The 115343-nt window shown below is 67.4% G+C and carries 95 protein-coding genes, 2 tRNA genes and 1 pseudogene (2 of these 98 running past the window's edge); 36 read left to right on the top strand and 62 right to left on the bottom strand.

Going from position 1 to position 115343, the window contains the following annotated elements; genetic code table 11:
* The 7 genes and pseudogenes from IMW82_RS01020 to IMW82_RS00990 all read right to left on the bottom strand — a co-directional run.
* On the bottom strand, positions 1-137 hold the 5' portion of the coding sequence (locus IMW82_RS01020) for a GDCCVxC domain-containing (seleno)protein (RefSeq protein WP_108471477.1). 79 nt of this gene lie to the left of the window's left edge; the window shows 137 of its 216 coding nt (coding positions 1-137); the start codon lies at positions 135-137; the stop codon falls past the left edge of the window.
* A gap of 33 nt (positions 138-170) precedes the next feature.
* Positions 171-623, bottom strand: a complete 453-nt coding sequence (locus IMW82_RS01015) for a DUF411 domain-containing protein (protein WP_211004284.1) — start codon at positions 621-623, stop codon at positions 171-173.
* 130 nt (positions 624-753) lie between these two features.
* A pseudogene (locus IMW82_RS01010) lies at positions 754-1272 on the bottom strand (cytochrome c); the annotation flags it as partial.
* 9 nt (positions 1273-1281) lie between these two features.
* The gene (locus IMW82_RS01005; RefSeq protein WP_211003629.1) at positions 1282-2304 is read right to left on the bottom strand and encodes a copper resistance protein B; all 1023 of its coding nucleotides are present in this window, start codon (positions 2302-2304) and stop codon (positions 1282-1284) included.
* A complete protein-coding gene (locus tag IMW82_RS01000) occupies positions 2301-4067 on the bottom strand; it encodes a copper resistance system multicopper oxidase (protein ID WP_211003628.1) in 1767 nt (588 codons plus the stop codon). Before IMW82_RS01000 ends, IMW82_RS01005 begins: the two co-directional genes overlap by 4 nt.
* 103 nt (positions 4068-4170) lie before the next feature.
* Positions 4171-4518, bottom strand: a complete 348-nt coding sequence (locus IMW82_RS00995) for a hypothetical protein (RefSeq protein WP_211004283.1) — start codon at positions 4516-4518, stop codon at positions 4171-4173.
* Positions 4519-4665: 147 nt separating this feature from the next.
* Positions 4666-5001, bottom strand: coding sequence for a hypothetical protein (locus IMW82_RS00990; protein WP_211003627.1), 336 nt, complete (start codon positions 4999-5001; stop codon positions 4666-4668).
* A 164-nt stretch (positions 5002-5165) separates the two neighbouring features.
* Here IMW82_RS00990 and rlmJ point away from each other — a divergent pair, with 164 nt between their 5' ends.
* The 4 genes from rlmJ (at position 5166) to IMW82_RS00970 (ending at position 8221) form a co-directional block, all read left to right on the top strand.
* Positions 5166-6080: a 23S rRNA (adenine(2030)-N(6))-methyltransferase RlmJ gene (rlmJ, locus tag IMW82_RS00985; RefSeq protein WP_211003626.1), complete on the top strand. Its 915-nt coding sequence runs from the start codon at positions 5166-5168 to the stop codon at positions 6078-6080.
* A gap of 40 nt (positions 6081-6120) precedes the next feature.
* Positions 6121-6639: a Slp family lipoprotein gene (locus IMW82_RS00980; RefSeq protein ID WP_211003625.1), complete on the top strand. Its 519-nt coding sequence runs from the start codon at positions 6121-6123 to the stop codon at positions 6637-6639.
* A gap of 67 nt (positions 6640-6706) precedes the next feature.
* Entirely contained in the window at positions 6707-7609 is a 903-nt protein-coding gene (locus IMW82_RS00975) for a cation diffusion facilitator family transporter (RefSeq protein ID WP_108471486.1), read from the top strand.
* Positions 7610-7681: 72 nt separating this feature from the next.
* The gene (locus tag IMW82_RS00970) at positions 7682-8221 is read left to right on the top strand and encodes a DUF2058 domain-containing protein (protein WP_211003624.1); all 540 of its coding nucleotides are present in this window, start codon (positions 7682-7684) and stop codon (positions 8219-8221) included.
* 4 nt (positions 8222-8225) lie between these two features.
* Here the strand turns inward: IMW82_RS00970 and IMW82_RS00965 are convergent, their stop codons facing one another.
* Both IMW82_RS00965 and IMW82_RS00960 read right to left on the bottom strand, forming a co-directional pair.
* Entirely contained in the window at positions 8226-8618 is a 393-nt protein-coding gene (locus IMW82_RS00965) for a VOC family protein (RefSeq protein ID WP_211003623.1), read from the bottom strand.
* A complete protein-coding gene (locus IMW82_RS00960) occupies positions 8615-9013 on the bottom strand; it encodes an MmcQ/YjbR family DNA-binding protein (RefSeq protein ID WP_211003622.1) in 399 nt (132 codons plus the stop codon). The genes IMW82_RS00965 and IMW82_RS00960 overlap by 4 nt, the downstream gene beginning before the upstream one ends.
* A gap of 197 nt (positions 9014-9210) precedes the next feature.
* Here IMW82_RS00960 and IMW82_RS00955 point away from each other — a divergent pair, with 197 nt between their 5' ends.
* From IMW82_RS00955 to IMW82_RS00945, 3 genes are all read left to right on the top strand, one after another.
* Entirely contained in the window at positions 9211-9816 is a 606-nt protein-coding gene (locus tag IMW82_RS00955; RefSeq protein WP_211003621.1) for a GNAT family N-acetyltransferase, read from the top strand.
* A gap of 151 nt (positions 9817-9967) precedes the next feature.
* Positions 9968-13558 carry a transcription-repair coupling factor gene (gene mfd / locus IMW82_RS00950; RefSeq protein WP_211003620.1) on the top strand — a complete coding sequence of 1197 codons (3591 nt, stop codon included), beginning with the start codon at positions 9968-9970 and terminating at the stop codon, positions 13556-13558.
* 419 nt (positions 13559-13977) lie between these two features.
* Complete coding sequence (locus IMW82_RS00945; RefSeq protein WP_244754127.1) at positions 13978-15702, top strand: diguanylate cyclase; 1725 nt, start codon at positions 13978-13980, stop codon at positions 15700-15702.
* Between the two features lie 30 nt (positions 15703-15732).
* On the opposite strand, the gene IMW82_RS00940 is transcribed toward IMW82_RS00945, so the two are convergent.
* The 5 genes from IMW82_RS00940 to IMW82_RS00920 all read right to left on the bottom strand — a co-directional run bounded on the left by IMW82_RS00940 (position 15733) and on the right by IMW82_RS00920 (position 20917).
* The gene (locus tag IMW82_RS00940) at positions 15733-18003 is read right to left on the bottom strand and encodes a thiamine pyrophosphate-dependent enzyme (protein WP_211003618.1); all 2271 of its coding nucleotides are present in this window, start codon (positions 18001-18003) and stop codon (positions 15733-15735) included.
* 26 nt (positions 18004-18029) lie between these two features.
* A complete protein-coding gene (locus tag IMW82_RS00935; protein WP_211003617.1) occupies positions 18030-18647 on the bottom strand; it encodes a glutathione S-transferase family protein in 618 nt (205 codons plus the stop codon).
* On the bottom strand, positions 18644-19126 hold the full coding sequence (locus tag IMW82_RS00930) for a hypothetical protein (protein WP_211003616.1): 483 nt from the start codon (positions 19124-19126) through the stop codon (positions 18644-18646). Before IMW82_RS00930 ends, IMW82_RS00935 begins: the two co-directional genes overlap by 4 nt.
* Positions 19123-19665, bottom strand: coding sequence for a GNAT family N-acetyltransferase (locus IMW82_RS00925; RefSeq protein WP_211004282.1), 543 nt, complete (start codon positions 19663-19665; stop codon positions 19123-19125). Before IMW82_RS00925 ends, IMW82_RS00930 begins: the two co-directional genes overlap by 4 nt.
* An 82-nt stretch (positions 19666-19747) precedes the next feature.
* Positions 19748-20917, bottom strand: coding sequence for an acyl-CoA dehydrogenase family protein (locus tag IMW82_RS00920; RefSeq protein ID WP_211003615.1), 1170 nt, complete (start codon positions 20915-20917; stop codon positions 19748-19750).
* Positions 20918-21083: 166 nt separating this feature from the next.
* Between IMW82_RS00920 and IMW82_RS00915 the strand changes: the two genes are divergently transcribed.
* The gene (locus IMW82_RS00915) at positions 21084-21959 is read left to right on the top strand and encodes a DMT family transporter (RefSeq protein WP_211003614.1); all 876 of its coding nucleotides are present in this window, start codon (positions 21084-21086) and stop codon (positions 21957-21959) included.
* 19 nt (positions 21960-21978) lie between these two features.
* Here the strand turns inward: IMW82_RS00915 and IMW82_RS00910 are convergent, their stop codons facing one another.
* From IMW82_RS00910 to IMW82_RS00900, 3 genes are all read right to left on the bottom strand, one after another.
* Positions 21979-22914, bottom strand: a complete 936-nt coding sequence (locus IMW82_RS00910) for a 5'-nucleotidase (RefSeq protein ID WP_211003613.1) — start codon at positions 22912-22914, stop codon at positions 21979-21981.
* 61 nt (positions 22915-22975) lie between these two features.
* Complete coding sequence (locus IMW82_RS00905) at positions 22976-23737, bottom strand: NAD kinase (RefSeq protein WP_108471497.1); 762 nt, start codon at positions 23735-23737, stop codon at positions 22976-22978.
* Positions 23738-23873: 136 nt separating this feature from the next.
* The gene (locus IMW82_RS00900) at positions 23874-28799 is read right to left on the bottom strand and encodes an NAD-glutamate dehydrogenase domain-containing protein (protein WP_211003612.1); all 4926 of its coding nucleotides are present in this window, start codon (positions 28797-28799) and stop codon (positions 23874-23876) included.
* 519 nt (positions 28800-29318) lie between these two features.
* Here IMW82_RS00900 and IMW82_RS00895 point away from each other — a divergent pair.
* Together IMW82_RS00895 and IMW82_RS00890 are read left to right on the top strand one after the other, a co-directional pair.
* Positions 29319-30509, top strand: coding sequence for an efflux RND transporter periplasmic adaptor subunit (locus IMW82_RS00895; protein ID WP_211003611.1), 1191 nt, complete (start codon positions 29319-29321; stop codon positions 30507-30509).
* Between the two features lie 13 nt (positions 30510-30522).
* Positions 30523-33777 (top strand): efflux RND transporter permease subunit, encoded by a 3255-nt coding sequence (locus IMW82_RS00890; RefSeq protein WP_211003610.1) that lies wholly within the window; start codon positions 30523-30525, stop codon positions 33775-33777.
* Positions 33778-33943: 166 nt separating this feature from the next.
* Here the strand turns inward: IMW82_RS00890 and IMW82_RS00885 are convergent, their stop codons facing one another.
* Positions 33944-35104 (bottom strand): acyl-CoA dehydrogenase family protein, encoded by a 1161-nt coding sequence (locus tag IMW82_RS00885; protein ID WP_211003609.1) that lies wholly within the window; start codon positions 35102-35104, stop codon positions 33944-33946.
* A 132-nt stretch (positions 35105-35236) separates the two neighbouring features.
* Between IMW82_RS00885 and IMW82_RS00880 the strand changes: the two genes are divergently transcribed.
* From IMW82_RS00880 to metH, 3 genes are read left to right on the top strand one after another with little or no spacing between them, the layout of a single operon-like run.
* Positions 35237-36166 carry a metalloregulator ArsR/SmtB family transcription factor gene (locus IMW82_RS00880; RefSeq protein ID WP_108471502.1) on the top strand — a complete coding sequence of 310 codons (930 nt, stop codon included), beginning with the start codon at positions 35237-35239 and terminating at the stop codon, positions 36164-36166.
* Positions 36167-36199: 33 nt separating this feature from the next.
* Positions 36200-37279 (top strand): homocysteine S-methyltransferase family protein, encoded by a 1080-nt coding sequence (locus IMW82_RS00875; RefSeq protein WP_211003608.1) that lies wholly within the window; start codon positions 36200-36202, stop codon positions 37277-37279.
* On the top strand, positions 37276-39975 hold the full coding sequence (gene metH / locus IMW82_RS00870) for a methionine synthase (RefSeq protein ID WP_211003607.1): 2700 nt from the start codon (positions 37276-37278) through the stop codon (positions 39973-39975). The genes IMW82_RS00875 and metH overlap by 4 nt, the downstream gene beginning before the upstream one ends.
* Before the next feature lie 43 nt (positions 39976-40018).
* On the opposite strand, the gene IMW82_RS00865 is transcribed toward metH, so the two are convergent.
* Positions 40019-40360: a lipid-A-disaccharide synthase N-terminal domain-containing protein gene (locus tag IMW82_RS00865; RefSeq protein ID WP_108471505.1), complete on the bottom strand. Its 342-nt coding sequence runs from the start codon at positions 40358-40360 to the stop codon at positions 40019-40021.
* A 124-nt stretch (positions 40361-40484) separates the two neighbouring features.
* Between IMW82_RS00865 and IMW82_RS00860 the strand changes: the two genes are divergently transcribed.
* Positions 40485-40559, top strand: a tRNA-Val gene (locus IMW82_RS00860).
* A 149-nt stretch (positions 40560-40708) separates the two neighbouring features.
* On the top strand, positions 40709-41209 hold the full coding sequence (locus IMW82_RS00855) for a hypothetical protein (protein WP_211003606.1): 501 nt from the start codon (positions 40709-40711) through the stop codon (positions 41207-41209).
* 46 nt (positions 41210-41255) lie between these two features.
* On the opposite strand, the gene IMW82_RS00850 is transcribed toward IMW82_RS00855, so the two are convergent.
* The 16 genes from IMW82_RS00850 to IMW82_RS00775 form a co-directional block, all read right to left on the bottom strand.
* Entirely contained in the window at positions 41256-41942 is a 687-nt protein-coding gene (locus IMW82_RS00850) for a hypothetical protein (protein WP_211003605.1), read from the bottom strand.
* A 292-nt stretch (positions 41943-42234) separates the two neighbouring features.
* Complete coding sequence (locus IMW82_RS00845) at positions 42235-42945, bottom strand: hypothetical protein (protein ID WP_211003604.1); 711 nt, start codon at positions 42943-42945, stop codon at positions 42235-42237.
* Positions 42942-43712 carry a terminase family protein gene (locus tag IMW82_RS00840; RefSeq protein WP_108471510.1) on the bottom strand — a complete coding sequence of 257 codons (771 nt, stop codon included), beginning with the start codon at positions 43710-43712 and terminating at the stop codon, positions 42942-42944. The genes IMW82_RS00845 and IMW82_RS00840 overlap by 4 nt, the downstream gene beginning before the upstream one ends.
* Entirely contained in the window at positions 43705-44304 is a 600-nt protein-coding gene (locus tag IMW82_RS00835; RefSeq protein WP_211003603.1) for a hypothetical protein, read from the bottom strand. Before IMW82_RS00835 ends, IMW82_RS00840 begins: the two co-directional genes overlap by 8 nt.
* 3 nt (positions 44305-44307) lie before the next feature.
* Entirely contained in the window at positions 44308-44982 is a 675-nt protein-coding gene (locus IMW82_RS00830; RefSeq protein ID WP_211003602.1) for a hypothetical protein, read from the bottom strand.
* A gap of 476 nt (positions 44983-45458) precedes the next feature.
* On the bottom strand, positions 45459-46391 hold the full coding sequence (locus tag IMW82_RS00825) for a helicase RepA family protein (protein ID WP_108471513.1): 933 nt from the start codon (positions 46389-46391) through the stop codon (positions 45459-45461).
* Positions 46392-46485: 94 nt separating this feature from the next.
* A complete protein-coding gene (locus tag IMW82_RS00820; protein WP_211003601.1) occupies positions 46486-46755 on the bottom strand; it encodes a hypothetical protein in 270 nt (89 codons plus the stop codon).
* Entirely contained in the window at positions 46752-46976 is a 225-nt protein-coding gene (locus tag IMW82_RS00815; RefSeq protein ID WP_108471515.1) for a helix-turn-helix domain-containing protein, read from the bottom strand. Before IMW82_RS00815 ends, IMW82_RS00820 begins: the two co-directional genes overlap by 4 nt.
* A complete protein-coding gene (locus IMW82_RS00810) occupies positions 46973-47191 on the bottom strand; it encodes a hypothetical protein (protein ID WP_108471516.1) in 219 nt (72 codons plus the stop codon). Before IMW82_RS00810 ends, IMW82_RS00815 begins: the two co-directional genes overlap by 4 nt.
* Positions 47188-47451, bottom strand: coding sequence for a helix-turn-helix domain-containing protein (locus IMW82_RS00805; RefSeq protein ID WP_108471517.1), 264 nt, complete (start codon positions 47449-47451; stop codon positions 47188-47190). The genes IMW82_RS00810 and IMW82_RS00805 overlap by 4 nt, the downstream gene beginning before the upstream one ends.
* Before the next feature lie 73 nt (positions 47452-47524).
* Positions 47525-48241: a hypothetical protein gene (locus IMW82_RS00800; protein WP_108471518.1), complete on the bottom strand. Its 717-nt coding sequence runs from the start codon at positions 48239-48241 to the stop codon at positions 47525-47527.
* 151 nt (positions 48242-48392) lie between these two features.
* Positions 48393-48773, bottom strand: coding sequence for a hypothetical protein (locus IMW82_RS00795; protein WP_108471519.1), 381 nt, complete (start codon positions 48771-48773; stop codon positions 48393-48395).
* Positions 48774-48846: 73 nt separating this feature from the next.
* Positions 48847-49989, bottom strand: a complete 1143-nt coding sequence (locus IMW82_RS00790) for a tyrosine-type recombinase/integrase (protein ID WP_211003600.1) — start codon at positions 49987-49989, stop codon at positions 48847-48849.
* Between the two features lie 443 nt (positions 49990-50432).
* Positions 50433-54161 carry a diguanylate cyclase gene (locus tag IMW82_RS00785; protein ID WP_211003599.1) on the bottom strand — a complete coding sequence of 1243 codons (3729 nt, stop codon included), beginning with the start codon at positions 54159-54161 and terminating at the stop codon, positions 50433-50435.
* 113 nt (positions 54162-54274) lie between these two features.
* Positions 54275-55552, bottom strand: coding sequence for an RNA polymerase sigma factor (locus tag IMW82_RS00780; RefSeq protein WP_211003598.1), 1278 nt, complete (start codon positions 55550-55552; stop codon positions 54275-54277).
* A 126-nt stretch (positions 55553-55678) separates the two neighbouring features.
* Complete coding sequence (locus tag IMW82_RS00775; RefSeq protein ID WP_211003597.1) at positions 55679-56098, bottom strand: YciI family protein; 420 nt, start codon at positions 56096-56098, stop codon at positions 55679-55681.
* Positions 56099-56420: 322 nt separating this feature from the next.
* Between IMW82_RS00775 and recC the strand changes: the two genes are divergently transcribed.
* Genes recC through recD form a run of 3 tightly spaced genes read left to right on the top strand, consistent with a single transcriptional unit; the run spans position 56421 to position 65259 of the window.
* Entirely contained in the window at positions 56421-59876 is a 3456-nt protein-coding gene (recC, locus tag IMW82_RS00770; protein WP_211003596.1) for an exodeoxyribonuclease V subunit gamma, read from the top strand.
* Positions 59873-63451 (top strand): UvrD-helicase domain-containing protein, encoded by a 3579-nt coding sequence (locus IMW82_RS00765; RefSeq protein WP_211003595.1) that lies wholly within the window; start codon positions 59873-59875, stop codon positions 63449-63451. Before recC ends, IMW82_RS00765 begins: the two co-directional genes overlap by 4 nt.
* Entirely contained in the window at positions 63448-65259 is a 1812-nt protein-coding gene (recD, locus tag IMW82_RS00760; protein WP_211003594.1) for an exodeoxyribonuclease V subunit alpha, read from the top strand. Before IMW82_RS00765 ends, recD begins: the two co-directional genes overlap by 4 nt.
* 68 nt (positions 65260-65327) lie before the next feature.
* On the opposite strand, the gene IMW82_RS00755 is transcribed toward recD, so the two are convergent.
* From IMW82_RS00755 to IMW82_RS00725, 7 genes are all read right to left on the bottom strand, one after another.
* Entirely contained in the window at positions 65328-65738 is a 411-nt protein-coding gene (locus tag IMW82_RS00755; protein WP_211003593.1) for a type IV pilin protein, read from the bottom strand.
* A 45-nt stretch (positions 65739-65783) separates the two neighbouring features.
* Positions 65784-69359, bottom strand: a complete 3576-nt coding sequence (locus IMW82_RS00750) for a PilC/PilY family type IV pilus protein (protein WP_211003592.1) — start codon at positions 69357-69359, stop codon at positions 65784-65786.
* Positions 69360-69431: 72 nt separating this feature from the next.
* Positions 69432-69965 (bottom strand): PilX N-terminal domain-containing pilus assembly protein, encoded by a 534-nt coding sequence (locus IMW82_RS00745; RefSeq protein ID WP_345777109.1) that lies wholly within the window; start codon positions 69963-69965, stop codon positions 69432-69434.
* 94 nt (positions 69966-70059) lie between these two features.
* Positions 70060-71076, bottom strand: coding sequence for a prepilin-type N-terminal cleavage/methylation domain-containing protein (locus IMW82_RS00740; RefSeq protein WP_244754125.1), 1017 nt, complete (start codon positions 71074-71076; stop codon positions 70060-70062).
* 38 nt (positions 71077-71114) lie between these two features.
* The gene (gene pilV, locus IMW82_RS00735; RefSeq protein WP_244754205.1) at positions 71115-71621 is read right to left on the bottom strand and encodes a type IV pilus modification protein PilV; all 507 of its coding nucleotides are present in this window, start codon (positions 71619-71621) and stop codon (positions 71115-71117) included.
* Between the two features lie 20 nt (positions 71622-71641).
* Complete coding sequence (locus IMW82_RS00730) at positions 71642-72265, bottom strand: GspH/FimT family pseudopilin (RefSeq protein WP_211003588.1); 624 nt, start codon at positions 72263-72265, stop codon at positions 71642-71644.
* Positions 72266-72443: 178 nt separating this feature from the next.
* Positions 72444-74315 carry a GGDEF domain-containing protein gene (locus tag IMW82_RS00725; RefSeq protein ID WP_244754124.1) on the bottom strand — a complete coding sequence of 624 codons (1872 nt, stop codon included), beginning with the start codon at positions 74313-74315 and terminating at the stop codon, positions 72444-72446.
* 266 nt (positions 74316-74581) lie between these two features.
* On the opposite strand from IMW82_RS00725, the gene IMW82_RS00720 reads away from it, so the two are divergent.
* A tRNA-Thr gene (locus IMW82_RS00720) sits at positions 74582-74657 on the top strand.
* A gap of 116 nt (positions 74658-74773) precedes the next feature.
* Here IMW82_RS00720 and ispH read toward each other — a convergent pair.
* The 5 genes from ispH to murJ all read right to left on the bottom strand — a co-directional run bounded on the left by ispH (position 74774) and on the right by murJ (position 82069).
* The gene (gene ispH / locus IMW82_RS00715) at positions 74774-75736 is read right to left on the bottom strand and encodes a 4-hydroxy-3-methylbut-2-enyl diphosphate reductase (protein WP_211003587.1); all 963 of its coding nucleotides are present in this window, start codon (positions 75734-75736) and stop codon (positions 74774-74776) included.
* Positions 75737-75834: 98 nt separating this feature from the next.
* Positions 75835-76335, bottom strand: a complete 501-nt coding sequence (gene lspA, locus IMW82_RS00710) for a signal peptidase II (RefSeq protein ID WP_211003586.1) — start codon at positions 76333-76335, stop codon at positions 75835-75837.
* Positions 76336-76494: 159 nt separating this feature from the next.
* Positions 76495-79356, bottom strand: a complete 2862-nt coding sequence (gene ileS, locus IMW82_RS00705) for an isoleucine--tRNA ligase (protein WP_211003585.1) — start codon at positions 79354-79356, stop codon at positions 76495-76497.
* A 110-nt stretch (positions 79357-79466) separates the two neighbouring features.
* Complete coding sequence (locus IMW82_RS00700; protein WP_211003584.1) at positions 79467-80420, bottom strand: bifunctional riboflavin kinase/FAD synthetase; 954 nt, start codon at positions 80418-80420, stop codon at positions 79467-79469.
* 38 nt (positions 80421-80458) lie between these two features.
* Entirely contained in the window at positions 80459-82069 is a 1611-nt protein-coding gene (gene murJ / locus IMW82_RS00695; protein ID WP_211003583.1) for a murein biosynthesis integral membrane protein MurJ, read from the bottom strand.
* A gap of 220 nt (positions 82070-82289) precedes the next feature.
* On the opposite strand from murJ, the gene rpsT reads away from it, so the two are divergent.
* Positions 82290-82553, top strand: a complete 264-nt coding sequence (gene rpsT, locus IMW82_RS00690; RefSeq protein ID WP_068097791.1) for a 30S ribosomal protein S20 — start codon at positions 82290-82292, stop codon at positions 82551-82553.
* A 109-nt stretch (positions 82554-82662) separates the two neighbouring features.
* On the opposite strand, the gene IMW82_RS00685 is transcribed toward rpsT, so the two are convergent.
* From IMW82_RS00685 to IMW82_RS00675, 3 genes are read right to left on the bottom strand one after another with little or no spacing between them, the layout of a single operon-like run.
* The gene (locus IMW82_RS00685) at positions 82663-82965 is read right to left on the bottom strand and encodes a DUF6587 family protein (protein WP_211003582.1); all 303 of its coding nucleotides are present in this window, start codon (positions 82963-82965) and stop codon (positions 82663-82665) included.
* Entirely contained in the window at positions 82962-84800 is a 1839-nt protein-coding gene (locus IMW82_RS00680; protein ID WP_211003581.1) for a ferrous iron transporter B, read from the bottom strand. The genes IMW82_RS00685 and IMW82_RS00680 overlap by 4 nt, the downstream gene beginning before the upstream one ends.
* On the bottom strand, positions 84797-85042 hold the full coding sequence (locus IMW82_RS00675) for a FeoA family protein (protein WP_108471539.1): 246 nt from the start codon (positions 85040-85042) through the stop codon (positions 84797-84799). Before IMW82_RS00675 ends, IMW82_RS00680 begins: the two co-directional genes overlap by 4 nt.
* A gap of 120 nt (positions 85043-85162) precedes the next feature.
* On the opposite strand from IMW82_RS00675, the gene IMW82_RS00670 reads away from it, so the two are divergent.
* From IMW82_RS00670 to IMW82_RS00655, 4 genes are all read left to right on the top strand, one after another.
* Positions 85163-85960: an enoyl-CoA hydratase-related protein gene (locus IMW82_RS00670; protein WP_211003580.1), complete on the top strand. Its 798-nt coding sequence runs from the start codon at positions 85163-85165 to the stop codon at positions 85958-85960.
* Between the two features lie 94 nt (positions 85961-86054).
* Positions 86055-88049, top strand: a complete 1995-nt coding sequence (locus IMW82_RS00665; RefSeq protein ID WP_211003579.1) for an acetyl/propionyl/methylcrotonyl-CoA carboxylase subunit alpha — start codon at positions 86055-86057, stop codon at positions 88047-88049.
* A 59-nt stretch (positions 88050-88108) separates the two neighbouring features.
* Complete coding sequence (locus IMW82_RS00660) at positions 88109-89011, top strand: hydroxymethylglutaryl-CoA lyase (RefSeq protein WP_211003578.1); 903 nt, start codon at positions 88109-88111, stop codon at positions 89009-89011.
* A 63-nt stretch (positions 89012-89074) separates the two neighbouring features.
* Complete coding sequence (locus IMW82_RS00655) at positions 89075-90403, top strand: amidohydrolase family protein (RefSeq protein ID WP_211003577.1); 1329 nt, start codon at positions 89075-89077, stop codon at positions 90401-90403.
* 16 nt (positions 90404-90419) lie between these two features.
* On the opposite strand, the gene IMW82_RS00650 is transcribed toward IMW82_RS00655, so the two are convergent.
* Together IMW82_RS00650 and IMW82_RS00645 are read right to left on the bottom strand one after the other, a co-directional pair.
* Entirely contained in the window at positions 90420-90896 is a 477-nt protein-coding gene (locus tag IMW82_RS00650; RefSeq protein ID WP_211003576.1) for an NUDIX domain-containing protein, read from the bottom strand.
* Positions 90893-91528, bottom strand: coding sequence for a glutathione S-transferase family protein (locus tag IMW82_RS00645; protein WP_211003575.1), 636 nt, complete (start codon positions 91526-91528; stop codon positions 90893-90895). The genes IMW82_RS00650 and IMW82_RS00645 overlap by 4 nt, the downstream gene beginning before the upstream one ends.
* A gap of 68 nt (positions 91529-91596) precedes the next feature.
* Here IMW82_RS00645 and IMW82_RS00640 point away from each other — a divergent pair, with 68 nt between their 5' ends.
* Positions 91597-92085: a GNAT family N-acetyltransferase gene (locus IMW82_RS00640; RefSeq protein ID WP_211003574.1), complete on the top strand. Its 489-nt coding sequence runs from the start codon at positions 91597-91599 to the stop codon at positions 92083-92085.
* 5 nt (positions 92086-92090) lie between these two features.
* Positions 92091-92666, top strand: a complete 576-nt coding sequence (locus tag IMW82_RS00635; RefSeq protein ID WP_211003573.1) for a GNAT family N-acetyltransferase — start codon at positions 92091-92093, stop codon at positions 92664-92666.
* 156 nt (positions 92667-92822) lie between these two features.
* On the opposite strand, the gene IMW82_RS00630 is transcribed toward IMW82_RS00635, so the two are convergent.
* Positions 92823-93293 (bottom strand): RcnB family protein, encoded by a 471-nt coding sequence (locus IMW82_RS00630; RefSeq protein WP_211003572.1) that lies wholly within the window; start codon positions 93291-93293, stop codon positions 92823-92825.
* Between the two features lie 209 nt (positions 93294-93502).
* Between IMW82_RS00630 and IMW82_RS00625 the strand changes: the two genes are divergently transcribed.
* The 6 genes from IMW82_RS00625 to kynU all read left to right on the top strand — a co-directional run bounded on the left by IMW82_RS00625 (position 93503) and on the right by kynU (position 100259).
* Positions 93503-94270, top strand: coding sequence for an SDR family NAD(P)-dependent oxidoreductase (locus tag IMW82_RS00625; RefSeq protein WP_211003571.1), 768 nt, complete (start codon positions 93503-93505; stop codon positions 94268-94270).
* 126 nt (positions 94271-94396) lie between these two features.
* Entirely contained in the window at positions 94397-94960 is a 564-nt protein-coding gene (yeiP, locus tag IMW82_RS00620; protein WP_108471548.1) for an elongation factor P-like protein YeiP, read from the top strand.
* 160 nt (positions 94961-95120) lie between these two features.
* Positions 95121-97205 carry an FUSC family protein gene (locus tag IMW82_RS00615; RefSeq protein ID WP_211003570.1) on the top strand — a complete coding sequence of 695 codons (2085 nt, stop codon included), beginning with the start codon at positions 95121-95123 and terminating at the stop codon, positions 97203-97205.
* Between the two features lie 58 nt (positions 97206-97263).
* The gene (locus tag IMW82_RS00610; RefSeq protein WP_108471550.1) at positions 97264-98298 is read left to right on the top strand and encodes an amidohydrolase family protein; all 1035 of its coding nucleotides are present in this window, start codon (positions 97264-97266) and stop codon (positions 98296-98298) included.
* A complete protein-coding gene (locus IMW82_RS00605) occupies positions 98295-98813 on the top strand; it encodes a hypothetical protein (protein ID WP_211003569.1) in 519 nt (172 codons plus the stop codon). Before IMW82_RS00610 ends, IMW82_RS00605 begins: the two co-directional genes overlap by 4 nt.
* A gap of 165 nt (positions 98814-98978) precedes the next feature.
* On the top strand, positions 98979-100259 hold the full coding sequence (kynU, locus tag IMW82_RS00600) for a kynureninase (RefSeq protein WP_211003568.1): 1281 nt from the start codon (positions 98979-98981) through the stop codon (positions 100257-100259).
* Positions 100260-100395: 136 nt separating this feature from the next.
* Here kynU and IMW82_RS00595 read toward each other — a convergent pair whose 3' ends face one another.
* Positions 100396-101199, bottom strand: a complete 804-nt coding sequence (locus IMW82_RS00595) for a hypothetical protein (protein ID WP_211003567.1) — start codon at positions 101197-101199, stop codon at positions 100396-100398.
* A 695-nt stretch (positions 101200-101894) separates the two neighbouring features.
* Here IMW82_RS00595 and IMW82_RS00590 point away from each other — a divergent pair.
* From IMW82_RS00590 to IMW82_RS00580, 3 genes are all read left to right on the top strand, one after another.
* A complete protein-coding gene (locus IMW82_RS00590; protein ID WP_244754123.1) occupies positions 101895-103109 on the top strand; it encodes an SPFH domain-containing protein in 1215 nt (404 codons plus the stop codon).
* On the top strand, positions 103106-104581 hold the full coding sequence (locus IMW82_RS00585; RefSeq protein WP_244754122.1) for a hypothetical protein: 1476 nt from the start codon (positions 103106-103108) through the stop codon (positions 104579-104581). Before IMW82_RS00590 ends, IMW82_RS00585 begins: the two co-directional genes overlap by 4 nt.
* Positions 104582-104789: 208 nt before the next feature.
* Positions 104790-106037, top strand: coding sequence for an MFS transporter (locus IMW82_RS00580; RefSeq protein WP_211003566.1), 1248 nt, complete (start codon positions 104790-104792; stop codon positions 106035-106037).
* 109 nt (positions 106038-106146) lie between these two features.
* Here IMW82_RS00580 and IMW82_RS00575 read toward each other — a convergent pair whose 3' ends face one another.
* The 4 genes from IMW82_RS00575 to IMW82_RS00560 all read right to left on the bottom strand — a co-directional run bounded on the left by IMW82_RS00575 (position 106147) and on the right by IMW82_RS00560 (position 110383).
* Positions 106147-107622 (bottom strand): MFS transporter, encoded by a 1476-nt coding sequence (locus IMW82_RS00575; protein WP_211003565.1) that lies wholly within the window; start codon positions 107620-107622, stop codon positions 106147-106149.
* Between the two features lie 333 nt (positions 107623-107955).
* Positions 107956-109110 (bottom strand): serine hydrolase, encoded by a 1155-nt coding sequence (locus tag IMW82_RS00570; RefSeq protein ID WP_211003564.1) that lies wholly within the window; start codon positions 109108-109110, stop codon positions 107956-107958.
* 107 nt (positions 109111-109217) lie between these two features.
* Positions 109218-110135: an alpha/beta fold hydrolase gene (locus IMW82_RS00565; protein ID WP_211003563.1), complete on the bottom strand. Its 918-nt coding sequence runs from the start codon at positions 110133-110135 to the stop codon at positions 109218-109220.
* A 77-nt stretch (positions 110136-110212) separates the two neighbouring features.
* Positions 110213-110383 (bottom strand): hypothetical protein, encoded by a 171-nt coding sequence (locus tag IMW82_RS00560; RefSeq protein WP_244754121.1) that lies wholly within the window; start codon positions 110381-110383, stop codon positions 110213-110215.
* A gap of 131 nt (positions 110384-110514) precedes the next feature.
* Here IMW82_RS00560 and IMW82_RS00555 point away from each other — a divergent pair, with 131 nt between their 5' ends.
* Positions 110515-112020: an amidohydrolase family protein gene (locus IMW82_RS00555; protein ID WP_211003561.1), complete on the top strand. Its 1506-nt coding sequence runs from the start codon at positions 110515-110517 to the stop codon at positions 112018-112020.
* A gap of 86 nt (positions 112021-112106) precedes the next feature.
* On the opposite strand, the gene IMW82_RS00550 is transcribed toward IMW82_RS00555, so the two are convergent.
* The 4 genes from IMW82_RS00550 to IMW82_RS00535 form a co-directional block, all read right to left on the bottom strand.
* Positions 112107-112637 carry a transposase gene (locus IMW82_RS00550; RefSeq protein WP_345777108.1) on the bottom strand — a complete coding sequence of 177 codons (531 nt, stop codon included), beginning with the start codon at positions 112635-112637 and terminating at the stop codon, positions 112107-112109.
* A gap of 389 nt (positions 112638-113026) precedes the next feature.
* Complete coding sequence (locus IMW82_RS00545; RefSeq protein WP_211003560.1) at positions 113027-113503, bottom strand: TIR domain-containing protein; 477 nt, start codon at positions 113501-113503, stop codon at positions 113027-113029.
* Positions 113500-114930 carry an SIR2 family protein gene (locus IMW82_RS00540; protein ID WP_211003559.1) on the bottom strand — a complete coding sequence of 477 codons (1431 nt, stop codon included), beginning with the start codon at positions 114928-114930 and terminating at the stop codon, positions 113500-113502. The genes IMW82_RS00545 and IMW82_RS00540 overlap by 4 nt, the downstream gene beginning before the upstream one ends.
* A 185-nt stretch (positions 114931-115115) precedes the next feature.
* Positions 115116-115343: the end of a methylmalonyl-CoA mutase family protein gene (locus IMW82_RS00535; RefSeq protein WP_211003558.1), read on the bottom strand. It continues 3393 nt past the right edge of the window; 228 of the gene's 3621 nt are visible here — the last part of the coding sequence; its start codon lies off the right edge, out of view; it ends in the stop codon at positions 115116-115118.

Raw genomic sequence — 115343 nt, 5'->3', positions numbered from 1 at the left:
GGTTTCGGCCGCAGCAGTTCGCCGCAGCCGGGGCAGTCGTAGAAGAACTGGCAGGCGTCGGTCGGCATGGTCTCGGTGGCCTGGTGGCCGCAATGCGGGCAGGTCAGCGTGCTGCGCAGGATGAGTTCAGTCGTCATGGGCTTCAGCGTACTGCGCGGAACCGACCAAAGTTACGCTGCGGGAGCATGGGTCGCAAAGACACGGGTCGAGCCGTCGCGGCCGATCAGCACCACGTCGTAACGTTCGGGCGCGCCCATCTCCATGCCCGGTGAACCCATCGGCATGCCGGGCGCGGCGATGCCGATGGCGTCCGGCCGCTCGGCGAGCAGGCGACGGATGTCCTCCACCGGCACGTGCCCCTCGACCACGTAGCCGTCGATCACCGCGGTGTGACAAGACACCGCACCGGGTGGCACGCCGAAGCGCGCCTTCACCGCGGCCATTGGCTGGTCCTGGTGCACGGTGACGGTGTAGCCCTGTGCGCGCATGTAGTCGACCCACGCGCCACAGCAGCCGCAGGATGGATCGCGGTAGACGTCGAACGCATTCGCCGCCAACGCCGCCGGCGCGAACAGCACGGCAAACAGCAGGGTGACGCCCCAGCGGGAAAACCATCGTTTCATTACCGTGCTCCTGGTATCGGTGCGGATTGTTGCCGGATCGATGCTGTTGCCACGCCCGGCGTGGCAGCCAGTGTTGTCATTGCTCATGCGCATGCTCCGCCGCATCGTGGTCGTGGCCGGACATGTCCATGTCCATGTCTTCATCCGGCGGCGCCTTTGCCACGATGTCCTTGTATTGCGCCGGTGACAGATCCGGCAGCTTCTGCAGGAACGCCACCATGCTCCAGATGGTGGTGTCATCGTGGCTGGAACCCCACGCCGGCATCGCGCTCATCTTGATGCCGTGCTTGATCACCCAGAACGCCTCGCGCGGGTCGGGGCGGAACTTCGCCAGTTGCGGCGGCTTCGGGTACAGGCCCGGGCGCATTTCATTCTCGGCCATGCCCGGCGCCAGATGGCAACCCGTACACATCGCCGCGTACTGGCCGGCGCCCTTGAGGATCAGCTGCGGGTCGTCGAGGTTCGGCACCACGATGCCCTGCGCATGATGCTCGATCGAGCGCTCGCGCAACGCCTGCATCAGCGCGTAGACGGGCTTCGTGTGGTGGGCATCGGCACCGATGTTGTAGACGCCGGACCAGACGAAGGCGCCGACGCCGGCGACGGCGATGGCGCAGAGAATCACCAAGGTAATGATGAGTCGTTTCATGGCCTCTCCTCAGAACCAGATGCGGACGCCGGCGACCCACTGCCGGTCGAAGACTGCCTGATGATCGGCGCGGGCGAAATCGGCCGTGGCGCCGAAACGGCGCGTCCAGACTACGCCGATGTACGGCGCGAGTTCACGCCGGATCTCGTAGCGCAGGCGCAAGCCCAGCTTCGCATCGGTGAGACCGCTGCCGATGCCGCGGGCCGGATCGGACTTGCCATGCAGGTTGACCTCCAGTTCCGGCTGCAGGATCAGCCGCTGGGCGAACAGCAACTCGTAATCCGCACGCAGGCGCGCCGCGGTGCGTCCGGAGGGCCCGGCATAGGCGGTAGCCTGGAGCTCGAACCAGTACGGCGCCAGGCCCTGTACGCCGAACGCGGCCCAGCTGCGCGTCGGGCCTTCGCCGAAGTCATGGCGCACGCCCAGCTGGGTACTCCAGAACGCGGCGACGGCGCGGTCCCACAGCACCTCGACCTCGCCATCGCCGATCCGCCCATCGCTGCGCTCGCCTTCGCTGCGCAGCCACAGCTTGTCGGTGTCGCTGCCGTACCAGCCGGTGGCTTCCCACGACTGGCCGTTGCCGTCGCGACCGTGGAACGCTTCCAGTTGATCGAACAGCAGCATGCCGGCCGGTGTGCTGCCGTGCATGTGCAGGGCGTGCGCGGGACTGGCGGCGATGCCGTCGGAATAATCGCCGCTGCGTGTGTCCACCGGCGCGTGGTCGCCCTGCATCGGCTCCACGCTCGTGCCCGCGGCATGCGCTTGGTGGCGGCTCGTGCCGGGCATCGACGCGTGATCCATGCCGGGCATGACGTGGGTGGATGCCACCGGCGCGGGCATCGGCGCGTCGTGGTGCACGGCGCCGTGATCCATCCCGTGCATCGAGCCGTGATCAACCGGCGCGGGCGCTGTGCTGCTGGCCGGGGCCGGTGCGCTCTGCGCCGTCGCCACCAGCGGCATGGCCAGCAACAGCGCGGCCAGCCACGCCACACGACGAGGAACGATCGAGGTGTCGCGACGCTTCGTGCTCATGACACCACCACCTCGCGGAACATGCCCGCTTCCATGTGGTACAGCAGGTGGCAGTGGTAGGCCCAGCGGCCCGGCGCGTCGGCGGTCACCGCGTAGCTGATGCGCTGCGCCGGCTGCACGTTGATGGTGTGCTTGCGCACCTGGAACTGGCCATCCGGATTTTCCAGCTCGCTCCACATGCCGTGCAGGTGGATCGGGTGATTCATCATAGTGTCGTTGACCAGCACGATGCGCAGGCGCTCGCCGGTGTTGAAATGGATGGGCCTGGCGTCGGGGAACTTGATGCCGTCGAACGACCACATGAAGCGCTCCATGTTGCCGGTCAGGTGCAGCTCGATCTCGCGGCCGGGCTCGCGCGCGTCGAGCGGACCGCCGACGGTGTGCAGGTCGGCATAGGTCAGCACGCGGCGGCCGTTGTCGCGCAGGCCGATGCCAGGATCGTCGAGGTTGCTGCGCGGCGTGTCGACGCGCATGTCCACGCCGGGGCCGTATTCAGTGCGGGCGTGGCGCACGGCGGGGGCGGCGGCCATGCCGGCGTGATCCATGCTGCCATGGTTCATGCTGCCGTGATCCATGCCGGGCATCGCGGCATGACCGCCGCCGTGCTCCGCGTGCGACATCGCGCCCATCATGTCGCGCATGTCCAGCCACACGCGCTTGTCCACCGGTGGCACCTCCGCCGTCATTCCTGCGCGCGGCGCCAGCGTACCGCGCGCGTAGCCGCTGCGGTCGATCGACTGGGCGAACACGGTGTACGCCCGCTCCTCCTGCGGCTCGACGATCACGTCGTAGGTTTCGGCCGCCGAGATGCGGAACTCGTCGACCGGCACCGGCTGCACGTCCTGGCCGTCGGCGGCGATCACCATCATCTTCAGGCCAGGAATGCGCACGTCGAAGATGCTGGACGAGGAGCCGTTGATGAAGCGCAGGCGGATCTTCTCGCCGGGCTTGAAGATACCAGTCCAGTTGCCCGCCGGCGTCGCGCCGTTCATCAGGTAGGTGTAGGTGTAGCCGGAGACGTCGCCCAGGTCGGTCGGGTTCATGCGCATTTCGTTCCACATCCTGCGCATCGCCAGCGCCTGGCCCAGTCCCTTTTCGCGCACGTCGCGGAAGAAATCCGGCACGGTTGGCTGGGCGAAGTTGTAGTAGTCGCTTTGCTTCTTCAGCTTGGCGTAGATGCGCGCGGGGTCCTCGTCGGTCCAGTCGTTGAGCATCACCACGTAGTCGCGGTCGGTCGGGTAGCGCTCGGGGCCGGCCGGATCGATCACCAGCGGACCGTACAGCGCGTTCTGTTCCTGGAAACCCGAGTGCGAGTGATACCAGTAAGTGCCGCTCTGGCGCAGCTGGAACCGATACAGAAAACTTTCGCCCGGTGCGATGCCGTCGAAGCTGAGGCCGGGCACGCCATCCATCTGGAACGGCAGGATGATGCCGTGCCAGTGGATCGAGGTCGGCACGCGCAGGCGGTTGCTCACGCGCAGGGTCACCGTGCTGCCTTCGCGCATGCGCAGCAGCGGACCGGGCACGCCGCCGTTGACGGTGGTCGCCGGCCGCGCTGCGCCGGTGAAGTTGACGGTGCGCTCGACGATGTCCAGCGCGAAGTCGGTGCCGCTCAGCACCGTGGGCTGCCCCGGGCTGGTCAGCGCCCAGGCGTTCGCGGGCCGCAGCAGGCCGAGGCCGGCTACCGCGCCGCCCAGGGCCAGGCCCTGCACGAAACGTCGCCGCGACAGGTCGGTCGCGGGCGATGGAGGAAATGGATGCACGTGGATCTCCTTCGGGGAAGGCACCGATGGCCGGTGCCGACACGGGCCGCCGTCCACGCTCGCCGCCAGGCGGGCATGAAGGCACGGTCGCAGCGAACGAGGATCAGCCGGCTGGCGGCCGCAGCGGTGCCGCGTGCACGACACTGGGCGCGGACGCGAAGAGAGGGGAAACGTGCAGCGGTTCCGGCGCCACCGGCACCAGCGCAACCAGGGCGACCGCCGGCAGCATGCTGCCGCACGCTGCCGCGCAATGGGCCGACGCCATCGCGTCGTGCTGGCCGAGTGCATGGTCGACGCAGCAGTCAGATGGGACCGACATGGCGTGCTGGCCGTGATCGACCGCATGCACGGTGGACGACACCGGCGCGCCCTGCGGTGCGTCACCCGCCATCCCGCGCGGCATGCCGTGCACCGGTGCCAGCGCGAGGATCAGCCACGCCAACCATGCCATCGCCCGGAGGGATGGCAAGCGTGCAGCATGGCGTAGTGATTGGTCCACCGACACAGCATAGGGTCCATGCCGGCGTGCCTCAACTCTGGACGAGGCTCCATCGGCGTTGCCGCCGGGGCACGCCGTGGCCCGTCCGCCACCGGCGAACTACTTGGTATAGCCCATGTGCAGCGTGATCTTGTCGCCAGCCTTCAAGTTGGCCACCGAAGCCGGCGGGAAGTGCAGGCGCAGCGACATGCCTTCCGCGTCCGCCTCGACCATGCCGGTCTTGGTATCCACCGAACTCACCGTGGCCGGCATCATGTGCATGCTGCCGTTCTTGTTGTGGCGCATCATCTTGTGATGTATGCCGCCCATCTGGCCCATGCTGCTCGACGGCGACGCCGGCGCCATGCCTCCGGTGTCCTGGGCGCTGACCGTGCCGAATGCCAGGCAAAGGCCGACAGCGGCCGTCGAAACAATGATTCTTGGCAGGAACGTCATGATGATTCTCCGCGCAGGTGGACGGTCGGAGCCGCGCGTCCGGCCGGTTGCAACGTTGCAACAGGCGCAGCCTGCGCCGGCCGATGTGCAGGAAAGGTTACGCGGCACGCCAGGGCGCGCAGCGTCCGCATCTATACTTGGCCACCCCGCCCGCCGTGACCGCCATGAACTACCGCCACGCCTATCACGCCGGCAACTTCGCCGATGTCCTCAAGCACGTCGTGCTGCTCGCGCTGGTCGAGGCGCTGCAGGCCAAGCCCACGCCGTTCTGCTACATCGACACCCACGCCGGCAGCGGCAGCTACCCGCTGGAAGGCTTCGAGGCAAAGAAGACCGGTGAGCACAAGGACGGCATCGCGCGCCTGCACCCGGCGGAAAAGGTGCCGCCGCTGCTGCAGCGCTGGCGCGCCAGCATCCTCAAGGGCGACGGCAATGAGCAGGGTCTGAAGCATTACCCCGGCTCACCGCTGCAGGTCGCCCGTCTGCTGCGTGCGGGCGACAGCGCCCAGTTGTGCGAACTGCACACCGAGGAAGCGGCGAAGCTGCGCGAACTGTTCCACGGCAACCCGCAGGTGCACGTGCACCAGCGCGACGGCTACGAGGCGCTGAAGGCGCTGCTGCCGCCGAAGGAAAAGCGCGGCCTGGTGCTGATCGATCCACCGTACGAGGCGCAGGAAGCCGAGTACAAGCTGATCGAACAGGCGCTGAAGTCGGCCCTGCTGCGCTGGCCCACCGGCGTCTATGCGGTGTGGTACCCGATCAAGCTGCGCAGCCAGGTGCAGCCGTTCCTGCGCAAGCTGCAGCACAGCGGGGTGAAGCGCATCCTGCGCGCCGAACTGCTGGTGCACCCGGACGATTCGCCGCTGCGCCTCAACGGTTCGGGCATGGTCATCCTCAACGCGCCGTGGAACCTCGACGACACCTTGCGCGAACCGTTGCGCGTGCTGGCCAGCCTGCTGTCGCAGGAGCGCGCGGCCGAATGGAAGCTGGACTGGTTGCTGGACGAAGCGGGCAGCCAGCTGAACACGCCCAGCCCGCTGCCCGCCTCGCGACTACCGCGGCCGCCGGGTCGCCGCTAAGCTCGACGCACCCAGCCAGCGTTCCTCCAGGAGCACGACCATGCGCATCCGCCCCGCCTTCCTGCTGATCCGACTCGCCGCGCCGGCCGCCCTGCTGATGCTGCTGGCCGCCTGCGCCCCGGCACCGATCTACAAGACCGCCGGCGCCGCGGTCACCGCCGCGCCGTTCCAGGTGGCGCAATCGCCGGAAAAGTTCAGCAACAGCCAGGTGATCTGGGGCGGCCGCATCGTGCAGGTCAAGGTGCTCGCCGACCACAGCGAGATCGAGCTGCTGGCCTACCCGCTGGACACCTCGCAGCGGCCGAAGGCGAACGACAGTGGCAGCGGCCGCTTCATCGCCGTGATGCCCGGCTACGTGGAACCGCTGGACTACCCCGCCGGCGCGCTGATGACGGTCGACGGCAAGCTCAACGGCAGCCGCGCCGGCAAGGTCGGCGAGGCCGACTACGTGTTCCCGCTGGTCAGCGTGGCGCAATCGCACGTGTGGACCGCCGAGGAAATGAACAAGGGCCGCAACAACGTCCATTTCGGCGTGGGCCTGGGCGTCGGCATCCGCTGACCGACGTGCGCAATATCCTGCGCGACCGCTAAACTCCCTGACCTTATTACTCTGGGACTGAAGCCGCATGTCGTCTGGGCACGCCAACCCGATCAAGGCCATCTTCCTCGCGCTGGGCGCCAACTTCGCCATCTTCGTGGCCAAGCTGTTCGCCGCCTTCGTCACCGGCTCCGGCGCGATGATGGCCGAGGCGGTGCACTCGCTGGCCGACTGCGGCAACCAGGGCCTGCTGCTGCTCGGCATCCGCCAGGCGAAACGACCGCCGTCGGACGAGTTCCCGCTGGGCTGGGGTCGCGCGCTGTATTTCTGGTCGTTCCTGGTCGCGATCCTGCTGTTCAGCGTGGGCGGCATGTTCTCGATCTACGAGGGCGTGCACAAGCTCACCCATCCCGAGCCGCTGAAGTGGCCGTGGCTGGCGCTGGGCGTGCTTGTGTTCGGCATCGTGGTCGAGGGCATCTCGATGCGCGGCTGCCTGCACGAAGTGAACAAGGCCCGCGGCGAGCAGGGCCTGTGGACCTGGTTCCGCGAAACCCGCTCCAGCGAGCTGCTGGTGATCTTCGGCGAGGACCTGGCCGCCCTGCTCGGCCTGTGCCTGGCCACACTCGCCGTCGGCGCCACCATGCTCACCGGCAACCTGATGTTCGACGCGGCCGGCACCATCGCGATCGGCGTGCTGCTGATCGTGGTGGCGGTGCTGGTGGCGATCGAAGTAAAAGCGCTGTTGATCGGCCAGGGCATGGAACCACGCCGCCGCGACGAGCTGATGAGCTTCCTGAAAAGCCGCCCCGAAGTTGCCGAAGTGCTCAACCTGATCACCTTGCAGATGGGTCCGGACGTGATGGTGGCGGTGAAGGCGCGCATGCAGCCCACCGCCAGCCTGATCGACGCGATCAACACCGTCGAGGCGGCGATGAAGGCGCAGTTCGGCGATGTGCGCTGGAGCTTCTTCGAGCCGGACAATGCAGATTGACCGGTAACCGTTGAAGGCGCGAGCCCACGCCACAATCTCATCCCCTGCCCACCCGGTTCTCTCGTCCACCCCATGCGCAACCCACTGCAAGAACAACTCCTCAAGGCCGGCCTCGTCAACAAGACCAAGGCTGCACAAGTCGTGCGCGAGCAGGCGAAGAAGCACCAGGGCAAGGGGCCGGCGGCGCCGAGTACGGAGCAGCTGGAGGCGCAGCGGCTGCAGGTGGAGAAGGCCGAGCGCGATCGCGCGCTGGCCGCCGAGCGCAATGCGCAGGCGCGTGCGAACGAGGCGCGTGCGCAGGTTCGCCAGATCGTCGAGGTGCACAAGGTGCAGCGCGAGGGCGAGATCGCCTATCGCTTTGCGGACAGCAACGTGATCAAGAGCGTGCTGGTGAACGAGCCGCTGCGCGCGCAGCTGGCCGCCGGCACCTTGGTGATCGTGCGCCACGGCGAGGGTTACGAACTGCTGCCGCGGGTTGCCGCCGACAAGGTCCGCGAACGCGACGCGGCGATGATCGTGCTCGACCACGGCCACGCCGAAACCGGCAGCGGCGACGAGACGGACGACGAGTACTACAAGCAGTTCGAGGTGCCGGACGACCTGGTCTGGTAGCGCGTCAGCGCTTCAGTTCCAGAAGATCCCAGCCGTTGCCGTACAGGTCCTCGAACACCGCCACTGTGCCGTAGGCCTCGTGGCGCGGTTCCTCGCGGAAGTGCACGCCTGCGGCGCGCATGCGTTGCCAGTCGCGCTGGAAGTCGTCGGTGTTGAGCAGCAGGAAGACGCGGCCGCCGGTCTGGTTGCCGATGCGCGAAGCCTGCTCGTCGCCGTTCGCCTTGGCCAGCAGCAAACGGGTTTCGCGGGAACCGGGCGGCGCCAGCAGCACCCAGCGCTTGCCGCCACCCATGTCGGTATCCTCGATCAGCTCGAAACCGAGCGCGCGGGTGTACCAGGCGATCGCCTCGTCGTAGTCGGCGACCAGCAGCGCCAGCGCGCCGAGATGCTGCTTCATTGCCTCGCCCTGATGGTCGGCAGCGGCCCCAGTGCCGCCTGCAGTTTTTTCGTCAGCTTCGCGCGCACCAGCGTATAGGCGTCGAGGACGAACGCCTCCAGCTCCGCCGTGGCAAAACGCTGCGGTTCGGTGATCGACACCCAGTGCGCGCGCGCCAGGTACGGCGCCGGGATAATGCCGGGCTGGTCGGTGAGTTCGAGGAAACGGTCGTCGGCCACCTTGCACGACAGCCGGCCGCCCTCGCTGCCGTCGGACGGCATCACCGCGAACATCTTGCCGCCGACGCTGAACACGCTGTCGACGCCCCATTTGGTGTCGCGGGTGACGCCGGGCCAATGACTGCACAGCGCATCCAGTTGGGCCGCGGTGAGGCCATGAGTCGGTTTGCGGGTCATGCCGTGCTCCGGGAACGTCCGGCCGGCATTGTGCGATGTGACGCGGCGCCTGTCTGCCCACATCCGCGCCATCCCGTGCTGCAGCATCAACCCACCGGTTACGATACGGCTCCACGCGTGTGCGCCAGCCCAACGCAGAGTCCGTCATTGCAAATTCATGCTGCAATGCACACAATACGCAAAAGTACGGAACCGCCATGAACCCCGCCATCGACTTCTCTGCCCCCACCCGCTATGCCTCGCTGCCGCCGCGCGCCAGCGAACGCTTTGCGCGCCCGCACGTGCAGTCCACGCCACGCGGTGAGCAGGTGCGCACCGAGGACGGCCGCGAGCTGGTGCTGCGCGCGATCGAACCGGGCGACGTGGCGGCGATGCAGCGCTGCTTCACCCGGCTGTCGCCGGAGGACATCCGCCGCCGCTTCCTGCACGCGATGTCCGAACTGCCCACGCCGATGGCGCAGCGGCTGTGCCGCATCGACCCCGCGCAGGAGACCGCCTATGTGCTGATGGACGAATCCATCAAGCCGACCGAGATGCGCGGCGTGGGCCGGATCTATGTGGACGAGGCCACCGACAGCGCCGAGTTCTCGGTACTGGTGGAACAGGCCTGGAGCCGTCGTGGCCTCGGCGCGCTGCTGATGCGGCACCTGGTCGACGACTGCCGCCGCCGCGGCCTCGCCGAGCTGTGGGGCTACGTGCTGCTGGAGAACCGGCCGATGCTGCAGCTGTGCAAGGAGCTGGGCTTCACCCAGCGGATGATGCCGGACGAACCGGGCACCGCACAGATCACGCTGAAGCTCTGAAGAGCACGCTCCCTGCTCCATAGGACGGGAATTCAGGCGGCTCTGGCCAGCCTCCCCTTTGCCTTGCGGGAGAAGGGGCCCAGGCACATCGCGTTACACTTGCCCGCTTTCCCCGGCGCGGCTCGATGGCGGCGCCTTGAACATGCGCCCCATGCCCAACCCGATCAAACACCCGCCCCTGCCGACCACCCCGAAACAACGCCGCTACTGGACGCCGCCACACGGCTCCGCGCGGGCGCTGCTGCTGGCCGAGGCGGCGCGCACGCATGATGGCCTGCTGGTGGTGGTGGCGCGCGATACCCAGCGCGCGCAGGCGCTGGAGTCCGAGCTGAAGATCTTCGCCGGCGGTCTGCCGGTGCTGCATTTCCCGGACTGGGAAACGCTGCCCTACGACGCGTTCAGCCCGAACCCGGAGATCGTTTCCCAGCGCATCGCCACGCTGTACCAGTTGCCGAACGTGAAACGCGGCGTGCTGGTGGTGCCGGTGGCCACGCTGATGCAGCGGATCGCGCCGCGCTCGCACATCACCGGCTCCGGGCTGGTGCTGGCGAAGGGCCAGAAGCTCGACCTCGCCAGCGAACAGCGCCGGCTGGAAGCGTCCGGCTACCGCAACGTGCCGCAGGTGACCGAACCGGGCGACTTCGCGGTGCGCGGCGCGCTGCTCGACATCTTCCCGATGGGCACCGCCGAGCCATACCGCATCGAGCTGTTCGACGACGAAGTGGAGTCGATCCGCAGCTTCGACCCCGAGACCCAGCGCTCGCAACAGCAGGTGGACAAGGTCGAGCTGCTGCCCGCGCGCGAGTTTCCGCTCACCGAGGAAGCCGCGAAAGAGTTCCGCGGCAACCTGCGCGAACGCTTCCCGATCGACGTGCGCCGCTGCCCGCTGTACCAGGACATGAAGGAAGGCGTCACGCCCGGCGGCATCGAGTACTACCTGCCGTTGTTCTTCGCGCAAACGGCGACTTTATTTGACTACCTCGCCGACGACGCGCTGTTCGTGCTGGGCGAAGGTGCCGGCGAAGCGGCCGACCAGTTCTGGACGCAGACCGCCGAACGCTACGACCAGCGCGCCCACGACATCGAACGCCCCGTACTGCCGCCGGCCGAGATCTATCTGCCGCCGGAAAAACTGCGCGAACAGCTCAACAAACGATTGCGCGTGGAAGTGGTCGAGGCCGGCCATGAGCACGCCGTCGACACCGGCACGCAGCCGGCACCGGAACTGCCGCTCAACCGCAAGGGCGAGGAACCCGGCACGTCGCTGCGGCATTTCCTGTCCAGCTATCCAGGCCGCGTGCTGATCGCCGCCGATTCGGCGGGGCGGCGCGAGGCGCTGATCGAGACGCTGGCCACGGCGGGATTGAAGCCGCAAAGCGTCGAAAGCTGGACTGACTTTCTCCTCCCCCTGCCCGCAGGGGGAGGCCGGGAGGGGGTTGCTCCGGCTGGCGAAGAAGCCAGAGCAAGAGCACCCCACCCTCCGCAAGGGATTCCCTTCGGTCACAACCCTCCCCTGCTCGCAGGGGAGGGAGCCAGGCATGATGGGCCGCGGTTAGCCATCACCATCGCTCCGCTTGAGCAGGGCTTTGCGCTGACTAAACCCGTATTGACCGTGCTCACCGAGCGCGAGCTGTACGGCGAGCGGGTGCGCAGCGAGCGCGAGCGCAAGCGCCGCCGCGGCACCACACGCGATCCCGACGCGATCATCCGCGACCTCACCGAGCTCACGATCGGCGCGCCTATCGTGCACGTCGACCATGGCGTGGGCCGCTACCAGGGCCTGGTCTCGATGGACGTGGGCGGCATGGATGGCGAGTTCCTCACCATCGAATACGCCAAGGGCGACAAGCTGTACGTGCCGGTGGCGCAACTGGGTCTGGTCAGCCGCTACTCCGGCACCGCGCCCGAGTTGGCGCCACTGCATTCGCTGGGCGGCGACGCGTGGGAGCGCGCGCGCAGGAAGGCGGCCGAAAAAGTGCGCGACGTGGCTGCCGAACTGCTGGCGATCTACGCCCAGCGCCAGGCGCGCGGCGGCGAATCGATGCCGATCGATCGCCAGCTGGTGGAGGAGTTTGGCAGCACCTTCCCGTTCGAGGAAACCCCCGACCAGGAAAGCGCGATCGAGGCCGTGCTGGGCGATCTCGCCGCGCCGCGCGCAATGGACCGGGTGATCTGCGGCGACGTCGGCTTCGGCAAGACGGAGGTGGCGCTGCGCGCCGCGTTCGCCACCGCCACCGCCGGCAAGCAGGTCGCCGTGCTGGTGCCGACCACCCTGCTCGCCCAGCAGCACTACCGCAACTTCGCCGACCGCTTCGCCGACTGGCCGGTGCGTGTCGACGTGCTGTCGCGCTTCAAGTCGACCAAGGAAGTGAACGAGGCGCTGAAGCGTCTCGCCGACGGCCAGATCGACGTGATCGTGGGCACCCACAAGCTGCTGCAGCCGGACATCAAGTTCAAGAACCTGGGCCTGGTCATCGTCGACGAGGAACAACGTTTCGGCGTGCGCCAGAAGGAACAGCTGAAGAAGCTGCGCGCCGAGGTGGATCTGCTGACGATGACCGCCACGCCGATCCCGCGCACGCTGAACATGGCGATGGCCGGCTTGCGCGACCTGTCGCTGATTGCCACGCCGCCGGCACATCGCAGCGCGGTGCGCACCTTCATCTCGGCGTGGGACCCGGCGACGATCCGTGAGGCGCTGCAACGCGAGCTGTCGCGCGGCGGCCAGGTGTACTTCCTGCACAACGAGGTGCAGAGCATCGAGCGCACCGTGCGCGAACTCGAAGAACTGGTTCCGGACGCGCGCATCCGCATTGCCCACGGCCAGATGCCCGAACGCGAGCTGGAAAGCGTGATGGCGGACTTCCATCGCCAGCGTTTCAACGTGCTGGTGTGCACCACGATCATCGAAACCGGCATCGACATCCCGACGGCCAACACCATCATCATCGACCGCGCCGACCGCTTCGGCCTGGCCCAGCTGCACCAGTTGCGCGGCCGCGTCGGGCGCTCGCACCATCGCGCGTATGCGTATCTGGTGGTGCCCGACCGCAAGTCGATCACTGCCGATGCGCAGAAGCGGCTGGAAGCGCTGGCTTCGCTGGAAGAACTCGGCGCCGGCTTCACCCTGGCTACCCACGACCTGGAAATCCGCGGCGCCGGCGAGCTGCTGGGCGACGAGCAGTCCGGCCAGATCCAGGAGATCGGCTTCGGCCTGTACACCGAACTGCTGGATCGCGCGGTGCGTGCGCTGAAGTCGGGCAAGGTACCGGACTTCGACCTGAGCAGCGAGCACGAGACCGAAGTCGAACTGCACCTGCCCGCGTTGATCCCCGACGATTACCTCGGCGACGTGCACCACCGCCTCACCCTGTACAAGCGCATCGCCAGTGCGCGCAGCGAGGACGACCTGCGCGACCTGCAGGTGGAGATGATCGACCGCTTCGGCCTGCTGCCCGAGCCGACGAAACAGTTGTTCGCGGTGGCCAGCCTGAAGCTGATGGCCACCCCGCTGGGTATCCGCAAGCTCGATTTCGGCGCCAACGGCGGCCGTATCGTGTTCCGCGAGAAACCCGAAGTGAATCCGCTGACCATCATCCAGCTGATCCAGCGCCAGCCGCGCGTGTACAAGCTGGACGGCCAGGACAAGCTGAAGGTGATCCTGGAACTGCCCGGCGCCAGCGAGCGCATCCGCAGCGCGCAGGAACTGCTGGTAACGCTGGGCGCGCGCCGGCCCGCCTGAGTCCGCACGGCGCTGCCGGCGATTTCCGACGCCGGGGCTGACAATAGTCACTGGCCGGCGGCGCCCCCGCTCCGCACAATGCCCCGATGCCGCCAGGGATGACCCTGCGCGTCCGGATTGAACCACTTCGGCCGCCTCCTGCCTCGCGTCGATCGCCGGCAACCCGGACGCCGCCAATGGGTTTGCCGCGGGGCGCGTACCATGGCACGGCACGTGCATGACACAACGACGAAGGATGATGCACGTTCGAGCGTCGCCACCCTCACCGTCGTGTATCGGAACAGCAGGGCGAACGTGGCCATCGGCGCTCCGGAACATGCCGGGTTGCGTAAGCCACGGGCGACCAGCAAGTGCATTGCCATACGTAGCCCTGCGAAACATTCGCAGGGCGGGAGAGGCAAATGGAAAGGCTGACCACAATGCCGACGTCGACACGCCCGGGGCGGTCCTGGCGCGGCCTCGTGCTCGGCCTGCTGTGGCTCTGGCTGGGCGTGGCCCATGCCGCCACGCCGTTGAACGGCGCCTGGCGCGAGGTGCATGCCGGCGACACCCCGCAAACCGTGCTGGACGAGTACCACGCCGGCCTGCTGAAAAGTTTCGACCCGTCCCTGCTGCAACGCTTTCCACAGGGCCGCACCGGCAGCTGGGTGGTGATCACGGCTCAACCACCCTGGGACAACAGCACGCGGGTACTGACCATCTACCCGCCCACGCTGGGCGCGGTCACCACCTTCGACGGCGGCCGGCCACAGACACTGGCGCTGGACGACTTCGGCGATTCGCTCCACGGCCACGGTCGGCTGGCCTGGCAGCTGCCGGCCGGCATGGCCGCGTCGGCGCCGATCCTGCTGAAGTTCGAGCCGGCGCAGACGCTCAGCGCGCCGGTGCGCTTCCACCTGGAACCCTGGAACGAGTACGCGCGGAACGACGCGCAATGGCTGGTGCTGGCCAGCGCCTGCTTCGCGGTGATGCTGGCGATGGTGCTGATGGCATTGTGCTTCGCGCTGATGCTGCGCGACGTCACCTACGCGTGGTACGCCGGCTACGTGCTCTGCTACGCGCTGATCCAGGGCATCCAGACCGGCTTCGTGTTCCATCCGATGGAGTGGCAGTGGCTGTCGGGCATGGCCTTGCTGGCCGGTTCGGCCGCCGTGGCGCTGTCGGTCGCGTTCGCCTCGCTGTTCATGATGCGGTTCTGCGAGTTGAAGCGTTACGCCCCGTTGTTGCGGGTGCCGATCATGGCGCTGGCGGTTGGCATGATCCAGCTGGTGCTGATGCGTTGCAGCCGGATCCCGTTGCTGGTCGAAGTGGCCCAGCTCCTGCTCAACCCGCTGCTGATGATCGGTGCCCTGCTGCTGCTGGCAGCCGCCCTCGTCGCCGCGGCGCGCGGTTCGCGCCAGGCGTGGTTTTTCCTGGCCGGCTGGACGCCGCTGCTGCTGCTCACCGCACTAACCAGCGCCCAGGTCGGCGGCGCGCTGCCGCAACTGGACTGGCTCAACGACGCCAGCCTGGTCGGCGGCGCGTTCGAGGCGGTGGTGCTGTCGATCGGCCTGGCTGACCGTGCGCTCCGGCTGCGCCATGACCGCGACATCGTGCGGGTGCTGGCCGACCATGACGCGCTCACCAACGTGTTCAACCGCCGCGCCTGGAGCGAGCGCGCCAGTGCCCTGCTGTCGAGCGGGCCGCCGCGACCGGTCGCGCTGCTGTTCCTCGACCTCGATCATTTCAAGCTGCTGAACGATCGCCAGGGCCACAACGCCGGCGACCGCGCACTGGTCGCCGTGGCCAAGGCACTGGCCGCCGAACTGCGCCCCACCGACCTGCTCGGCCGCTACGGCGGTGAGGAGTTCGTCGCCCTGCTCGACGGCACCCCGGCGCAGCTGGCCATGCAGGTGGCGACCCGCCTGTGCCGGCGCGTGCACCGGCTGGAGATACCCATCAGCGAGGAATCGCTGCTGCTCAGCATCAGCATCGGCATTGCCATGCGCCGGGAAGGCGACGACGTGGAATCGCTGGTGGATCGCGCCGACCAGGCGATGTACGACGCCAAGCTCGGCGGCCGCAACCGGGTCTGCCTGCACGCCGACAGCCTGACCCCGCGCACCGGCCCGCACCTGCACGTGGTGGAGAAGCACAAGCGCTGAGACAAGGGCCGGCGCTGAAGCCGGCCGCGTTCAGCCTGCCGCCAGCCCGCGTGCCACAGCCACCACGTCGGCCTCGCCCGGCAGCACCAGCAGTGCCGCTCCGGCCAGCGGGGTGAAGGTGTCGGCGCCGACCACACGGTGCAGCGGCGTGGCGCCGCAGCCGCCTTCAACGATCGCGGTGATCACGCCCTCGCCCACGCCCGCGCTCTTGCGGCCTTCGTCCAGTACGAGAATGCGTTTGGCCGTCCGTGCCTGCGCCGCGATGAAGGCGTCGTTGAGCGGCGCCAGCCAGCGCAGGTCGACCACGCGCACCTGCCAGCCCAGTTCCTTTTCGATCGTGCGCGTCGCACGCAGCGCCATCGGCACGCCGTTGCCGAAGGTGAACACCACCAGGTCGTTGGCTGCCTCATGGTAGATACGGCCCTCGCCCAGCGTCATCGCCTGGTCCGGCGCCGGGTAGTCGAACTGCCACTGGCCGTCGCCGGCCTCGTACAGATCCTTGGTCATGTACAACGCGATCGGTTCGAGGAAGGCGCACACGCGGCCGTCGACCTTCGCCAGCGCCATCAGCGTGCGCAGCATCATCGCCGCGTCGTCGCCGCGGCTGGGGCAGCCGACCACCAGGCCGGGAATGTCGCGCAGCGCGGTGATCGAGTTGTCGTTGTGGAAGTGGCCGCCGAAGCCTTTCTGGTAACCCAGCGAAGCCACCCGCATCACCATCGGATTGCGGTACTGGCCGTTGGAGAAAAACTGCAGCGATGCCGCCTCGCCGCGGATCTGGTCGCAGGCGTTGTGGAAGTACGCCAGGTACTGGATCTCCGGGATCGGCAGCATGCCCATGTTGGCGTAGCCCTGGGCCAGGCCCAGGATCATCGTTTCATCTAGCAGCGTGTTGAACACGCGGCTGCCCTTGAAGGTCTTGTTGAGTCCCTTGGTGACGGTATACACGCCGCCCTTCTGCGCCACGTCCTCGCCGAACAGCAGCGCCTCCGGATACTTCGCCAGCAGGTCGTGCAAAGCCTGGCCGATCTGGATGGCCAGATGCCGCGGCGGCAGTTTTTCCGGCAGCTTCGCCTCGCCGCCGAACACGGCCAGACGCTTTTCCGCGTAATCGGCGCGCGTGGCCTCGGCTTTCACCGCGGCCGGCGTGTATGGCGCCAGCGGCTTCATCACGTCTTCCAGCGAGGTCAGCCGATGGCGTGAATCCGCATCCTCCGCGGCCGCGAAGCAGCGCTTGCGGGTGGCTTCGTACAGCTTCAGCAGCGTGTCCTTCGAATACAGGCCCGACGCCAGCGCAATCTCGGCCGAGCGCAGCAACGGATCGGAGCATTCGACCGCAAAGAGTTCCTCGATGCTGCGCCACTCGATCTCGAAGTCGGTGCCGGCATGGCCCATCACGCGAGTGGTCTTGAGATGCAGGAAGGTCGGCCGGCGCGTCGTGCGGCAATGCTCCACCGCGCGCTGCACCTGGGCATAGCCTTCGGCGAGATCCAGACCGTCGGCGAAAAAGTAGTCGAGGTTGGCGCGATGCTGGTAGTTGTTGGCGACCCAGCCGGTCGGCGTCTTCACCGAGATGCCGATGCCGTTGTCCTCGCACACGAACAGCACGGGCGCGGGCAGCTTCTGGTACGCCGTCCACGCCGCGGTGTTGAACGCGGTCTGCGCGGTGGCGTGGTTGCTGGAGGCGTCGCCGAACGAGCAGATCGTGATGCTGTCATCGGGAATCGGCAGCTGATGGCCGATGCGCCGCGCCTGCTCGATCGCCACCGCGGTGCCCAGCGCCTTGGGCAGGTGCGAGGCGATCGTCGAGGTCTGCGGCAGCACCCACAACGGCTTGCTGCCCCACACCTTGTGGCGGCCGCCGGAGGCCGGGTCGTCCTTGCTGGCGGCGAAGCTCAGCGCCGAATCCATCACCGGGTCCATGCCCGGGATCTTGCGGAAACGTTCGGCCATGAAACCGCCGGAGCGGTAGTGCAGGAAGGCCGGATCGGTGTGGCGGGTCAGTCGCGCCACCATCGCGTTGCCCTCGTGGCCGCTGGAGCCGATCGTGTAGAACACCTTGTTCTGCACGCGCAGCACGCGTGCCATCAGGTCGAGGTGGCGCGAGATCAGTTGCGATTCCAGCAGCTCGCGGAAACCGCGCGCGTCCAGCGCGCTGTCCGGCAGCACCGCCTCGCCGTCGCGCGGCGCGGCGCGCACGTCGCCCTGCCACAGCTGCACGAACTCGATGAAGTTCTGGTCGACGATCTCGGCACGGTTGAAGCCCTTGTGGCGGGCGCTGAGGGAGAACGGAATGGACATGGCGGTCTTCGGCAAGGTGGCAGGGGTCAATGTTGCATCGGGGTGTGGCCGGGCTGGGCACGCACGCGGGCCAGCCAGTCACGGATGTTCGGGAAGGCAGACAGCTCGAAGCCGCCGTCGCCGGCGCAATGGGTGTACGCGTACAGCGCGATGTCGGCGATGCCGTAGCACTCGCCCACGAACCAGTCGTGCCCGGCCAGGTGTTGCTCCATCACCGCCAGCACCTGCGCGCCCTTCTGCAGCAGCGCCGGAATCTCGGCCTGGCGCGGATGGTCGGGCGGCAGCCAGCCGCGGATGAAGCGCGCCACCGCGATGCACGGCTCGTGGCTGTACTGCTCGAAGAACAGCCACTGCAGCGTCTGCGCGCGCAGCCAGGCATCCTCGGGCCCGGATCCATTCGGCCAAAAGGCGCTGCCTTCGGCGAGATAGCACAGGATCGCGTCGGACTCGGCCAGCCGGCGGCCGTCCTCCAGTTCCAGCAGCGGCACCTTGCCGTTCGGGTTCTTCGCCAAGTAGGCCGGCGTGCGCGTCTCGCCACCGGCACTGTCCACGTCGACCCAGCGGTAGTCACGGCCCAGCTGGTCCAGCAGCAATTGCAGCTTGTAGCAGTTGCCGGAAGCGCGCATGCCGTAGATGGTGATCATGGCATTTCCCCACCCAGCTGTTTCAGCAGCGCGGCGCGCTGCAGATCCTTGGGACGCCCGAAGCTTTCGCAAAGCCGGATCTGGTCTTCGACCGACGGCACCGGCACGGCCAGGCCATTCACACCGGCCAGCACGAGTTTCCCCGGCAGCACCGGCTGCCAACGATCGTCGGCATGAAGCTCAAGCCCACCCATCACCTCGACCGGCGCGCCGGGGAAGCGGAAGCGGGCAAAGTGCGAACGGAAGCGGTCGGCGTCCGGCGGCGTGAATGCGGGCTCGCGCTGCGGCGCCCAATGCGCCATCAATACCTCGGCGTCGGCGCGCGAGGTCAGCACGTCCACATCCGCGGCGCTGGTCTGCGCGCCGAGCAGCAGCGCCGCGGCGCTGCCGATCAGGCACCACGGATCGACGCAATGCACGTGCAGCTCGGGCACGATCTCGGCCAGGGTGGCGTATAGCGCGGGCGAGAGGTGGCTCATGCGCGACGCCGGCGCCACTGTTCGCGCGTCTGCACCCAGATCTCGGTGGGGGAATCCTCGTACGGCGCGGGCAGCTTGCCCGGGCCGCGGCAGGTCGAACCCAGCCGCTGCGCCAGCACCTGTGAGGCGTGGTTGTCCGGATGGATCGAATGGATCATCTCGCTCCAGCCCAGCTGATCGAACGTCCAGTCGATCGCGGCGACACAGCCTTCCAGCGCATAACCCTTGCCCCACGCGTCGCGCGCCAGGCCCCAGCCCACCTCGGTGCCTGGCCAGTCGACCGGATGCCAGGGGCCGAGCCGACCGACCCACTGGCCGCTGCTTTTCTCGATCACCGAGAACATCGCGAAACCCTGGATCGACCACGCCCCGGCCAGCGACAGGAAACCGCGCCACGCGGCGGCGCGCGCCTGCTGCCCGCCGATGAAGCGGGCAGCCTCGGCGTCGGCCATGTTGGCCGCGTAGGCGTCGAAGTCCTCGATGCGCGGCGGACGCAGGATCAGTCGATCGGTTTCGATGCGAAGATCCGAGACGTTCAATGCCTGGCTACTCAAGTCGCTGCTCCCGCCGATGGCATGGGCTCTCTGAGCGTCACTCCCGCCAAGGCGGGAATGATGCCTCTCAGAACGCGTTGATGCCGGTCAGCTCGCGGCCCACCACCAGCTCGTGCACGGTCTCGGTGCCCTCGTAGGTGATCACCGATTCCAGATTCAACGCATGGCGGATCGCGCCGTGCTCGGTGGTGATGCCGGCGCCGCCGAGGATGTCGCGGCACTGGCGCGCGATGTCGATCGCCATGCGGCAGTTGTTCCACTTGGCCAGCGAGACCTGGGTCGGCTGCATCTTGCCGGCGTCCTTCAGCCGGCCGAGCTGCAGCGACAGCAACTGGGCGGTGGTGATGCGCCGGGCCATGTCGGCCAGCTTCAGCTGGATCGCCTGGTTCGAGGCCAGCGGGCGGCCGAACAGGATGCGCTCGGCGGTGTAGTCGAGCACTTCCTTCAGGCACGCCTGCGCCGCGCCGATCGGGCCCCAGGTAATGCCGTAGCGCGCCTGGGTCAGGCAGCCCAGCGGACCCTTGAGGCCCTTCACGTTCGGCAGCCGTGCACTGTCCGGCACGCGCACGTTGTCGAAGAACAGCGCGCTGGTGACCGAGGCGCGCAGGCTCATCTTCTTGTGCACTTCCTGTGCGGTGAAGCCCTTGGTGTCGGTGGGCACGATGAAGCCCTGGATGCCGTCCGCGGTCTGCGCCCACACGATCGCGATGTGCGCCAGGTTGCCGTTGGTGATCCACATCTTGGCGCCGTTGATGACCCAGTCGCCGCCGTCCTTCTTCGCGTTCGTCTTCATGTTGGCCGGATCGGAGCCGCCGTGCGGCTCGGTCAGGCCGAAGCAGCCGATCACCTCGCCCGCCGCCATCTGCGGCAGGTAGTGCAGCTTCTGCTCCTCGCTGCCGTAGGCGTAGATCGGGTACATGCACAGCGAGCTCTGCACCGAGGCGAAGCTGCGCAGGCCCGAGTCGCCGCGCTCCAGCTCCTGGCAGATCAGGCCGTAGCTCACGCCGTTCATGCCGGCGCAACCGTACTTCTCGGGAATGGTGGCGCCGAGCAGGCCGAGGCTGGCGATCTCGGGCACCAGTTCCTTCGGGAAACGGCCCTGGTCGAAGCAGTCGCCGATGATCGGCAGCACGCGCTCGTCGACGAAGCGACCGACGGTGTCCTGCACCATGCGCTCCTCGTCGGTGAGCAGCGAGCGGACGTCGTACAGATCGAGCGGATTCAGACTGACAGCCATGGAAGCTCCGGAGAGGGCGCGTAAAAGCCGGTATTGTAGCGCGTGCCAAGTAGCCGCACAGTCCGCCGTCTACCCGACGGACGCGTACGGCCCGCGTTGGGCCTCGCCTTGCCCGGCCCCATCTTCCGCTCTCGTCCCCCGCTTCAGGCTTTTCCACGGAAACCCCATGTTCAAAGGTGTCCTGCTCGGCTTCATGGCCTTCGCCGCGTTCGCCATCAGCGATGCGTTCGTGAAGTCGCTGCGCGGCTCGCTGCCGGCGTACGAGGCGGTTTTCTTCGGTGCCGCGCTGGGCCTGACCGCGCTGCCATTCATCAAGGGTGCCGACGCCCGCTGGCGCGACGTAGTGCTGGCGCAGCGCCAGGGCCTGTGGCTGGTGCGTGCCGCCGCCAGCGCGGTGGGCAGCATCGCGGCGGTGATCGCCTTCACCGCGCTGCCGATGGCAGAGGCGTTCGTGCTGATCTTCCTGCTGCCGATCTTCGTCACCATCCTGTCGGTGCTGGTGCTGAAGGAGCACGTCGGCTGGCGCCGCTGGTCAGCCGTGGTGGCCGGCTTCATCGGCGTGCTGGTGGTGCTGCGGCCCGGCTTTCGCGCGCTCGGCATCGGCCACCTGGCAGCCACCGTGTGCGGGCTTTCCGGTGCCGTCTCGATGATCGCGCTGCGCCTGTCCGGCGCGCACGAGAAGCGGGTGACGCTGTACGGCGCCGGCATGATCGGCTCGATGCTGGTCGCCGGGCTGATGATGCTGGCCAATTTCCGCTGGCCGGATTTCGACCAGTGGCTGCTCCTGCTCGGCTACGGCCTGCTCGCCGCGCTCGGCTCCGTGCTGCTGATGCTGGCCACGCAGAAGGCGCCCGCCAACCACGTCGCGCCGACCCAGTACAGCCAGATGCTGTGGGCCGTGCTGTTCGGTTATGTGCTGTTCCACGACCCGCTGGACTGGCCGATGGCGATCGGCATCGCAATCATCCTCGGCGCCGGGTTGTTCACCTTCGTGCGCGAGGAACAGGTGACGCACTGGTGGAAGCGGATCCGGATGATCTGACCACCCGGCCCGCGCCGACTCAGCGGTTGCTGACCCCATGCGGCACATGCCCGGTCGCCACGTGCTTGCGCGCGGACTCCACGTTGGCCGGCGAATCGTCGAAGAAGATGTCCGCGCCGAACGCATCGAGGAACGGACCCTTGTCGCGGCCGCCGAGGAACAGCGCCTCATCGATGCGCACGCCCCACTTGCGCAGGGTGAGGATCACCCGCTTGTGCGCGGGGGCGGAACGGGCGGTGACCAGCGCGGTGCGGATCGGCGAGTCCTCCGCCGGGAACGCCGTTTGCAGATGATGCAGCGCGGTGAGGAAGCCGCGGAACGGGCCAACCGACAGCGGCTCGGCGGCATGCTCGGTCTCGTTGCGGTGGAAGGCCTCCAGTCCTTCCTCGCGCGAGACGCGCTCGCCCTCGTCGCCGAAGATCACGGCGTCGCCGTCGAAGGCGATACGCAACTGCTCGCTCATGCGCGGTGGCGCAATGCTGGGCAGGATGGTGGCCGCGGCCACGCCGGCGGCCAGCGCGCGGCCGACGTCCTCAGCGTTGGCGGAGAGGAACAGGTCGGCCCGGAACGGCGCAATGTAATCGGAGGTGGGCGCGCCGCTGGTGAACGCAGCGCGGCTGATCTCCAGGCCGTAGTGCTGGATCGCGTTGAAGATGCGCAGCCCGGTGTCGCCGGAATTGCGCGACAGCAGGATCACCTCCACCGGCGGCACGTCGCCGGCCAGCTTGTTCAGCCCGAGCAGCTTCTGCACCAGCGGAAAGGCCACGCCGGGCTGCAGGATCTCATCCTCGTGCTTGATCTGGAACGAGCGGTAGGCATCGAGGCCCTCGCGTTCGAACAGCGCGTGGCTGTCGCCGAGGTCGAACAGCGCGCGCGAGGAGATCGCGACCACGAGCCGGTTGTCGCCGACGGCAGCGGGATCATGGACATCCGGAGACGAAACAGACGTGTTCACGGGACAGGGCGGAAGTTGTCGGCGAAAGGTCGCTACCGGTCAATCTAGCACGCAGCCAGATTCATTCCGCCGCGAACTGCTCGTCGAGGATGCGCTGCTCCAGGTTGTGCTCGGGATCGAACAGCAGCCGCACGCCCTGACCGCCGGACTGACGGATCGCCACCGTGCGCACGTCGCGTACCTCATGGAAATCGGCGGTGGCGCTGACCGGGCGCTTGCCCGGGTCGAGCACGCGCAGGATCACCTCGGTGCGATGCGGCAGGATCGCGCCGCGCCAGCGGCGCGGGCGGAACGGGCTGATCGGGGTGAGCGCCAGCACATTCGCGTCCAGCGGCAGGATCGGCCCATGTGCGGACAGGTTGTAGGCGGTGGAGCCGGCAGGCGTAGCCACCATGATGCCGTCGCAGACCAGGTTCGGCAGCTTCACGGTGTCGTTCAGTTGCACCTCCAGGTGGGCGGCCTGGTTGCTCTGGCGCAACAGCGAGACCTCGTTGAAAGCCAGCGCGCTGTGCTGGTTGCCGGCCACGTCGGTGACCTCCATCTGCAGCGGGAACAGTGTCGCCGCATGCGCGCGCGCGATCCGCTCCGGCAGTCCGTCGAGCTTGTGCTTGTTCATCAGGAAACCGACCCGGCCCAGCTTCATGCCGTACACCGGCAGTTCCAGCGCGTGGTACGCGTGCAGGGTGCGCAGCATGAAGCCGTCGCCACCCAGCGCCACGATCAGCTCGGCCTGCTCCGGCGGCACATCGCCGTAGCGTTCCACCAACCTGCGCCAGGCCTGCTGCGCGACGCTGACCTCACTGGCGACGAAGGCAAAGCGCATCGGAAACCCCGGTTGGCGGAAGACGCGCCAAGAGTACGACAGAGCGATGGCTGCGCCCTACTCGGCATGTATCCGCCCTCCCGGCACGCAGGAGGGCGGATGTAGGGTCACGCCGCGGAAACGCCTCGCCGCAGGCTCAGACTGGTACCTGCGCCAGCTGCGCCAGCCGCCGCACCGCAACCGAGGCGATCGGGTAGTCGGCGTTCTGGGTGAGGATCTCGGCCAGCATGCCGCGGGTGTACTGCAGCGTGGCATCGTCACGCTGCAGCCACGCCTGCACCGGCGAGACATCCTTGCTGCCGCCACCGAGGCTCAGCACCTGCTGCGCCAGCGCCCGGTGCTGGTGGTTGAGCTCATCCAGCAGCGAACCGCGGGCCTGCGCATGCCAGTGGCCTTCCACCGGCAGTGCCTCGATCTGGTCGCGCAGCCATTCCAGGTCCAGCGCCTCGCCCAGTTCGAAGAACACGCCGGCGACCTTCTCGATCGGCTGGCCGCTCAGCTGGCTCACCTCGACCATGTCCAGTGCGGCGCGCAGCTCCGGCATGCGGGCCATCCGCAGCGCCAGTTCCGCCGGCAGGCCCAGGCCTGCCCACTTCTCCTGGCTGGAGGAGAAATCGCCCTTGCCGGTCGGCGTCAATACCTCCGGCAACGCCTTGCGCAGGGTCGACACGCCAGCCTGGTAGCGTTCGACGTTGGCGGCGATGTCCAGCGAACCACCCGGACGGTTCAGCAGCCAGCGGGTCAGGTGCCGCAGCAGCGACCAGATCTGCTTGATCGCGTCGATCTGGGTGTCCTCGGCGACCTTGGCGTCCAGCGCCTCGATCTGTGCCCACAGTTCGCGCGCTTCGAGGATCTCGCGTGCCGCGGTGTAGGCCTTGGCGATCGCCGCCGGGCCCTGTCCGGTGTCCTCCTGCATGCGCATCATGAAGGTGGCGCCCATGCGGTTGATCGTGGAGTTGGTCACCGCGGTGGCGATGATCTCGCGCTTCAGCCGGTGGCGCTGCATGTGCGTGGCGTACTTCTCGTGCAGCGGCGTGGGGAAGTAGCGCACCAGTTCCTTCGACAGGTACGGGTCTTCCGGCACGTCCGAATCCAGCAGTTGCTGGAACAGGCGGATCTTGTCGTAGGACAGCAGCACCGCCAGCTCCGGCCGGGTCAGGCCCAGCCCGCGGCTCTTGCGCTCGGTCAGCTCGGCCTCGCTGGGCAGGTTCTCGACCTGGCGATCGAGTGTGCCCTCGGCCTCCAGCGTGCGGATGAAGTGCGCCATCGAACCGATGCGACCAACCGACTGCTGCTCCATCAGGGTGATCGCCTGGTTCTGCCGGTAGTTGTCCCACAGCACCAGCTGGCCCACCTCGTCGGTCATCGCGGCGAGCTGGGTGTTGCGCGCGTCGAAGCTCAGCTCACCGCGCTGCACGGCGTCGTTGAGCAGGATCTTGATGTTCACCTCATGGTCGGAGGTGTCCACGCCGGCGGAGTTGTCGATGAAGTCGGTGTTCAGCAGCACGCCGTGCTGCGCCGCCTCGATGCGGCCCTTCTGGGTCATGCCCAGGTTGCCGCCCTCGCCGATGATCTTCGCGCGCACGTCGGCGCCGTTGATGCGCAGCGCGTTGTTGGCGCGGTCGCCCACGTCGGCATGCGTTTCGGCGGACGACTTGATGTAGGTGCCGATGCCGCCGTTGAAGATCAGGTCCACCGGCGCCTTCAGGATCGCGCTGAGCAGCTCGGTCGGCGCCAGGTGCTCGACGTCGGGCTTCAGGCCCAGCACCGCGCGCACTTCCGGCGAGACCGGGATCGACTTGGCGCTGCGCGGATACACGCCGCCGCCGGCGGAGATCAGCGACTTGTCGTAGTCGTCCCAGCTCGAGCGCGGCACCTTGAACATGCGCTGGCGCTCGATGAAGGTGCGCGCCGCATCCGGGTTCGGGTCGAGGAACACGTGGCGATGGTCGAATGCGGCCACCAGCCGGATGTGTTCGGACAGCAGCATGCCGTTGCCGAACACGTCGCCGGACATGTCGCCGATACCCACGCAGGTGAAGTCCTGGCTCTGGCTGTCGCGATTGAGCGAGCGGAAGTGGCGCTTGACCGACTCCCACGCACCCTTGGCAGTGATGCCCATGCCCTTGTGGTCGTAGCCGTGCGAACCGCCGGAAGCGAACGCGTCGCCGAGCCAGTAGTTGTGCTCGATCGAGATCGCATTGGCGATGTCGGAGAAGGTGGCGGTGCCCTTGTCGGCGGCCACCACCAGGTAGGGGTCGTCCGCGTCGTGGCGCACCACGTCGTGCGGGTGCACCACCTTGCCGTCGACCAGGTTGTCGGTGATGTCGAGCAGGCCGTTGATGAACAGGCGGTAGCAGGCGATGCCCTCGGCCAGCTGCGCATCGCGGTCACCGCCGACCGGCGCCTTCTTGACGAAGAAGCCGCCCTTGGAACCGACCGGCACGATGACCGTGTTCTTGACCATCTGCGCCTTGACCAGGCCCAGCACCTCGGTGCGGAAATCCTCGCGCCGGTCGGACCAGCGCAGGCCGCCGCGCGCCACCGCGCCAAAGCGCAGGTGGATGCCCTCGACGCGCGGGGCGCATACCCAGATCTCGCGGTACGGCACCGGCTTGGGCAGGTCGGGCAGCATGTGCGAGTCGAGCTTGTAGCTGATGTAGTCGCGGTACGCGCCGTTCCACTGCTGGAAGAAGCTGGTGCGCAGGGTGGCGCGGATCAGCTTCACGAAGCCGCGCAGGATGCGGTCCTCGTCGAGGCTGGCCACGTTCTCCAGCAGGATGCCGATCGCGTGCTCCACGGCCTGGATCTGCTCGTCGCGCGGCTTCGCCAGCGCCGCGCCCAGGTCGGCGATCAGGCCAGGCTGCGCAGCCTGCACGTTGGCCGGGATCAGCGCCAGCATCTCGGCAGCCAGGGTCGCGCCGGCGGCCTTCAGCTCGTCGGCGGAAAGCACCTCGCGGCGCGGGTCGAACTTGGCCAGGAACAGTTCCACCAGCAAGCCGGCGATCGCCGGATAGCGGCCCAGGGTTTCTTCCATGTACGACTGCGAGAAGGTGGCGCCGGTCTGCAGCAGGTACTTGCAGTAGCCGCGCAGCATCGCCACCTGGCGCCAGCTCAGCTTGGCGCCCAGCACCAGCCGGTTGAAGCCGTCGTTCTCGGCGTTGCCGCGCCAGATCTGCTCGAACGCATCTTCGAACAGCGCGCCGACCTGCTCCACGCTGAAGGTGAGCTGGCCGACCGGCTGCACCTCGAAATCCTGGATCGACAGCGGCGCCTCGCCGGGAATGTCGTAGACATGCTCGGTGAGCACGCGCAGGCCGAGGTTCTCCAGCTGCGGCAGCACCTCGGACAGCGCGATGTCGCCGCCGGAACGATAGACCTTGAAGCGCAGCGTCTCCGGCGCCTTCGGCGGGTGGTAGAACGACATCCGCAGCGCGTTGTCGCCAGCCAGCTGCGACAGCTGGTGCACGTCCTCGGCGGCCACCGCCGGGCTCACGTCCTCGACGTAGCCGGCCGGCAGCGCACGCGCATAACGGTTGGCCAGCACCACGCCCTCATGCTCGCCGCGCAGGCGCACCAGCGCGTCGCGCACCTCGTCGTGCCAGTTGCGCACGATGCCGGCCACGCCCTGCTCCAATTCGGCCAGGTCGTAAGACGGCTGGTCGCCGATCTTCGGCCGCAGCACGATGGTCAGCCGCGCCAGCGCGGCCTCGCCCATCTGCACCGAGGAATCGCTCTCCTCGGCGTGCAGCGCCGTGCCCAGCAGCGCCTCGATGCGCTCGCGCACCGAGGTGTTGAAGCGGTCGCGCGGCACGAACACCATGCAGGTGAAGAAACGGCCGTAGCGGTCGCGGCGCATGAACAGCCGCGTGCGTGCGCGCTGGCGCAGTTCGAGGATGCCCATCGCGGTGGCGAACAGCTCGTCCCCGGTACTCTGCAGCAGCTCCTCACGCGGCAGCGTTTCCAGCACGTTGCGCAGCGACTTGCCGGAATACGAGTCGCGCTTGAGGCCCGAGCGCGCCAGCACGGCCTCCACCTTTTGCCGCACCAGCGGCACTTCCTGCGGGCGAGCCATGTAGGCGTTGGAGGAGAACAGGCCCAGGAAACGCTGCTCGGCCACGGCGCGGCCGTCGGCGCCGAACTGCAGCACGCCGATGTAATCCATGTAGCCGGTGCGATGCACCTGCGAGCGCGCGTTGGTCTTGGTCAGGATAATCGCGTCGGTGGCACCGGATTGCGGCAGTTCACTGGCGGCGAGCGTGCGCAGCGAGCGCGGTGCCATCGAGCGCTCGCTCTTGCGCAGGATGCCCAGGCCGGATGCATCGACTGCACGCAGCACGCGGTCACCATCGGCGTCGGCGACTTCGTATTCGCGGTAGCCGAGGAAAGTGAAGTTGTCGGCCGCGATCCAGCGCATGAACTCGCTGGCTTCCTGCACCGAGGCCGCGTCCAGCGGCAGCTTGCGATGTGGCAGTTCGTTGGCGATCGCCAGCGCCTTGTCGCGCATCACCGACCAGTCGCCCACCGCCGCGCGCACATCGTCCAGCGCAGCGGCGACCTGCGCTTCCAGCTGCGCCTGCTCGGCCGCGTCGGCCACCCGGTCGATCTCGAAATGCATCAGCGATTCGGCGCTGCCGGCGTTGCCGGCGAGGCCCAGCAGCTTGCCGGAGGCGTCGCGCGCCACCATCAGCACCGGATGGATCACCGCATGGATCTGCAGCTTCGTCGAGACGATCATGCTGACCGTGTCGACCAGGAACGGCATGTCGTCGGTGACGATCTGCAGCAGGCTGCGACCGGCATGCACGTCCGCTGCACTCAGCACGCGCACGCTGGCATGACCGCTGCGGCGTTGCTGCATGAACTCGAGCAGGCTGCCGACCAGCGCCGCCCATTGCACCGGTGTGTGCAGATGCGCGTCGCCGCCCCCGATACGTGCAAAGAAAGCCTCGCAGAAAACCTGCGCCTCGTTCAGGCGCTCGGGCGAAAAACCGCCCTTTTTCAGCTCTGCAAGTACTACCGACGGAAGGGAAGAATCGTTCGCCGCAGGGGTCGCATTCATGGCATCTTCTGATTGGTGGAGACGATGATGGGTGAGGCAGGTAAAAAGCCTTGGAAGGATACGCCGCGAAGGAAGGCGAATCCAGCCGCGCAGCCCGCGCGGAACCATGCCCGCACGCATGGTTCCATGCCGGTCGCGACGGATTTTCGGCAAGGTGCAGCGCGCTGCATGACGCACGACGCACCGCGGGAAACTCCGGATGCCGGCGATGTCCGACGCAGGTTCTGCACGCGCCAGATCGATGGCGGAGGGCGGCACGTGTCCAGATCACCATGCCGCTTGTCAATGACTAGATTTGCGAAACCCACAAAATGTAAACTGGTCGGTATAGTCTGATCCGCAACCCGCTTGGCATGGTGCTTCGCGGAGCGGTGACGTGGTCTCGGGCCGCGACCGTCGGCAACCGGGCCAGCCTTTGGCACAAGACACACGAAGCACGATGCAGTATCCCGACCGCGGCAACGCTGCAGTGCGCTTCGGCGTCATCCCTTCCCCGTTCAAGCAAGTCCTGGAGCTCCCATGAAGTCCTCATCACTGAGCACACCCTTGTTATGCCTGAGCCTGCTGGCGCTGGCCGCCTGCGGCAAAGGCAAGGAGCAGGGGCCGCCGCAGATGCCGCCTCCGGAAGTCGGCGTGATCCAGGTGCAGCCGCAAAGCTCGCCGCTGACCAGGGACCTGGTCGGCCGGTTGTCGGCCTACCGCAGCGCCGATGTGCGCGCTCGCGTGGCCGGCGTGTTGCTCAAGCGCGCCTACGACGAAGGCACCAACGTCAAGCAGGGCCAGTTGCTGTTCCAGATCGACCCGGCCCCGCTGAAGGCCACGCTGAACGCGGCCCAGGCCTCGCTGGCCCAGGCCCAGGCCACATACACCAACAACAAGATCACCGCCGCGCGCGTGCGCGAGCTGGCGCCCAAGGGCTACGTGTCCAAGTCGGACCTGGACAACGCCCTGGCCGCCGAGCGCAGCGCCGCCGCCGCGGTGCAGGCTGCGCAGGCGAACGTGCAGACCGCGCGCATCAACCTCGGCTACGCCAGCGTCAGCGCGCCGATCGCTGGCCGCGCCGGCCAGCAGCAGGTCACCGAGGGCGCGCTGGTCGGCAATGGCGAGGCCACCCTGCTCACCACGGTCGACCAGATCGACCCGATGTACGTGAACTTCACCATGAGCGTGGATTCACTGGAGCAGATGCGCCGCGCGCAGAGCAGCGGCAACGTCACCCTGGCCGAACAGGACAAGGCCAGCGTGCAGATCACCCTGCCCGACGGCAGCGCCTACGGCGAGCCAGGCGTGCTGGACTTCTCCGACATCGCGGTCAATCCGGCCACCGGCTCGGTCAATCTGCGTGCGGTGGTGCCGAACCCGAAACACGGCCTGCTGCCGGGCATGTACGTGACGCTGAAAGCCAACCTCGGCCAGCAGCACAAGGTGTTCGTCGTTCCGCAGCAGGCGGTGCAACGCGACACCGGCGGCACCTACGTGATGACGATCGGCAAGGACGGCAACGTCAAGCGCAAGAACGTCACCACCACCGACATGCGCGACGGCAACTGGATCGTCAGCGACGGCCTCGCCGCCGGCGACCAGCTCATCGTGTCCGGGTTGCAGAAGGTGAAGGACGGCGCGCCGGCCAAGCCCAGCCCGTGGAAGCCCGCACCCGCCAACGGGACCTCCGCCACCAACGCGCCGGGCACCGCCCCGAGCGGCAAGTAACGGAGCGAAGACCATGCCGAGCTTCTTCATCGACCGCCCGATCTTCGCGTGGGTGGTGGCCATCCTGATCGCGCTGGGCGGCGTGCTGTCCATCCTCAACCTGGGCGTGGAATCCTACCCGTCGGTCGCGCCGCCGTCGGTCGTGGTCAACGCCGTCTACCCGGGCGCCAGCGCGGACACCACCGAGAAGAACGTCACCCAGGTGATCGAGCAGCAGCTGACCGGTATCGATCACCTGCTGTACTTCAGCTCCTCGTCCAGCTCCAGCGGCCGCGTCAGCATCACGCTGACCTTCGAGAACGGCACCAACCCGGACATCGCCCAGGTACAGGTGCAGAACAAGGTTTCGCTGGCCACGCCGCGTCTGCCGTCCGAGGTGACCAAGCAGGGCGTGGTGGTGGCCAAGGCCAACTCCGGCTTCCTTGAGGTGGTCGCACTGCGCTCGGACAACCCCGAGATTGACCGCAATCACCTCAACGACATCGTGGCGTCGCAGGTGCTCGACCAGATCTCGCGCGTGCCTGGCGTCGGCAGCACCCAGCAGTTCGGTGGCGAGTACGCCATGCGCATCTGGCTGGACCCGGACAAACTGCAAGGCTACGGCCTGTCGGCCAGCCAGGCGCTGGCCGCGGTCACCGCACAGAACGTGCAGTTCGCGGCCGGCTCGCTGGGTTCCGACCCGGCGGCGAACGGCCAGGGCATCAGCGTCACCGTGGCCACCGAGGGCCGCTTCACCACGCCCGAGCAGTTCGAGAACATCATCCTGCGCGCCAACAACGACGGCACCACGGTCAAGCTCGGCGACGTGGCCCGGGTCAGCTTCGGCGCCGGCGTGTACGGTTTCAACACCACCTACGACGGTGCCCCGGTGGCGGCGTTCGCGATCCAGCTGCTGCCCGGCGCCAACGCGCTGGACGTGGCCACCGCGGTGCACGGCAAGATGGACGAGCTGGCCGGCAGCTTCCCGCAGGGCGTGAGCTGGTTCACTCCGTACGACTCCACCACCTTCGTCAAGGTCTCGGTCAACGAGGTGGTGCACACGCTGATCGAGGCGATCGGCCTGGTGTTCCTGGTGATGCTGATCTTCCTGCAGAACATCCGCGCCACCATCATTCCCACCCTGGTGATCCCGGTAGCCCTGCTCGGCACCTTCATCGGCATGCTGCTGCTCGGCTTCACCATCAACCAGCTGACCCTGTTCGGCATGGTGCTGGCGATCGGCATCGTGGTCGACGACGCGATCGTGGTGATCGAGAACGTCGAACGCATCATGACCGAGGAAGGCCTGTCGCCGAAGGAGGCCACCAAGAAGGCGATGGGCCAGATCACCGGCGCCGTGGTCGGCATCACCGTGGTGCTGATCGCGGTGTTCGTGCCCTCGGCATTCCAGCCGGGCGCCGCCGGCGTGATCTACAAGCAGTTCGCACTGACCATCGCGATGTCGGTGGCGTTCTCCGCCTTCCTCGCGCTGTCGTTCACGCCGGCGCTGTGCGCCAGCTTCCTGACGCCGGTCCACGAGGAGAAGAAGAACTTCGTGTTCCGCTGGTTCAACACCGCGTTCGGGAAGATCACCCACACCTATACCGGCCATATCGGCAGCGCCGTGCACCACGCGCCGCGCTGGATGATGGTGTTCGTGCTGATCAGCGTGCTGACCGGTTTCCTGTACACCCCCCTGCCCGGCAGCTTCCTGCCCGAAGAGGACCAGGGTTTCGCGCTGGCGATCGTGCAGCTGCCGCCCGGCGCCAGCCTGCAGCGCACCAACGCGGCGATGGGACAGATGCTCACCGTGTTGAAGCAGGACCCTGCCGTCGATGGCGTGATCCAGGTCGCTGGCTTCAGCTTCCTCGGCCAGGGCGAAAACGTGGGCATGGCTTTCATCCGGCTCAAGCCGTGGGGCAAACGCGGCTGGGCGCCGGACCAGAAGGCCGCGCAGGAACAGCACGAGAAACTGGTCAGAGAGGGCAAGGCCCGGCCCTTCGACCCCAGCGTCACGGCCGCGGAATTCATCCAGCGCGCGAACGGGGCCGTGCAGTCGGTGCGCGATGCGCAGATCTTCATCGTCAACGTGCCGACGGTGCAGGGTCTGGGCCAGTTCGGCGGCTTCGACATGTACCTGCAGGACCGCGGCGGTGCCGGGCGTGACGCGCTCACCGCCGCCCGCAACACCCTGCTTGGCGCGGCCAGCAAGAATCCGCTGCTGGTCGGCGTGCGACCGAACGGACTGGAGGACGCGCCGCAACTGCGCCTGGATGTGGACCGCACCCAGGCACTGTCGATGGGGCTGTCGGTGGGCGACATCTACAACGCGATCAGCCTCATGCTGGCGCCGGTGTACGTCAACGACTTCTCCTACGGCGGTCGCGTCAAGCGCGTGATCATGCAGGCCGACTCGGCCTACCGGATGGGCCCGGATGCGCTGCAGCACATCTTCACGCCAAGCACGCGGAGCAATACCGACGGCACCCCGCAGATGATCCCGCTGTCCAACGTGGTGCAGGCGAAATGGCAGATATCGTCACCCTCGCTGACCCGCTACAACGGCTACTCGGCGGTCGAGATCGTCGGCTCGCCGGCGCCGGGGCATGCCTCGGGCGAGGCGATGAACGCGATGCAGAAAATCGTGAGCGACGACCTGCCCCGCGGCTTCGGCTATGACTGGACCGGCCAGTCGTACCAGGAAATCCTCTCCGGCAACGCAGCGATCCTGCTGATGGTGCTGTCGATACTGATCGTGTTCCTGTGCCTGACGGCGCTGTACGAGAGCTGGTCGATCCCGGTATCGGTGCTGCTGGTGGTGCCGCTGGGCATCCTGGGCGCGGTGGTGTTCACCCTGCTGCGCGGCCTCCCCGACGACATCTACTTCAAGATCGGCGTGATCACGGTGATGGGCCTGGCCGCGAAGAACGCGATCCTGATCGTGGAGTTCGCGGTGATCGAGCAGCGCCAGGGGCGCACCTTGCGCGAAGCCGTGGTGGATGCAGCCAGGCTGCGACTGCGGCCGATCCTGATGACCTCGATCGCATTCATCGGCGGCGTGTTCCCGCTGTTCATCTCCAGCGGCGCCGGCGCCAACGCGCGCCATGCGATCGGCACCGGCGTGATCGGCGGCATGCTGTTCGCCACCTTCTTAGGCGTGCTGCTGATTCCGGTGTTCTACGTGGTCGTGCGCCGCCTGCTTGGCGACAAGCTGGATGGCAACGCGCCGGCCAAGCCCGCACTGGATGGACCGCACACATTCGATTCGGACCCACGCCGCGGGCACTGAGGGCCGGCAACAGGGAGTCGGAAACAGGAAAAGCCCGCCCCTGCAAGCTCCAGAAAAAAACGCCCCGGCATCAGCCGGGGCGTTTTGTTTCCATCGGAAGCCGCGGGACTTCCATCAGCCAGATTGCGCCGCGGCGCGGCGCTCTTCCGATTCTCGATTCCCGGCTCTATCGCAATCCCGTTTCGGCGCGCGCGATCACCATCCGCTGGATCTCGCTGGTGCCCTCGTAGATCTCGGTGATCTTGGCATCGCGGAAGTAGCGCTCCAGCGGCATTTCCTTGGAATAGCCCATGCCGCCGTGGATCTGCACCGCCTGGTGGCTGATCCACATCGCCGCTTCGGACGCGGTGAGCTTGGCCACCGCCGCCTCGGTGCCGAAGCGGCCGCCGTGCTTCTCGGTCTCGCCCTTGGTCCACGCGGCGCGCAAGGTGAGCAGGGTCGCTGCATCGAGCTTGCACTTCATGTCGGCGATCTTCGACTGCGTCATCTGGAACGTGCCGATCGGCTGGCCGAAGGCCTTGCGGTCGCGCGACCACTGCAGCGTGGCCTCGTACGCAGCGCGGGCGATGCCAACGGCCTGCGAAGCGATACCGATGCGGCCGGCGTCGAGTACGCCCATCGCGATCGAGAAGCCCTTGCCCTCTTCACCGAGCAGGTTTTCCTTCGGCAGCACGTAGTCGGTGAACTCGATCTCGCAGGTGGCCGACGCGCGGATGCCGAGCTTTGGCTCGGTCTTGCCGGCGTGGAAGCCCGGCAACTGGGTATCGACGATGAAGGCCGACACGCCCTTGGCACCGATGCCTGGCGTGCTGATGGCGAACAGCACGATGTAGCGCGCCACCGGGCCGGAGGTGATCCAGCTCTTCTTGCCGTTGATCACCCAGTCGCCGTTCGCGTTCTTCGTGGCGCGGGTGTGCATGGCCGAAGCGTCGGAACCGGACTGCGGCTCGGTCAGCGCATAGGCGCCGATCGCCTCGCCGGTGGCTATCGCGCGCACGAATTTCTGCTTCTGCTCCTCGTTGCCATGCTTGAGGATGCCGTTGCAGAACAGCGAATTGTTCACCGACATCACGGTCGCGGTGGCGGCGTCGGCGGCAGCGATCTCGATCATCGCCAGCACGTAGGCGATCGGATCCATGCCCGCGCCGCCGTAGGCTTCCGGTACCTCGATGCCCATCAGGCCGAGCTGGCCCATCTCGCGGATGTTCTCCAGCGGAAACTCGCCCCTGGCATCCAGCTCGGCCGCCACCGGCACGATGCGCTTTTGCGCAAAATCGCGGGCAATAGACTGGATCGACAACTGGTCTTCGGTAAAACGGAAATCCACGGGTGGCTCCTGCAGGCAAACAAGCCGCCAATTTTAGCGGGAAATGGCACGCCGGCTTGCCGCTGCCGGCTTGACGCATGGCAAAGCCCGGCCTAGCCTATACATCTTTGTATCGCGATACAGGGATAACCAATGGATCTGGCCACCGCTTCCAGCGTGCTGCGCCTGCTGGCCGACCCCACCCGCGTGCGCCTGCTGGCCCTGCTCGAACACGAGGAACTCACCGTGGCCGAACTGGCCGCGGTGCTGCACTTGGCGCAGCCGCGCGTGTCCACCCACCTGGCCAAGCTGAAGGAAGCCGGCCTGGTGCGCGACCGCCGCGCCGGCGTGTCGGCCTATTACCGCGCCAACAACGAAGGCGACGCGGCCCAGCACGACCTGCTCGCTTCGCTGCGCGCCAGCATCGACGATGCGCTGCTGCGCGAGGACTCGGTGCGGCTGCCCGGCGTACTGGCAAACCGTGCGCGCGAGGAAGGCTGGGCCGACACCGTGGCCGGCGACATGGAGCGCCATTACTCGCCGGGCCGCACCTGGGAAACGCTGGCGCGCTCGCTGCTGCAGCTGCTGGAGACCGGCGACGTGCTCGACATTGCCTCCGGCGACGGCATCACCGCCGAGCTGCTGGCGCCACACGCGCACTCGATCGTCTGCGTGGATTCCAGCGAGCGCGTGGTCGAGGCCGCCGCGAAGCGACTGAAGGCATTTGCCAACGTGCGCGTGGTCCGGGGTGACATGCATGCGCTGGAACTGGGCGAACAGCGCTTCGACCTGGTACTGATGCTGCACGCGCTGACCTACGCCGAGCACCCCGCGCAGGCGGTGGCCGAGGCCGCACGCCTGCTGCGCCCCGGCGGCCGTCTGCTCGCCGTGACGCTGGGCCAGCACGACCACCGCGCCGCGGTCGAACCGTTCGACCACCGCAACCTCGGCTTCAGCGGCGAACAGCTCGACGGCTACGCGCGCGCCGCCGGCCTCGCCGTGCTGAGCTGCAACCGGCTCAGCCGCGAGCGCAAGGCGCCGCATTTCGAAGTGATCAGCCTGCTGGCGCGCAAGAGCGCCTGAGCACCGCTGCACCGTTCAACCAAAGGAAGTTCGATGAATACCCTGCCCTGGCTCCATCCCGACCGCGTCGCCCTGCTGGAGCAGGCGTTGCGCCAGCGCATCCTGATCCTCGATGGCGGCATGGGCACCATGCTGCAGGCGCATGAGCTGGACGAAGGTGGCTTCCGCGGCGAGCGCTTCGAGCACGGCCACGACGGCCACTCGCACGAACATGCCGGGGTCTGCGACCTGAAGGGCAACAACGACCTGCTCACCCTGACCCGCCCGGAAATCATCCGCGGCGTGCACGACGCCTACCTGGAAGCCGGCGCCGACCTGGTCGAAACCAACACCTTCAACTCCACCCGTATCAGCCAGTCCGACTACAAGCTGCAGCACCTGGCTCACGAGCTGAATCTGGAAGGGGCGAAGCTGGCCCGCGCCGCCTGCGACGCGATGACCGCGAAAACGCCGCAGCAGCCGCGCTTCGTGATCGGCGTGCTCGGCCCGACCAGCCGCACCGCCTCGCTGTCACCCGACGTCAACGATCCGGGCTTCCGCAACGTCACCTTCGAGGAGCTGGCGGCGAACTACACCGAGGCTGCCAGTGGCCTGATCGGCGGCGGCGCCGACGTGATCATGGTCGAGACGATCTTCGACACGCTGAACGCCAAGGCCGCGCTGTTCGCGCTGTCCGAGCTGTTCCACCAGCGCGGCGCACAGGTGCCAGTGATGATCTCCGGCACCATCACCGACCGCTCCGGCCGCACCCTGTCCGGGCAGACCGCCGAGGCGTTCTACTACTCGGTACGCCACGCCCGCCCGTTGTCGGTCGGTTTCAACTGCGCGCTCGGCGCCGAGGACCTGCGCCCGCACGTGCAGACGCTGGCCAGCCTGGCCGAAAGCTACGTCAGCACGCACCCGAACGCCGGCTTGCCGAACGCGTTCGGCGAATACGACGAGACGCCCGAACACATGGCCGGCGTGATCGCCGACTTCGCCCACGACGGCCTGCTCAACCTGGTCGGCGGCTGCTGCGGCACCACACCGGCGCATATCAGGGCGATTGCCGAGGCGGTGCGCGGCATCGCCCCTCGTGCACTGCCTTCGGCCGACCAGGCGGAGGCCGCATGACCGTGACGCGCCATACCCGCCTGTCCGGCCTGGAGCCGCTGGTCATCACTCCCGACCTGTTGTTCATCAACATCGGCGAACGCACCAACGTCACCGGCTCGGCCAAGTTCAAGAAGCTGATCAAGGAAGACCGCTACGACGAAGCGGTGGACGTGGCCCGCCAGCAGGTCGAGAGCGGTGCGCAGATCCTCGACGTGAACATGGACGAAGGCCTGCTCGATTCCGAAGCGGCGATGGTGAAATTCCTCAACCTGATCGCCGCCGAGCCGGACATCGCCAAGATCCCGGTGATGGTGGACTCCTCCAAGTGGAGCGTGATCGAGGCCGGCCTGAAATGCCTGCAGGGCAAGGGCGTGGTCAACTCGATCTCGCTGAAGGAAGGCGAAGAACCGTTCCTGGAGCAGGCGCGGAAAATCCTGCGCTACGGCGCCGCCACCGTGGTGATGGCGTTCGACGAGAACGGCCAGGCCGATTCCGTGGCGCGTCGCCTGGAAATCTGCGAGCGTTCGTACAGGCTGCTCACCGAGGAAGTGGGTTTCCCACCCGAAGACATCATCTTCGACTCCAACATCTTCCCGATCGCCACCGGCATCGAGGAGCACGCCGACAACGCGGTGAACTTCATCGAGGCGGCGAAGCTGCTCAAACAGCGCTTCCCACACTCGCACCTTTCCGGCGGCGTCTCCAACGTCTCGTTCTCGTTCCGCGGCAACGACACCGTGCGCGAGGCGATCCACAGCGTGTTCCTCTACCACGCTATCCAGGCCGGCATGGACATGGGCATCGTCAACGCCGGCCAGCTGGCGATCTACGACGAGCTGGAACCCGAGCTGCGCGAGCGCGTGGAAGACGTGGTGCTGAACCGTCGCGCCGACGCCACCGAGCGGCTGATGGAGATCGCCGAAAAGCACAAGAAAGGCGCGCGCGAACAGGACAACGGCAACGCGCTGGCCTGGCGCGAACTGCCGGTGCGCAAGCGGCTGGAACACGCGCTGGTGCACGGCATCGACCAGTTCGTGGTGGAAGACACCGAGGAAGTGCGCCAGACCGTCACGCGCACGCTGGACGTGATCGAAGGCCCGCTGATGGACGGCATGAACGTGGTCGGCGACCTGTTCGGCGCCGGCAAGATGTTCCTGCCGCAGGTGGTGAAATCCGCCCGCGTGATGAAGAAGGCGGTGGCCTGGCTGCTGCCCTTCATGGAGGAAGAGAAAAAGCTCAGCGGCAACACCAGCAAGAGCAACGGCAAGATCGTGATGGCCACGGTCAAGGGCGACGTGCACGACATCGGCAAGAACATCGTGGGCGTGGTGCTCGCCTGCAACAACTTCGAGGTGATCGACCTCGGCGTGATGGTGCCGGCGCAGAAGATCCTCGACACCGCGATCGAGGAGAAGGCCGACATGATCGGCGTCTCCGGCCTGATCACCCCTTCGCTGGAGGAGATGGCCAACGTTGCCCGCGAAATGAAGCGGCGCAACTTCAGCATCCCGCTGCTGATCGGCGGTGCCACCACCTCGCGCGCGCACACCGCGATCAAGATCGAGCCGAACTACGAAACCGCCTGCGTCTGGGTGAAGGACGCCTCGCGCGCGGTCGGCGTGGCGCAGTCGCTGGTCAGCAAGGAGCTGGTCGACGGCTTCCTGGCCAAGGTGCGCAGCGAATACGCCGAGGTGCGCGAGCGCCACAAGCACCGCGGCCCCGGCAAGAAACTGGTGATGCTGGCGCACGCACGCGGCAACCGCTTCAGCTGCGACTGGGCCAGCTATGACCCGCCGCAACCGGTGCAGCCCGGCCTCACCGTATTCGACGACTACCCGCTGGCCGAGCTGCGCGAAATCATCGACTGGACGCCGTTCTTCCAGGCCTGGGAACTGGCCGGCCACTACCCCGCCATCCTCACCGACGACGTGGTCGGCGTGCAGGCCAGCGAGCTGTTCGCCGACGCGCAGGCGATGCTGGACAAGATCGTGGGCGAGAAGTGGCTGAAGGCCCGCGCGGTGATCGGCTTCTGGCCGGCCGCCAACCTCATGGACGACGTGGAGATCTACACCGACGACAGCCGCACCCAGCGGCTGGCCACGCTGCACCACCTGCGCCAGCAGGCCGACAAGCCGGTGGAACGGCCCAACCTGTGTCTGGCCGATTTCATCGCGCCGAAGTCGTTCGACAAGCCCGACTGGATCGGCGGCTTCGCCGTCACCGCAGGGCTCGGCATCGAGCCGCACCTCGAGCGCTTCCACGCCGAGCACGACGACTACTCCTCGATCATCCTCAAAGCCCTGGCCGACCGCTTCGCCGAAGCCTTCGCCGAACGCATGCACCAGCACGTGCGCAAGGAGTTCTGGGGTTTCGTGCCCGACGAGAGCCTCGACAACGAGGCGCTGATCGCCGAGAAATACCAGGGCATCCGCCCTGCCCCCGGCTACCCCGCCTGCCCCGACCATACCGAGAAAGCCACGCTGTTCAAACTGCTCGACGCCACCCATAACGCCGGCATCGAACTCACCGAAGGCTTCTCGATGTACCCCGCAGCGGCGGTGTCCGGCTGGTACTTCTCGCACCCCGGCAGCCAGTATTTCGTGGTCGGCCGGCTGAGCCTGGAACAGGTGCAGGACTATGCCAAGCGCAAGGGCTGGAGCCAGGCTGAAGCCGAACGCTGGCTGGCCGCCAACCTCGACTACGACCCGGATTGACCGGTCACTCCCGCAGGGTAGGCAGTGCCCGCCCTGCACCAACTCACGCAGTAGCGTCGCCGGTCATGCTGTTCTTGCGGTGGCGCAAATGCACGACCAGGTTGTAGACCGAGACGAACACCGGGAAGAAGTTGGAGATGATGCCCACCGAGTCGTTCTTGCCGACCACGAAATACGCCAGCAGCAAGGCACTGCCGAACACCGACAGCCACCAGAACGCCAGCGGCATCACCACCCGCTTGTACTTGCGCGTGTAGTAGAGCTGCACGAACCAGCGGCTGGTGAACAGCAAGGTTCCGGTAAAACCGACCATCTTCCACGGCGTCAGCTCGAACTGCTGCAGGGCGTGCAGAATGCTGGCCAGATGAACGCTGATGAATTCCATGGTGATGCGCTTTCGACTTGAGGTGGAGGCAAGTCTAGCAACCCGCATCCCCGTCCCGGCACGTTTGATCCACGCAAGGCATTGACCAGTTCCGCGACTCCCCCTAAAATTGCGCGTTCTCGGCGGGCGATTAGCTCAGCGGTAGAGCACTGCCTTCACACGGCAGGTGTCGCAAGTTCGATCCTTGCATCGCCCACCAATAGATTCAACGATTTAGGCCACCTCAACGGGTGGCCTTTTTCGTGCAAATGAAAAAATACGTGGAAAAGATTTTCCGGGCGGTGGACGAGGCGAACGGCGCGTGCCTAGCATGCCGCTTCCTCGGATCGCTCGACGGGTGGACAGGCCATGAGAGCCGGCGACCTTGATGCCTATCGCAACGACGACCTGATTGTCGGTGTGCGTTGGCTTGGCACACTCGACACAGCATCGCGCCCCGAGTGCAGGATCAGGGATGGGCTGATTTACTCCAAGGCCCCGAGCCATGCGCCGATCAATCATGAAGTTCCGTGGCTTGGCGGTCCCGGGCACATCCATGCGCGCTGTCGGTGCATAGGGCTGCCCGTCATGCGCACGTGGCGAGAGCTGGGCATAGACCTTCCCGAATTGCTACCGGGGACACGTGCAAGCATGACCGGGCCAGTATCCGCAGCGCTCACCTACGGGGAATGGATCGCTGCGCAAGCGGACGAGATTCAACGCAAAGCGTTGGGCGACGAGCGCGCGACGTTGATGCGTGTTGGCGGCCTTGCCTTCTACCAGCTCTATGACGCGAGCGGTACATACCTGTCGATTGATCGGCTGCGCACTCTGTTTCCCGTGGCCTTCGCAATCTGCGGCATGCGCTAAGCTCGCCTGCTTGATCGTATCGACTTGCACCAGGCAAGGGATGCCATCAGTAGCCGGTGACATCCACGACGAATCCCGTCGCCGCAACCGAATACGGCGGCGGCACCGTCACCCCATAGTGGACCGCGGCAAATTCGCTGGCCACTGCCGTGATGACATTGCTGGCCACCTTGAAGCATCCCCGCATTGAATACAGGTACCAGTCCTGCTCTCCGGGCACGGGTGATTGATTCACGATTTTGGCATAGGCCATCGGGTTGTTTTGCATGACCGCATAGGTTTTCCCTGCCGCCAGCGTTATCGAATTGGACGGCAAGCTGGGGCCGGCGCTGGCAGTGATGGAACCGACGATGCGCACGTATCGGTGCGACGACGAAAACACCATGTCGCCGGCGGCGTTGAAAACCTGTAGCCCGGCATTGTCGCCAGCTATCGGTTGCGGGAGATCGAAGATGTAGTAATCGACCGAAGTGCCCACCCCGCCAAGCGCGACGATGTCCACCAGGCAGGCGCCGCTCGCATATGAGCGCACTGCCGCCCAGGCGCCTGACGATGATTTGACGGCGACGCATGGGTAGCCGCTCAAGCCGCTTAGGCTGACAGTGACGGTGGAGAACTGGTCTACAACCGTCGTGGTTACAGCCGTGCCCTTGAGCCGGAATGACATGTTCCGGTACGTGCCATCAATGACCAGCGCGTTGCCGTCGTTGTAGACCTCAAATCCCGCTTGCATCAGTAGACCCCCACAACAAGCGTGCAAGGCACCTGCCCGGTTCCGTACACGGTATTCGGCCCATACGAAAGCAGGTTGTTCGCGTCCACGCTGATAGCAGGCGTGTATGCCGATCCCACCGCAGTGGTGCCACTGGTAACTACGGAGTACCACCACGGCGTTCCGGGCGGGAGTTGAACCGTTCCAGATGCCCCGACGGCGACGGCGATCACGTCAACGAATCGGGTCAACCGATCGCCAATATCCAGGACAAGATTGCCGCTGGCATCCCACACCTGCAGACCCTGACCCATTACACCTTCCCCCACGGAAACGGCTCCACGATGACGCGCCGGTTGCTGTCCAGTCCGTACATCGCCAGCGCGACGGCCAGGATTAAATCGTCGTGCGCGCCCTCGCGCGCGCCGAAGGTGGCGTTGCCCACGGCGCTGTAGCTCACGCGGAAATCCAGCAGCTCGCGCCGGAACGTCTTTGCCAGCGGCAGCGTGTCGGGCATGACCAGGCAGCCGGTATGCATCGCCGCCTGTACCCGGCTCACCAGGTTGATCTTCGGTACGCTGTGGCCGCCGCGACCGTCCGGGCCTTCCTGCCCGGCGAACGTGATCGCGACCGGCCGCAGGTTCGGGATGCGTTCCTGCCGAAAAATGTCCACGACTGCTTTGCCGACGCCAGTCCCGTCGATCCATACCAGCGGGTCATGCTCGGCGATCTGCGCGCGCGCCAGGATGCGCTTCAAGCGGTGCGCCTGCAGAATGTAGCTCTCGCCCAGCGGCGCCTGCTCCAGCAAGCGCAACTGGTACTTTGGCCGGATGCTGCGCATGGCGAAGCGCAACGCCTCGACCTTGGGCGGGTGTGTGTCCGCCGGGATCTCGGGCGCGACCTTTTCGATAACGGCGATGGACGTCGGGTCGTGCGACTGACCCAGGTCAACGCCGACCGCGACGGTCGAGCCGTAGTGGAAGCGGGGATCTTGCGCCGGCAGCGGCGCGGCGGTGGCGTTCATGCCCAGTCCTCAATGGTGTTGTCGACCATGGCGTCGATCAGCTCACCGGAGAAAAACGCTTCCTCGGTGTCCGTGAACTCGCAAAGGAACTCGGCGCGGTATTGCCATTCCGACATGCTCTCTCGCTCCTCGGCCAGGTAGTCCTCGCTGATGTGCGGCACATCGCGCGCGGTGATCTTCGTGCGCTCCCAGCCTTTGCCGAGCTCGTAGGCCTCGTAAAACCAGCCGCGCCGCCCCCATGGTGTGCTCAGTGCGATCATCTGCCCGTCCGGTGACGCGGCCAGCATGGGACGCAGCGCCGCATAGACCGAATCGGCCACACGTGCGGCCTCGTCGATGTAGACGGCGCGCGGCGCGGAGAAACCGCGGATGTTCGCGTCGTTGTCGCCGGGCAGCGCGACCAGCTGCGAGCCGTTCTCCAGCTCCATCTCTGTCTCGTTGTCCTTCACGATGCGCGGCCCGTCGGCCAGGTTGCGGTAGACCGCGCTGGCCTTCTTGAACAGCAGCCGCGACTGGCGCAGCGTCGGCGCGATGATCAGGTAGAGACCGGGCCGGTAGATCAGCCCGTGCGCGGCCTTCGCGCCGATCGTGGTCGATTTTCCGGCTTGCCGGCTGCACAGGATCAGGTGCCGGCGCGCCTCGGAACACATGACCTCTACTTGCCACGGAGCCGGCTCGATCGGCTGGCCGTTCGCATCGCGCGCGCCCTCGCGGAACACTTGCACCGGGTCGGCGGCGCGAAGGAAGTCGGCGGCGGCGCTACTCATGGGGCAGCGCCTCCAGAATCAGCGCTTCGCGCGATGGCGGCAGCACCGGCGGCGTGATCGAACTCTCCGCCGCGGAGATCGCACGCGCACCGGCGGCGATGGCCTCGGCGCCCAGCGGGCGCAGCTCGCGCACCAGCGCCGTGCGGATGCGGTGCCACTCCGGCGACTGCACAAGGTTGATCTGCGTGTTGTGGTTGATCGTGATTGCCGCGCCCAGCTCGCCCAGCAGCTTGCCGATGCGCTCCGATGCCTTGCCGGCCGCCTCCAGCGCCGCACGCTCGCCGGCGAAGTCGCCCAGGGCAAAGGCACGATCGGAATTGCGATAAAGCCTGCCGCGCTGCCACACCAAGTGATCCAGCAGGCTCTTGCTTTCGACCTCGCGTATATGCGCCAGCTCCTCGTCCGAACGATGGCCACGGGTGCGCAGGCGCGCGACCAGCGAGGCGTCCATGTGGTTCTGCTTGTGGCGCTGCAGCGCGTCCGGCGCCAGGCCGAAGCGCAGGCCCAGCACGCGGACGGCGATGCCGTTAGCCAGCCCGATCTCGGCCTGGGCGCGGTCGGGGCATTCGCAGACGCTGCAGGGGCGTGCCATGGATCAGGCCGCCGCCCGCTCGTAGGCTTCGGCCGCTTGGAAATCGACCATCTCGGCGGCGTGCTGCTCCAGCCGATCCATGCCCGTCTGCGCCTCTGCCAGGGCTTCGGACAGCCGCTGTGCTGCGCCCCATTCGTTCGGCATGGTGGCGCACCAGTACTGGTCGCGGAACCGCGACAGCACCGCAGGCGGCAGCATGGCGACCAGCTCCGGGCCGGACACGGCCGCATGCGCCACGCGGCGATCGCCGCCCTCGGCAAGCGCGGCCGTTACCGCGTCGATGCGGTCGCCGGTCTTCATGCCGCGCAGCGTGTTGCGGATCTCGGCGTACAGCGCAGCCTCGCCGGGGTCGCTGGGCGGGTTCAGCGCGCGCTGCAGCTGCGCCTGCTTCATGCGCAGGTTGCCGGCCGCGCTCTCGCGTGCCTCCTCATAGGCGGCGCGGTGCGCGGCCAGGATGTTGCGCGCGAACTTGGCCGACGCGACCACGCGGCCGGCTTCGGTCTTGGTGGCATCGGCCATCGTGCGGGTGTGCTTGCCGTGCATGTCGCCCCAGGCGGCGCGGGTGCGCTCTTGCACGCTGTGCAGCCGTGAAACCGCGTATTCGCCATCGACGCCGGCTGCGGAGACGCTCGGCCAGACGGCCTCCAGGTATTGCTGATCGGAACGCATGACGGCCATGGGTGATTCCTTGGGTGCGGTGTGGTTGCGCGGAATGCTGTAGTGGAACAAGTGTCGGCGCGGGGCATGCGCCGCACCAGACAGCAAAACGTGGCTTGTTGTGGCGATTGCGTGCGCGGTTTTACGTGCCGGTTTTCACGTTGGCACTGCCACGCCACGTAACGCAGCGCTTTCTGACTGTTTTGCCTGCCTAGCTAGGGCAGGCAATCACGTCGATCGCGCCGCCTGAATGACCAAAAAAGCTCGAGCACCAGAAATGGCTTAGTGGTGCGGGTTGCGGGGCATTTGGGGCACCGAAACAGGGGTGCCGATAACGCGCAAATGGCGTTCTTATGCGGTTTTTGGCCTCGCGCCACCCCCTAGCTCGGGCGGCCGAGCTGTCCCATGTCCCAAGCTGTCCCACGCGTTTTCGTCCCGCAGGACACACCGTTGTCCCAACCACCCCGGGGTGTATACCCGGGTGGGACGGGACAGGCTCAAGCGGCCTCTTTAAGCCAGCGGGAAGCGGTGCTTCTAGAGATACCTGTTTCCTTCTCGATCTCGCGCAGTGACAAGCCTTTGCGCTTCAGTTCGATCACGTCTGATCGCCGCTTTGATTCGACCAGCGCCCCTGCAGAGTCGTGTAGCGCGAGGCTCGTCTCTTTGATGGTTGAGCCATCGGATTGGGACAGTTCAATATCGACTGAGACACGACGAAGGCACAGTGGCGATGGCTCGGGCCAGTCCTTTGCCTTGGTAACCCGCAACGTGAATTCGGGATCACCCGGCTTGATGACCATTTCACTATCGAGCGCCGCCCTATAGGCGCTGCTGCCGCGTGCCCTGTCCTGGCTGTTTGGATCAAGTCCGGTGTGGTGGACGGTCAGGATGGTCGACTTCCAAGCCGCGCGCAGAACGTCCAACGAGCGAACAAACCGGCCCATATCCTCGGAGCTGTTTTCATTGGCGCCGCCCATTGCACGCGCAACGGTGTCGATGACGATCAGCTCAGGGTCGCAGCCGGATTCGAAAAAGATCTCGTCGGCGATGGCTTTTATCGACTCGATCACGTCGGAAGCCGCGTAGTCATCGCAAAGGAATGGCAACCCGTCCGCCAAGTACAACGGGGCGCCCTCGATCGGGATGCCGTTGTACTTTTCCCACGCGGCGATTCGCTTGCGCAGGCCGGTGCGACCTTCACCAGCAAGATAAAACACAGCACCCTGCTTGACGTTGCGCCCGAACCACGGCGAGCCCGTGGCGACGCGACAAGCCCAATCGATCGCCAGAAACGATTTACAAGCGCCCGATGGGGCAACGAGCCCCGCAGTGGTGTCCTTGACTAGCCACCCGTCGATAAGCCATTCGGTGGCCTTGAATTCGACCCGGTCGGCGCGCTTGAATTGCACAAGGCTGATTCCCTCGCTCATGCGCACCCCGCGTTATAATCTGCCCGCAGCTGCTCTGCTGTAGTTTCTGGATCCGCCGCGGCAGGCACCGCGGCGTTTCCGTTTCTGAGGTCGGTCATTGGCTGCCCCCTTTGCGGATGCGTGCTGCGGCTTCCCGCAGCGCGCCGGCGACCTCAGACGGCAGGGCCGCAGCGAATCGCTCCACGTCTGCGACTGGAACCACCGCCGTAAAGCTCGTCGCGTGGCCGTGGCCGCGGACGACCAGGACATCCTCCAGCGTGCCGTCCGCTTGGCGGGTCAGGCCGATCAACCAGCCACTCGCCGCCGCCACTGCATTGCCCAGCGCAGCGTCGTCGGCGCACTCCACGATCTCGACGGCGATCATGCTGCCACCTCCTGACAGCTCGCCCGCTGCGCTTCGATCCACGCTTGCAGCTGGGTCTTGCTGTAGAGCACGCGGCCGTTGATCGTGAAGTGCGGCGGCCCGATCTTCCTTGAGCGCCAGCGGCGCATGGTGTACTCGGATCGGCGCATCCAATCGGCGGCCTGCTTCGTGGTCAGGTTGTCGTCGGCGACGGATGCCCAGGGAGTGATGGCGGCGTTCATGCGGATTCCCCATCGCGCGCGGCCTGCAGCTCGGCAAACATCTCGGCGAACACCGATTGCATGGCGTCCGCCAAGGCGCCATAGGATCCGCCAGCGCAAAGGAATGCCATCGCTTTTTCTGCCACGCGGGAGGCGAATACTTCACGCTGCGCCTCACTCATGTCGCGCAACAGCGCGGCGGCCTCGGCTCGGCTCAACGGCCTGGGCGCGTTCATGCGGCCTCCCGCATGGCTTCGGCCACGACACGCTGCAGCTCGCTTTCCGCGACCACAACACGGCCGGCAATCTTGAACGTGCGAAGGCGGCCATCCTTGACCATCAGATAGAACGTGCGCCGGCTCACGCCCAGCCGACGCGCGGCGGCGTCGACTTGGTGCACCAGCGGGGAGATGTGGAATTCGCCATCGCGGATGATGACGGGGTGAATCTTGCCCTGTTCTGCGGGGGCGATTGGATCAGACGTAAATGCTTGCATGGACGTGCACCTCTGTATGGGTGACACGTATTGAATAAGCGAATCCCTAACGAAGGTGCGCAGTAAATCGGATTTACTGCGCAGGTTTGCTTCGCTTGGTGATTGCGCGATCGACTTGAGATGTGGTCAGTCCGTATTGCGCCGCATAGTGCTCCACGATGATCCGCTTGGCGTGATTCCGAAAACCCTTTCCCGGTGCCAGACGGTCAAGCCCAAGCTCTTTCAGCAGCAGCTTCGCGTTCGGCAGTATCGCGGCGCGTTCCCCGTCGGGGTCTTTCTCGATAGCCGCGCACGCTGCCACTACTTGTCCATCGAGATCGTTCGGGGCACCGGCTATACGCATGCGAAGCCTGCGCACGGCGAAGTCGGCCAGCTTGTTGGCGTGGATGGCGCGGCCGTCCAGAAGATCGCGGGCAATGACCGCGTAGACATAATCATCCACTGCAAAAGCGATACCCGAATTCAGGATGAAATTGTCTCGTCCTTCGTCCGTTCCATCCCAACCACCGCGCGCCGGCTTGCCACGCCGGTCGTAGGAATTCCCTACAGCGTCCAGCTCAGCGGCCAGCAGGCGCAGCAGCTCGGCCAGCTCCGTCTTGCTCGCCACGCCGACGCGGAGCCGTACACGCGCCGCGGCCTGCTGGCGCTGACCGGTGGCGAGCAAGTGCGCAACCTCGGCCCGGTTTATCTCTGCAGCTTCGTCTTCCGTCAGGTCAAGGTGCACACGCCTCCTCGACGCTTCGGGCGCCACTTGGGCGCCCGTTCCATCCTTGCGATTGCGTCCGGCCATTACCGCGCCACGCGACTCGGACGCAAGCCGAACGCGCGCAGTCCTTTCCGCGAAACAGCATGCGCATCGGCCCATGGCTGCGTCGCCCGCATCAGCCGGCGGAACAGCGCATCCGGATCAGCGGCCTTTTTCCGCTTCGTCGTTTGCTTCGTCATGCTGCAGCCCTCCCATTTATTGCCCGCACGTCCGCATCGCTGGTACGACGCATGGAGTCGGGCTCCATTTCCAGCCCGTTCCGGTACGCACGCAGCCACGATTGCAGCACGGCCAGGTCGCTATCGGGGAGCGTTGCCGCATCGGCCAGGATGTTGCCCAGGCGGTTGCCTTCGGTGCCTGCGGGGCGGTCATCCGGCAGTACATCCGCGCGGATATTCTCGATTGCCTTGCCGAGCAAGTCCGCCACGATGGTAATGGTGTCCTGTTTCGGCTGGATCTCGCTGGTTCCAACGCACGTGAGGATGTCGGCCAGGGCGGCGGCCTTCATCAGTTCGGTCTCAACATCCCAATCGTTCGTTACACTTTCAGTCGCCATGGTGCACCTCGTTGTCAGGTGTTGCTGTGGAAGTCGCCGGCCCGGCGGGTGCATCCGCTGGCGCCGGCGGCGGTTAAATCAGGGCCACGCGGGCGAGGCGGTCGACAGCCGTATCCTTCGCCAAGTGACCATAGTGCTTGTCGATCATGGCCAGGCTCGTGCCCACCATGCGCGCCACTTCTAGCGGCGATAGCCCGCCGGTGATGGCTTCGGTAATGAAGCTGTGGCGCAGCGTGTAGAGGCACACGCCAGGCGGCAGCTCGGCGGACTCCGCGGCCTTCTGCACATGCTCGTTCCATACGTGCTTGTCCCACGCCGCGCCGGCGTTGTCGAACAGCCACGCCTCGGGAAGCTTGCCCTTGCGCATCGCCTTGAACAGCGTGGCCGCCGCCGGCGTCAGGCGAACGCTACGCTTGCCCGTCTTGCCGTCGAACACCATCGTGCCGGTCCGCGGATCGAACTGGCGGCAGCGTGCTCGGCCCAGCTCACCAGGCCGCGCGCCGGTCAGCATGGCGGCCTCGATCAAGTGACGAATGTCCCCTTCGGCAGCCGCCAGCAGCGCGCGGCGCTGGCCCAAGTCCAGAAACAGTTCGCGTCGATCGCTCGCATTGTTCAGCGGCTTGACCAAGCGCCACTCGATTTCACGCTCCGGCGTCACGTTGCGATTGCGTACCGCGAGATTGAGCGCGGCCTTCAATGCGGTCAGCGTGCGATTCACGCTGGCGCGCCCGAGCACCTTGCCGGAATCGTCCGGCTCGGATAGCGCGTCGCGCCATTCGGTGATGCGCTTCGTCGTGATCCGATCCAGCAGGGTCTTACCCACCTCGCTGTCGTAGACCGTGCGCGCGAATCGCTGCTCGGCGTCGATCGCCGTGGCCTCGCCTTTCTCGCTGCGCCGGTCTTGCACGTACTCGCGGCACGCATCGGCCACGGTGACAACCTCAGTGCTACGCACGCCGGCGCGCATGCGCTTGAGCCACGCACGCGCAGCCTTCGTCGCCTCCATGTACGCGTCTGGGTTGTCCTCGTTCACCGCGCCCAGCGGGTGATAGTTCTGCTTGCCGTCCTCGTCACGCCAGCGCGCGATCCAGTTGCCGCCGTGCGCCATGCTGCGGTAGCCGACGAAAAGGCCGCGATCCACAGGCGCGCCCCAATAGGGATCGTTGCGCTGTGGCAGCTTCGCGCGCCCGCTCTTGGACTGGATCCACGCACGCACCTGCGCCAGGGTCGGGGCGCCCTTCTTCGCGCCTTCCGGTGCCGCTGCATCCTTCCTCTTGCGCATGCTTTCGTCCCCACGTGAAAACGACGTGGAAAAACTATAGCACACTTCTACGCACGATGATGCACAACACAGCCAGTCAAATCAGCCACTTAAAAACAGCAATGCTTAATCTTGCACATGCAAAACTGCCTTCACACGGCAGTTGTAGCAAGTTCGATCCTTGCATCGCCCACCACCGATTTCAATGAACAAGGCCGCCTTTCCGGGTGGCCTTGTTCGTTGTGGCCCCATGAAAAGCGCAGCGTGCGTGTAGCAACGGGCACTTCACACGGCAGGTGTCGCAAGTTCGATCCTTGCATCGCCCACCACCGAATCCATCGAACAAGGGCCCGGCATTGCCGGGCCCTTGTTCGTTTCGGCCAGGTGTAGGCATGGCCTCAGGAATGCAGGCTGCCGAGCACGTGCTCGACCAGCAGCGCGAGGAAGGCTTCGCGCTCGCGACGGTAGCCCGGGTCGGACGGGCCGGCCAGGGCCGCCCTGTGCATGGCCTCGTGACTGGCATTCAGCACTGCCAGGTCCATATCGTGCAGGTATTCGCCCGGGCCGCAGCTTACCTGCGCATGCCGGGCCCAGAACGCCGGCTCGGCCGGCAAGGCAATGAGCTGTTCCTCCCAGCGCAACTCGCCGGCGAGTGCGCCCAGCCCGGTTCGCGGCCATGCGGAATCTTGCCCGCATCGGTACCACGCCAGCCAGGCGGGCAATGCATCGGCGGGCATCGGTCGCGCCAGTGCATAGCCTTGGCCGAAATCCGCGCCTAGGATCGTTGCAGCCTCGATCAGGTCGAGCGATTCCAGCCCCTCGACGACCACTTCGAGCCGCAGGTCGTGCCCGATCCGGATCAGCTGACGGATGAAACGCAAGGTACCCAACGGATCCTGCCGGACCTGGCTGACGATCGCCTGGTCGATCTTGATCCGGTCGAACGGCCACTGGCGCAGGCGGATGAGCGAGCTGTAGCCCGCGCCGAGGTCGTCTTCGACCAGGCGCACGCCCAGGGTCTTGAGCGACTGCATGCCCGAGCCTTGCGGCACGGCAGCATGCTCGGTGCCGATCGGCGACTCGAGTATCTCGAACAACAACGCCTGCGCCGCACAGCCGCTGCTGGCGATGACCGCCGCCGCCACCTCGGCATAGCGCGGGTCCTCCAGCGCGGCTGCGGGCGCATTCACCGAGATGTCCAGCGCATGGCCCGCCTGCAACAGCAATTCGCGACAGGCGGCGGCCTGGGCCAGCCCTTGACGGAACAGCACGAGCAAATCGTCCGCGCCCAGCGCGGGAAGAAACCTGGCCGGCGCCAGCAGGTCGCCGTCATCGTCGCGCAACCGCGCCAGCGCCTCGACCTCGGTAACCCGGCCATCGGCAAGTCTGACCAGCGGCTGGTAGTGCATCTGCAGCGCATCGGTCGCGACCGTCGCGCGCCAGCGCTCGCGCACGAAGAACGGCAGCAGCTCGGTGCCCTGGCGCGGCGGCGCCAGGCGCGCCAGGGCGAGGTCCAGCACGGTCTTGATCTGCTCGAGGAATGCCCGCTGGTCTTCGCTGTGAAAGCCGCCGGCGTACGGGCTGTAGACGGTCAGCACCACCGCCGGCTGCAGCGGCGAGGCGCACAGCGGAATAGCCACGTTGGAAACCACCCCGAGACTTAGCGCGATGTCGCGCCAATTCGTCATCGACGGGTCGCTGCCGTAGTGGGCGCAACGCTGGATCCTCGCCGTGCGCCAGGCGCGCCCACTGGGGCCCTGCCCCTCCGACTGATCTGCACCGACCCGGATCGGCACCGCTTTGCCGCTGACCAGCGCATGCAGGTATTCGGCAAAGGCCGTTCCCGCCACCGCCTCGTAGGTCAGCTGGCCCGACGCGTCCGGCCGCCCCGCCGAACAGGCGATGATTTCCTCGTGCGATATCAGGATGTCGGCCACGCCCTGGATCAGTTCCAGGTAGCCTTCGGCCGACCACGCCAGAGCGTTGACCCTGGCCAGCAAGGCCACCCGGCGACGCTGCAGTTCGCGCATGCTTTCAAGCTGCCACTGCCGTTCCATGCCCAGTCGCTGCAGCAGGATCGCCAGCGCACGGCGATCGGTCTGGCCGACGCCGGCCAGCGTGGTCGCCAGAATGTCGCGCAACTGCTCGATCGCTTCCAGCAGCCAGACTTCCTCGAGTCCGCAGGCCGCATGGAACAGGCCGGTTCGGGTTGCCCGGGCGTGGTGGCCGGCCATGTCGAGATCCGCCCGCAGCAGGACCTGCAGATGCTGCAGCTGATGCTCCTCGAACACCTTCACATCCGCGGCCGGAAGCAGGTCCAGCAACCGGGCAATGCCGTCATGCGAACGCAGTCCCGCGCGAAAGCTTTCCACGATGCCGGGCAACCGCGGTTCCCACGCCTTGCTGCAGGCGCCCAGCAGCATGGCGGCTTGTTCACCGTAAGGCGAGGCGGCGGCATCGAGTTCGTCGGCCTGGTCCACCACGCCATCGGGCGACACCAGCGACCACCAGTGCGAGCGGTGCCGCTTGCGCGACTTCACCTGGTACATCGCCTGGTCGGCGCGGCGCAGCAGTTGCTCGCCGGTGGCCTGGGTATCGCTGGCATACAGGGCGATGCCCAGGCTGGCGCCCACGGACATGACCGCGCCTTCGATCGTCATCGGAAACTGCAGAACTTCGCCGATACGCTCCAGCAGCCCGTCGATGTCCTCGGCCGACTCGAGATCCTCGAACACGAGCACGAATTCGTCGCCGCCGAGCCGCGCCACGTAGTCGCTGGTGCGAAGCATCTGGCGGAAACGCTCCGCCATCTCGACCAGCAGGCGATCACCCACGGCATGGCCATGGCGATCGTTGATCGGCTTCAGGTCGTCCAAGTCGAGCAGCCCCACCGCCACCAGTCGCCCGCGCCGCCGGGCATGGGCCAGCACGGTCTCCAGGTGCCGGTCCAGCGCGCGGCGGTTGGGCAGGCCGGTGAGATCGTCGTGCAGGGCCAGGTAGGTCTGCCGCTCCTGTTCCTGCAGCAGGGCATGCCGCTGCGCATGCTGCCGCAACGCCAGCCCGGTCGCGTCGGCAATTTCGTCCAGCAGGCGGCACATCTCGTCGTCGAAGGCGTCCGGCTCGACGGTCAGCACGACGAATACGCCGGCCGGCGTCCGCGCCGCGCCGATCGCGTCGGCCGGGGACGCGAACAGCGGCCAGCAGCCCACCGCACCGGCATGTTTGAGCAGCTCCCGGCGGAAGGCCGTGTCGTCCTGCGGCGCTTCGGATGCATAGCGCCGGATGAACGGCGTACCCCGCATGAAGGCCAGCGTCGGCGCCGGCGCAAGCGGGCCGTCGTCGTGCCGCGGCGGTGGCGGCAGGCCGCGCACGACGTCCGCGATCGGGCCGACCAGGGCCATCCGCCGCAGCATCGGGTCGGCGTCGTCGACGGCGAACACGTCGACGGCGGCCGCGCCGGCGATCTCGGCCAGCGCCCGGGCCAGCGTGCGGTAGACCGACTCCGGGTCGGGCTGTTCGAGCAAGGCGCGCTGGATCGTGCGCTGCGCATCGCGATAGCGGCTCATCCGCACGCTGCGCTCCAGCAGCAGCTGGTGGTCCCAGAACCGGCTCAGTTCGTCGACCAGCCGCTGTGCCCAGTCGAGCAACTCCCCGCTCAGGCTGGGACCGTCGTCGCGGGAGTAGGCGGCCAGCGCCAGCTGGCCATCGTCGCGCGTCCTCGACACGGCCACGATGCACGATCCGAAACCGTGCCGCCGCGCGGCGTCGCGCCATGGCGCGAACTCCGGCGCATCGACCGAGGTGGCCCGCGCCCGTTCCTGGCGCAACACCATGCCCACCGGCCCGCCCCCGCCGGGGGCGGATTCGTCTGCGCTGAGATGCAGTGCGGACGCGTAAATCGCAGCGGGCCCCGCCGCCGCCAGGACCTCGACGCCGTCGTGCGCCGGTTCGCGCCGGCCGATCCATACCAGCGGAAGATCCATGGTCGAGGCCAGGATGCCCGCGATCGTGACCATGATCAGGCGGCGGTCGCGATCCGGCGTCGCATGCAGCAGCGCAAGGGTCTCCGCCACGCTCCGGTAGAAGCGTTCGCGCAGTTCGCCACGTGCCTGCTCCTGGCTGTTCATCCGCTTGCGAATCCCCCCGAACGAACCGACGGTGCATCGACCGTGGTCCTACTTCATCACGGGAGCACGCATTAATCCATCATCCGTCGTGCTGCCGTGCACGACGGCGTCGTTCACCCGGCCGGCGCATCCTCCGCGCACGTCCGGGCGCGCTTGCGCATCAGCTCGCGCTCGCGACGGTTCATCGCCAGCCCGGCAGCCCGCTCGAACTCCCGGCGCGCTTCGTCGACACGGCCCAGCCGGGCCAGCAGGTCGCCGCGCACCGCAGGAAACAGGTGGTAGCGCCGCAAGCCCGGCTCCCCGGCCAGCGCGTCGACCAGCTCCAAGCCCGCTGCCGCACCATCCGCCATGCCCACGGCCACCGCGCGATTGAGTTCGACGACCGGTGACGGCATCACCCGGGCCAATGTCGCGTACAGCGCGGCGATGCCCGGCCAGTCGGTCGCCGCACCGGTCGGCGCGCGCGCGTGGCAGGCGGCGATCGCGGCCTGCAGCGCATACGGGCCGAACGCGCCGCCCAGCTTCCCGGCCCGCTCCAGCGCGGCCAGGCCGCGGCGGATCAGCAGCCGGTCCCACAAGGCCCGATCCTGTTCCAGCAGCAAAATCGGCTCGCCGTGCGCGTCCACCCGTGCGCGCGAACGCGAAGCCTGCAGCTCCATCAGCGCCACCAGGCCGTGCACCTCGGGTTCGCGCGGCATCAGCCCGGCCAGCACCCGGCCCAGGCGCAAGGCGTCCTCGCACAGCGCCGGGCGCATCCAGTCGTCGCCGGCGGTGGCCGAGTAGCCCTCGTTGAAGATCAGGTAGATCACCCCGAGCACCGAGGAAAGGCGCGTGGCAATTTCCTCGCCGCGGGGCACCTCGTAGGCCACCGCTGCCTTGGCCAGGCTGCGCTTGGCGCGCACGATGCGCTGCGCGATGGTCGGCTCGGGCACCAGGAAGGCGCGCGCGATCTCCTCCGTGGTCAGGCCGCCGAGCAGGCGCAGGGTCAGCGCCACGCGCGCCTCCATCGACAGCAGCGGGTGGCAGGCGGTGAAGATCAGCCGCAGCAGGTCGTCGCCGAACGGGTCGTCCAGCGCCGCCTCGTCGGCAGCCCTTGCCTGTTCCTGCTCGTGTTCCAACTCATGCATCAGCTGCTCGTGCTTGCGTTCGAGCAGCTTGCTGCGACGCAGCCGGTCGATCGCGCGATGCTTCGCGGTGGTCATCAGCCACGCGCCGGGGTTGTCCGGCACGCCGCTCTGCGGCCACTGCTCCAGCGCCACCACCAGCGCATCCTGCGCCAGCTCCTCGGCCAGGCCGACGTCGCGCAGCATGCGCGCGAGGCCAGCGATCAACCGGGCCGATTCGATCCGCCAGACAGCGTCGATGGTGCGATGGGTGTCGGTCGTGCTCATGGCGACCGATCACAGCATCCCCACCCCACCGGCGCAAGGCCGGAAGTCACGCCTGCGCCCGGCTCCCGGCACGCATCACGCAAGACGTGGCCGCAGATCCTGCGCCGAACCGGCCCGCAGTGCGGTTCACGATTTCGCCGCGAGCTGCGCGCGCAGCCGTTCCTCCTGCTCGCGCAATTCGGGGGTGAGTTCGGCGCCGAAATCCTCGGCCTCGAACACCTGGCGGATCTCGATCTCGGCATCGTCGTCGAACGGCGCGCGCTTGAGCCATTCGACCGCTTCGGCCATCGATTGCACCTGCCACAACCAGAAGCCGGCGATCAGTTCCTTCGTCTCGGCAAACGGCCCGTCGATCACCGTGCGCGTGCGGCCGGAGAACTTCACCCGCACGCCCTTCGAACTGGGCTGCAAACCCTCGCCCTCCAGCATGACGCCGGCCTTCACCAGTTCCTCGTTGTAGCGGCCCATCGCGGCCAGCAACGGCTCGCCGGGCATCACGCCGGCTTCCGAGTCGCGGGTCGCCTTCACTATCACCATGCAGCGCATCGTCGTGTCTCCTTCGGATGGATGGGAGCCAGGCAGGCCAACCCCGGCACTATCCGGACGACGAACGGCAGCCCGGCAAATCGACACGGCCCGGCGTGCTCCCTCCCCTGCGAAGCAGGGGAGGGTTGGGGAGGGGTCGCTCTTGATCTGATCCTGAAGTCAAAAGCTTTACCCCCTCCCAACCTCCCCCTGCATGCAGGGGGAGGAGCAAAGCCACTGCACTCCCTCGCCGCAACGCGCGCCGCCAAACGAAACCACAATCGCAAACGATGAGTCGCGGCTCGGTATGCTGTGCAGGTTGCGTCGATCGGGACAGGAAGGCATGAGGGACAACCCAGGCGGACTGATCGTCCACCGCGGCAGCCGCACCGAACGGCTGGCCGACGCGCTGGCGCTGCAGCTGGAAGCGCAGCGGCCGGCCAATCCGCTGGCCGCGCAGACCGTGGTGGTGGCGCACCCGGGGCTGCGGCGCTGGCTGCTCGGCCACCTGGCGCAGCGCAGCGGGCCGCACGGCGGCCACGGCATCGCCGCCAACATCGAGATGATCCTGCCGTGGCAATGGTTCGAGCGCGCGGCGCGCCGGGCGCTGGGCGACGAGGCACTGATCGGCGGTGCCTACCGGCACGAGCTGTTGCGCTGGCGCCTGCTGATGGCGCTGCCCGCGCTGAAGGCACCGGAAGTGGCGGCCTACCTGGCCGGCGACGACGCGGCACGGCGCGGTTTCCAGCTCGCCGAGCACCTGGCCGGCCTGTACACCCAGTACCTGATCTACCGGCCGGACTGGGTGCTCGACTGGGAACAGCACCCCGCGCGGCATGCCGGCGACTGGCAGGCCGTACTGTGGCAACGGCTGCGCGCCGCCATCCCGCGGCCGCACCGCGCGCAGCGCAGCGCCGCCCTGCTGGAAGCACTGCGCGCCGGCGACGCCGTGGCCGGCGACCCGCCGCTGCACGTGTTCGGCGTCAGCCACCTGCCGCCAGACGTGCTGGCAGCGCTGCAGGCCACCGCGCTGCACGCGCCGGTGCACCTGTACTTCCCCGACCCCTGCCGCGAGCACTGGGTCTACCTGCGCAAGCAACGTTTCCTGCTCACCCATGCGGACGATCCGGAGGCGCTGTACTACGAGGTCGGCCACCCGCTGCTGGTGGCGCTCGGCCGCATCGCGCAGGATTTCTGCCTGACCCTGGACGAGTGCGACGCGCTCGACGAGCGCGACCCGCTCGACGAGGCCGAGCCGCTCGACGACGCCACCGCGCTGCTCGCCCGGCTGCAGTCGAGCATCCGCTGCCTGCAGCCGGAACTGGTCGGTGCGCCGATCCGTGCGCAACAAGCGGACGGGGTTGCGCTGGACGACATCCTGCCCGCGCTGCGCCACGACGCCAGCCTGCGCGTGCACGTCTGCCATACCCGCCTGCGCGAACTGGAAGTGCTGAAGAACGCCCTGCTGCGCTGCCTCGCCGACGACCCGACCCTGCAGCACCGCGACATCGTGGTGATGGCGCCGGACATCGGCGCCTACGCGCCGTACCTCGCCGCGGTGTTCGGCGAACCGGCGCAGTACCGGCACGACCCGCTGCACCTGCCCTGGCACCTGGCCGATGTCGGGCTGGCGCATGCGCACCCGCTGATGAGCGCGTTCGCGCAGCTGCTGGACCTGGCCGAAAGCCGCTTCACGGTCAGCGAGGTGCTGGACTTCCTCGACGTGCCGGCAGTGGCGCGGCGCTTCGCGCTCGACGCCAGCGCGCGCGACGCGCTGGAACGCTGGCTGCGCCGCGCCCGCGTGGCGTGGGGGCTGGACGCCGCGATGAAGGCCGAGGCCGGTGCGGCGGCGGTCGACACGAACTCGTGGCAGTTCGGCCTCGACCGCATGTACGCCGGGCTGATCGCGGGCCAGGATGCCGGCGACGGCCTGCTCGACGGCATCCTGCCCATGGAAGGCGTCGCCGGCAACGCGGTGGAGGCGCTGGGCCAACTCGACCGCCTGCTCGGCGAGCTGCGCCAACTGCGCCACGCCTTCGCCGGCGCGCGCCCGCTGGCCGCATGGAGCGAGTGGCTGCTGGAGCGGCTTGACGCGCTGTTCCTCGCCGACCCGCGTGACGCCGCCGAACAGAACGCGCTCGACGCCCTGCGCCGGCTCGTCGCCGGCCTCGCCGGCCAGGCCGCCGAGGCCGGCATCGATACGCCGCTGCCGTGGAGCGTGGTGCGCGAGGCGCTGCGCGGCGCGCTCGAAGCAGTGCCGGAACGCCAGGCCTTCCTGCTCGGCGGGGTGACCTTCTGCGGGCTGGTGCCGCAGCGCTCGATCCCGTTCCGCGTGGTCTGCCTGCTCGGCATGAACGAGGGCGAGTTCCCGCGCCCCGGCCACGACGCCGGCCTCAACCAGATCCTCGCCCAGCCGCGCCGCGGCGACCGCGACACGCGCAGCGAGGACCGCTACCTGTTCCTGGAAGCGCTGATGTCGGCGCGCGACGCGCTGCACGTCAGCTACGTCGGCGAAGGCGTGCGCGACGGCAAGCCGCGCAACCCCGCCGCACCGCTGGCCGAGCTGCTGCAGTTCCTCGACGAACAGCACGGCCTCGCCGGTGACGCAACAGCTGAGCGGCCGTGGCGCGTGCGTCACCCGCTGCAGCCGTTCGACGCGCGCTACTACGAGCGCGACGCGCAAGGCCGGCCCCGCCACGATCCGCGGCTGTTCTCGTACGAGCCAGCGTTCCTCGCCACCGCATCGATCAGCGCCGGCACGCCGCCCTTCCTCGACGCGCCGGCGACCACGCCGGAAACCGTGGCCGGCGAGATCACCCTCGGCACGCTCAGGCGCTTCTGGCGCGACCCCGCGCGGGACGCCCTGCTGCGCGGCCAGGGCATCAGCCTGCAGGCACTGGATGATCGCGGCTGGCCGGATCGCGAGCCGCTGGAAACGCCGCTGGACAAAATCGAACGGGTCGATCATCGCCTGCTGTTCGACGCGCTCGCCGCCGGCCGCGCCGAACTGCCTGCCGAACCGCCGGCCTGGCTCGCCCGCTCCGGCATGCTGGCCGGCGGCGCGATCGGCGAGCGGGCCTGGACGCAACTGCGCGACGCACTGCGCCCCCTGCTGGCGCAGGCGCATCCGCTGTTCGCTGGCGGCGGCGCGCAGGCGCACGCACAAGCCATCGACCTCGACCTCGGTGACGGCCTGCACCTGACCGGCACGGTCGACCGTGTATTCCGCGGCGCCGACGGCAAGCTGCTGTGGTTCGACGCCCGCCCGGGGCGCGCCGCCAACCTGAAGGACCTGCTGGACTTCTACCTCGACTGGGCCTGCCTGCAACTGGCCCGTGCCCGCGACGGCGCGCCCCTGCAGGCCACGCTGCTCGAGCAGGTCCGGCGCACGCAGGGCGGCAGCAGCGTGCTGGTGGCCCAGGCGACGGGCATGCTCGATACCATCCGCGCGCAGGACGGTGAGCAGTTGCGCCACGGCCTGCGCCGCCTGGTCGAGGCGTATCGGGCTGCCGCACAGCGGCCGCTGCTGTTCTTCCCGCGCACCGCGCAGGCATGGGCCGGCAACGAGCCGAAGGACCGCCTCGCCAAAGCGGCTGCGGCGTGGGAAGGCGACGGCTTCAACCCCGGCGAACGCGACTACGCGCCTGGCTACGCAGCCCTGCTCAGCCGCGGCCTGGAGCTGTTCGACGAGGCCAGCCCCGCCCATCGCGCCTTCGTCGCCGCCACCGAACTAGTCTGCGGCGTGCTCGATCCGCAGCGCACGACCTTGATGAAACTCACGCAGGACACCCAGCCATGACCGCCGCCGCCCTGCCCCCGCTCGACTGGCGCGCCATGCCGCTGCACGGGCGCGTGCTGATCGAGGCCAGCGCCGGCACCGGCAAGACCTGGAACATCGGCGTGATCTACCTGCGCCTGCTGCTCGAACGCGGACTGCGGGTGGAGCAGATCCTGGTGACCACCTTCACCGACGCCGCCGCGCAGGAACTGCGCGAGCGCCTGCGCCGCCGCCTGGTCGAAGCCGAGCGCCTGCTCGAAGCCGTGGCGCGCGACGCGACCAGCGTCGATCCACTGGAAAGCTGGCTGGCCGCACTGTGCCCCGACGCGGACAGCACTCGCCTCGCGCTGCGCCGGATCCAGCTCGCTCGCAGCGACCTCGACCGCGCGCCGGTGTCGACCATCCACGCGCTGTGCCAGCGCATACAGCGCGACTACCCGCTGCAGAGCGGCGCCGCGTTCGCCGACGACCAGCTGTTCGACGAGCAGCAGCTGATGCGCGAATGCGTGGAGGACTTCTGGCGCCGCCGCTACCTCGCTGGCGCGGTCGACCCACGTGAAGCCGAGCTGCTGCTGAAGGACGGGCCGGAAGGCCTGCTGCGCGACCTCGGCGGGCTGGCCAACAGCACCGACGCACGGATCGAGGCCGGTGGCCTGGCCGAAGTCGATCACGCACTCGCTACGCTGCGCAGCGACGACAGCATCGCCGAACTGCAGCGGCTGGCGGACGACGCCACGCTGTACAAGCGGGCCAACGCGGCATTGCGCAGCCGGCTGGGCGAGATCGCTCAGGCGCTGCGCGACGGCGACGAAGCACAACTGACCAAATCGATCAGCGAGGTGTTCGAGCCGGAAAAACTGCTGGCCCAGGCCGCTGCCAGCCGCGCCGGCGAACTCGCCGCGCATCCGCTGATCCGTGCCCTGCAGGCGTTACGCCCGCTGCTCGGGATGCGCGACATCCTCGTGCGCGGCGCCGTGCTCGCCGACGCCGCGCAAACTTGCCGCGAGGAAATGCCGCGCCGCGCGCGCCAGCGCCACGTGCTGACCTTCTCCATGCTGATCGACGCGGTGTACCAGCGACTGTGCGGCGAGGCAGCCGACGCGGTGCTGGCCGACCGCCTGTTCGACGCCTTTCCGGTCGCCCTGATCGACGAGTTCCAGGACACCGACCAGCGCCAGTTCGCGATCTTCGAGCGAATCTACCGCGAGCGCGGCACGCTGGTGATGATCGGCGACCCCAAGCAGGCCATCTACAGTTTCCGCGGCGGCGACATCGCCGCCTACCTGCGCGCCAGCGAGCAAGCCGGCCAGCGCTTCTCGCTGGGCACCAACCATCGCTCCAGCCGCGCCCTGGTCGAGGCGCTGAACGCCTGGTACGGCCACACCGAAGGCGGCTTCGGCCAGCTGCCGATCCGCTACCAGCCGGTCGCACCGGCCGGCAAGGCGGACGAGCAGCCGTACACCGTCGATGGCCAGCCGGTGACACAGCCGCTGGTGTTCCACCCGTTCCGCGGCGACGCCGAGAAAAACGGCAAGCCGCTGAACGCCCTCGGCGACCTCGAGGCGCTGGCGCTGGAGGACTGCGCCAACCGCATCGCCGAGCTGCTCAACGACCCGCACCAGGCGATCGGCGGCCGCCCGGTGACGCCCGGCGACATCGCCGTGCTGCTGTCCACCAACAAGCAGGTCGTGGCGCTGCGCCAGCGGCTGGTGGCGCGCGGCGTACCCTGCGTGGGCAGCGGCCGCGGCAACATCTTCGCCGGCGAGGTCGCGCGCGAGCTGGAACTGGTGTTGTTCGCCGTGCTGCATGCCGACGACGACCAGGCCGTGCGCGGCGCGCTGGCCACCACCTTGCTCGGCGCCACGCTGGCACAATTCCACGCGTGGCAGGCGCAACCCGCCGCGTTCGAGCGCGAGCTGGAACGCTTCGAGGCGTGGCGCGCGTTGGTGCGCAACCGCGGCGTGCTGGCCCTGATCAGCGAACTGCTGGCCGCGCGCGCCACCGCCTTGCTGGCGCAGCCGGAAGGCGAGCGCATGCTCACCGACCTGCGCCACCTCGGCGAACTGCTCGCTGCGGAGGAAAGCTCGCGCCAGGGACTGGACGGCCTGTACGCGTGGCTGCAGGAGATGCGCCGCGAAGGCAGCGACGGCGACGCCGAGGCGGCCGACGAGCGCCAGCTGCGCATCGAGAGCGACGCCCGCCGCGTGCAACTTCTGACCATCCACGCCAGCAAGGGGTTGGAGTTCCCCATCGTGTTCCTGCCGCTGGCATGGCGCATCCGCAGCCAAAGCGGCAGCTATGCGCCGAAGCTGCTGCGCTACCACGACGCCGCCGGCCAGCGCTGCGTGGACCTGGGCTCGGCGCATTTCGTCGAACACCGCGACCGCCATTTCCGCGAGGAACTGGATGAGCGCCTGCGCCTGCTCTACGTAGCACTGACCCGCGCTGTGCACGCCGTGCACGTGTACTGGGTCGATCGTGGCCTGCAGCCCGGCGACGATGCGCCGGCGTGGGAGTGGGCCGCGATCGACCTGCTGCTCGGCCAGGCCCAGCGGACGCTGGAGCTGCCCGCGGGCGAAGCCTCGCTCGATGCCATGGCGACGGCGCTCGGCGGCACGTGCCTGGCTGCGCCATTCGCCGGCACTTTCACCCGCTACCGCCCGCCGGGCGAAACCCCGGCACCGCGCGCCACGCAGGCGCCACTGCCGCTGCTGCGGCCGTTCCAGTGGCTGCACAGCTTCAGCGGGTTGACCCGCCACGCTGCCGCGGCACTGGTCGACGACAGCGGCGGCGCCGACGAAGCCGGCGCGGAAGAACTGGCGATCGAGGCGGACGAGGCCGTCGAAGACAGCCGCCTGCTCGCGCTGTACCCGCTGCGCGGCCCACGCTTCGGCGACGCCGTGCACCAGGTGTTCGAGCTGGCGCAGCCCGGCCCGCTCTGGCCCGGGCAGCGCCCGCTGCTGCACCGCCAGCTCGGCGCGCAGGCGGTCGCCGCGCCGCACCTCGCCAACGAGGAAGCGCTCGAACGCGTGGGCCGGATGATCGACCGCGCGCGCCAGGCCGATCTGGGTGACGGCCTGCGCCTGATCGACCTCGCACCGGACCAGCGCATCGCCGAGTTCGAGTTCCAGTTCCCGGTGCATCAGGTACCGCTGGCGACACTACGCCGGATCTGCGCGGCCCACGGCCACCCTGAGGTGATTCCGGCCAGCCTGGACGCCACCACGCTGAACGGCATGCTGACCGGCTTCGCCGACCTGATCTTCGCCCGCGACGGCCGCTTCCACGTGCTCGACTACAAGACCAACTGGCTCGGCGCGCGGCTGGGCGACTACCGGGGCGACTCGCTCACGGCCGCGATGGCCGGGCACCACTACCCGCTGCAGGCGCTGCTCTACACCGTGGCACTGCACCGCTACCTGCGCCAGCGCATGGACGGCTATACGGCCGAACGCCAGCTCGGCGAAAGCTGGTACCTGTTCGTGCGCGCACTGGGACTGGCGCCGGGGCTGGGCGTATGGCGCCGGCGCTGGCCGGCGGCGCTGATCGAAGCGCTCGACGATGCCTTCGCCGGCGCGCAGGAGGCCGCGGCATGAACCTCCCGCTGACCCACGCCGTCGACGCCGACGAGCGCGCGATCGACCAGACCCTGGCGCAATGGGTACTCGGGCGCACCGGCTCCGCCCTGCTCGCCGCCGCCGTACGCGCGGCCAGCCGCGCCGAAGGCCACGGCCATTCCTGCGCCGCGCTGGCCGATCCGGATACCGGCGCCGGCCTCGATGCCGACGCGCTGGATGCGCTGCGCCGGCACGACTGGGTCGGCGACGGCAGCTCGTTCACCCCGTTCGTGCTCGATGCGCAGGGGCGCTTCTACCTGTGGCGCAACTGGCAGCACGAGGCGAAGCTCGCCGAGGCGATCCTGCGGCGCTGCGCACAACGCACGCTGCCGCTCGCCGGCGACACCCTCGCTGACGACCTGGAGGTGCTGTTTGCCGACATGCCACCCGGTCCCACCGACGGGCAGCGCGCCGCCGTGGCCGCGGTGCCCGGCGCGCACTTCTTCGTGCTCACCGGCGGTCCCGGCACCGGCAAGACCACCACCGTGGTGCGCATGCTGCTGATGCTGCTGCGCCACGCGCAGGCCTGCGGCTTGCCGGCGCAGCCGTCGATCGCGCTGGCCGCACCCACCGGCAAGGCTGCCCAGCGGCTGGCGCAGGCCATCGCCAGGGGCAAGGCCGAACTGCAGGCCAGCCTGCCGGACACCGGCTTTCACGACCTCGTGCCGCATATCCCGCACGCCGAAGCGCGCACGCTGCACCGCCTGCTCGGCTACCGGCCGCTGGACGGCAGCTTCGGCCACGGCCCGCACAATCCGCTGGCCGAGGACATCGTGGTGGTGGACGAGGCGTCGATGGTGGACCTGGCGATGATGCGCCAGCTGCTGCAGGCGCTGCGCCCCGCGGCGGTGCTGATCCTGCTCGGCGATCCGGGGCAACTGGCCTCGGTCGATGCCGGTTCGGTGCTGGCCGACATCGTCGCCGCCGCACCGCGCCAGCGACTGCCGCCGCTGCTGCAGCAGGTACCCGATGTCGCCGCCGGCGATGCCCCGCTGGCCGGCCAGGTACTCACGCTGACCCATAGCTGGCGCGCCGGCAGCGGCTTGCAGCGCGGCGTCGAGGCGCTGCGCGACGCGCCCGACCCAGCCTGGCTGGACACGCTGCTGGAGCAGCGCCGCGACGGCGACCTGCACCTGCGCCACTGCCCCAACCTGCACGCCCTGCGCGTCTGCGTGGACGGCTGGATCGAGCGCCACGCCGGGCTGCTGCAGTCGCTGCTGGCACCGGCCAGCGACGCCGCCGAAGCGCTGCAGCGACTGCGCCAGCTGCAGATCCTGTGCGCACTGCGCGACGGTCCGTTCGGCGCGCAGGGCCTCAACGAGCTGATGCTGCCCAGGCTCGCCGTGCGCTTCGGCCTCGACACCGGCCGCGCCTGGTACCACGGCCGCCCCGTCATCGTCACCCGCAACGACTACGCCCGCGGCCTGTTCAACGGCGATGTCGGCATCGCGCTGGAAGGAGCGGAAGGGCTGCGCGTGTGGTTCGAACTCAGCGACCGCGACGGCAATGCCGGCCTGCGCAGCTACTCGCCACGCGCGCTGCCCGCCCACGACAGTGCCTGGGCGATCACCATCCATCGCAGTCAGGGTTCCGAATACCGCGACGTGGCCGTGCTGCTGCCGCCGGACACCGACAACCGCATCCTCACCCGCGAACTGGTCTACACCGCCATCTCGCGCGCGAAAGACCACGCCGAGATCTGGAGCACCGACGACGCGCTGCGTGCTGCGCTGGCTCGCCCGATCCGGCGGCTGGGCGGCTTGCGCGAGCGGTTGCTGCAGCCATGAAACAACGCCCACCGAACCGCCGCCTGGCCCCGAAGGCCAGGCGGTGATTCAACGCAAGCGCGATGGCATCACCAGCAACCGGCCGTGGAAGGGCCGCGCGTGCCGGTCTGGCTGATCGAGAGCGTACCGCACTGGGTGTCGCGGGTCAGCTGGGCGTTGATCGGCGTGGCGGTGATGCTGTACGCCGCCGTCGTCGCCGATGCCACGCCGTACTGGTAGTTGGCGCCGGTGCGCTGTGCGCTGGCGCAATCCAGCCCCGGCAAGGCCGCGCCCTTGTAGCTGAGGTTGGTGGTGTAGTACCGCTCCATGTAGTTGGCATGCTCCGACAGGCAACCCTCCGCCGCCGCGCGTTTGGTCCTGGTGATGTAGCTGGTGTACGCGGGCAAGGCGATCGCGGCCAGGATCGCGATGATCGCCACCACGATCATCAGTTCGATCAGGGTGAAGCCGGCACCCCGACGCCTGCGCAGGGCTGCCATCGCATTACTTCCAGCCGGTGAGAGTCGCTTCATCGCTCCATTCCTTTACTTGTTGATCAGCTCGCGCCACGACACCCGCTGGATGCTGCCGGTCGAACCCGAAGTGGTGATGCTGCTGTTTGAGCCGTTGTCGAAACTGACCAGCATGCTGCCGCCGACGAAGATCGGATTGTTGGGCAGCGAGCTGAAGCCGATGCCGGCTGCCGGGTAGCTCTTGTCGCCAACGGCAACCGTGTCCGACGCATTCACCAGGCCGTCGCCGTTGACGTCGAAGAAGTTGCCGGATGGATTGGTGCCGGTGAACGGGTTGATTGCCATGATCCAGCCGCTGCCGGACGGATTGCATATGTCGGTGGCCTGCGGAATCCGCGTAGTGCCGAGCAGCAGGTTGCCCTGGAACTGGTTGGAGGTCACCATCCGCTCGCCCTGGGCGACGTTGGCGCCGCCCGTCCCGGTCGGCGACAGCAGGTCCATGTACCAGCCCGACTTGCCGGTCATGTCGGACGAGGTCGGCGTGGGCGTCACCGCTCGTGCCGGCAATACCGGCGGCGTTGCGCCGGGGTTGCCGGCGGTCTCCGCCACGATGGCGCGCTGCACGAGGTCGCTGGTGCGGGTCATGCTGGAGGTGATCACCGGGCTGTTGGTGGCATTGGTGGTCTGCACGATCAGGCCGTACCAGCTCTGGGTGGCCGCATTGGTGAGGTCGCCCGTGCTCAGATACTGGCCGGTGCCGAAGAACACCCAGGTGTTGCCGCTTGCCGGATCCCGGCCTACCAGCATGCCGCCGGTGATCGGCTGCAGGTTGCTGGAGCTGTCCCTGGCCACGAACAGCAGGCTGCCGGTGCTGCCCGGCGTACTGGTGCTCGTGCTGCTGCCGGTGTTGAGCGTGAACGACCATACGTTGCCGTGAAGGTCGCCGGCATAGGCCACCGTGCTGACGCCGGTACCCGCCGGATCCATCCACACACCCGGAGCTGCAAGACCGTTGTCGGCGGTGGTGTCGGTGGTCGCGTGCACGCTGAGCGCACCCGTGGCGAGATCGAACTGCAGCAGGGCCGACACGCCGGCCGTGCTGTTGTAGCCGTTGCCGATCAACACCGACCAGGTGCTGTCCGCCGTTTGTGCAACCACCGGCTTACCGGACATCTGGCCAATGTAGTTGCTGTTGGTCTTGCCATCAGCAGCGGAACGCTCCCACAGGAACGCAATCTTGGTCGGGTCGGTGATGTCGAATGCATAGACCGCCCTGGCCAGGCCGCGACCGGTGGTGCCCACCAGCACGGTCTTCCATGCACTGCCCAGGTAGACATCCGCCACGGTCAGTTCGCCGTCGTTGAAATACTGGTGCGGCGCGCTGCTCGTGGTGCCGTAGTCGGGGCTGGACAACTGGCTGAGGCCGACCAGCCCGCCGGCACTGCCGGCGGTGAGTGCGGCGCCCGGGATGAAGGCGAACTTCTCCGTGCCGGTGGTGGCGTCGAAGCCGTGCAGCATGCCATCGTTGGCGGCGACGTAGATCAGCCCGGCACGCGAGGCGGCGGTGCTGGGCGTGAAATTGCCCTGGTTGTCGGTCGTGCCGCTGGCGAAAGCCAGGTACGTCGATGAACCCGTGAACGTCTGGTTGGCGAACAGGTTCGGGTCGGGCGCCCCTACGTAGACCGGCTGCGAATCGACGATGTCGCCCAGCGGCGTGTCGCGGTTGCGGTAGGTGCCACCGGCATTTTTCTGTTCCAGCGTGGCATCGCCGCGCAGGTAGTTGACCATGCTCGCCTGGGTGGCCGCGGTACTGCCCAGTGCGCTGAGTTGCGCGGTGGACAACGCCGGCGGCACGCTGCCGGCACTGTTCTGGAATACCACATACGGGGAGGTCTTTCCGGTTGCCGCGGGGTTGTAGGTCCAGATGTTCCGGCTGGCCGCCGCCGGCAGCGAGCCGGCCGCGGTCCAGGTCGGTGTTGCGGCGATCGCCCCGGTGTTGGGGTCCACCACCAGTGCCTTCAGGTCGCCCTTCCACTTCGCGGTGTAGTAGTTGGCCTGGTACGCCACCGTGCCGGTTTTCAACTGGGTCGAGTTGGCCGCCAGGCTGGCGCCGGTACCGACACGTTCGGAGGCACGCTTCAGCGCATCCTTCAGGCCGCTGGCAAATGCCTCGGGGCTGGTGGCGGAATAGAAACCGCCGTGGCCGTCAACGGCAGCATGGGCCAGGTCGGCGATGTTGTTCTGGCTGTCGGAACTAGGCGTCGGCCAGCTGAAATTGGCAATCGGCGCACCGCCATTGGCCCACTTGAAAATCTGGTCCACCGTCGTACCCGTTGGCTTTATGCCGGTGGGCGCAAATCCCATGCCCAGGGTGAACGTGGTCATGTGCTGCCAGAAGGCCGGATCTTCCGTGCTGGTCGGCACCTCGTTGGGCGTGCTGCCGCGCAAGTCGGTCACCCAGTATTTCATTGCCACGTCGGCCAGCGTGTCCGAGGTGCTGTCCGAATACGGCGCAGCCGGCGTGTAGGTATAGGTCTGGTTATTGCTGCCGCTCAGCGTCGCCGCGGTGTTGTCCACATTGCCGACATTGCCGGGCGTACTGCCATTCCAGAAACCGTCGGTGGTCAGGATGCTGTACGACTGCCGGCAGGCGAGCTCGGTGTTGGTGCCGCTGACGTATCCGGACTCGCCAGCCAAGGTCAGCCAGGGTTGCTGGGTGCCGTAGTATTTTCCCACGGCGTCCAGTGCACCCCGCAGCGGCGTCCAGCTCGTGGGCTTCGTATCCGCCAGCCAGCTCCACAGCCTGCTTTTTTGCGTGCCGCTGGTGCCATCGCCAAATGGCTTTACCAGCGCGATACCCGTTTGGTACGTATCCCCATGCGCAGTAGTGGTGAAGGCATAGTAATCGTCCCCCAGGGAACTCTTGCCCGCATTGCTGCCGCCGATGGACCCGAAGCCCACGCGAAAACTCGACTCCACTGCGGAAAACGCGCTCATTACGCCGCTTTTGGCCATCAGTATGCGCGTGCGGTAATACGAGAACCAGTTGGCGACATTCTGCTGCGTGGCACTGCTGTCATCGCAGACAGCCTGGCTCGCCGAGGGCAACAACGCGCAGTCGCCGCTCTGTCCGACGTAGTGCGGCGTGTTGCTGCTGCCCGTGGTGTAGGTGAAAAAGTACTTGTAGATATAGGTGCCGGCGCTGGCAACCAGGAACCTCGTGTAGTAATTGAAGCTGCCCTTGAACTGGGTCACATCGATCGTGCTGGTATCGCGAAAGCCGTCCTTGTAGGCACCGGTGATACTCGGCGAGTCTGGATACGACGTGCCATCGGCCCTGGGCGGTGGGGCATAGATCACGGCCGGGTTGTAATACACGCCGTTGATGCCTGAATTGCGATAGCCGCCAAGGCTCGTATCGCTCAGATCATCCGGCATGTAGTCATTACCCATCGACCCCGAATCGTCCAGCATCAGTACGACGTTCGGCGGCAGCGGTTTCTGGATGATCAGTGGTACCTGGTCGACGGGGACCGTGGCCAGCGCAGGCGAGCAGGCGACGCCCAGCATCCACACGGACAGGCCGGCCGACAGTACCCGGCCAAGGGAACAGCCGGACCTGCGATGCGGACGGGAGGTGATGTTCATGGCGATTCCGCTCCTGGATGGTGCGGCATGGGACGGCCCATGCGCTCTGTCTGTTTGCCGGTGCCTTGCCGATCAGCGCTGCTTGATCATCGCCTGCAGCATCACCACAGCACGGTCGCCGACCACGGCGGGGTCGCCGCTGCGCGCGGTGACGCGGTAGTACACCGCCGTGGTGGATGTCCCCTGCGCGCCGTAGTTCTGCGAGTTGGCGCTCTGGTTGAAACCGGTGCTGGAGGTGGTGTCGACCCAGTTGCCCATGTTCTCCACCACGTACTGCGGCTGGCCGGCAGCAACGCTGCCGACCGTGAACTGCCCCGCCGTGGTGCCGGTGGCCACCGTCTGGATCTTGCCGGTCGGGAAGCCGGGATCGGTGAACGGATTGGCCAGGCACACCACGCTGGCCACCTGGCAGTTGCGCGCGATGACGCCGGGATTGGTGGGAATCAGGGCAGCGGCCGCACGCATGGCCGCCTCGGCGTTCTGGAAGGCGACCTGCCGGTCGTACAGGTTGCTCGCCATCTTCTGCTGCATGATGGTGCCGCGCATGGCGGCCAGCCCGACCAGGGTGATCACCACCAGCAGAATCAGCGCCACCACCAGTGCCACGCCACGCTGGTCGGCAGGGTGTGACCGTGAAAAGCCGCCTCGGCAGCACCGCTGCGTCGTGGACATGGACGGGAACGCAAGAGCACGCTTCATGTCAGTTCACCCGGTTGCGCACGGTGGTGGTGGCGGTAAAAGTGCGCGTCAGCGGCTTGACGTCCGTGCCGGCGCGCTGGTCGGCGCTCTGCAGCGTGAGGGTGACCTGCACGGCATCGACCACGGCCCAGTTGGCGATCGCACTGGCGGTCACGAACGAGGTACCGCCCTTCGCGTGATAGTTGATGACCATGCCGGTGACGTCCCGCACCATTTCCTGCGGCGTGCCGAGGAACAGGTTTTCCTTGGCGTCGGGTGCCGCCAGCGCGACCCGGTACAGGGAGCGCCCCTTGACCGGGTTGTTGCCGATGTACCAGTCGGCAGCGCCCAGCTTGGCGATCTGCGAGTTGTTGCCGAACTGGTAGAGGTTGCCGTTGGTGCTGCTGCAATCGCTGGGGTAGCCCAGACCCTTCGAGCAGTTGCCTGGATTGACCGTGTTGCCGGTGTTGTGCACGAAGGTGACGGTGCTGTTGTTGTAGTTGCTGATCTGCACCATCACCGCGTGGTCGGGATCGCACACGATGACGATGTCGCCGGACTGCAGGTCGCTGGTCTTGTCGTTGAGCTTGAAGTTCGCCGCCGGCTCCTTGTCTTCGGCCACGCTCAGGCCCGAGTCGATGGCGCCGAGAACCTGCACCGAATCGGTGCCGGCAACCCGTTGACCCACGGCGGTGCCGAACACGCTTCCGCTTGCCGGATCGCCCTGGTTGCCGCTGTAGCCGTGCACGGCGTTGGCCCAGTTGGCCCACCAGTCGGTAGCGCTGTTGTTGAGCACGTTGGCCATGCGGTCGCCGTTGTTGCACGGGTTGAGCCCGGCATTGCGGATGTCGCGCGCCATCAGCTCGAACGCGATGCGCGAACTGCCCTGCACGTCGCCGAGCGCCTGGTTGGTACGGTAGGTGCGCTGGTTGGCCAGGAACACGCTGATCACGCCACCCACGACGATCAGGCCCAGCAGCATCGCGACCATCAGTTCGATCAGGGTGAAGCCGGTCGGCGGCTTCGCCAGGCGAGGCATGCGGCTGCCCCTGTCACGGTGGATCGTGGAATGGCCGCTCATAGCATCGCCCTGGTGACGACTTGCTGATTGCTGGTGCCACCCACGCCCGCGCGGCTGTCATCGAACGTGATGGTGATGGTGCAATCGGCACTGGCCGTGCCGACGGCCGTACAGGCGATGTTGCCGGTGGTGCTGGCGACCGCGCCCAGGCTCTTGTTGCCGAGCTGGCTGGTGCACCACTGGTAGATCTGCGCACTGGCCAGGGTTCCGCTCGTTCCCGCCGGGCACGCACTGGCCGTGACCGTGCTGTTGTAATCCCCGTTCCTGGCGCTGCCGATGTCTGCACGCATGGCATCCAGGATCGAGTAGCTGGCAATCGTGGCCATGCTGCGCGCCATCGCGCTGTTGTTGGTGGAGAGCGACATGGCCTGCAGCGCGGCGATGCCGAGGAAGGCGACGGACAGCACCAGCACGGCCACCAGCACCTCGATCAGGCCGACGCCGGACTGGCTGCGCCGATGGCTGGCCCGCCACGCAGCCGGGCATGCGCACACCGCTGACATGGCCGGAACGGGATGGTTGGTCATGGGCAGGCTCCGGAGCTGGTGGTGGTCACCAGGATCGAGCCGGCCGTCATCGTGATCACGCGATGGTTGTCGCTGCTCATCTGGCTGGTGCAGATATCGGCCACCGTGCCGCTGAAGGGGCTCGTGGTGCCGGTGGCCTGCCCCAATCCCTGCCCACCGAAGCGGATCGCCTTGAGGTTGCCGGACAGCTGCACGGCCCCGGCGATGCCGGTCGTGCCGGACAGCACCGGAGAGGGATTGGCACCGGCCATGGCATAGACCGCACCGACCTCGGTGCCACACTGCGCACCCAGTACATCGGCGGTATTGACGCTGGCCGAGTCGCTGCACAGCTGGGTGTTCGCATTGCGCTTGACCGCCTCCATCCGCGCGACGTTGAGCGCATTGACGATGTCATTGGCGGTGGTGGTGAGCTTGCTGGAAAGCGTGATGCTCTTGAAGCTCGGCACCGCGATCACGATCAGCACCACCGCCACGGCCATGGTGATCAGCAGCTCGACCAGGGTGAAGCCGCGCTCGCGCCGCAAAACCGTCCCAGCCACCCACGAACGGCCGCCGGCGTTTCCCGGCGCGCGCACCCGGATCAACGAGACGCCTCGCTGATGCGACAAGACTTGCATGGAATTCTCCCTGATGCCCCTGCCGGCAGGGTACCCATCCGCCACGCCCCGGCCAGCCCCCAGCCGACGGGCGGTAGAAATTGCCCGACGAGCGGCGGGGGACGGCAACAGAAAGGTGATCAGGGTCACGGGCCGGCAGCCACGTGCACGCGGCTGCGCCGTGGCGATTACCGGTTCGCTAGAGAGCCGCCTCGATCCGGTTCCTGCCGTTGTCCTTGGCGTGGTAAAGCGCCGCGTCGGCGCGCCGCACCAGGGAGGCCGCTCCCGTCTCGGTGGGCCGTAGCTGGGCCACACCGAGGCTGATCGAGAGCTGCAGTTCGACGCCGGCGACCACCGGCCGCGCGGCGGCCACGCAGGCACGCAGGCGCTCGGCCACCTGCAGGCCGCCTTCGAGATCGGTGTCCGGCAACACCACCAGGAACTCCTCGCCGCCCATCCGGCCGAGTCGGTCGTGCTGGCGCAGCGCATCCAGGCAGACATGCACCAGCTGTTCCAGCGCCTGGTCGCCGGCCGGGTGGCCATGGCTGTCGTTGACGTGCTTGAAGTGGTCGATATCGAGCATGATCACGGCCAGCTCGCTTTGGGTACGACGGGCCACATCGACGGCCGCGTGCAGCATGTCTTCGATATGGCGGCGATTGGAGATGCCGGTCAGCGGGTCGGTGAGTGCCAGCTGGTGCAGGCGGCGGCTCTGGCGCAACTGCCGCCACGCCAGCCAGAGCATCAGCAACAGCAGCACCCCGGCAAGCAGGATGGCCAGGCTTTGCCAGCGGCGAATGCGCTCCAGCGTGGCCAGTTGCTGTTCCCTGAGCACCTTGTCGGCAGCCAGCTTGCGGTTCTCCAGCTCGCGTCGTTCGGTATCGAACTGGTAGCTCATCAAGGTGGTCAGCTGGGTCTTGGCCATGCGTGCCAGTGCGGCATCGGCCTTCATCTTCAGCCTGAGGTCGGCCAGCGCAGCCGCCGGCTTGCCCAATGCCTCCTGGTTCCTGGAACGCTGGTCGTACAGCTCGGCCAGGTAACGCATGTTGCGGCTGCTCCTGACGTTCGCCTCGGCAAGATCGAACTCGCGCGCAGCCAGCTCATGCTGGCCCAGGCCCGCGTGCGCCACGGCCGACTGCAGGGCCAGCATGCCGGCGCTGGACTTGTCCGCGACGGCCTGGAACTCAGCCGCGGCGCCCTCCACCTGCTGCAGGGCCTCGGCGTAACGCTGCCGGGCATTGCTGCTCTCCGCCAAAGCCAGCAGGGCGGAGCCAACGCTTTGCCGCGAACCGGTCTCGCGGGCCAGCGCCAGCGCCTGCTGCAGGGGAGCGACGGCGCCCGCGGGATCACCCCGTTCGGTCGCCAGGAAGCCCAGCTGCATGTCGACCACCATCTGCTCCTGCCTGTCCTGCTTGCGCTGCGCCGACGCCATCGACTGCTGCAGATAGTCGCCGGCCTTGTCGTATTCGCCCAGTCGTCGGTAGATGGTGGCAATGCTGATGAGGTTGGATTGCGCCGCCGTCGTATTGCCCACGGCTTCATACAGGCGCTGCGCCTCCAGGAAATCGAACAGCGCCTTCGCCTGCTCGCCCAGCAGCGACTGGGCACTGCCGCGCCAGGTCAGTCCATCGGCGATCAGGCGGGGGTTTTCCAGGTGTCGGGCAATCTGGATGCCGGCTTCATACGCCGGCAGGGCATCACGTTCCGTGGTGACCTGGCTCTGGTAGAGGCCGTGGCACATCTGGAAGTTGGCTTCCGCCTCCAGGTCACCCGCCTGCCGGGCCTGCTCGACGCCGCGAGTCGCATAGGCGTAGCCGGCGTTGACGTCGTTGTCGAACGCCAGGAAGCAGTACATGTACTCGTACTGGCGCTGTCGGTGCGCGTCATCGGGCGGCAACAGGGTGTGCAGGCGATCCAGGGCCTGCTCGACCGCCGCCCGGGTGTTGAGGGGGATATCGCCGTTATCCAGTTCCCGGATGAGCTGGTCGAACGCCGCCGTGTCGCGCACCGAAACTTGCGCTGCCGGCCCGGCATGCGCATACGGCATCACCACCAGCAGCAACGCGAGCAAACCTGGCAAACCGCGGAATAGTCCGGACAACACGCCCCCCAAAGAAAGTCAATTCAGACTCTCCATGTCCGCTCGGCCCAAACCGTCATCTCGTTATCGGCCGTGCCACGGAAAACCTGAGCAGACACGATCACGCTTGCGCAGCCGCCCCCCGGCGGCAGTCGAACGCAAGGCCGGCACCATCCTCTCACGGCTGCGCGACGTCGCAAATGCCGTCATCGTCGCTTGCGCCGTCGCGGTGCGGCCCGTAGAATCCGCGGTTCTCCGCCGGAGTAGCTCAGTTGGTAGAGCACGTCATTCGTAATGATGGGGTCGTAGGTTCGATTCCTATCTCCGGCACCAGTTGACGCAGCAATAAAAGGCCCCGGAAAGCCATGCTTTCCGGGGCTTTTGTCGTGTCGATGATGCCGGCGCGACCGTGCATCGCCACCGGTTGCCGCGTTCCGTTGCCCGCTGGACTACAGGCTGGCCGAGCCGTTGCCGCCGACCACGCGCAGCTCTTTCGGCAAGGCGAAGGTGATGTTCTCCGGCTCGCCGTCCAGCTCGCGCACGTCACCGGCGCCCCACGACTGCAGGCGGGCGATCACGTCGCGCACCAGTTTTTCGGGGGCCGAGGCGCCGGCGGTGAGGCCGATGCGGCTCACGCCGTCGAGCCAGCTGCGTTCGATGTGCTCGGCGCCGTCGATCAGGAACGAGCGCACGCCCTGCTTCTCGGCCAGCTCGCGCAGGCGGTTGGAGTTGGAACTGTTGACCGAACCGACCACCAGCATCAGGTCGACCGCATCGGCCAGTCGGCGCACCGCATCCTGGCGGTTCTGCGTGGCGTAGCAGATGTCATCCTTGCGCGGCCCCTCGATGTCGGGGAACTTCGCGCGCAGCGCCGCGATGATCGCCTTGGTGTCGTCCACCGACAGCGTGGTCTGGGTGACGTAGGACAGTTCGTGCGGAAACTTCGGGGCAAGCTGCCCGACCGATTCCAGCGACTCGACCAGCAGGATTTCGCCGATGTTGCCCGGGTTCCACTGCCCCATCGTGCCTTCGACTTCCGGATGCCCGGCGTGGCCGACCAGCACCACGCTGCGGCCGATGCGCCCGAGCCGCGCGACTTCCATATGCACCTTGGTGACCAGCGGACAGGTGGCGTCGAACACCTTGAGATGCCGCTGCCCGGCCTCCTCGCGCACCGCCTGCGATACGCCGTGGGCGCTGAAGATCACGGTGGCGCCATCGGGCACTTCGTGCAGTTCCTCGACGAACACCGCGCCGTCGGCACGCAGCTTGTCGACCACGTAGCGGTTGTGCACCACCTCATGCCGCACGTAGATCGGCGCGCCATAGGATTCCAGCGCGCGCTCGACGATGGCGATGGCGCGATCGACGCCGGCACAGAAACCGCGGGGATTGGCGAGCAGGATGTCCAAGCTGACCTCGATTCGGAGTCCTGTAGGAGCCCGCTGGCAGGCGATGCTTTCAATTCAGCAGCATCGCCCGCCAGCGGGCTTCTACATCAAGAACGCGATTATCGCACGCCGTCCCCGGGCTTGCCGGTGAACAGGCCGAACACGATCAGCATCACGGCGCCGACGGTAATGCCGCAATCGGCGATGTTGAACACCGGGTAATTCCACTGGCGGAAATACACGTGGATGAAATCGGTGACCTGGGCCGCGTGCAGGCGGTCGATCAGGTTGCCGATCGCGCCGCCCACGATCAGCGCGAGCGGCAGCGCGGTGCGCCAGTCGCGCCGCGGCGTGCGTCGCAACCAGCCCACCAGCACGGCGCTGATCACCACCGCCAGCAGCACGAAGAACCAGCGCTGCCAGCCGGCACCGCTGGCCAGGAAACTGAACGCGGCTCCGGTATTGAACGCCAGCGTCCAGTTCAGGAAACCGGGGATCACCGGATGCGACACGCCCATCGGCTGCAGCGCATGCACCGCCCACCACTTGCTGAGCTGGTCGAGCGCGATGACGGCGGCGGAAAGCCAGAGCCAGGAGAGTGCGTTGGGTTTCGGTGACATGGGTTCGGGGACTCGGTCGTGGCAGGCTTTTGACTCCTCCTGCGACGCAGGGGGAGGTCGGAGGGGCCGCTTTTGACCTTGAGAGATCAGATCAAGAGCCTACCCCTCCCCAGCCCTCCCCTGCTTTGCAGGGGAGGGAGACAAGCGGGGCTTCGCAAATCAGAACCAGCGGCGATGCTCGCCGGGACCTTCGATGTTGCTGATGCAGCGGCTGCACAGTTCGGGATGATCGGCGTGGCTGCCCACGTCGTCGCGGCGGTGCCAGCAGCGCACGCACTTGGCGGCACTGCTGACGTCGGCACGGACCCAGGCTTCGGCACCATCCAGCTCCACCTTCACCGCATCGTCCGCGCGCGATGTCGACGGCGCCAGGGTGAAGTCGGAGGTGATGAAGAAGAAGCGCAGTTCGTCGGCGACTTCAGCGTAGCGCGACTGGATCGCGGCATCGGCGTGAACCACCAGCTTCGCTTCCAGCGCCGCGCCGATGCGCTCGGCCTTGCGCATGCCTTCAAGCACGCGCGCAGCGGTGTCGCGGATCGCCAGCAGGTCGGCCCACCAGCGCCGCTGTTCCGGTGCAGCCTGGGTGGCGGCGAGGCCGTCGTACCAGGTTTCGAACAGCACGCTGTCGCCACGCTCGCCCGGCATCGCCTGCCAGATTTCCTCGGCGGTGAAGCTGAGGATCGGCGCCAGCCAGCGCACCAGCGCCTCGGCGATGCGGTACATCGCGCTCTGTGCGCTGCGCCGGCCGCGGCTGTCGGTCGGCATGGTGTAGAGCCGGTCCTTGGTGATGTCCAGGTACAGCGCGCCCAGTTCGTTGGTGCAGAAATTCTGGATGCGCGACACTACTTCTGGATAGTCGTAACGCTCGTATGCCGCGGTGACGACCTGCTGCACGTCATACGCCTGCTGCACCGCCCACTGGTCGAGCAGCACGCTGTCTTCCACTGGCAGCAGGTGTTTCGCCGGGTCGAAGCCGTCGAGGTTGCCGAGCAGGAAGCGTGCGGTGTTGCGGATGCGGCGGTACGCATCGGAGACGCGCTTGAGGATCTCGTCGGAAACAGTCATCTCGTTGCGGTAATCGGCCGAGGCCACCCACAGGCGCAGCACGTCGGCGCCCAAGGTGTCCATCACCTTCTGCGGTGCCACCACGTTGCCCAGCGACTTGGACATCTTGCGGCCGTTCGCGTCCACCGCGAAGCCGTGGGTGAGCACTTCGTCGTAGGGCGCGCGGCCGTGGATCGCCGACGAGGTCAGCAGCGACGACTGGAACCAGCCGCGATGCTGGTCGGAGCCTTCCAGGTACATCACCTTGTAGTGCGACGCCCTGCCCTGCTGCAGTTCCGGGCGCTGGCCGATCACCGCAAAATGGGTGACGCCGGAATCGAACCAGACGTCCAGCACGTCGGTGACCTTCTCATAGTCGCCCGCGTCCGCGCCGAGCAGCTCGGCCGCGTCCAGCGTGAACCAGGCGTCGATGCCGCCCTGCTCCACCTTCTTCGCGACCTGCTCCAGCAACTCGACGGAATCCGGGTGCGGTTCCTGCGTGGCCTTGTGCACGAACAGCGCGATCGGCACGCCCCAGGTGCGCTGGCGCGAGATGCACCAGTCCGGCCGCCCGGCGACCATGCCGGCGATGCGCTCCTCGCCCCAGCCCGGCACCCAGCGCACGGCCTTGATCGAGGTCAGCGCGGTCTCACGCAGCTGCGCCTGCTCCATCGAGATGAACCACTGCGGCGTGGTGCGGTAGATCACCGGCGTCTTGTGCCGCCAGCAGTTCGGGTAGCTGTGCTCTATCTTCGCGAACGCCAGCAGCACGCCGCGTCGACGCAGCAGCTCGACGATGGCGTCGTTCGCCTTCCAGATATGCATCCCGGCCAGTTCGAGGCCGTCGGCCGCGGGGGTATCGGCGCGATAGGCACCATGCGACCCGATGTAGTTGAGCAGGCCGATGCCGTACTCGCGCGCCACCACGAAATCCTCGACGCCGTGGTCGGGCGAGGTATGCACCGCGCCGGTGCCGTCCTCGGCGCTGACGTGCTCGCCGAGGATCACCGGCACCTCGCGCGGGTAAAACGGATGGTGCAGCTTCAGACCTTCCAGCGCCCTGCCTTCGACATGGCCCAGCACAGCCGCCTGCTCCAGCCCGTAACGCTGCGCCGCCTTGTCGACCAGCGCGCTGGCGACAACGAGCAGCACGCGCCTGTCATCGCGCGACGGGCCTTCGATCAGCGCGTATTCCAGATCGGCGCCGAGCGATACCGCCTGGCTTTCCGGCAGGGTCCACGGCGTGGTGGTCCAGATCGGGATGGCGACGATGGCGTCGCCGGAGTCCACACCGAACTTCGCCGCCAGCGCTTTCGGCTCGACCGCGTCATACGCCACGTCGACCGCCGGCGAGACCTTGTCGCCGTATTCGATCTCCGCCTCGGCCAGCGCCGAGGCGCAGTCGAAGCACCAGTGCACCGGCTTGGCGCCGCGCACCACGTGGCCGTTGGAAACGATGCGCGCCAGCGCGCGCAGCATGTCGGCCTCGAAGCGGAAATCCATCGAGCGGTACGGGTGGTCCCAGTCGCCGAGCACGCCGAGCCGCTTGAAGTCGGTGCGCTGGGTGTCGACCTGCTCGGCCGCGTATTCGCGACATTTTTGCCGGAACGCGGCGGCATCGAGCTTCTCGCCCGGCTTGCCGTACTTCTTCTCCACCGCGATCTCGATCGGCAGGCCGTGGCAGTCCCAGCCCGGCACGTACGGCGCGCGCTGGCCGGCCAGCAGCTTGGACTTGACCACCATGTCCTTGAGGATCTTGTTGACCGCGTGGCCGATGTGGATCGGGCCATTCGCGTACGGCGGGCCGTCGTGCAGCACGAACACACTGTCGCGATGCGCGGTCTTCTGCTGGATCTGCGCATAGCGGCCGATCCGCTCCCACTCCTCCAGCCAGCCGGGTTCGCGTTTCGGCAAGTCGCCGCGCATGGGAAACGCCGTCTGCGGCAGGTTGATCGTGCTTTTGTAATCGTGGGTCATTGCGTGGATGCCGTCACTGAGGTGTTGCCGCCCGCCAGATGGCAGGCAAAGAAGGGAAAGTTAGTCGATTTCGACCCGTGCCGTAATGCCCGCGTCCGCAGCACAGGCCCTCACGCCTCGGCCAGTCGCGGGTTCATGCCCAGCAGCTCGCGCGCCCGGCGCGCGTCCAGCGCCATCTGCGCCTTGAGCGGTTCCAGGCCGTCGAACTTCTGCTCGTCGCGCAGCTTGGCGACGAACTGCACCGCCATGCGCTGGCCGTACAGGTCGCCCTCGAAATCGAACAGGTGCACTTCCAGCAGCGGCTGGCTGACCTCGTTCACGGTGGGGCGCACGCCGAGGCTGGCCACGCCCGGCCAGCTGCATTCGCCCTCGCCCAGGCCCACGCGCACCGCGAAGATGCCCTGGATCGGGCTGACCCGCTGCGACAGGTGGATGTTGGCGGTGGGATAGCCCAGCGTGCGGCCAAGCTGGTTGCCGTACTCCACCTTGCCCTCGATCACGAACGGCCGGCCCAGCAGTGGCTCGGCCCCGGCGAACTCGCCGGCGGCGAGCAAGGCGCGCACCCGGCTGGCCGAAACGCGGGTGCCGTCGAGCTGGATCGCCGGCATGGTGCAGGCGCTGAAGCCGAGCTGCGCACCCATCCGCTCCAGCAGTGCCACGTCGCCGCCACGCTGGTGGCCGAAGCGGAAATCGCCGCCCACCCAGACCTCGCGCACGGCGAGCCGTTCGACCAGCACGCGTTGCACGAACGCCTCGGCCGACATCGCGGTCAGCGCCCGGTTGAAGCGCAATAGCAAGGTGTGCTCCATGCCGGCGGCAGCGAAACCGCGCAGCTTCTCGCGCACACTGGACAGCCGCGGCACCGGTTCCGGCGAGAAGAACGCGCGCGGCAGCGGCTCGAAGCTCACCACCGCCGGGCTGCAGCCGAGCGCCTGCGCGCGCTCGCACACCTGGGTCAATAGCGCCTGGTGGCCGCGGTGCAGGCCGTCGAACGCGCCGATCGCGATCACGCTGCCGCGCGGCGCCAGGCAGAGGCCTGCGACATCCCGGGAAAGTCTCATCATCGCGTGAGTATAACGGTCAGGCGGGTTGCGATAAGGCCTCACGCACCACGCAGGTCGCGCAGGCGGAAGCCGCCGGCAAACAGCACGGCCACATAACTGGCTCCGCCCACCAGCACCAGCACGGCCAGATGCCACAAGCGGGTCAGCACCGGCACCCCGTGGGTCCAGTTCGGCCACAGCCAGCGACCGAGCAACAGCACCGCCACCATCACCGTGCAGGCCGCGGCCAGCCGCAGCAGGTGCCGCGACCAGCCCGGCTGGCGCTGGTACACGCCGGACTTCTTCAGCCAGTGCCACAGCAGCCACAGGTTCACGTAGGCGGCCACCGCGCTGGCCATGCCCAGCGCCATGTGCAGGCCCGGCAAGCGGGCCAGGCCGTCCAGCCATGCCAGTTGCTTCAGCTCGGCCGGCGCCCACAGCTCGAACAGCAGCGCCAGGAACACCACGTTCAGCAGCATGTTGGTCAGCAGCGAGGCCACCGCCGCGCGTACCGGGGTGCGCGTGTCCTGGCGCGCGTAGAAAGCCGGCAGCAGCACCTTCACCAGCGCGAACGCGGGCAGGCCGAAACTCAGCGCGGTAATCGACAGCGTCGCCATGTGGGTGTCGTGCGCGCTCCAGTGGCCGTGCTGGAACAACGTGGCCACCAGCGGCCCGGCCAGCAGCATCAGCGCAAACATCGCCGGCACCGCGATCAGCAGGGTGACGCGCAAGCCCCAGTCCAGCGCACGCGAGAAGCCGGCCCTGTCGGTGCTGACATGATGGCGCGACAGCGACGGCAGAATCACCGTGCCCAGCGCCACGCCGAACACGCCCAGCGGCAGTTCCAGGAACCGGTCCGCCTGCGACAGCCAGCTCTGCGAGCCGACCACCAGCAGCGAGGCGATCACCGTATCGAACAGCAGGTTGATCTGCGCCACGGAGGAGCCGAACAGGGTCGGCACCATCAGCCGCATGATCCGGCGCACCTCGGGATGGCTCCAGCCCCAGCGCGGCAAGGTCAGCAGGTCCAGCCCGCGCAGCGCCGGCAACTGGAACAGCAACTGCAGGATGCCGGCCGCAAGGATCGCCCAGCCCATCGCCATGATCGGCGTCTGCAGCCGCTTCGACAGCCACAGCGCGCCGGCGATCATGCACAGGTTGAGGATCACCGGGGTCAGCGCCGGCAGCCCGAAGCGATGGAAACTGTTCAGCGCACCGCCGGACAAGGCGGTCAGCGAGACGAACAGCAGGAACGGGAAGGTCAGCCGCAGCAGCTCGACGGTCAGCTCGAACTTGCGCGGCTCGTCGATCGCGCCGGGCGAGAACAGCACGGTCACCTGCGGCGCGAAGATGATGCCCAGCGCGGTGATCAGCAGCAGCACACCACCCAGCGTGCCCGATACCCGCGCCATCAGCTCCTTCAACTGCGCATGCGTGCCCTTTTCCTTCACTTCCGTGAAAACCGGCACGAAGGCGGTGGAGAACGAACCCTCGGCGAACAGCCGACGCATGAAGTTGGGAATGCGGAATGCCACCCAGAACGCGTCAGTGGCGCCATTGGCGCCGAACGCGGCGTTGATCGACATGTCGCGCACCAGGCCGAGCACCCGCGAAACCATCGTCATGCTGCTGAACGAGAGCAGCCCGCGGAGCATGCTGGGGGACTTCATGGGGCGGTTCGTTACCTTCGGCGTCGATCACGCGGGGCGCGTAGTTTGACAGCCCGCGCGGGCAGGATGACAGCGCGGATATGGCAGAATACCGGCACGACCACGGCCGCGCGCCGGCGCCAGCTCCCGGCACGGCCGCCTAAATGATTGACGCAACGGCGAATCGACCGCATAATTGGCGTCTTTTTCCACCCTCAACCCTGCATTCCGGAGTTCTACCTTGGCCAACATCAAGTCCGCGAAGAAGCGCGCGCGCCAGTCCGAACAGCGCCGTCTGCGCAACATCAGCGCCCGCTCCATGGTCCGTACCGCCCTGAAGAAGGTCGTCAAGGCCATCGAGGCCAAGGACAAGGCCGGCGCCGTCGCCGCGTTCACCGCCGCGCAGCCGGTGATGGATCGCTACGCCGCCCGCGGCCTGATCCACAAGAACAAGGCCGCCCGCCACAAGAGCCGACTCAACGCGAAGATCCGCGAACTGGCGTAAGCCGGGGCGCGACCCGCGTGGTACGCAAAAAGCCGGCGCAAGCCGGCTTTTTTCATGTTCCGCTTTTGCTCCCTCCCCCTGCTTGCAGGGGAGGAGCTGAAGCTGGCCCTCACCGGCGCGGGCGGAACTCCAGCGGCATCGGCTCGCCGGATCGAGCCGCGGCCGGCGGCTTGGGGCCACAGGCGCCGCAGGTGCTGCAGCCGTCGCTGCAGTCGCCGGTGGCCTCGGTCGGTTGCAGGCGCCGGCCGAAAGCCCGCACCAGCGCGCCGCGGCCGGGCCGGCTGAAGTGGATGGACGCGGCGGCCAGCCAGCGGTTGGTCGTTTTCCGCGCCAGCTTGCGCAACACGATCCACACGCTGGCCAGCACGATCAGCCCGACCACCACGTACTGCAGCAGCAGGCCGGTGCTCATGTCAGTGCCCTCGTCACCTGGTAGACCACGAACGACGCGGTGTAGGCCATCACGAACATGTAGCCGAACGAGATCGCCACGTTGCGCCAGGAATCGGTCTCGCGCTTGATGATCGCCAGGGTGGACATGCACTGCGGCGCATACGCGAACCACACCAGCAGCGACAACGCGCTGGCCAGCGGGATCTGCCCGGCCAGCGCGTGGCCCAGCCCGCCGGGTGCCTCGCCGCCGACCAGGTAGACGGTGGCCAGCGCCGCCACCGCCGTCTCCCGCGCGGCGAACGCGGGGATCAGTGCCAGGCTGATCTGCCAGTTGAAACCGATCGGCGCAAAGATGTACTGCAGGCCGCGTCCGATGTAGCCGGCAAAGCTGTAGTTGATGGCCGGCTCCGTCGCACCGGCGGGCGGCGACGGGAACGTGGACAGGAACCACATCAGCACGGTCAGCCCGAGGATCACGCCGGTCAGCCGCTTCAGGAAAATTCCGCCGCGCTCGTACAGCCCGATCGCCACGTCGCGCAGCTTGGGCATGCGGTACGACGGCAGTTCCATCAGCAGCGCGTGCTCGCTCTTGTCGCGGCGCAAGTGTTTCATCACCCAGCCCACCAGCATCGCGCCGAGGATGCCGGCCAGGTACAGCGCGAACAGCACCACGCCCTGCAGGTTGAACACGCCGAACACGTAGCGAACGGGAATGAACGCACCGATCAGCAGCGCGTACACCGGCAACCGCGCCGAGCAGGTCATCAGCGGGGCGATCAGGATGGTGGCCAGGCGATCGCGTGGATCCTGGATGCTGCGCGTACCCATGATGCCGGGGATCGCGCAGGCGAAGCTCGACAGCAGCGGGATGAACGAGCGCCCGGTCAGCCCCACCGACAGCATCAGGCGGTCGAGCAGGAACGCCGCGCGCGGCAGGTAGCCGGACTCCTCCAGCGTGAGGATGAACAGGAACAGCACCAGGATCACCGGCAGAAAACCCAGCACCGTGCCGATGCCACCGAACAGGCCGTTGACCACCAGGCTCTGCAGCGGCCCGGCCGGCATCAGCGCGGCGACCTGCTCGCCCATACAGCCGAAGCCGCCGCCGATCAGGTCGCTCATCGGCTTGCCGGCGGCATACACCGCCTGGAACACCAGGAACATCACCACCGCCAGGATCGCCAGCCCGAACACCGGATGCAGCGTCCAGCGATCCAGCGCATCGTCGAGCGCCGCGGTGGTGCGCGGCATCGTCACCGTCGCTGCCAGCAGCTCGCGCACCTGCGCGTGCAGGTCGGCGCGGCTGGCCGCGTCGTCCGGCTGCACCGGCGCCGCCGGCGGCACCTCGCCGTCGACCCGCTCGATCAGTGCCCGTGCGCCACCTCGCCGCACCGCCACCGTCTCCACCACCGGCAGGCCCAGCCGGCGCGAGAGCTCCGGTACGTCGATCGCGATGCCGCGCGAGCGCGCGGTGTCCATCATGTTCAGCGCCAGCACCACCGGCCGGCCGAGGCGCTTCACCTCCAGCACGAAGCGCAGGTGCAGGCGCAGGTTGGTGGCGTCGGCCACGCACACGATCAGGTCCGGCGGCGCCTCGCCCGGGTAATTGCCGGCGCAGACGTCGCGGGTGATCTGCTCGTCCGGGCTGTTGGCGTCGAAGCTGTAGGCGCCGGGCAGGTCGAGGATCTGCAGCACCCGGCCGGACGGCGCGGTGAAGCGGCCCTCCTTGCGCTCCACCGTGACGCCGGCGTAGTTCGCCACCTTCTGGCGGCCGCCAGTGAGCAGGTTGAACAGCGCCGTCTTGCCGCAGTTCGGATTGCCGACCAGGGCGATGCGCAGGGTCGATGCGCTCATGCGGCTACCTCGCTGCGCACGCTGACCCTGGCCGCCTCGGCGCGGCGCAGCGCGAAGCGGGTGAAGCCGATCTGGATCAGCAGCGGGTCGCCGCCCATCGGCCCCACCGCCACCACCCGCACCGGCTCGCCGTCGACGAAGCCGAGGTCGCGCAGGCGTTGCGCGATCGGATCGGCCGCATGCGCATCGTCGACGCGGTCGACCACGGCGAGGGCACCCTTGGGCAGATCGGACAGACGCACAGGCTTGATTCTCAAATAAGAATAGTTCGCATTGTAGCCCTACGCCCGCCCCGCTGCACCACGCCCGATTGCCGCAGCCCGTTGCGTTTATCATCGCGTTATTTGCCGCAGGGACGACCGATGACTGACTCCACCCTCAGCGAACGCCGCGGCGCCGTCGCCTGGCTCACCCTGAACCGGCCGCAGGTGCACAACGCCTTCGACGACGGCCTGATCGCCGCACTGACCGAGGCACTGGCGGCCGCCGACGCCGACCCGGCGGTGCGCTGCGTGGTGCTCAGCGGCAGCGGCAGCACGTTTTCCGCCGGCGCCGACCTGAACTGGATGCGCGGCATGGCCGGCGCCAGCGAGCAGGAAAACCGCGAGGATTCGCTGCGCCTGGCGCGGCTGATGCGCAGCCTGCAGTTCCTGTCCAAGCCCACCATCGCGCGCGTCAACGGCGCCGCCTACGGTGGTGGCGTGGGCCTGGTCGCCTGCTGCGATATCGCCATCGGCGTGGGCGGCGCCAAGTTCGCACTGTCGGAAGTGAAGCTGGGCCTGGTGCCGGCGGTGATCTCGCCGTACGTGATCGCCGCGATCGGCCTGCGTGAGGCGCGCCGGCTGTTCGTCACCGGCGAGGTGTTCGATGCCGCCGAGGCGCGACGGATCGGCCTGCTGCACGCGGTGGTGTCGGGCAGCGAACTGGACGAGGCGATCGAGCGCCAGCTGCATTTCCTCGCCAAGGCCGGCCCGCTGGCCCAGCACGAGGCGAAGCAACTGGCCTTGCGCATCGGCGGCGTGGACCTGGCTGCGGCCGAGCACATCGACGCCGCCAACGCCGAGCTGATCGCCCGCCTGCGCGTCTCGCCGGAAGGCCAGCACGGCCTGGGCGCCTTCCTCGACAAGCGCGCGCCGGCGTGGGTCGGCCAGGCCACCTGAGCGCTGCCATGCTGCGCCGCGCATCGGCTGCGACGGTGCAATCTGTTAGTTTCAACGGCTTTGCATCGACATCCAACGGCTCCAGGAACCCCGCATGTTCGAACGCGTACTGATCGCCAACCGCGGCGAGATCGCCTGCCGCGTGATCCGCACCTGCCGCCGCCTCGGCATCCACACCATCGCGGTGTACTCGGAAGCCGACCGCGACGCGCAGCACGTGCGGCTGGCCGACGAGGCGTGGCCGATCGGCGGCCCGCTGCCGGCCGAGTCCTACCTGCGCATCGACACGATTCTCGATGCCGCGAAGGAAAGCGGCGCCCAGGCCATCCACCCCGGCTACGGCTTCCTGTCCGAGAACACCGCCTTCTCGCGCGCCTGCCAGGACGCCGGCATCGTGTTCATCGGCCCGGACCCGCAGAGCATCGAGGCGATGGGTTCCAAGGCCGCTGCCAAGCACCTGATGGCGAAGCACGCCGTGCCGCTGGTGCCCGGCTACGACGGCGACGAGCAGGACAACGCGTACCTTGCCGAACAGGCGCACGCCATCGGCTACCCGCTGATCATCAAGCCCTCGGCCGGCGGCGGCGGCAAGGGCATGCAGATCGTGCGCTCGGATGCGGAATTCCCCGAGGCGCTGGAAACCGCGCAGCGCGTGGCCAAGGCCGCGTTCGGCGACTCCAGCATGCTGCTGGAGCGCTACATCGAGCAGCCGCGACACATCGAGTTCCAGGTGTTCGGCGACCGCCACGGCCACGTGATCCACCTCAACGAACGCGAGTGCTCGGCCCAGCGCCGCTACCAGAAAGTGCTGGAGGAAACCCCCTCGCCGTTCCTCGACGATGCGCGCCGCCAGGCGATGGGCGCGGCTGCCGTGGCCGCCGCGAAAGCCGTGGATTACGTCGGCGCCGGTACGGTGGAGTTCATCGTGGCGCAGGACGGCACATTCTTCTTCATGGAAATGAACACGCGATTGCAGGTGGAGCACCCGGTCACCGAACTGACCCTGGGCCTGGACCTGGTCGAATGGCAGCTGCGCGTGGCCGCCGGCCAGCCGCTGCCACTCGCGCAGGACCAGGTGCACGCGCATGGCCACGCGATCGAGGTGCGGCTGTACGCGGAGGACCCCGACCAGAACTTCCTGCCCGGCTCCGGCAAGTTGCAGACGCTGCGCCTGCCCACGCCATCGGCCCACGTGCGCCTCGACGGCGGCGTGGTCGAGGGCGACAGCGTGACGATCTTCTACGACCCGATGATCGCCAAGCTGATCGTGTTCGACCACGATCGCCCGCAGGCCCTGCAGCGACTGCGCGAGGCGCTGGCGGAGTGCGAGATTATCGGGCCGAAGTCGAACATCGGCTTCCTCGAACGGCTGGCGCAGCATCCGGCGGTGGTCGAGGGGCGCATCGACACCGGCTACCTGGATCGCCACCTGGACGAGTTCCTGGTCGGCGACGTTACGCCTTCAGACGGAACGCTGTTTGCCGCCGCCACCGCCGCGCTGCTGCACGATGAACTGCACGTGCAGAGCGCTCCGGTCGACCCGCATTCGCCCTGGGCGCGTGCCGACGCGTGGCGCATCGGCCATGCCGGCAAGCGCATCGTGGCGCTGGCCGCGCGCGAACGGCGTTTCGAAATCGAGGCCCATGGCCACGACGGCAACTATCAACTGCGTCACGGCGAAGCGGGTTGCGAAGTACGCGGCGCACGCCTGTCGGGCGACACCCTCAGCGCCCGCTTCGACGGCGAGTCACGCCGCGTGCCGTTGCGCTGCGACGCCACCCGCGTGCTGCTGCACGACGCCGGTGGCCAGCGCTACAGCTTCAGCCGCGCCGCCGCGTTCGCGTGGGAAGCGAAAGACGACGCCGGCGGCAACCAGGTGATCGCGCCGATGCCCGGCCGCATCGTGCTGGTGAAAGCCAAAGCCGGCGACGTGGTCGAACAGGGCCAGGAGCTGCTGGTGATGGAAGCGATGAAGATGGAACTGGCCTTGAAGGCACCGCGCGCCGGCACCATCGAGAGCGTGAATGCTACACAAGGCGAATTCGTCGAAGCCGACGTCGTGCTGGTGCGTTTCGCTGCAGCTTCGTAGGGCGGGCACGGCCCGCTGCGTCGGCGAGTGGCAACATTACTTCCTACCGGAGCTTCCGCATGACTCCATCCAGCCACGTCCGCATCGTCGAAGTCGGTGCCCGCGACGGCCTGCAGAACGAGAAAACCCTGCTGCCGGCCGAGGTGAAGATCGCACTGATCGACCGGCTCTCCGCCACCGGTTTGCAGACCATCGAGGCGACCAGCTTCGTCAGCCCGAAATGGGTGCCGCAACTGGCCGACGCCGCCGAGGTGTTCACCCGCATCCGCAAGCTGCCGGGCGTGAGTTATCCGGTGCTGGTGCCGAACCTGCAGGGCTACGAGCGGGCGCGTGAAGTGGGTGCCACCGAGATCGCCGTGTTCACCGCCGCTTCGGAAGCGTTCAATCGCAAGAACATCAACGCCTCGATCGATGAATCCATCGAACGTTTCATCCCGGTGATGGAACAGGCCCGGGCCGACGGCGTGCAGGTACGCGGCTACGTCTCCACCGTGCTCGGCTGCCCGTACCAGGGCGAAGTGCCGCTCAGCGACGTAGTGCGCGTGGCGCGGCGCCTGCACGAACTGGGCTGTCACGAAATCTCGCTGGGCGACACCATCGGCGTGGGCACCCCGGCGAAGGCGCGCGCAATGCTGCACGCGGTGGCGCAGGAGGTACCGATGGCCGCGTTGGCCGTGCACTTCCACGACACCTACGGCCAGGCGCTGGCGAACATCCTGGCCTGCCTGGAGGAAGGCGTGCGCGTGGTTGACAGCGCCGTCTCCGGCACCGGCGGCTGCCCGTACGCGAAGGGCGCCACCGGCAACGTGGCCAGCGAAGACGTGGTCTACATGCTGCACGGCATGGGCATGCAGACCGGCATCGACCTCGACCTGCTTATCGCCACCGGCGCCTGGCTCGCCGCGCAGCTGCACAAGGAAACCGCCAGCCGGGTCACCCGCGCGCGCACCGCCGTCGGCTGAGTCGCCGCGGTCCGCGCGCGACTCGTTATGATCGAAACCTCGATCGACGAGGGGAAGGAAACGATGCGCGCAAGCCCGATGATCCGGCGAACGACGGCACTCCTGCTGCTCCTGCTGTGTGCCGTGCTCGCGCCCGCGGCGGCGACCGGCAGCACGCCCAAGGGCGACTGGCTGCTGCTGCCCGAACGGGTGTGGACTGCCGACGGTGACGCCGCGCACACCGGCTGGGCCGTGCTGGTGCACGATGGTGCGATCGCCGCGGTCGGCCCGGTAGCGTCAATCCAGGCCCCTGCCGACGCCCAGCGCATCGAATTGCCCGGTGCCACGCTCACGCCCGGCCTGATCGACCTGCACTCGCACCTGTTCCTGCACCCGTACAACGAGACGCTGTGGAACGACCAGGTGCTCACCGAGCCACAGAATTACCGCACGCTCGAGGCCGCCAGACACGCGCGCGACACCCTGCTCGCCGGCTTCACCACCCTGCGCGACCTCGGCACCGAAGGCGCCGGCTACGCCGACGTGTCGATCAAGCGCGCGATCGAGGAAGGGCTGATTCCCGGCCCGCGCCTGTTCGTCACCACTCGCGCCATCGTCGCCACCGCCAGCTATGGGCCGGGACCGCGCGGCTTCCGTCCCGACCTGGAGCTGCCGCAGGGCGCACAGCCGGTGACCGGCGCGGATGCTGCCGTGGCGGCTGTGCGCGAGCAGGCCGCGCGCGGCGCGGACTGGATCAAGCTGTACGCCGACTACCGTGTGGGTGACCACGGCCAGACCATGCCCACGCTGTCACCCGCCGAGATCAGAGCCATCGTGGAGGCAGCCCACCAGATCGGCCGTCCGGTCGCCGCACATGCGGCCAGCGAGGCCGGCGTGCGCAACGCGGCGGAGGCGGGCGTGGACACCATCGAACACGGCTACGGCGCCAGCGAGGCCACCTTCCGCCTGCTGAAGCAGAAGGGTATCGCCTACGAGCCCACGCTCACCGCGGTGGAAGCCACCTCCGAGTATTTCCAGCACTACGTGCCTGGGCAGTCGGCGCCCACGCCGGCCATGCAGGAAGCCGCCCGCGCGTTCCGCACCGCGCTGAAGCTGGGCGTGACCATCGGCAACGGCAGCGACGTGGGCGTGTTCGCACACGGCGAAAACTGGCGCGAGCCGGCCGCGATGGTCGCCGATGGCATGACGCCGGCGCAGGCGCTGCACGCCGCCACCGACGTGGCGGCGAAGATCCTGCGCCAGTCGCAGCGCCTCGGTCGCATCGCACCCGGCCTGGCCGCCGACCTCGCTGCGTTCAGCGGCGATCCCGCCACGCACATCGACGCCCTGCAGCACCCGGTGTTCGTGATGAAGGACGGCAGCGTCTACCGCCGCCCCGAACCGCAGCCGTAACCACGGCGCGCGTCGGTCAGTCGAATGCGATGCGCAGGAACGGCGACGGCTCGCGCTCCACGAATTCGCGGCGCACATGCGCGAGCAGGTCGCGCTGGCTGCCGAACGGCAGCAACCCGCACGCCTCGTCGAGCGTCGCCCAGCGGAACGCGGAGTGCTCGCCGTTCAATCGCACTGCAACGTTGTCGGCCACGCGTGCCACGAAGGCGGGCACCAGCTCGATGCCGTCGTCCTGCGCCGCATAGAACTGTTCGCAGAAGCTGGTCGCATGCAGTGTCGCGGGCAGCAGGCCGGTTTCCTCGCGCAACTCGCGCAGTGCAGTTTGCCAGCCGCTTTCACCGGCCTCGACATGGCCGGCGACGTAGCTCCACACATCGTGCAGGTAGGTACCGGCGCGGCGCACCAGCAGCACCCGGGCGTCCTTGCCGGTACCGCGCAACACCACTACGGACACCATGTGGCAACGCAGCGACAGGCCCGGGGCGGAGCTCATGCCGACGCCAGCAGCTGGCGACTGGCCGCGGCGCTCGGCCGCGCCGCCATCCGTTCGAACCACGGGCCGATGTTCGGCAGCTGGCGGTCGAACGGCTGGTTCACGCCCACGCCAAAATCCAGCCATACGTAAAGCCAGATGTCGGCGGCGCTGAAGCGCTCGCCGCACAGGTACGGCCCGGCGCCGAACAGGCCGTCCAGCCAGGCGAGGCGATCCTGCGCCACCCGCTTCAGGCCCGCCGCCGCCTCCGGCAGTACCGGGATGCGCGGCTCGAAGCGCGCCAGCCCCTCGGCGTAATGGAAGGCGTTGTGGATGAACTCGGTGACGTTGAGCTCCACCCGCCGCCACCACTGCCGGGTCTGCGCGCGCTGCTCGGGCGTCGCGCCGATCAGCACGGGCTGCGGATGAAGTTCCTCCAGGTACTCGGCGATCGCCACCGCCTCGGCCAGCGTCGAGCCGTCGTCCAGTCGCAGCGCCGGCGTCTGTCCGGCCGGGTTGATCGTAAGATAAGCGGGCTCGCGGTTCTCACCGCGCATCACGTCCACCGTCACTGCTGGCAGGCGCAGGCCTTTCTCCAGCACGAACATGCGCAGGCAACGCGGCGCAGGGCTTATGGCATCGTAGATCAGCACGGCACGACTCCCGGGCAGCGCCCGCTCGGTGCACACTACACCCTCCCCTTTCCCCACACCCCGCTTCCATGGCCCACGACTACCTGATCCGCCCGATCGAGCCTTCCGACAACGCGGCCATGGCCGCGATCATCCGCACGGTGATGCCCGAGTTCGGCGCCGACGGCCCCGGCTTCGCGATCCACGACGCCGAGGTGGACACGATGTGCGAGTCCTACGCGCAACCACGCAGCAGCTATTTCGTGGTCGAGCGCGACGGGGTGGTGATCGGCGGCGGCGGCGTGGCGCCGCTGCAGAATGCCGAGGCGGACGTGTGCGAACTGCGCAAGATGTATTTCCTGCCCGCCGCGCGTGGCATCGGTGCGGGTGCGGCAATGATGCAGCGCTGCCTCGACGCGGCGCGCGCGCACGGCTTCAACCGCTGCTACCTGGAAACACTGACCGGCATGGACGCGGCCCAGGCGTTGTACAAGCGCAGCGGTTTCACGCCGTTGTGCGCACCGATGGGCGGCACCGGACACTTCAGCTGCGACCGCTTCTTCATCCGCGAACTGTGACTGCCATGGCCGCCATCCGCATCGCCCGCGACGAAGACGCCGCTGCCATCCACGCGATCTACGCGCCATCGATCCTCGCCGGCGTGGCTACCTTCGAGACCGAACTGCCCGGCGTGGACGCCATGCGCGAACGCCTGCGCGCGCGCCTCAAGCATTACCCGTGGCTGGTGTGGGAAGAGGCCGGCGAGGTGCTGGCCTACGCCTATGCCGGGCGCTTCCGCGAGCGCGCCGCCTACGACTGGATCGCCGAGACCTCGATCTACGTGCACGCCAACGCGCAGCGCCGCGGCATCGCGCGCCGGCTGTACGGCGTGCTGCTCGACGTGATGCGGCGGCAGGGCATCACCCAGGCGGTCGGCGTGATCACCCTGCCCGGCCCGGCCAGCGTGGCGATGCACGAGGCGATGGGCTTCACCCCGGCGGGGGTATGGCGCCAGTGCGGCTACAAGCTGGGGCAGTGGTGGGACGTGGGTGTGTGGCAGAAGGAGCTGCAGGTCGCCGCGAATCCACCCGCAGCCGTCACCCCGTTTCCCCAGCTGTCGCCTGCACAACTGCAAGCGCTGCTGGAAAGCCGGCGCTGATTCCCGGGCGCCGCTCGGCGCAGGGCGGGCATGGGCCGCCGCGGTCCCTCACGACGCCGAAGAGCCAGAGCCGGTGGGTGGTGTCCGCCCTGCGCAAAGTTCCATCAAAAACGGCGCGCCCGCGATGCGGGCGCGCCGTCATGCCTGCGAGCCGGTTCAGTGGCCGAGCAGCAGGTCGACGATCACGCCGGTGGCGATCGCCACCAGCAGGTAGTCGCCGTTGTCGCTGCGCACCCAGCGATAGCCGCGCGGCGGTTCGCGCAGGTCGGCATCGCGCCAGTCGTACACCACGTAGCGGGTGCTGCGGTATTCCACCGGCAGGTAGCCGCCGCGCCGGTACCAGCCCTCGTGGCGGCCGCGATCGTGCCAGTTCTTGTAATGGCCGTAGGCATGGCCGCGTCCATGACCGTTACCCGGTCCCTGGTCGTCGTCATTGTCGTAGCGCACGTAGCGGCCGCCATCCTGGTCATAGCCGCGGCCACGATCGCCATCGTCCTGCTCGTTCTGATCATTGCCATTGCCATTGCCATGACCTCGGCCATGACCATGGCCTTGTGCCAGCACGGAGCCGCTGGCCAGCATCAGCATGGCGCCACACGCGACAGACAGGGCAAGCAGCTTTTTCATGTGTCGATCTCCACTCGATGAGTCAGGGGCCCGCCGGCAGGTTAGCAGCAACCCCCCGGCATCCGTGTGCGACCCGGCACAAAGTTCGTCCCCGCCGACCCAACCCGGGATGAACCACCCTTCCCGGCGAGTTTCGCGTTCAGCCTGCAGCAATCGCGGCCGCTCGGCTACCATTGGCGGCTTTCGGCATCCATTTCGGGGGAACTCCCATGCAGCTCGATCAGGTCAAGGCGATCATCACCGGCGGCGCCTCCGGTCTCGGCCACGCAGTGGCGCAGCATCTGGTGGCGAACGGCGGCAAGGTCGCGCTGTTCGACGTCAACGAGGACAAGGGCCAGGCCGCCGCAAAGGAACTGGGCACTGCCGCGCGCTTCTTCCGCACCGACGTCACCTCCGAGGACGGCGTGGCCACCAACGTGGCCGCCGCACACCACGCGATGGGCGGCCTCAACGTGGTGATGAACTGCGCCGGCATCCTCGGCGCCGGCCGCGTACTGGGCAAGGAAGGCGCGATGCCGCTGGCCACGTTCTCCGGCACGGTGATGGTGAACCTGGTCGGCAGCTTCAACGTGGCCAAGGCCGGCGCGGCGCTGATGCAGGGCAACCAAGCCGGCGAGGACGGCGAGCGCGGCGTGATCGTCAATACCGCCTCGGTCGCCGCCTACGAAGGCCAGATCGGCCAGGCCGCCTACTCCGCCTCCAAGGGCGGCGTGGTCGGCATGACCCTGCCGATGGCGCGCGAACTGGCGCGCTTCGGCATCCGCGTGGCGACGATCGCGCCGGGCATCTTCTGGACCCCGATGGTCGACGGCATGCCCGAGTCCGTGCAGCAGTCGTTGTCCGCCTCGATCCCGTTTCCCTCGCGCCTGGGCAAGCCGGAAGAGTTCGCGGCCACCGTGGCCTTCATCCTCGGCAACCGCTACATCAACGGCGAGACGATCCGCCTCGACGGCGCGGTGCGGCTGGCCGCCAAATAGCCGGGCACTGGGAATAGAGCAGCGGGAATCGCCAAGACAAATCGCGCTCCTGCCTCGACACCCTCCGCCACGACGAACCGCTTTTACGATTCCTTGTTCCCGATTCCCTACTCCGGCCCCAATCCCATGAAAGCTTCCGACGTCAAGAAAGGCAACGTGGTCGAACACGACGGCACCGTCTACCAGGTACGCGACATCGAGCGCAGCTCGCCGAGCGCGCGCGGTGGCAACGTCACCTTCCGCTTCACCCTGTACACGATCCCCGGCGGGCGCAAGTTCGATCTCAGCCTGCGCGCTGATGACGAACTGCGCGAGATGGACCTGGTGCGCCGCGCCGCCAACTTCTCCTACATGGACGATGGCGCGTTCGTGTTCATGGATGCCGAGGATTACACCCAGTACCCGCTGTCGCCAGAACTGGTCGGCGACAACGCTGGCTACATCGTCGAGGGCATCGAGGGCTACTACGTGCAGCTGATCGACGATGCGCCGGTCGGCCTGCAGGTGCCGACCAGCGTGGTGCTGACCGTGGTCGACACCGCACCGGAAATGAAGGGCTCCAGCGCCACCAAGCGCACCAAGCCGGCCAAGCTCGTGACCGGCATCGAGATCCAGGTGCCCGAGTACATCAGCAACGACGAGAAAGTGTGGGTGAACACGCTCACCGGCGAGTTCGCCGGCAGGGCCTGAGGGCACTCCAAATCGCAGGGCGGGCACTGCCCGCCGCTCGCTCTTGCCAGGCACCTGCCGGCGGACGGTGTCCGCCCTGCGCCGGCGGCCATGGGGAACGAGTGAGGTCGGCGACGCGCGGTTTTTGCCATACTCGTTCTCCCTCACATCCACATCGCCCATGTCCTCCAGCACCTATTCGCTGCGCGCCCATGCGCTCGAAAGCCTGATTGCGATCAAGCGGCCAGACGTGCCGTGGCGGGTGGTGCTGCGCAATACCGCGGCGGTGGTGCTGCCGCTGGCCGCGGGCATGGCAACCGGCCATCCGCAGATCGGCCTGGGTGTGGCGGCCGGCGCGCTGGACACGATGTTCTCCGACCAGCCCGGGCCGTACCGCCAGCGCCTGCGGCAACTGCTGCTGGCGTCGCTGGCCGCCGGCCTCGCCGCGCTGGTGGGTTTCCTGATCGGCGGCCAGTTGCTGCCGATCCTGCTCGCCACCGCGGCCTGCGGCTTCTTCGGCGGGCTGCTGGTGGTGTTCGGCACGGACACTGCGCGGGTCGGTATGACCAGCATGATCCTGCTGGTGATCACCGCCTCCACACCGACCTCGCTAGAGCAGGCGTTCGGCGGCGCCGCGCTGATCTTCGCCGGCGGCCTGCTGCTGATGGCGTTCTCGCTGGCGGCGTGGCCGCTGCAGCGCTACTGGCCGGAGCGCATGGCGCTGGCCAACGTGTACGCCGGGCTGGCGGAACTGGCCCGGCAGCCGTCTCGCGACGAAGCCGATGTGCCCGCGCTGACCGAGGCAATGACCACGCTGCAGCAGACCCTGCTCGGCCGCCACCGCGCGCACGGCCGCGCGATGGAGGCGTTCGGCGTGCTGCTGGAGCTGGCCGAGCGGATCCGGCTGGAGCTCACCGCGATGAGCGCACTGCACGCCGACCCGAGCATCCATGCGCTGTTCCGCGACGACGCGGCCCGTGTGCTGGCAGCCATCGCCGAGGCGCTGGAACGCGGCGACTCACCGGAGCAGGCCCAGCACACGCTGCAGGCCCTGCGCGCCAGCGAGCGCGCCCTGCTCGACGGCGGCGAGCGGGCGCCCGGCCTGGCCGCGCACATCCATGCGCTGGCCGGCCAGCTGGCCGCCGCCGTGCGCAACGCCGACTGGGCCGGCAGCCGCGGCGAACTGCGTGCCAGCGCGGAGGAAACCCGCCTTCCCAAGAGCCTGCGCAGCAGTTCCACCTGGCCCACCTTGCGCGCCAGCCTTACCCCTCGCTCGGTGGCGTTCCGCCACGCCGTGCGCATGGCGGTCTGCCTTACCGTCGCGCTGTGGATCTCGCGCCTGCTGCAGCTGCCGCACGGCTACTGGCTGCCGATGACGGCGGCGATCGTGCTGCGCCCGGATTTCGCCGCCACCTTCAACTTCGGCCTGCTGCGCGTGCTCGGCACCGTGCTGGGGCTGGTGCTCACCACCGTGCTGCTGCACGTCACGCCAGACGAACCGTGGGCGCACTTGGCACTGATGGCGGTACTGTGCATGGCGTTCCGCTACCTGGCCGGCGCGCACTACGGCATCGCGGTGGCGGCACTGACCGGCACCGTGGTGATCCTGCTCTCGTTCGAAGGGGTCAACCCCGGCCTGGCGGTAACCGACCGCGTGCTCAACACCGCGCTCGGCTGCGGCATGGCCCTGGTCGCCTACGTGGCGTGGCCGACCTGGGAGCGCGGCCGCGCACGCGCCGCACTGGCAGTGATGCTGGATGCGTACGCCAGCTACCTGCACGCGCTGGCGCAGCCCGGGCAGACCGCCATGCACAACGACATGCGCAGCGCGGCGCGCACCGCACGCACCAATGCGCAGGCCTCGATCGACCGCATGCGCACCGAGCCGGCCACGCCGCCGGAGCTGCTGGCGCTGGCCCGCGCGCTGTTCGCCAACGGCAACCGCCTGGCCCGTACCGCGATGACGCTGGAAGCCACCCTCGACGATCTCGCCACGCTGGCCGAACCGACCGGCATCACCCGCTTCGTCGAGCAGGCGGCCAGCACCGTGCGGGCAGTCGCCGCCGCCTTGCGCGAACAGCGTCCGACCGGCCCCCTGCCCGACCTGCGCGCGATGCAGCGCCAGCTGGTCGCCACCATGCAGGCAGGCAGCGACCCCGCTGCCGCCGAGCTGCTGGCGCGGATCAGCGACCGCCTGGTCGACAACATCAACACGCTGACCCACGTGACGAACCGCACCCGGCAGGACGCACCCGCCACGGCGTAGCCTTGCGCATGTGCGGGCGCAACGCGACGCCATGGCACGGAGGTTTTACACTGCGCGGATGCTGAAGATCGACACGCACGCGCACATCCTGCCCCGCGACTGGCCGAACCTCGCAGCCAAGTACGGCGACGACCGCTTCCCGGTGATGACGCATACCGACGGGCGCCACCGCATCTACAAGGACAGCCGCTTCTTCCGCGAAGTGTGGGATTCGGCGTTCGACCCGCAAACGCGCATCGACGACTACGCCCGCTTCGGCGTCGACGTGCAGGTGATCTCCACCGTGCCGGTGCTGTTCTCGTACTGGGCGCCCGGCCACCAGGCGCTGGAACTGCACCGCCATCTCAACGAGCACATGGCCGGCATCTGCCGCGACTTCCCGCGCCACTACGCCGGCATCGGCACGGTGCCGCTGCAGGCGCCGCAGCTGGCCGTGCGCGAGCTGGAACGCTGCATCGACGAGCTGGGCCTGCAGGGCGTGCAGATCGGTTCGCACTGCGGTGACTGGAACCTCGACGCGCCGGAGCTGTTCCCGTTCTTCGAAGCCGCCGCCGATCTCGGCGCCGCCGTGCTGGTGCACCCGTGGGACATGATGGGCATGGCCAGCATGCCGAAATACTGGATGCCGTGGCTGGTCGGCATGCCCGCCGAACAGTCGCGTGCCGCCTGCTGCCTGGTCTTCGGCGGCGTCATGGAGCGGCTGCCGAAGCTGCGCGTGATGCTGGCCCACGGCGGCGGCAGCTTCCCCTCGACGATCGGCCGCATCGAGCACGGCTTCCGCATGCGTCCGGACCTGGTCGCCACCGACAACCCGCGCAACCCGCGCGAGTACCTCCAGCGTTTCTACTTCGACTCCTGCGTGCACGACGACCAGGCGCTGCGTTATCTGCTGGATGTGACGGGCGCCCGCCAGGTGATGCTCGGCACCGACTATCCTTTCCCGCTGGGGGAGCAGGCACCCGGCAGCGGCATCGAGGCGCTGGGCCTGGACGAAGCCGACCGCGCCCGGCTGTTCCATGGCACGGCGCTGGAGTGGCTGGGCCTGCCCCGCCACCGCTTCGCTCCCGATCCCATCCCGAAGGAACCCGCATGAGCCTCCTGCGCAGCACCACCCTCGTGATCGCCTTCGCCGCCGCCCTGCTGGCCGGCGGCGCGCACGCTGCCGACGTCAGCATGGCCGACGGCAGCGTCAAGTTCAGCACGCCGGACAACTGGCTCGACATCATGGAAACCCAGGGCGATCCCGAGGCCCGGGTGTTCCAGGTGCCCGACCCCTCGCCCACCGGCAGGAACAGCCTCGCCCGCGTCACCATCACGGTGAAGCAGGTGGCCGACCTCAACGGCTTCAACCAGTACCGCAGCGACGCCACCGCGAAAGCCATGGCGCTGCCCGGTTACAAGGCCTCCGCGGTACCGCCGGGCCCGAACAGCAACGTCTACACCGCGCAGGAAAATGCCGCCGCCTTCAGCTACACCGAGCACTACTGGTTCAAGAACGGCCGCGCGATCCAGCTGCGCTGCATGCGTCCCAGCCAGACCCAGGCCGGTGCGGACTGGAAGACCGCCTTCGACAAGGGTTGCGACGCGATCGCTGAGCAACTGAAGTAAGCCCGCATATGACTCCCTCCCCTGCTCCGCAGGGGAGGGCTGGGCGACCGGAGGGAGTCCTTCAGGTGAGGGGTAGCTCTTGATCTTCCCGCACGCTCGGGCAACCCCCTCCCAACCTCCCCCTGCCTGCAGGGGGAGGAGCCAATACACCGAAGAGATCGTTCGATGCCTGCAAGTTTCGAAGCCACCCGCGACTGGGCCAATGCCCGCGATGCCGCCGACCCGCTGCGCGCATTCCGCGAGGAGTTCCTGATCCCCCCACACGAAGGCCGCGACAGCACGTACTTCTGCGGCAACTCGCTGGGCCTGCAGCCACGCGCGGTGCGTGAGGCGGTCAACGCGGAACTGGACTACTGGGGCGAGCTGGGCGTCGAAGGCCACTTCAAGGGTCGCCTGCCGTGGATGGATTACCACGAGTTCGTGCGCGACGACCTCGCCGCCGTGGTCGGCGCGAAGCCCGTCGAAGTGGCGGCAATGAACACCCTGGGTGTGAACCTGCACCTGATGATGGTGAGCTTTTACCGCCCCACCGCCGAGCGGCCGGCGATCCTGATCGAAGGCGGCGCGTTTCCCACCGACCGTTACGCAGTGGAATCGCAGATCCGCTTCCACGGCTTCGACCCGGCCACGGCGCTGATCGAACTGGAAGCCGACGAGCCGAACGGCATCGTCTCCGTCGCCGCCATCGAACGCGCGCTGGCCGAACACGGCACGCGCATCGCGCTGGTGATGCTGCCCGGCGTGCAATACCGCACCGGCCAGGCCTTCGACCTCAAGGCGATCACCGCACTCGGCCACCAGCACGGCTGCACCGTCGGCTTCGACCTCGCCCACGCCGTCGGCAACCTGCCGCTGCAACTGCATGACAGCGGCGCCGACTTCGCCATCTGGTGCAGCTACAAATACCTCAACAGCGGCCCCGGCGCCGTCGGCGGCGCCTTCGTGCACGAGCGCCACGCGCAAGCCGTGCTGCCGCGCTTCGCCGGCTGGTGGGGCCACGACAAGACCACCCGCTTCCAGATGGGCCCCGAGTTCGTGCCAACGGCCGGGGCCGACGGCTGGCAACTGTCCAACCCGCCAATCCTCGCGCTGGCGCCGCTGCGTGTGTCGCTTGAGATTTTCCGCCGTGCCGGCATGAACGCGCTGCGCGAGAAGTCGCTGCAACTCACCGGCTACCTGGAATGGCTGGTGCAGACGCAGCTCGCCGACGTGCTGCACGTGGTGACGCCGGCCGAACCCGAACGCCGCGGCGCGCAGCTCTCCATCCGCGTCATCGCCGGCCGCGAGCGCGGCCGTGCCCTGTTCGACTATCTGATGGAGCACGGCATCATCGGCGACTGGCGCGAACCCGACGTGATCCGCATCTCGCCCGCGCCGCTGTACAACCGGTTTGCGGATTGTCTGGCGTTTGCGGAGGCGGTGCGGAGCTGGAGTCGAGGTAGCTGATTCCGGTGCTGGTCGGTCTCATCTGCCATCCCTCCCGTAGGCAGACAGCGCGACGCCAGACCCGCACCTGGTCGCCTGCAATGCACCCGAATTCGGCGGCTTCACGGGCGCACCGTCAGCCACGTCCTCTCAAGGCTCACGGCCCCAGGATCCGCGGTACCAGCGCATGCCAGACCGGCGTGTCCCACAACAAATAGACGGCGATGGCGAAAGGCAGATACAGGCCCAGCCAGACCAGATACACCCGGTGCACCGACCGATGCCTGATCGCGTCCCACAGGAAGAGCGGCGACACCAGCAGCAGCACGTAAAGCAGGGTCGAGAGCGGGCTGGCCGGATGGGTGGTCGGCAGCCAGTGAATCCGGTCGACCGCCGCCGTCAACGGGACCGCCACTGCGAGGAACATCATCCGCTTGTGGAAGCCCGGGTCGGTCCGTCGCACGCGCAAGGCCAGTCCGACGCAGATGGGGAAGAGGATGCCGGCGCTGATCTGGAACAACGCGATGTTGTCCAGGAAATACAGCGTGTGCCGGAGCTGTTCCCGGACCGGTGGCGGCGCTGCCTGCGCCCCATGCCAGACCTGCTGGTAGATCGTCGGCACGAGCAGGAAACCGACCACGACGATGGCCGGAACCAGCAGGAAGGCCGCGCGCCCCAGCAGCATGTGCCGATCGCGTCGACCGGTCGCCATCAGCCAGGACTGGGCCAGCAGCACCAGCAGGAAGGTGCCCATGAGCACGGCATGCACATGCAGGATCGGCGGCAAAGGCGGCCTAGCGCCAGCCCGCACCATGTCGACCTTCATGATCGAATCCGGAATGAACCCGGTCAGCGTGATGGCAATGAAGAAGACTGCCATGAAGACCCAGATCCAGCGGTCGATTGCCAGAACAAGCGGCCTGGCAGGCAGATGCAGCAGTTGCGCGTGATTCGTGGTCATGACTCCCCCGGTTGGCTCTTTCCGCAACGAATGGCTCAACCCGGTTCGGCCACCATGTCGGTCATGCCGAACGCAGGGATGAGTCCGATTGCATATCCCGCCGCGTTCCCACCTGCAAACAGGAAAACGGAGGCGTCTGTGCCACCTCGAATCCAGTACTTTCCCCCTGCTTTTCCCGGCGTTCCCCCTCGCCACACCGGGTACGGCACTTCCACCGCCTCCATCAACTCCACACAGTGGCCGATCCCCTTACTCGGCCAGTGGAGCCGTCGCGTCGCAGCGTCCGGTCAGCATGCTTCGCCGGCCATGAGGCGAGGAGTTCATCGCGCACTCCGGGGTGACCGGACACGGTGAAGTATCCGCGTGCCGGGATCATGTTGTGCCTTCTGCGTCGGGTCCGCAACAGCAAAAAAGACGCCAGAAAAGCTGTCACGGACAGTTTGAACGCCACGGCGAAAGCCGGGCAAGCCGACTCACCGGCATCCGGCCGTCGCCATCCCGGCCTATGGCATCACCGACACTTTTTGTGGCCGCCTGCCAATTGCCACATCCGGTCCGCGACCTGCCGCATCTCCGGCCCACGCGCGGCCCCGCCTGCCCTCCTAATAGGCACCAACCACCGGCCCGCAGGCGGCAACCGCCCCGGGCCCATGGAAGGGCACGCTCCGGGACCCGCAACGGGACGGAGCGCATCAATGGAAGCCATGCAGCAAGGGGGCGGCATCAAGATGGACACGTCGAGCAGGCTCGGCAAGACAGCGACACGCGTACTCAATCGCAAGACCCTGGTCCTGGCGATCCTCGCGCTGGGCGGTTACGGGTTGTACCGCCATCCACCGATCGAAACCGTCGGCCCGCAACAGGTCGGCATCCGGTCGAACGCGTGGACCGGTTCGGTGAGCGAGGTGGGCGAAGGCCCATGCCTGGTGATTCCCGGCATCCACAGCCTGCGCCGGTTCCCGCTGGTGGATCAGGTCTACCGCCCCACCCGCAGCGCCAAGGCGGACGGCCCGGCACCCTTCCAGTCGTCGGAAGGCCTGTCCATCGGTGTCGAGCTGGCGATCCGCTACGCGATCGACGCGCGGAGCCTGCCCAGAGTTGCGAAGGTGCTGCCCGACGATGTCGGCCGCGACATGGTCGAGCCACTGGTCCAGGGCGTGATCTACAAGGTGTTCACGCGCTACACCGTGCGCGAGATCTTCTCGACCAAACGCCAGGAAATCCAGACGCTGATCGAGAACGAGCTCAAGCCGATGCTGGCGGCCGACGGCATCGTGCTGCGCAACGTGATGATGGGTAACGTCGATCTGCCTCCGGATTACCGCGAGGGCATGAACAAGGTGCTGGCCACCGAGCTGGAGAACCAGCAGATGCAATACACCCTGCAGCTGAAGGAGAAGCAGGTACAGGAGTCGAGGCTGCAGGCCGAGGCCGAAAAGGCCCAGCGCGACACCGCTGCCGAGGCGGCGGCCGACGAGCAGATCATCGCGGCCAAGGGGCAGGAAGAGGCGATGAAGCACGTGCTGCCGTTCAAGCGCAAGCAGATCGAGCAGCGCGAGCTGGAAGCGGAAGCCCAGAGCGCCGCCCTGATCCGCAACGCCAAGGGCAGCGCCGAAGCGCGACGCATCGAGGCCACCGGCGAGGCCGACTCGCGCCGCAAGCTCGCCGATGCCGACGCCTACCGGCTGGAGGCGCTGGGCAAGGTCAACAGCGAACAGCTCGCGCGCGATGGCGCCCTGATCGACAAGCATCCGCTGCTGATCCAGAAGACCCTGGCCGACAAGCTGTCCGACAAGATCTCGGTGATCGTGGCGCCGCCGCCCGCCGCGGGCGGATTCATCGGCCAGGCCCTGATCGACGCTGCGCATCAGACCCCGGCAGCAAGCAATGATTCCGGGAGCGCGCCATGAAGGCCCTGGCATGGATGGCCCTGCTGCTGGGCATCAGCATGGGCCTGGCGCATGCCGCCGAGCCCGCACCGCCGCCGGCGAACCCGCTGGCCATCGTCACCCTGGACGGCACCGCGTTGCGGGCGCAGGCGCGCCACTCGGCGACCCCGCAGGCGGTGCTGTGGCAGGGCGAGACCCTGGAGGTGCGCGGGCGCACGCTGGACTACCTGCAGGTCTACGACCATCGCATCGAGCGCGCCGGCTTCGTGCGCGCCAGCCGGGTGCGCATCGTCTCGATGCAGCCAAACGATGCGCCCGAGTTGCTGGCCGTGGTGCGCTTCCTGCGCGACATGCCGGGCAGCGAGGCGCTGGGCATCGCGTATGCGGCGGCCTACCTGAAGGCGGCGCCGGGCAAGGCCATCGACGCCGAGCCGTTCGACGCGCTCGGCGTGATGGCCGGGCGCCTGGCCCGGCGCGCCTCCACGAACCGCAGCAAGGCGCTGGAGCAGGCGCTGTCCGGACAACTGGAGGTGGTGGCCGACTACGGCGTCGCGATCCATAGCATTGCTCGCGACGGCAGCGTGCGACTGTGCTACGACGGCGACGCCTTCCGCCGCGTCATGGCGCTGAACGCCAACGCGACGCAGAAGGCCACCGCCGCGCTGGCCCTGACCGATCCGGCCTGCGTCGATCCCGGCCTGACGCCTGTGCAGCTAGCCGCATTCGACACCTGGCGCGCCGACCTGCTCGATCGCGTGCCGCGCGAAGGCCTGCCCCGCTACGTGCAGAATCGCCTGCACATGCGCATGGCATCGGTGTGGGCGGCGATCGCCTTCGAACGCACGCGCAGCCAGCAACCGGCGCAGCAGGCTGCCTCGCGCGCCATCGACGAGCTGGCGGCGGTCGACACCCGTGCGCTGGTCGAAAGCGATCGCGACGACTACAACGACGCCGCGGTACGCGTGGGTGCCTCGCGCTGGGCGGCCGAGCCGGCACTCAAGACGCCGCAGGGCCTGCACATCGTCACCGCGGCTGGCCGCCCCGGCGAGACCTGCATCGCGCTGCTGGACCGCAAGCACGACGCGAAGACGCCGCTGGCGCAACGCTGCACCTACGGCACGGTCTGGGCAAGCTCGGCACGCGCCAATGCAAGCGGCACCGCGCTGGCCCTGGCCGTGCAGCCGATGACCAGTTGGCGCGAGCTGTGGCTGTTCCACCTGGTCGGCAAGCAGTGGGTGATTGATGTGCTGCCGCCGGCCGACGACGATCCGCAGCTGGGTTACATCGAATTCGCCGGCTGGGTGCCCGGCGACCGCCTGATGCTGGTGGCGCGCGAAGCCCGGGTCAACGGCCGCTTCATCCACCGCTTCGAGATCCTGGACATGGCGTCCCTCGCCACCACCCGCCAGGCCGACAAGCCCTCCTCGCTGAGCCAGTTCTACCGCTACCAGGATGCGATCTGGCGCGGACAGACGGTGAGCCTGCGGGACTGAGGAAAACCGGGGCAGAGTACTTTGCCCCGGTTTCGGAGGGTTGATTAGCCACGTCTCCTTTAATTTGAGGGGGCCTTTGGCTTCTTCCGTCCCGGTTTCGCGCGATCACGCAACCGGCGGCGACAAACCCGTTGGCATCCGGTTACCCTGCCGAAGCCGCACCGGTCCCGCCAGCCGTGCGGCGCCTGTCATTCCGGACCCCCTTCGCATGTTGAGCAGCATCCGCACCACTGCACCGCTGTTGTCCAGCACCGTGTTCCTGTTGATGGGAGTCGGCCTGCTGCATACACATATCGCGTTGCAGGGCGCGGTGCTGGGCTTCTCCGTCGCGATGATCGGCATACTGACCTCGGCCTACTACACCGGCTTCCTGGTCGGTACCTACACGGTGCCGAAGCTCACGCACCGCTTCGGCCACATCCGCAGCTTCGCCTTCTGCACGTCGCTGGTGGCGGTGACCGCGCTGCTGCAGGCACTGACCCCGGCGTACGGGGCCTGGCTGGTGCTGCGGGTCCTGCAGGGGCTGCTGCTGGTCGGTCTGTACGCGATCATCGAGAGCTGGCTGAACACCGCCGCCGAGCCGAGGCACCGCAGCACGGTGTTCGCGGCCTACATGATGCTGAACCTGGGTGCCAGCGCAGCGGCACAGCAGTTCCTGCGCATCCGCGGCGAGGGCTTCGTGTTGTTCTGCGTGGTGGCGATCCTGTTCTGCCTCGCCAGCCTGCCGGTGGTCGTGACCCCGCAGCCGCAACCATCCCTGCGCGCGGCGCCGCGGGTCCAGGTGGGCCACATGTTCCGGCTGGTGCCTACCGCGCTGGTCAGCGCATTGATATCGGGCATGGCGCTGGGCGCGTTCTGGGGCCTGCTGCCGCTGTACGCGGCCGCCCGCGGCCTGGGCACCGCCGAAATCGGCACCTACATGAGCGTGGCCATCGCCGGCGGCGTGACGCTGCAATTGCCGCTGGGGCGCCTGTCCGACCGCATCGACCGACGGCTCGCGCTGGCGCTGATCAGCGCCAGCGCGGCGCTGGTGGCGCTGGTCAACCTGGCATTGCCAACGGCCGGACCGACGGTCGCCATGCTGCTGGTGTTCGCCTTCGCCGGCATGAGCTTCGCGCTGTACCCGATTGCGGTGGCACACCTGGTCGACTACCTGCGCCGTGACGATCTGCTCTCGGGGTCGAGCACGGTGCTGCTGGTCAACGGCATCGGTTCGGCGGTGGGGCCGCTGCTGGCGGGCGCACTGATGAGCCTGACGCGACCGGCGTTCCTGTTCGGCTGGTTCGCGATCCTCGACAGCCTGCTGGCCGGCTACGCGCTGTACCGCTTCATGCGCCGCAAGCGCGAAGTGACATCGGACGACAACTTCGTGCCACGGGTGCACACCACACCGGGCGCGATGGACCCGCATCCCGATACGCCGGAGCAGCCGGGCAAGATGGGCAAGACAGCTTGAACCGGGCGCGCCGGGGGCAAGCTCCCCAAAGGGCCCGCACAACCTGATCCCTTAGTTTCGGCGCGGCTGTACCGATCGGCGAAGCACACCCGAGCTGCCCCGCCCGCGCTCAGTCGTGCGCCTTGCGGCCCCTGGGCACGGTGAGGACGATCGAGACGATCGCCGCCACCACCATCAGCACGTTGAAACCCAGTGCCACGAAGGCGGCTTCGCGCACCGCCAGGTTGTCCTGGCGGCCGGCGAAGGTGATCACGCCTTCCAGCCAGTGCACGCCGCCGCGGTCGCCCGCCAGCGCGGTGAACACGGCGGCGGAGATCGCCACGCCGAAGGCGGCGCCCAGCGACGAGGCCATCTTGTAGATACCCGAGCCCGAACCGCCCTGCGCCGCCGGCAGGTTGGACAACGCCGCGTCGGTGGACGGCGTGGCGTAAAACGCCAGGCCCAGGCCGAACAGCGAGTAGCCGATCACCGCCAGCACCTCGTACTGCCCGAGCAGCAATTGCGTGGGCATCAGCAGCGCGATCGCCACGCCGGTGATCAGGCAACCCCAGATCATCGGCTTGCGCGGGCCAAAACGCTGCAGCAACTTCTCGCCCACGCGGATGAAGGCAATGATCGCGATCGCGTAGCCCAGCGTCAGCATGCCCGCCTGCTGCGCGTTCATGCCGCCGCCCAGCTGCACCAGCTGCAGCGAGACGATCAGCGTGCCGGCGGTGGCGTTGATCAGGAAATTGGAAATCGTGGCGCCGGTGTAGGTCGGGTTGCCAAACAACCGGAAGTCGAAGAACGCATTGGCCGAGCGCCGTTCGATCAGCACGAACAGCGCGCCGAAGACCAGCGTCGCCGCGATCAGCCCGAGCACCGACGGGCTGGCCCAGCCCAGCGTGTTGCCCTGGGTCACCAGCACCTGCAGTGCCAGCATCGCCACCATGAAGGCCAGCACCCCGGGCAGGTCGAACTTGTAGTCGCCGTGGGTCTCGGCCTTGTTCTCCGGCGTGCCGCGCATCAGCCACAGGCCGAGCGCACTGACCGCGATCGCCAGCCAGAAGATCGAGCGCCAGCCCAAATTTTGCGACATCAAGCCGCCGACCAGCGAGCACAGCCCGCCGCCGCCCCACGAGCCGATCGACCACAGCGACACCGCACGCTGGCGCGCGGCGCCATCCCAGTACGCCTTCACCAGCGCCAGGCTGGCCGGCATCACGCAGGCCGCCGACAAACCCTGCAGCGCGCGTCCCGCCAGCAGCACCGGCGCGGCCATCGCGCCGGTGGGCGTGATCGCCACCAGCAGCGAGCCGGCGATGCTCAGGTAAAAACCGATGCGGGTGATCCGCAACCGCCCGACCCGGTCGGCCAGCCCGCCCATGACCACGATGAAGATGCCCGAGAATAGCGAGGTCAGTGCCACCGCGATGTTCATGGTGGCCGCATTGATGCCCAGGTCGCGCTGCATGTCCGGCGCGATGTTGAGTGTGGTCTGGGCGAACAGCCAGAACGCGACCACGCCCATGATGATGCCGAACAGCAGGCGGTCGTTGCCCTGGAAGGGCGTGGATGGCTGGCCGGGCGCGGCGACGGTGTTCATGCGACTTCCTCGGGGTTCACAAGCCATCTTCGACGAACGCAGCAACGGGGCCGGGCTCACTTCTGCGCAGCCCCGAATGAGAACCCCGTAGTCGTTTACCGGCACCGTTCGGTGACCTCGCTGATTTTGTGCGTCCTGCGTGATCAGGAAGTGAACCTAGCCGTGTCTTGGGGCAAGGACGAACTGCCAGGCATCCGCATGCACCTCGAACAAGAGCAGGCGCCGGACGACGTCACCTTCCAGGCCATGATCGAAACGCCCCAGGCGACACGCTGCACGATCGGACACGACCCGAACCTGGACATGGCAAACGGAGCACGAGCCGCGCCCGGCTCACTCCCGCACCGAGTCCACCACGCCCTGCACCAGCCGGTTCACCGCAATGGCGGTGGTCAGCTGGTCGTACGCGCCAGCGGTGGTGACGATGGCGAGGTCCAGCGCCGGCAGCACGAACAGGCGTTGCCCGCCATTGCCAAACGCGGCATGCCAGGTGACCGACTGCCCGTGCCACCGCACGCTGCCGCTCCACCACTGCGAACCGTAGCGAAAATCGCTCACGCCCGTCGCCAGGTGCGACTGCATTGAACGATCGATCCATGCCGCGGGCACGAGCTGGCGCCCGTCCCATTGCCCATGCGCGAGCACCAGCTGCCCCAGCTTCAGCAGGTCGCGCGGGCGCAAGCGCAGTCCGTTGAAGGCCATCGGCCGACCGTGCAGGTCCTGGACCCAGGTCCAGTGCGTGATCGCCATGGGCGCGAACAGGCGCTGGCGCACATACGCATCGAGCGGCATGCCCGCGCCCCGCGTGATCAGGTCGGACAACACCGCGGTGCCGCCACCGTTGTAGTTGAATGTCGTACCGGGCGCATGGATGACCCGGCGGGAAAGCACGTAGCCCGGCACGTCCCGCTTCCAGAACAGGCGCAGTTCGTCGTCGTGTCCCGGCTCGCCCTCGCGCCAGTCGAGACCGCTGCTCATGTCGAGCAGGCCCTGTATGCGGATGGCACGCGATTCGGGCGAGGCGGTGCGTTCCAGGGCGGGGTACGAGGCCAGCACGCGGGCCGACGGAGCCGGCACGCGCCCCTCGCTGAGAGCGATGCCATAGAGCAGGCTGGTGATGCTTTTCCCCACTGACCGCACGTCGTGCAGCTGCTGCGGTCCGAAGCCGTGCCTGATCGAGACCAGCGCATACACCGAGCGGTCCATGCCGCCCTGATAGGACTCGCTGACCAGCCGCCCGTGGCGCTCCACCAGTACCGCATGCACGTCGAGCGGCTTATCCAGCACGCCGCCGATGGCCTGCTCCAACGCACGCGCGTCGAACCCTTCAGCCGCGGGCGACGAGACCGTCCATCCATCCTGCAGCGGCACCGGGACCGGTCCCTGGCGAGGCTCCACGGGCCGGAACCATGCCCACCACGCACTCGCCAGCGCCGCCAGCAGCACCACCACGAGCCCCACCCGACGGAGGCGACCTTCCTTGATCATGAATCCCGCTCACGCAAGCCCTCGGCAGGGCGATGCGCCATTCTTCCAGACGGCGGCCGCGGCGGATATGAGTAAAAAGATGCCGGGGACAATGTGGCCGGGCAGCCCTAGTTCGGCAACCCCGCCAGCCACGCCAGCACCGTCTTCGACAGTTCGAGGCGCTGGTCGGAATAGGCGTGGTCGGTCGGCAGGTGCTTGGTGCTCACGCGGGTGTCGCCCGCCTTGCGCAAGGCAGCGGCGAAGGCGTTGTTCTCCGCGGCGAGGCCATCGTCCGAGGTGACCACCAGCACGCTGCGGTTCTTCAGGGCGTCGACCCTGGACTGGAACGACCAGTCGGCGCCATGCTGCAGCAACTCGCGGGCGAGGCCGTCCGGGGTGCAGCCGGCCAGCGGCGCCATGCCTTCGTCGGCCAGCCCCTCGCTGGCGCGGGCGATCGCCTGGTGTTCGCCCTGCGTGGCCCGCAGCGATTGCAAGCGTCCGCCGAGGTCGGCGGCGGAAATCGTGGCGAAGGCCTTGATCGCCGGATCGCCGGCCGCCGCTTCCACCGCCATGAAACCGCCCATGCTGTGGCCGATCAGCACGATGCGGTTCGGGTCCAGCCGCAGCTTGCCAGCGACGCCGGGCTGGCGCAGGTAGGCCAGCGCCGCCGCGGTGTCCTCGATGCCGTGCGCGAAGGAAAAATCGCCCGGCGTACCCCAGGAACCGCGGTAGTTGAAATACAGCACGTCCCAGCCTGCGCGACGCATATCCTGCGCCAGGTCGAGGTTGCGCTCGTTGCCGGGGAACCCGTGCAGGAGGATCACCGCCGGATGCGGCCCGGCGCCGGCGGCCACGTAGACCAGCGCATTCATCAGCTTGCCGTGGCTGGGGATCTGCATCGTCTGCATCTCCGCCCGGTCGCCCCCCTTGGCGGCGGTGACGATGGACGTGTCCGCCGCCGGCTGCGCGTGGAGCCGCGCGGGCGCCAGGCCGAGCATGCCGGCGAGGACGAGCAGGAGGGCAGTAGCGGTCGCAGCACGATGCATGGCGGTTCTCCCCAGGTTGCCGCCGAGCGCCGCTGCGCCCTTAGCACGGTTGGCGGATTGTAGGGAATAAAAAGGTGTCAGGGACAATTTGAAGGTTTGGACGGGCGGCCGATCGGTCGGACTGCGACGAACCGGCCCGTCCGGGCCTCGACCCATGCGCGGAACCGATCGGATCCCAACGCCTTCTGCTGTTGCAGATGGCGGCGGATCTCCGCCACCAGCGCATCGGGCAGCACGCCCTCGAACAAGGCTCGATCTGTCGTCCCGCTCCTCATCCATCGTCAGGCATTGTCCCAGGCGCCTTTTCCCCGCGGTGCTACAGTGACAGGCGGAACCAGGGTCCGGATGTTCAAGCAGCCACGCTGATGGGAGGGGAGCCATGCGACGTACGACAGCGCTTGCGGCAGCCTTGTTGATCGGTGCGGGCGTGGCTGGCGCCGCGACCCTCGATCTCGCACCCATCGTGTTGCCGCAGGCCACGGCACCGGGAAAAGCCCTGCAGCCGTATGTCCGAACGGACGCGCCAGTGGTCGCGCTGTTGCACGTGCGCGTGATCGACGGCAGCGGCGCGCCCGCACGCGCGAACCAGACCCTGCTGATCGAGCACGGCAAGATCGCCGCGGTGGGCGCCGACGGCCTGGCGATACCCGCCGACGCCAAGCGCATCGATCTGTCCAGCCATACCGTGTTCCCGGGCCTGGTCGGCATGCACGACCACCTGTTCTACATCGCGCGGCCCAACCTCGGCGAGCAGGACGGCAAGCTGCACAGCGATCCGCCGCTGATCGTGCCGGAGATGGTGTTCTCCGCGCCGCGGCTCTACCTCGCCATGGGCGTCACCACCTTGCGCACCACAGGCAGCGTCGAGCCGTACACCGACCTCAACCTCAAGCACGACATCGACAAGGGCGAGCTGCCTGGCCCGCACATGGATGTGACCGGGCCGTACCTGGAAGGCGCGGGTTCGTACTTCATCCAGATGCACCCCATCCGCGATCCCGAGGACGCGAAGGAAACCGTGGCGTTCTGGGCAAAGCAGGGCGTGACCTCGTTCAAGGCCTACATGAACATCACCCGTGCCGAACTGAAGGCCGCGGTGGACGAGGCGCACCGCCTAGGGCTGAAGATCACCGGCCACCTGTGCGCGGTCACCTACCGCGAGGCCGCCGAAGCCGGCATCGACGACCTCGAACACGGCTTCTTCGTCAACACCGAGCACGACCCCGGCAAGGCGCCGGACAAGTGCACCGACTCCGACGGCCTGGACACACTGCATGCGATGGACCCCGAGGGCAGCGACGCGAAAAGCCTGATCCGCGACCTCGTCGCGCACCACGTCGCCATCACCTCGACGTTGCCGGTGTTCGAGCAGATGGTGCCGCACCACGCGCCGTTGTGGCCGCAGGCGATGGCCACGCTCAGCCCGGAAGCGAAGCGCGACTACCTGTTTCTGCGCGCGCGCACCGACATGCTGCCGCCAGAGCAGGTGCAAAAGCGCAGCATCACGTTCCGCCACGGCATGGCGATGGAACGCGAGTTCGTCGCCGCGGGCGGCCTGTTGCTGGCCGGCCCCGACCCCACCGGCAACGGCGGCATCATCCCCGGCTTCGGCGACCTGCGTGAAGTGGAGCTGCTGGTCGAGGAAGGCTTCAGCCCGGAACAGGCGATCCACATCGCCAGTTACAACGGTGCGATGTATCTCGGCCTGCAGGATCGCATCGGCTCGATCGCCGCAGGCAAGGACGCCGACCTCGTCGTGGTGAAGGGCAATCCCTCGCAGCACATCGACGACATCGAACAGGTCGAAACCGTGTTCAAGGATGGCATCGGCTACGACTCGCAGGCACTACTGAAATCCGTGCAGGGGCGTTACGGCGAATATTGAGGTGGCCTTTCCTGACGATCGACCGAGACGCCACCCAGTAGTAAAAAGGTGTCATAAAAGGTGTCCATAAAAAGGCATAAAAGGCGTCAGGGACAATTTGAAGGTTTGGACGGACGGCCGATCGGTCGGACTGCGACGAACCGGCCCGTCCGGGCCTCGACCCATGCGCGGAACCGATCGGATCCCAGCGCCTTCTGCTGTTGCAGATGGCAGCGGATCTCCGTGACCAGTTCCTCGGGCAAGACATCCGCGAACAAGGCCCGGTAGGCCGACGCACGCGCCGCAGGGTCGGTGCCCAGCGCCAGGTATTCGGCATGCGGGGTCAGCAAGGGATCGGCCCGCTCGCCGACATGGGCAGCATGGCTCGACCACGGCCAGTCACCCGGCTGCGGCACCATCCACGCGCGCACCGGATTGAGCTCGATATAGCGGCTGCAAGCGAGGAAGTAACCGCCCGAGTCCACCAGGCTCGCCTTGTAGCGCCCTTCCCACAATGTTCCGGTGCGACCGTGCCGCCCATTGAACAAGTCCGCATAGTTCCGGGCGAAGGTGTGCATCAACCGCGACAGTGCGCCCGACGCGTCCGGCGTCAGCAGCAGGTGCACGTGGTTGCTCATCAGCACATAGGCGTGCAGCCTGCACCCGAAACGTTCGAGTGCGTGATGCAGGCATGCAGGTAGCGCTGGCGATCCAGGTCATCCAGGAAACAAGGCAACCGGTTGTTCCCCCGCTGCACCACATGCTGGGGAATGCCGGGGAGGTCGAAACGCGGAAGTCGAGCCATGCCCGACAGCGTCCCACCCCGCCCCGCCAACGACCATCAGCACAGTTCCAGCTACCGCCTCGTCCCAAGCCCCCAACCGCTGTCAGAAATTGTACCTGACACCTTTTTTCATAACCGCCATATTTCCATTCCCCCATGATGAATACCATATCTTCTAGCTCGATTAAAAGGCGCTAGATGCTGCTCGCTCGCTGCAAGTCACTTTGATTCACTTCCTATTTTTCACGTGCGCTGACGCTTGGCCGCTGCGATCCAGCTCCCGATGTTGTCATTGATATCGTTATAGGCATCTGACGATTTAGGGTCGTACACCAGGGGTTTAATTACGACGCCATTGTGGCTGAAGTTATAGGCATCAAATGGGTTCGGGCCTTTCGCGCTTGTCCCTTCATTCATGGACTTGATATTGTGAATGTGGATGCCGAATATCGGCTTATTTAGCTCCCACGCGCGCTTCATCTCATACTTAATCCATTTTCGACCGGCGGTCGCCGCACCGATGAGAACAATGACGACGTCCTTATCTTTCATGTTCTTTTCGATCCAAGCCTCCACACTGCTGTCCGTCTTCTTGAGGGTCTCCCAGACATTTTTATCGACCGGCTCATCCCCGGTGACTACCCCCATGTTCCGAATCATCTGGACGCGCATCACGTCATTGTCGAAGTGAAAGCTATAAAACACATTTGGCTTGCTCATTTGCCTATCCTTTCCATGAATTTCAAAATGATGCCAATCAATTTATCGGAGTCTTTACCTGCCGCCCCAAGTTCTTTGATCGACTCCGCCACCCACTCGCGTTGACCGTAGACACCATCTACATTGGCGAGCACATCATCAGCAAGATCTGCCGCGACGAATCCGGTGACCGCGAGAGGAAGTGGGACGACGCCCAATTCGCGAGCGATATCGTATTCAGCACGGACGCCCCCTGCTTTGACCACATTTCCATCTGTGAGCTTGTTACCGAAGAGAAAGATCGCAGTTCCGGCAAGGGAGATCATGCGCCGACGATACTTGTCCCACATGATCGGAAGATCTTCTCCGTTGCTTGCAAATTGTGGAAACGGACGCATAACTAGCTGGTCTTCACTATACTTTGCAGGCTCTCGATAGATGGTTTCTAGTGCACCATTGATTACGGCACTACCAACGCCCCATCCAAACCCCGTGATCACGCGATAGCCGTTCCGAACCAGCGCAGCTGAAAGACGATGTAGGAGAGCTTGGGCCTCCTGCATCGTCCAGTCACCGAACTCGTGCGCGCTCCCGGATATAAAGACCGTCTTCATCCGATAGCACTCTTCGATCGCAGTGAGAATGCGTGGAATGTCACTGTACTCGTCAACCTCTAGAGCGGTGATGCCATACCGGTGGAGGTCGTCGTTCCGAAGCTTCTCGCGACGAGTCCGGTAGTTCACAGACGCCTCGAGCTCACCCTTTTCAGCCACGACCTTGCGCACGAAGCAGTAGTGCTCGCGAGAGGGCTCCGCGGGCAGCCGACTCAAGACGTAATCGAGGTTGGGGTCGTTAAAACTAAAACCGATGAAGAGAAATGTCTTGGTAACCAGATCACCGCGAAGTGCCGTGATGAAGCCTTCGTGAGTCTTGTGATACTGCTCATATTGTGACTTGTAGAGAATCGCTTTCTTAGGGTCCGAGGCGTCTCCGTGCATCTTGTAAACGACAGCGTCTCGCCGTGGCCGCGTGTTGCTCAACTGATCCACATTGAACTTCACATCCGCAATGCGATAAGCCCGTTCGAGTGCCTTCTCGATGAGGTTGTCATAGTTGGTCGTCCACCATGTCGGGATCGGCAAGCGCGCAAGGATGCGGTGCGACTCGGTTTCTTCTGCTTGGTGGGAAAACTCTTCTATGATCTTTCGGACTAGGCCCGCCGGACCCTTTTTTAAGTTGTAGTGATACTGGGCAACTGCGATGAGGTCGTGCTCAAGCTGCAGGTCTAGTCCAAGTTCTTGCGCTATGTCACGGAGTAATTCGTTCCAGTCGACGTATCCTGCGCCACGAGACATGCCCGCACCCGCAAAAATGGCCCCGGTGCCATTGGCAAGTTGGCCAACGAAATCCTTGATGAACGCTTCAATTTCCTTGCTGAATCTTTCCAAGTCTTACTCCTGTCAGACACTCTCGTACAGGGCTATGGGTCGCCCTGCCAAATCCTCGAGCCAACCGCACCACGACAAAATCTAGCAGGAGCCCTATCTGCCCATGGTGCGAGTGATGTAACTCCGCTCACACACTCAAAAAAGCGACTGCCTTCGATCGTCGGATTCATCGCGCACTTGATGACCTACATATTCCTCCGATACTCCCCCCCAACCTCGTAAAGCGCATGGCTAATCTGCCCCAACGAGTTGTACTTAACAGCCTCCATCAACCGCTCAAACACATTCCCCCGCTCCCGCGCCGTGTCCTGCAGCGTCCGCAAGCTCCCCGGCACCAGCGCGTTCCGCGCCTCACCATACATCTTCACGTGCGCAATCTGCGCCCCCTTCTCCTCCTCCGTCGACCGAATCAA

This window comes from Rhodanobacter sp. B2A1Ga4 (genome assembly GCF_018101315.1).
Classification (GTDB): domain Bacteria; phylum Pseudomonadota; class Gammaproteobacteria; order Xanthomonadales; family Rhodanobacteraceae; genus Rhodanobacter; species Rhodanobacter thiooxydans_A.
The sequence above is the reverse complement of the archived record's forward strand: the minus strand, read 5'-3'. Positions and strand labels throughout refer to the sequence as shown.

What these genes read in the sequence shown, in the direction of transcription:
- IMW82_RS01015 (WP_211004284.1), bottom strand. Translation starts at nt 623, where the DNA reads ATGAAACGATGGTTTTCCCGCTGGGGCGTCACCCTGCTGTTTGCCGTG.
- IMW82_RS01005 (WP_211003629.1), bottom strand. Translation starts at nt 2,304, where the DNA reads ATGAGCACGAAGCGTCGCGACACCTCGATCGTTCCTCGTCGTGTGGCG.
- IMW82_RS00995 (WP_211004283.1), bottom strand. Translation starts at nt 4,518, where the DNA reads ATGGCATGGTTGGCGTGGCTGATCCTCGCGCTGGCACCGGTGCACGGC.
- IMW82_RS00990 (WP_211003627.1), bottom strand. Translation starts at nt 5,001, where the DNA reads ATGACGTTCCTGCCAAGAATCATTGTTTCGACGGCCGCTGTCGGCCTT.
- rlmJ (WP_211003626.1), top strand. Translation starts at nt 5,166, where the DNA reads ATGAACTACCGCCACGCCTATCACGCCGGCAACTTCGCCGATGTCCTC.
- IMW82_RS00980 (WP_211003625.1), top strand. Translation starts at nt 6,121, where the DNA reads ATGCGCATCCGCCCCGCCTTCCTGCTGATCCGACTCGCCGCGCCGGCC.
- IMW82_RS00975 (WP_108471486.1), top strand. Translation starts at nt 6,707, where the DNA reads ATGTCGTCTGGGCACGCCAACCCGATCAAGGCCATCTTCCTCGCGCTG.
- IMW82_RS00970 (WP_211003624.1), top strand. Translation starts at nt 7,682, where the DNA reads ATGCGCAACCCACTGCAAGAACAACTCCTCAAGGCCGGCCTCGTCAAC.
- IMW82_RS00965 (WP_211003623.1), bottom strand. Translation starts at nt 8,618, where the DNA reads ATGAAGCAGCATCTCGGCGCGCTGGCGCTGCTGGTCGCCGACTACGAC.
- IMW82_RS00960 (WP_211003622.1), bottom strand. Translation starts at nt 9,013, where the DNA reads ATGACCCGCAAACCGACTCATGGCCTCACCGCGGCCCAACTGGATGCG.
- IMW82_RS00955 (WP_211003621.1), top strand. Translation starts at nt 9,211, where the DNA reads ATGAACCCCGCCATCGACTTCTCTGCCCCCACCCGCTATGCCTCGCTG.
- mfd (WP_211003620.1), top strand. Translation starts at nt 9,968, where the DNA reads ATGCCCAACCCGATCAAACACCCGCCCCTGCCGACCACCCCGAAACAA.
- IMW82_RS00945 (WP_244754127.1), top strand. Translation starts at nt 13,978, where the DNA reads ATGCCGACGTCGACACGCCCGGGGCGGTCCTGGCGCGGCCTCGTGCTC.
- IMW82_RS00940 (WP_211003618.1), bottom strand. Translation starts at nt 18,003, where the DNA reads ATGTCCATTCCGTTCTCCCTCAGCGCCCGCCACAAGGGCTTCAACCGT.
- IMW82_RS00935 (WP_211003617.1), bottom strand. Translation starts at nt 18,647, where the DNA reads ATGATCACCATCTACGGCATGCGCGCTTCCGGCAACTGCTACAAGCTG.
- IMW82_RS00930 (WP_211003616.1), bottom strand. Translation starts at nt 19,126, where the DNA reads ATGAGCCACCTCTCGCCCGCGCTATACGCCACCCTGGCCGAGATCGTG.
- IMW82_RS00920 (WP_211003615.1), bottom strand. Translation starts at nt 20,917, where the DNA reads ATGGCTGTCAGTCTGAATCCGCTCGATCTGTACGACGTCCGCTCGCTG.
- IMW82_RS00915 (WP_211003614.1), top strand. Translation starts at nt 21,084, where the DNA reads ATGTTCAAAGGTGTCCTGCTCGGCTTCATGGCCTTCGCCGCGTTCGCC.
- IMW82_RS00905 (WP_108471497.1), bottom strand. Translation starts at nt 23,737, where the DNA reads ATGCGCTTTGCCTTCGTCGCCAGTGAGGTCAGCGTCGCGCAGCAGGCC.
- IMW82_RS00900 (WP_211003612.1), bottom strand. Translation starts at nt 28,799, where the DNA reads ATGAATGCGACCCCTGCGGCGAACGATTCTTCCCTTCCGTCGGTAGTA.
- IMW82_RS00895 (WP_211003611.1), top strand. Translation starts at nt 29,319, where the DNA reads ATGAAGTCCTCATCACTGAGCACACCCTTGTTATGCCTGAGCCTGCTG.
- IMW82_RS00890 (WP_211003610.1), top strand. Translation starts at nt 30,523, where the DNA reads ATGCCGAGCTTCTTCATCGACCGCCCGATCTTCGCGTGGGTGGTGGCC.
- IMW82_RS00880 (WP_108471502.1), top strand. Translation starts at nt 35,237, where the DNA reads ATGGATCTGGCCACCGCTTCCAGCGTGCTGCGCCTGCTGGCCGACCCC.
- IMW82_RS00875 (WP_211003608.1), top strand. Translation starts at nt 36,200, where the DNA reads ATGAATACCCTGCCCTGGCTCCATCCCGACCGCGTCGCCCTGCTGGAG.
- metH (WP_211003607.1), top strand. Translation starts at nt 37,276, where the DNA reads ATGACCGTGACGCGCCATACCCGCCTGTCCGGCCTGGAGCCGCTGGTC.
- IMW82_RS00865 (WP_108471505.1), bottom strand. Translation starts at nt 40,360, where the DNA reads ATGGAATTCATCAGCGTTCATCTGGCCAGCATTCTGCACGCCCTGCAG.
- IMW82_RS00855 (WP_211003606.1), top strand. Translation starts at nt 40,709, where the DNA reads ATGAGAGCCGGCGACCTTGATGCCTATCGCAACGACGACCTGATTGTC.
- IMW82_RS00850 (WP_211003605.1), bottom strand. Translation starts at nt 41,942, where the DNA reads ATGCAAGCGGGATTTGAGGTCTACAACGACGGCAACGCGCTGGTCATT.
- IMW82_RS00845 (WP_211003604.1), bottom strand. Translation starts at nt 42,945, where the DNA reads ATGAACGCCACCGCCGCGCCGCTGCCGGCGCAAGATCCCCGCTTCCAC.
- IMW82_RS00840 (WP_108471510.1), bottom strand. Translation starts at nt 43,712, where the DNA reads ATGAGTAGCGCCGCCGCCGACTTCCTTCGCGCCGCCGACCCGGTGCAA.
- IMW82_RS00835 (WP_211003603.1), bottom strand. Translation starts at nt 44,304, where the DNA reads ATGGCACGCCCCTGCAGCGTCTGCGAATGCCCCGACCGCGCCCAGGCC.
- IMW82_RS00830 (WP_211003602.1), bottom strand. Translation starts at nt 44,982, where the DNA reads ATGGCCGTCATGCGTTCCGATCAGCAATACCTGGAGGCCGTCTGGCCG.
- IMW82_RS00825 (WP_108471513.1), bottom strand. Translation starts at nt 46,391, where the DNA reads ATGAGCGAGGGAATCAGCCTTGTGCAATTCAAGCGCGCCGACCGGGTC.
- IMW82_RS00820 (WP_211003601.1), bottom strand. Translation starts at nt 46,755, where the DNA reads ATGATCGCCGTCGAGATCGTGGAGTGCGCCGACGACGCTGCGCTGGGC.
- IMW82_RS00815 (WP_108471515.1), bottom strand. Translation starts at nt 46,976, where the DNA reads ATGAACGCCGCCATCACTCCCTGGGCATCCGTCGCCGACGACAACCTG.
- IMW82_RS00810 (WP_108471516.1), bottom strand. Translation starts at nt 47,191, where the DNA reads ATGAACGCGCCCAGGCCGTTGAGCCGAGCCGAGGCCGCCGCGCTGTTG.
- IMW82_RS00805 (WP_108471517.1), bottom strand. Translation starts at nt 47,451, where the DNA reads ATGCAAGCATTTACGTCTGATCCAATCGCCCCCGCAGAACAGGGCAAG.
- IMW82_RS00800 (WP_108471518.1), bottom strand. Translation starts at nt 48,241, where the DNA reads ATGGCCGGACGCAATCGCAAGGATGGAACGGGCGCCCAAGTGGCGCCC.
- IMW82_RS00795 (WP_108471519.1), bottom strand. Translation starts at nt 48,773, where the DNA reads ATGGCGACTGAAAGTGTAACGAACGATTGGGATGTTGAGACCGAACTG.
- IMW82_RS00785 (WP_211003599.1), bottom strand. Translation starts at nt 54,161, where the DNA reads ATGAACAGCCAGGAGCAGGCACGTGGCGAACTGCGCGAACGCTTCTAC.
- IMW82_RS00780 (WP_211003598.1), bottom strand. Translation starts at nt 55,552, where the DNA reads ATGAGCACGACCGACACCCATCGCACCATCGACGCTGTCTGGCGGATC.
- IMW82_RS00775 (WP_211003597.1), bottom strand. Translation starts at nt 56,098, where the DNA reads ATGCGCTGCATGGTGATAGTGAAGGCGACCCGCGACTCGGAAGCCGGC.
- recC (WP_211003596.1), top strand. Translation starts at nt 56,421, where the DNA reads ATGAGGGACAACCCAGGCGGACTGATCGTCCACCGCGGCAGCCGCACC.
- IMW82_RS00765 (WP_211003595.1), top strand. Translation starts at nt 59,873, where the DNA reads ATGACCGCCGCCGCCCTGCCCCCGCTCGACTGGCGCGCCATGCCGCTG.
- recD (WP_211003594.1), top strand. Translation starts at nt 63,448, where the DNA reads ATGAACCTCCCGCTGACCCACGCCGTCGACGCCGACGAGCGCGCGATC.
- IMW82_RS00755 (WP_211003593.1), bottom strand. Translation starts at nt 65,738, where the DNA reads ATGGCAGCCCTGCGCAGGCGTCGGGGTGCCGGCTTCACCCTGATCGAA.
- IMW82_RS00750 (WP_211003592.1), bottom strand. Translation starts at nt 69,359, where the DNA reads ATGAACATCACCTCCCGTCCGCATCGCAGGTCCGGCTGTTCCCTTGGC.
- IMW82_RS00740 (WP_244754125.1), bottom strand. Translation starts at nt 71,076, where the DNA reads ATGCCTCGCCTGGCGAAGCCGCCGACCGGCTTCACCCTGATCGAACTG.
- pilV (WP_244754205.1), bottom strand. Translation starts at nt 71,621, where the DNA reads ATGTCAGCGGTGTGCGCATGCCCGGCTGCGTGGCGGGCCAGCCATCGG.
- IMW82_RS00730 (WP_211003588.1), bottom strand. Translation starts at nt 72,265, where the DNA reads ATGCAAGTCTTGTCGCATCAGCGAGGCGTCTCGTTGATCCGGGTGCGC.
- lspA (WP_211003586.1), bottom strand. Translation starts at nt 76,335, where the DNA reads ATGTCACCGAAACCCAACGCACTCTCCTGGCTCTGGCTTTCCGCCGCC.
- ileS (WP_211003585.1), bottom strand. Translation starts at nt 79,356, where the DNA reads ATGACCCACGATTACAAAAGCACGATCAACCTGCCGCAGACGGCGTTT.
- IMW82_RS00700 (WP_211003584.1), bottom strand. Translation starts at nt 80,420, where the DNA reads ATGATGAGACTTTCCCGGGATGTCGCAGGCCTCTGCCTGGCGCCGCGC.
- murJ (WP_211003583.1), bottom strand. Translation starts at nt 82,069, where the DNA reads ATGAAGTCCCCCAGCATGCTCCGCGGGCTGCTCTCGTTCAGCAGCATG.
- IMW82_RS00685 (WP_211003582.1), bottom strand. Translation starts at nt 82,965, where the DNA reads ATGAGCACCGGCCTGCTGCTGCAGTACGTGGTGGTCGGGCTGATCGTG.
- IMW82_RS00680 (WP_211003581.1), bottom strand. Translation starts at nt 84,800, where the DNA reads ATGAGCGCATCGACCCTGCGCATCGCCCTGGTCGGCAATCCGAACTGC.
- IMW82_RS00670 (WP_211003580.1), top strand. Translation starts at nt 85,163, where the DNA reads ATGACTGACTCCACCCTCAGCGAACGCCGCGGCGCCGTCGCCTGGCTC.
- IMW82_RS00665 (WP_211003579.1), top strand. Translation starts at nt 86,055, where the DNA reads ATGTTCGAACGCGTACTGATCGCCAACCGCGGCGAGATCGCCTGCCGC.
- IMW82_RS00660 (WP_211003578.1), top strand. Translation starts at nt 88,109, where the DNA reads ATGACTCCATCCAGCCACGTCCGCATCGTCGAAGTCGGTGCCCGCGAC.
- IMW82_RS00655 (WP_211003577.1), top strand. Translation starts at nt 89,075, where the DNA reads ATGCGCGCAAGCCCGATGATCCGGCGAACGACGGCACTCCTGCTGCTC.
- IMW82_RS00650 (WP_211003576.1), bottom strand. Translation starts at nt 90,896, where the DNA reads ATGAGCTCCGCCCCGGGCCTGTCGCTGCGTTGCCACATGGTGTCCGTA.
- IMW82_RS00640 (WP_211003574.1), top strand. Translation starts at nt 91,597, where the DNA reads ATGGCCCACGACTACCTGATCCGCCCGATCGAGCCTTCCGACAACGCG.
- IMW82_RS00635 (WP_211003573.1), top strand. Translation starts at nt 92,091, where the DNA reads ATGGCCGCCATCCGCATCGCCCGCGACGAAGACGCCGCTGCCATCCAC.
- IMW82_RS00630 (WP_211003572.1), bottom strand. Translation starts at nt 93,293, where the DNA reads ATGAAAAAGCTGCTTGCCCTGTCTGTCGCGTGTGGCGCCATGCTGATG.
- IMW82_RS00625 (WP_211003571.1), top strand. Translation starts at nt 93,503, where the DNA reads ATGCAGCTCGATCAGGTCAAGGCGATCATCACCGGCGGCGCCTCCGGT.
- yeiP (WP_108471548.1), top strand. Translation starts at nt 94,397, where the DNA reads ATGAAAGCTTCCGACGTCAAGAAAGGCAACGTGGTCGAACACGACGGC.
- IMW82_RS00615 (WP_211003570.1), top strand. Translation starts at nt 95,121, where the DNA reads ATGTCCTCCAGCACCTATTCGCTGCGCGCCCATGCGCTCGAAAGCCTG.
- IMW82_RS00610 (WP_108471550.1), top strand. Translation starts at nt 97,264, where the DNA reads ATGCTGAAGATCGACACGCACGCGCACATCCTGCCCCGCGACTGGCCG.
- IMW82_RS00605 (WP_211003569.1), top strand. Translation starts at nt 98,295, where the DNA reads ATGAGCCTCCTGCGCAGCACCACCCTCGTGATCGCCTTCGCCGCCGCC.
- kynU (WP_211003568.1), top strand. Translation starts at nt 98,979, where the DNA reads ATGCCTGCAAGTTTCGAAGCCACCCGCGACTGGGCCAATGCCCGCGAT.
- IMW82_RS00595 (WP_211003567.1), bottom strand. Translation starts at nt 101,199, where the DNA reads ATGACCACGAATCACGCGCAACTGCTGCATCTGCCTGCCAGGCCGCTT.
- IMW82_RS00590 (WP_244754123.1), top strand. Translation starts at nt 101,895, where the DNA reads ATGGAAGCCATGCAGCAAGGGGGCGGCATCAAGATGGACACGTCGAGC.
- IMW82_RS00585 (WP_244754122.1), top strand. Translation starts at nt 103,106, where the DNA reads ATGAAGGCCCTGGCATGGATGGCCCTGCTGCTGGGCATCAGCATGGGC.
- IMW82_RS00580 (WP_211003566.1), top strand. Translation starts at nt 104,790, where the DNA reads ATGTTGAGCAGCATCCGCACCACTGCACCGCTGTTGTCCAGCACCGTG.
- IMW82_RS00575 (WP_211003565.1), bottom strand. Translation starts at nt 107,622, where the DNA reads ATGAACACCGTCGCCGCGCCCGGCCAGCCATCCACGCCCTTCCAGGGC.
- IMW82_RS00570 (WP_211003564.1), bottom strand. Translation starts at nt 109,110, where the DNA reads ATGATCAAGGAAGGTCGCCTCCGTCGGGTGGGGCTCGTGGTGGTGCTG.
- IMW82_RS00565 (WP_211003563.1), bottom strand. Translation starts at nt 110,135, where the DNA reads ATGCATCGTGCTGCGACCGCTACTGCCCTCCTGCTCGTCCTCGCCGGC.
- IMW82_RS00555 (WP_211003561.1), top strand. Translation starts at nt 110,515, where the DNA reads ATGCGACGTACGACAGCGCTTGCGGCAGCCTTGTTGATCGGTGCGGGC.
- IMW82_RS00550 (WP_345777108.1), bottom strand. Translation starts at nt 112,637, where the DNA reads ATGAGCAACCACGTGCACCTGCTGCTGACGCCGGACGCGTCGGGCGCA.
- IMW82_RS00545 (WP_211003560.1), bottom strand. Translation starts at nt 113,503, where the DNA reads ATGAGCAAGCCAAATGTGTTTTATAGCTTTCACTTCGACAATGACGTG.